This window comes from Streptomyces sp. NPDC102467, from assembly GCF_044765445.1.
GTDB lineage: Bacteria > Actinomycetota > Actinomycetes > Streptomycetales > Streptomycetaceae > Streptomyces.
On the sequence record NZ_JBIWKA010000001.1, the window covers coordinates 189,542 to 301,818 of the forward strand.

At 70.3% G+C, this 112,277-nt stretch carries 108 protein-coding genes and 1 pseudogene; 63 read left to right on the plus strand and 46 right to left on the minus strand.

Annotated elements, in window-relative coordinates:
- The first annotated feature begins 79 nt into the window (after positions 1-79).
- Positions 80-691 (plus strand): PH domain-containing protein, encoded by a 612-nt coding sequence (locus ACIREE_RS00805; RefSeq protein WP_404144540.1) that lies wholly within the window; start codon positions 80-82, stop codon positions 689-691.
- Between the two features lie 10 nt (positions 692-701).
- On the opposite strand, the gene ACIREE_RS00810 is transcribed toward ACIREE_RS00805, so the two are convergent.
- From ACIREE_RS00810 to ACIREE_RS00825, 4 genes are all read right to left on the minus strand, one after another.
- Positions 702-1,898 carry a hypothetical protein gene (locus ACIREE_RS00810; RefSeq protein ID WP_404144541.1) on the minus strand — a complete coding sequence of 399 codons (1,197 nt, stop codon included), beginning with the start codon at positions 1,896-1,898 and terminating at the stop codon, positions 702-704.
- A gap of 152 nt (positions 1,899-2,050) precedes the next feature.
- Positions 2,051-3,706 (minus strand): phospho-sugar mutase, encoded by a 1,656-nt coding sequence (locus ACIREE_RS00815; RefSeq protein WP_404144543.1) that lies wholly within the window; start codon positions 3,704-3,706, stop codon positions 2,051-2,053.
- 49 nt (positions 3,707-3,755) lie between these two features.
- Positions 3,756-4,580 carry a purine-nucleoside phosphorylase gene (locus tag ACIREE_RS00820; RefSeq protein WP_404144544.1) on the minus strand — a complete coding sequence of 275 codons (825 nt, stop codon included), beginning with the start codon at positions 4,578-4,580 and terminating at the stop codon, positions 3,756-3,758.
- A gap of 120 nt (positions 4,581-4,700) precedes the next feature.
- On the minus strand, positions 4,701-5,138 hold the full coding sequence (locus ACIREE_RS00825; protein ID WP_363196813.1) for a gamma-glutamylcyclotransferase: 438 nt from the start codon (positions 5,136-5,138) through the stop codon (positions 4,701-4,703).
- An 87-nt stretch (positions 5,139-5,225) separates the two neighbouring features.
- Between ACIREE_RS00825 and ACIREE_RS00830 the strand changes: the two genes are divergently transcribed.
- Together ACIREE_RS00830 and ACIREE_RS00835 are read left to right on the plus strand one after the other, a co-directional pair.
- Positions 5,226-6,674 carry an NAD(P)H-quinone dehydrogenase gene (locus tag ACIREE_RS00830; RefSeq protein WP_404144546.1) on the plus strand — a complete coding sequence of 483 codons (1,449 nt, stop codon included), beginning with the start codon at positions 5,226-5,228 and terminating at the stop codon, positions 6,672-6,674.
- Positions 6,675-6,863: 189 nt separating this feature from the next.
- The gene (locus tag ACIREE_RS00835) at positions 6,864-7,823 is read left to right on the plus strand and encodes a DeoR/GlpR family DNA-binding transcription regulator (protein WP_404144548.1); all 960 of its coding nucleotides are present in this window, start codon (positions 6,864-6,866) and stop codon (positions 7,821-7,823) included.
- Positions 7,824-7,986: 163 nt separating this feature from the next.
- Here the strand turns inward: ACIREE_RS00835 and ACIREE_RS00840 are convergent, their stop codons facing one another.
- On the minus strand, positions 7,987-8,571 hold the full coding sequence (locus ACIREE_RS00840; RefSeq protein WP_404144550.1) for a TetR/AcrR family transcriptional regulator: 585 nt from the start codon (positions 8,569-8,571) through the stop codon (positions 7,987-7,989).
- A gap of 142 nt (positions 8,572-8,713) precedes the next feature.
- Entirely contained in the window at positions 8,714-10,486 is a 1,773-nt protein-coding gene (locus tag ACIREE_RS00845; RefSeq protein ID WP_404144551.1) for a biotin carboxylase N-terminal domain-containing protein, read from the minus strand.
- A 369-nt stretch (positions 10,487-10,855) separates the two neighbouring features.
- On the opposite strand from ACIREE_RS00845, the gene ACIREE_RS00850 reads away from it, so the two are divergent.
- Complete coding sequence (locus ACIREE_RS00850; RefSeq protein ID WP_404144553.1) at positions 10,856-11,332, plus strand: hypothetical protein; 477 nt, start codon at positions 10,856-10,858, stop codon at positions 11,330-11,332.
- Here the strand turns inward: ACIREE_RS00850 and ACIREE_RS00855 are convergent.
- From ACIREE_RS00855 to ACIREE_RS00870, 4 genes are all read right to left on the minus strand, one after another.
- Positions 11,304-11,915 (minus strand): nucleoside triphosphate pyrophosphatase, encoded by a 612-nt coding sequence (locus tag ACIREE_RS00855; protein WP_404144554.1) that lies wholly within the window; start codon positions 11,913-11,915, stop codon positions 11,304-11,306. The genes ACIREE_RS00850 and ACIREE_RS00855 overlap by 29 nt on opposite strands.
- Before the next feature lie 29 nt (positions 11,916-11,944).
- Positions 11,945-12,079 carry a morphogenic membrane protein MmpB gene (mmpB, locus tag ACIREE_RS00860; RefSeq protein ID WP_363196806.1) on the minus strand — a complete coding sequence of 45 codons (135 nt, stop codon included), beginning with the start codon at positions 12,077-12,079 and terminating at the stop codon, positions 11,945-11,947.
- A 74-nt stretch (positions 12,080-12,153) separates the two neighbouring features.
- A complete protein-coding gene (locus tag ACIREE_RS00865) occupies positions 12,154-12,360 on the minus strand; it encodes an acyl-CoA carboxylase epsilon subunit (RefSeq protein ID WP_404144557.1) in 207 nt (68 codons plus the stop codon).
- A gap of 26 nt (positions 12,361-12,386) precedes the next feature.
- Positions 12,387-13,988 (minus strand): acyl-CoA carboxylase subunit beta, encoded by a 1,602-nt coding sequence (locus tag ACIREE_RS00870; protein ID WP_404144558.1) that lies wholly within the window; start codon positions 13,986-13,988, stop codon positions 12,387-12,389.
- A gap of 140 nt (positions 13,989-14,128) precedes the next feature.
- Between ACIREE_RS00870 and ACIREE_RS00875 the strand changes: the two genes are divergently transcribed.
- The 5 genes from ACIREE_RS00875 (at position 14,129) to hutH (ending at position 20,159) form a co-directional block, all read left to right on the plus strand.
- A complete protein-coding gene (locus ACIREE_RS00875; protein ID WP_404144559.1) occupies positions 14,129-15,001 on the plus strand; it encodes a biotin--[acetyl-CoA-carboxylase] ligase in 873 nt (290 codons plus the stop codon).
- A gap of 339 nt (positions 15,002-15,340) precedes the next feature.
- Positions 15,341-16,468, plus strand: a complete 1,128-nt coding sequence (locus ACIREE_RS00880; protein ID WP_404144560.1) for an adenylate/guanylate cyclase domain-containing protein — start codon at positions 15,341-15,343, stop codon at positions 16,466-16,468.
- Between the two features lie 41 nt (positions 16,469-16,509).
- Positions 16,510-17,313, plus strand: a complete 804-nt coding sequence (locus ACIREE_RS00885; RefSeq protein WP_404144561.1) for an enoyl-CoA hydratase/isomerase family protein — start codon at positions 16,510-16,512, stop codon at positions 17,311-17,313.
- Between the two features lie 76 nt (positions 17,314-17,389).
- Positions 17,390-18,556 (plus strand): diguanylate cyclase domain-containing protein, encoded by a 1,167-nt coding sequence (locus tag ACIREE_RS00890; protein WP_404144563.1) that lies wholly within the window; start codon positions 17,390-17,392, stop codon positions 18,554-18,556.
- A gap of 64 nt (positions 18,557-18,620) precedes the next feature.
- The gene (gene hutH, locus ACIREE_RS00895) at positions 18,621-20,159 is read left to right on the plus strand and encodes a histidine ammonia-lyase (RefSeq protein ID WP_404145290.1); all 1,539 of its coding nucleotides are present in this window, start codon (positions 18,621-18,623) and stop codon (positions 20,157-20,159) included.
- A gap of 30 nt (positions 20,160-20,189) precedes the next feature.
- Here the strand turns inward: hutH and ACIREE_RS00900 are convergent, their stop codons facing one another.
- Positions 20,190-20,483: a hypothetical protein gene (locus ACIREE_RS00900; protein WP_404144565.1), complete on the minus strand. Its 294-nt coding sequence runs from the start codon at positions 20,481-20,483 to the stop codon at positions 20,190-20,192.
- 109 nt (positions 20,484-20,592) lie between these two features.
- On the opposite strand from ACIREE_RS00900, the gene ACIREE_RS00905 reads away from it, so the two are divergent.
- The 5 genes from ACIREE_RS00905 to ACIREE_RS00925 all read left to right on the plus strand — a co-directional run bounded on the left by ACIREE_RS00905 (position 20,593) and on the right by ACIREE_RS00925 (position 28,356).
- Complete coding sequence (locus ACIREE_RS00905; protein WP_404144567.1) at positions 20,593-20,931, plus strand: hypothetical protein; 339 nt, start codon at positions 20,593-20,595, stop codon at positions 20,929-20,931.
- A 295-nt stretch (positions 20,932-21,226) separates the two neighbouring features.
- Entirely contained in the window at positions 21,227-22,483 is a 1,257-nt protein-coding gene (locus tag ACIREE_RS00910; protein ID WP_404144569.1) for an Ig-like domain-containing protein, read from the plus strand.
- A gap of 207 nt (positions 22,484-22,690) precedes the next feature.
- Positions 22,691-24,169: an ABC transporter permease gene (locus tag ACIREE_RS00915; protein ID WP_404144570.1), complete on the plus strand. Its 1,479-nt coding sequence runs from the start codon at positions 22,691-22,693 to the stop codon at positions 24,167-24,169.
- 62 nt (positions 24,170-24,231) lie between these two features.
- A complete protein-coding gene (locus tag ACIREE_RS00920; protein ID WP_404144572.1) occupies positions 24,232-24,918 on the plus strand; it encodes an ABC transporter ATP-binding protein in 687 nt (228 codons plus the stop codon).
- 66 nt (positions 24,919-24,984) lie between these two features.
- Positions 24,985-28,356, plus strand: coding sequence for a S8 family peptidase (locus tag ACIREE_RS00925; protein ID WP_404144573.1), 3,372 nt, complete (start codon positions 24,985-24,987; stop codon positions 28,354-28,356).
- Between the two features lie 50 nt (positions 28,357-28,406).
- On the opposite strand, the gene ACIREE_RS00930 is transcribed toward ACIREE_RS00925, so the two are convergent.
- Entirely contained in the window at positions 28,407-29,309 is a 903-nt protein-coding gene (locus ACIREE_RS00930; RefSeq protein ID WP_404144574.1) for a helix-turn-helix domain-containing protein, read from the minus strand.
- 118 nt (positions 29,310-29,427) lie between these two features.
- On the opposite strand from ACIREE_RS00930, the gene ACIREE_RS00935 reads away from it, so the two are divergent.
- The gene (locus ACIREE_RS00935) at positions 29,428-30,471 is read left to right on the plus strand and encodes an NAD(P)-dependent alcohol dehydrogenase (RefSeq protein WP_404144576.1); all 1,044 of its coding nucleotides are present in this window, start codon (positions 29,428-29,430) and stop codon (positions 30,469-30,471) included.
- Positions 30,472-30,572: 101 nt separating this feature from the next.
- The gene (locus tag ACIREE_RS00940; protein WP_404144578.1) at positions 30,573-30,914 is read left to right on the plus strand and encodes a DUF1330 domain-containing protein; all 342 of its coding nucleotides are present in this window, start codon (positions 30,573-30,575) and stop codon (positions 30,912-30,914) included.
- 7 nt (positions 30,915-30,921) lie between these two features.
- On the opposite strand, the gene ACIREE_RS00945 is transcribed toward ACIREE_RS00940, so the two are convergent.
- Complete coding sequence (locus ACIREE_RS00945) at positions 30,922-33,792, minus strand: family 43 glycosylhydrolase (protein WP_404144580.1); 2,871 nt, start codon at positions 33,790-33,792, stop codon at positions 30,922-30,924.
- A 250-nt stretch (positions 33,793-34,042) separates the two neighbouring features.
- Positions 34,043-34,753, minus strand: coding sequence for a GntR family transcriptional regulator (locus ACIREE_RS00950; RefSeq protein ID WP_404144582.1), 711 nt, complete (start codon positions 34,751-34,753; stop codon positions 34,043-34,045).
- A gap of 68 nt (positions 34,754-34,821) precedes the next feature.
- Between ACIREE_RS00950 and ACIREE_RS00955 the strand changes: the two genes are divergently transcribed.
- Positions 34,822-35,355 carry a YbhB/YbcL family Raf kinase inhibitor-like protein gene (locus ACIREE_RS00955; RefSeq protein WP_404145292.1) on the plus strand — a complete coding sequence of 178 codons (534 nt, stop codon included), beginning with the start codon at positions 34,822-34,824 and terminating at the stop codon, positions 35,353-35,355.
- A 21-nt stretch (positions 35,356-35,376) separates the two neighbouring features.
- A complete protein-coding gene (locus tag ACIREE_RS00960; protein WP_404144584.1) occupies positions 35,377-36,261 on the plus strand; it encodes a hypothetical protein in 885 nt (294 codons plus the stop codon).
- A gap of 73 nt (positions 36,262-36,334) precedes the next feature.
- Here the strand turns inward: ACIREE_RS00960 and ACIREE_RS00965 are convergent, their stop codons facing one another.
- Positions 36,335-36,712, minus strand: coding sequence for an ATP-binding protein (locus ACIREE_RS00965; protein ID WP_404144585.1), 378 nt, complete (start codon positions 36,710-36,712; stop codon positions 36,335-36,337).
- A gap of 120 nt (positions 36,713-36,832) precedes the next feature.
- Between ACIREE_RS00965 and ACIREE_RS00970 the strand changes: the two genes are divergently transcribed.
- The 4 genes and pseudogenes from ACIREE_RS00970 (at position 36,833) to ACIREE_RS00985 (ending at position 38,724) form a co-directional block, all read left to right on the plus strand.
- Positions 36,833-37,696: a helix-turn-helix domain-containing protein gene (locus ACIREE_RS00970; RefSeq protein ID WP_404144587.1), complete on the plus strand. Its 864-nt coding sequence runs from the start codon at positions 36,833-36,835 to the stop codon at positions 37,694-37,696.
- A pseudogene (locus ACIREE_RS00975) lies at positions 37,668-37,760 on the plus strand (DUF397 domain-containing protein); the annotation flags it as partial. The gene ACIREE_RS00970 and the pseudogene ACIREE_RS00975, both read left to right, overlap by 29 nt.
- Positions 37,752-38,027, plus strand: coding sequence for a DUF397 domain-containing protein (locus ACIREE_RS00980; RefSeq protein ID WP_404145295.1), 276 nt, complete (start codon positions 37,752-37,754; stop codon positions 38,025-38,027). The pseudogene ACIREE_RS00975 and the gene ACIREE_RS00980, both read left to right, overlap by 9 nt.
- Before the next feature lie 100 nt (positions 38,028-38,127).
- The gene (locus tag ACIREE_RS00985; protein WP_404145298.1) at positions 38,128-38,724 is read left to right on the plus strand and encodes a hypothetical protein; all 597 of its coding nucleotides are present in this window, start codon (positions 38,128-38,130) and stop codon (positions 38,722-38,724) included.
- 34 nt (positions 38,725-38,758) lie between these two features.
- On the opposite strand, the gene ACIREE_RS00990 is transcribed toward ACIREE_RS00985, so the two are convergent.
- Positions 38,759-39,859 carry a hypothetical protein gene (locus ACIREE_RS00990; RefSeq protein ID WP_404144589.1) on the minus strand — a complete coding sequence of 367 codons (1,101 nt, stop codon included), beginning with the start codon at positions 39,857-39,859 and terminating at the stop codon, positions 38,759-38,761.
- Positions 39,860-39,915: 56 nt separating this feature from the next.
- Here ACIREE_RS00990 and ACIREE_RS00995 point away from each other — a divergent pair, with 56 nt between their 5' ends.
- A complete protein-coding gene (locus tag ACIREE_RS00995; RefSeq protein WP_404144591.1) occupies positions 39,916-41,088 on the plus strand; it encodes a cystathionine gamma-synthase in 1,173 nt (390 codons plus the stop codon).
- 22 nt (positions 41,089-41,110) lie between these two features.
- Here ACIREE_RS00995 and ACIREE_RS01000 read toward each other — a convergent pair whose 3' ends face one another.
- The 3 genes from ACIREE_RS01000 to ACIREE_RS01010 form a co-directional block, all read right to left on the minus strand.
- Positions 41,111-41,365: a hypothetical protein gene (locus ACIREE_RS01000; RefSeq protein WP_404144593.1), complete on the minus strand. Its 255-nt coding sequence runs from the start codon at positions 41,363-41,365 to the stop codon at positions 41,111-41,113.
- Positions 41,362-41,841, minus strand: a complete 480-nt coding sequence (locus ACIREE_RS01005) for a sigma factor-like helix-turn-helix DNA-binding protein (protein WP_404144595.1) — start codon at positions 41,839-41,841, stop codon at positions 41,362-41,364. Before ACIREE_RS01005 ends, ACIREE_RS01000 begins: the two co-directional genes overlap by 4 nt.
- Before the next feature lie 75 nt (positions 41,842-41,916).
- Positions 41,917-42,417 (minus strand): MarR family winged helix-turn-helix transcriptional regulator, encoded by a 501-nt coding sequence (locus tag ACIREE_RS01010; protein ID WP_404145301.1) that lies wholly within the window; start codon positions 42,415-42,417, stop codon positions 41,917-41,919.
- Positions 42,418-42,592: 175 nt separating this feature from the next.
- On the opposite strand from ACIREE_RS01010, the gene ilvA reads away from it, so the two are divergent.
- From ilvA to ACIREE_RS01025, 3 genes are all read left to right on the plus strand, one after another.
- On the plus strand, positions 42,593-43,846 hold the full coding sequence (ilvA, locus tag ACIREE_RS01015) for a threonine ammonia-lyase (protein ID WP_404144597.1): 1,254 nt from the start codon (positions 42,593-42,595) through the stop codon (positions 43,844-43,846).
- 223 nt (positions 43,847-44,069) lie between these two features.
- Positions 44,070-45,059 carry an ATP-binding cassette domain-containing protein gene (locus ACIREE_RS01020; protein WP_404144598.1) on the plus strand — a complete coding sequence of 330 codons (990 nt, stop codon included), beginning with the start codon at positions 44,070-44,072 and terminating at the stop codon, positions 45,057-45,059.
- On the plus strand, positions 45,056-45,913 hold the full coding sequence (locus tag ACIREE_RS01025; RefSeq protein ID WP_404144599.1) for an ABC transporter permease: 858 nt from the start codon (positions 45,056-45,058) through the stop codon (positions 45,911-45,913). Before ACIREE_RS01020 ends, ACIREE_RS01025 begins: the two co-directional genes overlap by 4 nt.
- Before the next feature lie 75 nt (positions 45,914-45,988).
- Here the strand turns inward: ACIREE_RS01025 and greA are convergent, their stop codons facing one another.
- The gene (gene greA, locus ACIREE_RS01030; protein ID WP_363196776.1) at positions 45,989-46,486 is read right to left on the minus strand and encodes a transcription elongation factor GreA; all 498 of its coding nucleotides are present in this window, start codon (positions 46,484-46,486) and stop codon (positions 45,989-45,991) included.
- Positions 46,487-46,666: 180 nt separating this feature from the next.
- Positions 46,667-47,071 carry a DUF4307 domain-containing protein gene (locus ACIREE_RS01035; protein ID WP_404144601.1) on the minus strand — a complete coding sequence of 135 codons (405 nt, stop codon included), beginning with the start codon at positions 47,069-47,071 and terminating at the stop codon, positions 46,667-46,669.
- Positions 47,072-47,201: 130 nt separating this feature from the next.
- On the opposite strand from ACIREE_RS01035, the gene mca reads away from it, so the two are divergent.
- From mca to ACIREE_RS01050, 3 genes are all read left to right on the plus strand, one after another.
- Positions 47,202-48,083, plus strand: a complete 882-nt coding sequence (gene mca / locus ACIREE_RS01040; RefSeq protein WP_404144602.1) for a mycothiol conjugate amidase Mca — start codon at positions 47,202-47,204, stop codon at positions 48,081-48,083.
- Entirely contained in the window at positions 48,076-48,315 is a 240-nt protein-coding gene (locus ACIREE_RS01045) for a hypothetical protein (RefSeq protein ID WP_404144604.1), read from the plus strand. The genes mca and ACIREE_RS01045 overlap by 8 nt, the downstream gene beginning before the upstream one ends.
- A 66-nt stretch (positions 48,316-48,381) precedes the next feature.
- Entirely contained in the window at positions 48,382-48,966 is a 585-nt protein-coding gene (locus ACIREE_RS01050) for a dihydrofolate reductase family protein (protein WP_404144605.1), read from the plus strand.
- A 16-nt stretch (positions 48,967-48,982) separates the two neighbouring features.
- Here ACIREE_RS01050 and ACIREE_RS01055 read toward each other — a convergent pair whose 3' ends face one another.
- Positions 48,983-52,180: a tetratricopeptide repeat protein gene (locus tag ACIREE_RS01055; RefSeq protein ID WP_404144607.1), complete on the minus strand. Its 3,198-nt coding sequence runs from the start codon at positions 52,178-52,180 to the stop codon at positions 48,983-48,985.
- Between the two features lie 118 nt (positions 52,181-52,298).
- Between ACIREE_RS01055 and ACIREE_RS01060 the strand changes: the two genes are divergently transcribed.
- A complete protein-coding gene (locus ACIREE_RS01060) occupies positions 52,299-54,329 on the plus strand; it encodes a thioredoxin domain-containing protein (protein WP_404144609.1) in 2,031 nt (676 codons plus the stop codon).
- A 13-nt stretch (positions 54,330-54,342) separates the two neighbouring features.
- Here ACIREE_RS01060 and ACIREE_RS01065 read toward each other — a convergent pair whose 3' ends face one another.
- The 3 genes from ACIREE_RS01065 to ACIREE_RS01075 form a co-directional block, all read right to left on the minus strand.
- Complete coding sequence (locus tag ACIREE_RS01065) at positions 54,343-54,951, minus strand: TetR/AcrR family transcriptional regulator (protein WP_404144611.1); 609 nt, start codon at positions 54,949-54,951, stop codon at positions 54,343-54,345.
- Between the two features lie 5 nt (positions 54,952-54,956).
- Complete coding sequence (locus ACIREE_RS01070) at positions 54,957-56,522, minus strand: DHA2 family efflux MFS transporter permease subunit (RefSeq protein WP_404144613.1); 1,566 nt, start codon at positions 56,520-56,522, stop codon at positions 54,957-54,959.
- Positions 56,523-56,647: 125 nt separating this feature from the next.
- A complete protein-coding gene (locus ACIREE_RS01075; protein WP_404144615.1) occupies positions 56,648-57,331 on the minus strand; it encodes a hemolysin III family protein in 684 nt (227 codons plus the stop codon).
- 287 nt (positions 57,332-57,618) lie between these two features.
- Here ACIREE_RS01075 and ACIREE_RS01080 point away from each other — a divergent pair, with 287 nt between their 5' ends.
- Complete coding sequence (locus tag ACIREE_RS01080) at positions 57,619-59,478, plus strand: phosphoenolpyruvate carboxykinase (GTP) (protein ID WP_404144617.1); 1,860 nt, start codon at positions 57,619-57,621, stop codon at positions 59,476-59,478.
- A gap of 60 nt (positions 59,479-59,538) precedes the next feature.
- Here the strand turns inward: ACIREE_RS01080 and ACIREE_RS01085 are convergent, their stop codons facing one another.
- Entirely contained in the window at positions 59,539-59,946 is a 408-nt protein-coding gene (locus ACIREE_RS01085) for a hypothetical protein (RefSeq protein ID WP_404144619.1), read from the minus strand.
- Positions 59,947-60,043: 97 nt separating this feature from the next.
- On the minus strand, positions 60,044-61,255 hold the full coding sequence (locus tag ACIREE_RS01090) for a pyridoxal phosphate-dependent aminotransferase (protein ID WP_404144621.1): 1,212 nt from the start codon (positions 61,253-61,255) through the stop codon (positions 60,044-60,046).
- Positions 61,256-61,379: 124 nt separating this feature from the next.
- On the opposite strand from ACIREE_RS01090, the gene ACIREE_RS01095 reads away from it, so the two are divergent.
- Positions 61,380-62,000 (plus strand): alpha-ketoglutarate-dependent dioxygenase AlkB, encoded by a 621-nt coding sequence (locus ACIREE_RS01095; RefSeq protein WP_404144623.1) that lies wholly within the window; start codon positions 61,380-61,382, stop codon positions 61,998-62,000.
- Positions 62,001-62,007: 7 nt separating this feature from the next.
- On the opposite strand, the gene ACIREE_RS01100 is transcribed toward ACIREE_RS01095, so the two are convergent.
- Both ACIREE_RS01100 and ACIREE_RS01105 read right to left on the minus strand, forming a co-directional pair.
- Positions 62,008-63,612, minus strand: coding sequence for an amidohydrolase family protein (locus ACIREE_RS01100; RefSeq protein ID WP_404144625.1), 1,605 nt, complete (start codon positions 63,610-63,612; stop codon positions 62,008-62,010).
- Positions 63,613-63,832: 220 nt separating this feature from the next.
- Positions 63,833-65,095, minus strand: coding sequence for an amino acid deaminase (locus ACIREE_RS01105; protein WP_404145303.1), 1,263 nt, complete (start codon positions 65,093-65,095; stop codon positions 63,833-63,835).
- 202 nt (positions 65,096-65,297) lie between these two features.
- Between ACIREE_RS01105 and ACIREE_RS01110 the strand changes: the two genes are divergently transcribed.
- From ACIREE_RS01110 to ACIREE_RS01125, 4 genes are all read left to right on the plus strand, one after another.
- The gene (locus tag ACIREE_RS01110; protein ID WP_404144627.1) at positions 65,298-66,377 is read left to right on the plus strand and encodes a sugar kinase; all 1,080 of its coding nucleotides are present in this window, start codon (positions 65,298-65,300) and stop codon (positions 66,375-66,377) included.
- Positions 66,374-67,189, plus strand: coding sequence for an IclR family transcriptional regulator (locus ACIREE_RS01115; protein WP_404144629.1), 816 nt, complete (start codon positions 66,374-66,376; stop codon positions 67,187-67,189). Before ACIREE_RS01110 ends, ACIREE_RS01115 begins: the two co-directional genes overlap by 4 nt.
- Positions 67,186-67,605, plus strand: coding sequence for a RidA family protein (locus ACIREE_RS01120; RefSeq protein WP_404144631.1), 420 nt, complete (start codon positions 67,186-67,188; stop codon positions 67,603-67,605). The genes ACIREE_RS01115 and ACIREE_RS01120 overlap by 4 nt, the downstream gene beginning before the upstream one ends.
- Before the next feature lie 122 nt (positions 67,606-67,727).
- Positions 67,728-69,218: a GntP family permease gene (locus tag ACIREE_RS01125; protein WP_404144633.1), complete on the plus strand. Its 1,491-nt coding sequence runs from the start codon at positions 67,728-67,730 to the stop codon at positions 69,216-69,218.
- Between the two features lie 79 nt (positions 69,219-69,297).
- Here the strand turns inward: ACIREE_RS01125 and ACIREE_RS01130 are convergent, their stop codons facing one another.
- From ACIREE_RS01130 to ACIREE_RS01140, 3 genes are read right to left on the minus strand one after another with little or no spacing between them, the layout of a single operon-like run.
- Positions 69,298-69,660 (minus strand): hypothetical protein, encoded by a 363-nt coding sequence (locus ACIREE_RS01130; RefSeq protein WP_404144634.1) that lies wholly within the window; start codon positions 69,658-69,660, stop codon positions 69,298-69,300.
- Positions 69,661-69,672: 12 nt separating this feature from the next.
- Complete coding sequence (locus ACIREE_RS01135) at positions 69,673-70,935, minus strand: amidase domain-containing protein (RefSeq protein WP_404144635.1); 1,263 nt, start codon at positions 70,933-70,935, stop codon at positions 69,673-69,675.
- 1 nt (position 70,936) lies between these two features.
- The gene (locus ACIREE_RS01140; protein WP_404144637.1) at positions 70,937-71,392 is read right to left on the minus strand and encodes a hypothetical protein; all 456 of its coding nucleotides are present in this window, start codon (positions 71,390-71,392) and stop codon (positions 70,937-70,939) included.
- Between the two features lie 155 nt (positions 71,393-71,547).
- Between ACIREE_RS01140 and ACIREE_RS01145 the strand changes: the two genes are divergently transcribed.
- Positions 71,548-72,084 carry a hypothetical protein gene (locus ACIREE_RS01145; RefSeq protein ID WP_404144638.1) on the plus strand — a complete coding sequence of 179 codons (537 nt, stop codon included), beginning with the start codon at positions 71,548-71,550 and terminating at the stop codon, positions 72,082-72,084.
- Between the two features lie 43 nt (positions 72,085-72,127).
- On the opposite strand, the gene ACIREE_RS01150 is transcribed toward ACIREE_RS01145, so the two are convergent.
- Both ACIREE_RS01150 and ACIREE_RS01155 read right to left on the minus strand, forming a co-directional pair.
- Entirely contained in the window at positions 72,128-73,390 is a 1,263-nt protein-coding gene (locus ACIREE_RS01150) for a DUF1266 domain-containing protein (protein WP_404144639.1), read from the minus strand.
- Positions 73,391-73,466: 76 nt separating this feature from the next.
- Positions 73,467-74,474, minus strand: a complete 1,008-nt coding sequence (locus ACIREE_RS01155; protein ID WP_404144641.1) for a chitinase — start codon at positions 74,472-74,474, stop codon at positions 73,467-73,469.
- A gap of 271 nt (positions 74,475-74,745) precedes the next feature.
- Here ACIREE_RS01155 and ACIREE_RS01160 point away from each other — a divergent pair, with 271 nt between their 5' ends.
- From ACIREE_RS01160 to ACIREE_RS01210, 11 genes are all read left to right on the plus strand, one after another.
- Complete coding sequence (locus ACIREE_RS01160; protein ID WP_404144643.1) at positions 74,746-75,690, plus strand: hypothetical protein; 945 nt, start codon at positions 74,746-74,748, stop codon at positions 75,688-75,690.
- Between the two features lie 97 nt (positions 75,691-75,787).
- A complete protein-coding gene (gene cpaB / locus ACIREE_RS01165; protein WP_404144644.1) occupies positions 75,788-76,510 on the plus strand; it encodes a Flp pilus assembly protein CpaB in 723 nt (240 codons plus the stop codon).
- 118 nt (positions 76,511-76,628) lie between these two features.
- Positions 76,629-78,212, plus strand: a complete 1,584-nt coding sequence (locus tag ACIREE_RS01170) for a CpaE family protein (protein ID WP_404144645.1) — start codon at positions 76,629-76,631, stop codon at positions 78,210-78,212.
- Positions 78,213-78,214: 2 nt separating this feature from the next.
- Positions 78,215-78,643, plus strand: a complete 429-nt coding sequence (locus ACIREE_RS01175) for a TadE/TadG family type IV pilus assembly protein (RefSeq protein WP_404144647.1) — start codon at positions 78,215-78,217, stop codon at positions 78,641-78,643.
- Between the two features lie 2 nt (positions 78,644-78,645).
- The gene (locus ACIREE_RS01180; RefSeq protein ID WP_404144648.1) at positions 78,646-80,013 is read left to right on the plus strand and encodes a CpaF family protein; all 1,368 of its coding nucleotides are present in this window, start codon (positions 78,646-78,648) and stop codon (positions 80,011-80,013) included.
- A gap of 31 nt (positions 80,014-80,044) precedes the next feature.
- Positions 80,045-80,992: a type II secretion system F family protein gene (locus ACIREE_RS01185; protein WP_404144650.1), complete on the plus strand. Its 948-nt coding sequence runs from the start codon at positions 80,045-80,047 to the stop codon at positions 80,990-80,992.
- 3 nt (positions 80,993-80,995) lie between these two features.
- On the plus strand, positions 80,996-81,898 hold the full coding sequence (locus tag ACIREE_RS01190) for a DUF5936 domain-containing protein (protein WP_404144652.1): 903 nt from the start codon (positions 80,996-80,998) through the stop codon (positions 81,896-81,898).
- Between the two features lie 279 nt (positions 81,899-82,177).
- Positions 82,178-82,396 carry a hypothetical protein gene (locus tag ACIREE_RS01195; RefSeq protein ID WP_404144654.1) on the plus strand — a complete coding sequence of 73 codons (219 nt, stop codon included), beginning with the start codon at positions 82,178-82,180 and terminating at the stop codon, positions 82,394-82,396.
- Positions 82,393-83,001 (plus strand): pilus assembly protein TadG-related protein, encoded by a 609-nt coding sequence (locus ACIREE_RS01200; protein WP_404145305.1) that lies wholly within the window; start codon positions 82,393-82,395, stop codon positions 82,999-83,001. Before ACIREE_RS01195 ends, ACIREE_RS01200 begins: the two co-directional genes overlap by 4 nt.
- A 32-nt stretch (positions 83,002-83,033) precedes the next feature.
- Positions 83,034-83,624, plus strand: a complete 591-nt coding sequence (locus tag ACIREE_RS01205) for a hypothetical protein (protein ID WP_404144655.1) — start codon at positions 83,034-83,036, stop codon at positions 83,622-83,624.
- 2 nt (positions 83,625-83,626) lie between these two features.
- Complete coding sequence (locus ACIREE_RS01210) at positions 83,627-84,250, plus strand: OmpA family protein (protein WP_404144657.1); 624 nt, start codon at positions 83,627-83,629, stop codon at positions 84,248-84,250.
- Between the two features lie 43 nt (positions 84,251-84,293).
- Here ACIREE_RS01210 and ACIREE_RS01215 read toward each other — a convergent pair whose 3' ends face one another.
- Both ACIREE_RS01215 and ACIREE_RS01220 read right to left on the minus strand, forming a co-directional pair.
- Positions 84,294-84,533 carry a hypothetical protein gene (locus ACIREE_RS01215; protein WP_404144659.1) on the minus strand — a complete coding sequence of 80 codons (240 nt, stop codon included), beginning with the start codon at positions 84,531-84,533 and terminating at the stop codon, positions 84,294-84,296.
- 54 nt (positions 84,534-84,587) lie between these two features.
- On the minus strand, positions 84,588-84,995 hold the full coding sequence (locus ACIREE_RS01220) for an ATP-binding protein (protein ID WP_404144661.1): 408 nt from the start codon (positions 84,993-84,995) through the stop codon (positions 84,588-84,590).
- Positions 84,996-85,231: 236 nt separating this feature from the next.
- On the opposite strand from ACIREE_RS01220, the gene ACIREE_RS01225 reads away from it, so the two are divergent.
- The 4 genes from ACIREE_RS01225 (at position 85,232) to ACIREE_RS01240 (ending at position 87,022) form a co-directional block, all read left to right on the plus strand.
- Positions 85,232-86,083 carry a helix-turn-helix domain-containing protein gene (locus ACIREE_RS01225; protein ID WP_404144662.1) on the plus strand — a complete coding sequence of 284 codons (852 nt, stop codon included), beginning with the start codon at positions 85,232-85,234 and terminating at the stop codon, positions 86,081-86,083.
- Between the two features lie 9 nt (positions 86,084-86,092).
- Entirely contained in the window at positions 86,093-86,281 is a 189-nt protein-coding gene (locus ACIREE_RS01230) for a DUF397 domain-containing protein (RefSeq protein ID WP_404144664.1), read from the plus strand.
- A gap of 316 nt (positions 86,282-86,597) precedes the next feature.
- Complete coding sequence (locus ACIREE_RS01235) at positions 86,598-86,786, plus strand: DUF397 domain-containing protein (protein WP_404144666.1); 189 nt, start codon at positions 86,598-86,600, stop codon at positions 86,784-86,786.
- Entirely contained in the window at positions 86,783-87,022 is a 240-nt protein-coding gene (locus tag ACIREE_RS01240; protein ID WP_404144668.1) for a DUF397 domain-containing protein, read from the plus strand. The genes ACIREE_RS01235 and ACIREE_RS01240 overlap by 4 nt, the downstream gene beginning before the upstream one ends.
- A gap of 554 nt (positions 87,023-87,576) precedes the next feature.
- On the opposite strand, the gene ACIREE_RS01245 is transcribed toward ACIREE_RS01240, so the two are convergent.
- A complete protein-coding gene (locus ACIREE_RS01245) occupies positions 87,577-89,322 on the minus strand; it encodes a serine/threonine-protein kinase (RefSeq protein ID WP_404144670.1) in 1,746 nt (581 codons plus the stop codon).
- Between the two features lie 230 nt (positions 89,323-89,552).
- On the opposite strand from ACIREE_RS01245, the gene ACIREE_RS01250 reads away from it, so the two are divergent.
- The 4 genes from ACIREE_RS01250 to ACIREE_RS01265 all read left to right on the plus strand — a co-directional run bounded on the left by ACIREE_RS01250 (position 89,553) and on the right by ACIREE_RS01265 (position 92,803).
- Positions 89,553-90,011 (plus strand): hypothetical protein, encoded by a 459-nt coding sequence (locus ACIREE_RS01250; protein ID WP_404144672.1) that lies wholly within the window; start codon positions 89,553-89,555, stop codon positions 90,009-90,011.
- A 183-nt stretch (positions 90,012-90,194) separates the two neighbouring features.
- Positions 90,195-91,793, plus strand: a complete 1,599-nt coding sequence (locus tag ACIREE_RS01255) for a peptidoglycan-binding protein (RefSeq protein ID WP_404144674.1) — start codon at positions 90,195-90,197, stop codon at positions 91,791-91,793.
- Positions 91,794-91,799: 6 nt separating this feature from the next.
- Positions 91,800-92,363 (plus strand): protease inhibitor I42 family protein, encoded by a 564-nt coding sequence (locus tag ACIREE_RS01260; protein ID WP_404144676.1) that lies wholly within the window; start codon positions 91,800-91,802, stop codon positions 92,361-92,363.
- A 17-nt stretch (positions 92,364-92,380) separates the two neighbouring features.
- Positions 92,381-92,803: a hypothetical protein gene (locus ACIREE_RS01265; RefSeq protein ID WP_404144678.1), complete on the plus strand. Its 423-nt coding sequence runs from the start codon at positions 92,381-92,383 to the stop codon at positions 92,801-92,803.
- Here ACIREE_RS01265 and ACIREE_RS01270 read toward each other — a convergent pair.
- Positions 92,779-94,101, minus strand: a complete 1,323-nt coding sequence (locus ACIREE_RS01270) for a cytochrome P450 (protein WP_404144680.1) — start codon at positions 94,099-94,101, stop codon at positions 92,779-92,781. The genes ACIREE_RS01265 and ACIREE_RS01270 overlap by 25 nt on opposite strands.
- Positions 94,102-94,318: 217 nt before the next feature.
- On the opposite strand from ACIREE_RS01270, the gene ACIREE_RS01275 reads away from it, so the two are divergent.
- Positions 94,319-95,149, plus strand: a complete 831-nt coding sequence (locus ACIREE_RS01275; protein ID WP_404144682.1) for a class I SAM-dependent methyltransferase — start codon at positions 94,319-94,321, stop codon at positions 95,147-95,149.
- A 596-nt stretch (positions 95,150-95,745) separates the two neighbouring features.
- Here the strand turns inward: ACIREE_RS01275 and mgrA are convergent.
- Complete coding sequence (gene mgrA, locus ACIREE_RS01280; protein ID WP_404144683.1) at positions 95,746-96,783, minus strand: L-glyceraldehyde 3-phosphate reductase; 1,038 nt, start codon at positions 96,781-96,783, stop codon at positions 95,746-95,748.
- 133 nt (positions 96,784-96,916) lie between these two features.
- Between mgrA and ACIREE_RS01285 the strand changes: the two genes are divergently transcribed.
- The 4 genes from ACIREE_RS01285 (at position 96,917) to ACIREE_RS01300 (ending at position 102,041) form a co-directional block, all read left to right on the plus strand.
- On the plus strand, positions 96,917-97,690 hold the full coding sequence (locus ACIREE_RS01285) for an isoprenyl transferase (protein WP_404144684.1): 774 nt from the start codon (positions 96,917-96,919) through the stop codon (positions 97,688-97,690).
- Positions 97,691-98,014: 324 nt separating this feature from the next.
- Positions 98,015-99,337 (plus strand): PhoH family protein, encoded by a 1,323-nt coding sequence (locus ACIREE_RS01290; protein WP_404144686.1) that lies wholly within the window; start codon positions 98,015-98,017, stop codon positions 99,335-99,337.
- A 400-nt stretch (positions 99,338-99,737) separates the two neighbouring features.
- Positions 99,738-100,472, plus strand: coding sequence for a lytic transglycosylase domain-containing protein (locus ACIREE_RS01295; protein ID WP_404144687.1), 735 nt, complete (start codon positions 99,738-99,740; stop codon positions 100,470-100,472).
- Positions 100,473-100,616: 144 nt separating this feature from the next.
- Complete coding sequence (locus tag ACIREE_RS01300) at positions 100,617-102,041, plus strand: AI-2E family transporter (RefSeq protein WP_404144689.1); 1,425 nt, start codon at positions 100,617-100,619, stop codon at positions 102,039-102,041.
- A 93-nt stretch (positions 102,042-102,134) separates the two neighbouring features.
- Here ACIREE_RS01300 and ACIREE_RS01305 read toward each other — a convergent pair whose 3' ends face one another.
- A complete protein-coding gene (locus tag ACIREE_RS01305; protein ID WP_404144690.1) occupies positions 102,135-102,665 on the minus strand; it encodes an alkyl hydroperoxide reductase in 531 nt (176 codons plus the stop codon).
- Between the two features lie 15 nt (positions 102,666-102,680).
- Positions 102,681-103,235 carry a peroxiredoxin gene (locus ACIREE_RS01310; protein ID WP_404144692.1) on the minus strand — a complete coding sequence of 185 codons (555 nt, stop codon included), beginning with the start codon at positions 103,233-103,235 and terminating at the stop codon, positions 102,681-102,683.
- A gap of 150 nt (positions 103,236-103,385) precedes the next feature.
- On the opposite strand from ACIREE_RS01310, the gene ACIREE_RS01315 reads away from it, so the two are divergent.
- On the plus strand, positions 103,386-104,336 hold the full coding sequence (locus ACIREE_RS01315; protein WP_404144693.1) for a hydrogen peroxide-inducible genes activator: 951 nt from the start codon (positions 103,386-103,388) through the stop codon (positions 104,334-104,336).
- A 149-nt stretch (positions 104,337-104,485) separates the two neighbouring features.
- Here ACIREE_RS01315 and ACIREE_RS01320 read toward each other — a convergent pair whose 3' ends face one another.
- From ACIREE_RS01320 to ACIREE_RS01340, 5 genes are all read right to left on the minus strand, one after another.
- A complete protein-coding gene (locus ACIREE_RS01320; RefSeq protein WP_404144695.1) occupies positions 104,486-106,861 on the minus strand; it encodes an FtsX-like permease family protein in 2,376 nt (791 codons plus the stop codon).
- Complete coding sequence (locus ACIREE_RS01325; protein ID WP_404144697.1) at positions 106,858-107,544, minus strand: ABC transporter ATP-binding protein; 687 nt, start codon at positions 107,542-107,544, stop codon at positions 106,858-106,860. The genes ACIREE_RS01320 and ACIREE_RS01325 overlap by 4 nt, the downstream gene beginning before the upstream one ends.
- The gene (locus ACIREE_RS01330) at positions 107,541-108,068 is read right to left on the minus strand and encodes a PadR family transcriptional regulator (protein ID WP_404144698.1); all 528 of its coding nucleotides are present in this window, start codon (positions 108,066-108,068) and stop codon (positions 107,541-107,543) included. Before ACIREE_RS01330 ends, ACIREE_RS01325 begins: the two co-directional genes overlap by 4 nt.
- Before the next feature lie 346 nt (positions 108,069-108,414).
- The gene (locus tag ACIREE_RS01335; RefSeq protein WP_404144700.1) at positions 108,415-108,636 is read right to left on the minus strand and encodes a hypothetical protein; all 222 of its coding nucleotides are present in this window, start codon (positions 108,634-108,636) and stop codon (positions 108,415-108,417) included.
- Positions 108,633-109,568 carry an SPFH domain-containing protein gene (locus ACIREE_RS01340; protein ID WP_404144702.1) on the minus strand — a complete coding sequence of 312 codons (936 nt, stop codon included), beginning with the start codon at positions 109,566-109,568 and terminating at the stop codon, positions 108,633-108,635. The genes ACIREE_RS01335 and ACIREE_RS01340 overlap by 4 nt, the downstream gene beginning before the upstream one ends.
- Before the next feature lie 288 nt (positions 109,569-109,856).
- Between ACIREE_RS01340 and ACIREE_RS01345 the strand changes: the two genes are divergently transcribed.
- Positions 109,857-112,133 carry a transglycosylase domain-containing protein gene (locus ACIREE_RS01345; protein WP_404144703.1) on the plus strand — a complete coding sequence of 759 codons (2,277 nt, stop codon included), beginning with the start codon at positions 109,857-109,859 and terminating at the stop codon, positions 112,131-112,133.
- The last annotated feature ends 144 nt before the right edge of the window (positions 112,134-112,277 follow it).

Consider the following 112,277-nt stretch of genomic DNA (forward strand, 5'->3'; position numbering starts at 1 on the left):
ACCCGCTCCTCAAACGCCGGAGGGGCTTGAGGAGCGGGGCTGAAAACTGCCCCGTCGGGGCTTCGGGCAGAATCAATGTATGAGCAGCCGCACCGTCACCTCCCCGGACCGGATCTATCGGTCGCCCGCCGGCATCGCGGGCGGTGTCGTGCTGCTTGCCCTCGGGGTCTGGCTCGGTGCCGACGCGGTGCTCGGCGGTACGGGCCGCACTCCTTGGCTGGCGCTCGCCGGGCTGCTTTTCGCGGTGCCGCTCGTCGTCGCGTTCACCATCCGCCCGGCCGTCTTCGGCAACGAGGACCGGCTGCGTGTGCGCAACCCGTTCCGGGTCATCACGCTGCCCTGGGCCGCCGTCGCGAACTTCCGCTCCGGCTACTCCAACGAGGTGTTCGACGAGGCGGGGAACAAGTACCAGCTCTGGTCCATCCCGGTCTCGCTGCGCGCCCGCCGCAAGGCCGCCACGCGCCCCGCGCGGCCGCGGACCGGCCGTCGTGGCGAGGAGCCGATGCCGAAGGCCCCGGCCGAGCGGCGCGCCCCCGCCGACCAGTCCATGGACGAACTGCGCGAGCTGTGCGAGTCGCGGGCCAAGGCCACGACGTCGCAGGGCGAGCCGACCGTCCGCTGGGCGTACGAGATCATCGCCCCTGCCGTGGCCGGAGCCGTCCTGCTCGTCGTCCTCGTCGCGCTGGGCTGACAGCCGTGCGCTATGGCGCGCTCGGCCACACCAGGATCATGTAGCCGCCGCAGTACGCCGCGCCGAGCACCGCCCCCGCCACCCCGAGCAGCAGGAACCGCCGTGACGCCCGCGCCATCACCAGGGCGATCGGGAGCAGCAGCGGGAAGCCGGGTGCGAGGAAGCGGGCCCGGGAGAAGTAGACGCCGCCGCTGCCGAGCACGATGGCGAGAAGTACCCCGGTGAAGATCAGCAGCGGCAGCGGCTGGCGGTCCCAGAGCGAGAACGCGTACAGGACGACGGACGCGAGCAGGGTCGCCGTCACGATCACCAGGAAGAGTTCGGGCGTCGAGTCGTAGGCGAGGAGCCCCCGGAAGTGGCGCAGCGTCTCGATGCCACCGTCCAATTCGTTGGCCCACAGCCGCTGTACGGCGAAGTAGCCGTCCCAGCGCCCCAGGCGCAGGCCGACCCATCCCACGTAGGCGAGCCAGCCCAGCGGGGCCAGCAGGACGCCCGTGAGCACCCGCCAGGAGAAGCGGCGGCGCAGCGTGAGCAGGCCGCACAGGCCGACGGCCGCGGCGAGGGCGATGCCGGTCGGCCGGGTCAGTCCGGAGAGCGCCGCCAGGGTGCCGGCCCACACCCACCGGCCGGTCAGCACCGCGTACAGGGACCACGCGACGAAGGCGGTGAACAGCGACTCGGTGTAGCCCATCCACTGGACGATGCCGACCGGGAAGCACGCCCAGAGGAACGTGAGCAGTACGCCCACGCGGCGCCCGTGCAGCCGGTCGCCGACGGCGAAGATCCCCCACGCGGCGGGGAGCGAGGAGACGGCCGCCAGGACCAGCCCCACGGTCGCCCGCGAGCCCGGCGTCACGGCGGCCACCGCCTTCACCAGGTACGGGTAGAGCGGGAAGAAGGCGAGATTGTTGGCGTCGTGCCTGGTGCCGAGCGTGTGCTCGTAGCCGTGGTCGGCGATGCCGAGGTACCACTTGGAGTCCCAGTCCGCGGCGAGCGCGGGCCAGATGCCGTGCCCCTCCTTGTGGGACCACACGCCGAAGACGAGCAACACGAACGTGCGGACGGCCGCGTACGCGAACAGGGCGGGTGCCGCTCGCCGCAGGGAGCGGGTGGCGCGGGTGCGCAGGCCGGTGATCGTGGTGCCCGGGGCCGTTCGGGTGCCCCGTGCCTCTGGCACGAGCGGGGTCTCGGTTGCGGTCGGGGGCACGTCTGCGGCTCCTGGGGGACGGGGGCGGTGCGTGCGCAACCTTCCCGTTGCCCCCGGGCCCCGTCGTCCCGCGTTCCGTCAACTGCCCTGCAGAAGTCACTCTTACGAGCGCCTCGGCGCCGTGACCGCGCCGCGTGTCGTGCGCGTCGGCGTCAGATCCCTGCCGCGGCCGACAGGTCCCGCTTGATCGCGGTCAGCAGGCCGGACGCCGTGGTCCGCGCCGCGGGCAGCGCGGCCCGGTCGGTCACCGGCACCACGACCTCCAGGTAGCACTTCAACTTGGGCTCCGTGCCGGACGGGCGGACGATGACGCGCGCGCCCTCCAGCGTGTAACGCAGGCCATCCGTAGGAGGCAGCCCGCCCGCACCGGCGGCGAGGTCCTCGGCGCGGGTCACCGCGAGCCCGGCGAGAGCCGTCGGAGGCTGCTCGCGCAGGCGGCGCATGGCGGCCGCGATGACCGAGAGATCCTCGACGCGCACGCTCAACTGGTCCGTGGCGTGCAGGCCATGGGCCAGAGCCAGGTCGTCGAGCGCGTCCAGGAGCGTACGGCCGCTCTCCTTGAGCTCGCTCGCCAGCTCGGTCACGAGCAGCGCGGCCGTGATGCCGTCCTTGTCGCGCACGCCCTCGGGGTCGACGCAGTAGCCGAGCGCCTCCTCGTAGCCGTAACGCAGACCCTCGACGCGGGCGATCCACTTGAAGCCCGTCAGCGTCTCCTCGTAGGGCAGGGAAGCCGCCTCGGCGATCCGGCCGAGCAATGACGACGAGACGATCGACTCGGCGAAGACGGTGGCGTCGCCGCTCACTCCCCGCTTCACGAGGTGCGCCGCGAGCAGCGCGCCCACCTCGTCGCCGCGCAGCATCCGCCAGCCGGCCCCGTCCCGGACGGCGACGGCGCAGCGGTCCGCGTCCGGGTCGTTGGCGATGATCAGGTCCGGGGCCACTGCCTGGGCGTCGGCCGTCGCGAAGGACAGGTCCATCGCGCCCGGCTCCTCCGGGTTCGGGAAGGCGACCGTGGGGAAGTCCGGGTCGGGCTCGGCCTGTTCGGGCACGAGCACCGGCTCGGGGAAGCCCGCGCGCGCGAAGGCTGCCAGCAGGGTCTCCTTGCCGACGCCGTGCATCGCCGTGTAGACGGCGCGGGCCGTGCGCGGGGACCCGGCGGCCAGGACCGCGTCCGTACGCGCCAGATACGCCTGGAGGACGTCGTCGCCGAGCGTCTGCCAGCCGGACTCCGGGCGCGCCACGTCGTGCAGCGAGCCCACCGCGTCGATCTCGGCGGCGATCTCCGCGTCGGCCGGCGGCACGATCTGCGAGCCGTCACCGAGGTACACCTTGTAGCCGTTGTCCCGGGGCGGGTTGTGCGAGGCCGTGACCTCCACCCCCGCGACCGCGCCCAGATGCCGTATGGCGAAGGCGAGCACCGGCGTCGGCAGCGGGCGCGGCAGCACCGCGGCGCGCAGCCCGGCGCCCACCATCACCGCCGCCGTGTCGCGCGCGAAGTCCGCCGACTTGTGGCGCGCGTCGTACCCGATGACGACGACGCCGTCGGTCTGCCCCTGCGCCTTCAGGTACGCGGCCAGGCCCGCGGCCGCGCGGATGACCACCGCGCGGTTCATCCGCATCGGGCCCGCGCCCAGCTCGCCGCGGAGGCCGGCCGTGCCGAACTGCAGCGTGCCCGCGAAGCGCTCGCCGAGCGCCGTGAGGTCCCCGCTGTCGATGAGCCCGGCCAGCTCCTCGCGGGTCTCCTCGTCGGGGTCCTCCGCCAGCCAGGTCTTCGCCAGGTCGAGCAGTTCGCTGCCTTGTACGGTCACGGTTCGCTTCGCTTCCTTAGGAGGACAGGTCGTCAGGCGTACGGGGTGCTCAGATCTTGGCGAGGACCCGGGTCAGCAGCTCGCCCATGCCCGCCGCGGAGTCGCGGCCGGCCTGGAGGACTTCCTCGTGGTTCAGCGGCTCGCCGGACAGGCCCGCGGCCAGGTTGGTGACCAGGGAGATGCCGAGCACCTCCACGCCCGCCTCACGGGCCGCGATGGCCTCCAGGACGGTGGACATGCCGACCAGGTCGGCGCCGAGGATGCCGGCCATCCGGACCTCGGCGGGCGTCTCGTAGTGCGGGCCGGGGAACTGGGCGTACACGCCCTCCTCCAGCGTCGGGTCGATCTCCTGGCACAGCGCGCGCAGGCGCGGCGAGTACAGGTCGGTCAGGTCGACGAAGTTCGCGCCGACGATCGGCGAGGTGGCCGTCAGGTTGAGGTGGTCGGAGATGAGGACCGGCTGGCCCGGACGCATGCCCTCGCGCAGGCCCCCGCAGCCGTTGGTCAGCACGAGGGTCTTGCAGCCCGCGGCGGCGGCGGTGCGCACGCCGTGCGCGACGGACGCGACGCCCCTGCCCTCGTAGTAGTGGGTACGGCCGAGGAAGACCAGGGCGCGCTTCTCCCCGACCTGGTACGAGCGGACCTTGCCGCCGTGCCCGGCCACGGCCGCGCCGGTGAATCCGGGCAGCTCGGTGAAGGGGAACTCGGCGGCCGGCGCGCCCAGCGCCTCGGCGGCCGGCGCCCAGCCGGAGCCCATCACGAGGGCGACGTCGTGGGTCTCGGCGCCGGTGAGCTCGCGCAGGCGCGCGGCGGCGGCGTCGGCGGCGGCGTAGGGGTCGCCCTGGAGGTTGTCCGGAGTAGCAGTAGCGTTCACGCGCCTGAGCGTAGCCGGTCAAGTCCTACGCGCGTAGATGACGAGCCTCACGGTATTGCGATCGTTGTCTTGTCGTTTCCGACGAAGCCCCGATCCGGGGCGGGTGATCCGGGCGGGCGCCTAACAGGGGCGCTTGCGCATCTCCATCACATAGTCGTGCGGGGCACCCGCCGACTCGGCCGCGTCCGCGATCTCGCCCAGGTAGCGCGCCGAGGGGAGGCCGCCCTCGTACCCGTTCAGGACGTACAGCCAGGCGGGCTCCTCGCCCTCGAGGGTGTCCACGCGCACCCGCATCCGCCGGTAGATGTCGAGCCCGACACCCTCCCAGCGGTCCATCGACTCCTCGTCCATGGGGGCGACGTCGTACAGCGCGACGAAGACCTGCGAGCGGGGCGCCTCCACGATCGTGGCCAGCGCACCCTCCCAGCCCATGTGTTCGCCCCCGAACGTCAGCCGCCATCCGGTGAGCCAGCCCGTCGCGCGCAGCGGCGAGTGGGGGGCGCGGCGCGTCATGAGCCGCGGGTCGAGATTGCCGGCGTACGCGGCGTAGAGCGACATGGGTCCGAGGGTACGGCAGTTGTCTCGCGCGCTCCGAGCGAAGTGGAGGACACCCCGCCAGGGCGTCCTCTTGAACGGTGCGGGACAATGGCGTACGTGACTCGGATCGTGATCATCGGTGGCGGACCTGGCGGATACGAAGCGGCCCTGGTGGCCGCCTCGCTCGGCGCGGAGGTGACCGTCGTCGATTGCGACGGTCTGGGCGGTGCGTCGGTGCTGACCGACTGCGTGCCGTCGAAGACCCTGATCGCCACGGCCGAGGTGATGACGACCTTCGACTCCTCGTACGAAGAGCTGGGGATCATCGTCGAGGACGACACCCCCGACCCGGACAGCCCGGCCCGCGTCGTCGGCGTCGACCTCGGCAAGGTCAACCGTCGCGTCAAGCGCCTCGCGCTCGCCCAGTCGCACGACATCACCGCCTCCGTCACCCGGGCGGGTGCCCGGGTGCTGCGCGGCCGCGGCCGCCTTGAGGGCCAGCAGGACCTGGACGGCTCCCGCAAGGTGATCGTCACGGCCGCCGACGGCACCGAGGAGACCCTCACCGCCGACGCCGTGCTCATCGCCACCGGCGGGCACCCGCGCGAGGTCCCCGACGCGCTGCCGGACGGCGAGCGGATCTTCAACTGGACGCAGGTCTACGACCTGGAGGAGCTGCCCGAAGAGCTGATCGTGGTCGGCTCCGGTGTCACCGGTGCCGAGTTCGCCGGCGCCTACCAGGCGCTCGGCTCCCGCGTCACGCTCGTCTCGTCCCGCGACCGCGTGCTGCCGGGCGAGGACCCGGACGCCGCCGCCGTCCTGGAGGACGTGTTCCGGCGCCGCGGCATGAACGTCATGGCACGCTCCCGCGCCGCCTCCGCCAAGCGCGTCGGCGACCGCGTCGAGGTCACCCTGGCCGACGGCCGGGTCATCTCCGGCACGCACTGTCTGATGGCGGTCGGCGCCATCCCGAACAGCAGCGGGATGGGCCTGGAGGACGCCGGGGTCAAGGTCAAGGAGTCGGGCCACATCTGGACCGACAAGGTGTCGCGCACGACCGCTTCCGGTGTGTACGCGGCCGGGGACGTGACCGGAGTCTTCGCCCTGGCGTCGGTGGCGGCCATGCAGGGCCGCATCGCCATGTACCACTTCCTCGGCGACGCGGTGACGCCGCTGAACCTGAAGACGGTCTCCTCGAACGTGTTCACGGACCCCGAGATCGCCACTGTCGGTTACTCACAGGCCGATGTCGACTCCGGAAAGATCGACGCCCGCGTCGTGAAACTGCCGTTGCTGCGCAACCCGCGCGCGAAGATGCAGGGCATCCGGGACGGCTTCGTCAAGATCTTCTGCCGTCCGGGCACCGGGATCGTGGTCGGCGGAGTGGTCGTCGCGCCCCGCGCTTCGGAACTGATCCACCCCATCTCGATCGCGGTCGACAACAACCTGACGGTCGAACAGATCGCGAACGCGTTCACCGTGTACCCCTCCCTTTCAGGCTCGATCGCCGAGGTGGCGCGGCAATTGCACACGCGGAAGGTCGCGGAAGAGGGCTGAGCCCCCTTCACCGGCGGGCATCAATTGACCCCGCATCACGGTGAGTTGCCGCCCGTGCGGTTGGCATAGGCGTACTGGATAGGCGTCCCGGTCGTGCCTATACCACTCCCTGGGCAGTTGTGCGAACAGAACCTGTAATTCGGCGCAAACAGCTGAAAGCAGACGGTCGTTGGGGTTACTGTCAGTTTCGTGTTCGCTGCAGAACGTCGTCAATTGATCCTCGAAATGGTGCGGGCCAATGGAGCGGTATCGCTCCGGGAGCTCGCCCGCGTCGTCCAGACCTCTGAAGTGACCGTACGGCGGGACGTGCGCGCACTGGAGGCAGAAGGACTCCTCGACCGCCGACATGGCGGTGCGGTATTGCCGGGCGGATTCACGCGGGAGTCCGGCTTTCCGCAGAAATCACATCTCGCGACCGCAGAGAAGACGGCCATCGCCGATCTCGCCGCGGGTCTCGTCGAAGAAGGCGAAGCCATCGTGGTGGGCGCGGGGACGACCACGCAGGAGCTGGCCCGCCGGCTCGCGCGTGTGCCGGGACTGACCGTCGTCACGAATTCCCTTCTGGTGGCCCAGGCGTTGGCGCATGCCAATCGCGTCGAGGTCGTCATGACGGGTGGCACTCTGCGGGGTTCCAACTATGCGCTGGTGGGCAGCGGGGCGGAGCAGTCCCTTCAGGGGCTGAGAGTCTCCCGGGCCTTCCTGAGCGGCAGCGGCCTGACGGCCGAGCGCGGGCTCTCCACGTCCAACATGCTCTCCGCATCGGTGGACAGGGCCCTCGTGCAGGCCGCGGCGGAGGTCGTCGTGCTCGCCGATCACTCCAAGCTCGGCACCGACACGATGTTCCAGACGGTGCCGACGGATGTGATCACGCGGCTTGTGACCGACGAGCCGCCCGCGCACGACGACCGGGCCGCCACGGAGTTGCAGGCGCTGGCCGACCAGGGTGTGCAGATCGCTGTCGCCGGGGCAGGTCCGGTGTCGGCCGGGGGCGGTGATCCCGTCCCGGCGCGGCAGTCGCGCCGGGATGTCCCGCTGCCGGGTCAGCGCCGGCAGCAAATCCCTGGCGGGGCCCACCCGTTGAGGAGCGCGGCGGGAATGGACGCGGGTCCCGAGCGTTCAGCCCGGGTCGCGGATCTCAGGCGGCGCTGAATTGAATCGCCGGTTTAGCCCCTCCGGCGATTGAGGAGCGGGGTCCGGGGCAGAGCCCCGGGGCCTCGCGCCGTTGCTGGTTGCTGATTCGCCGGCGGGTGCCACGCCATCGTGGTTGCTCGCGCCCCGCGGCGGGGCCGCTGATCGATACAGCCCCGCGCCCCTAGGGGGCTGTGATGCCCCGGAGCGTCAATCGCAGCAGGCGGTCTGCCAAGTCCGGGTCCGACGGAGTCTCCTCCGCGGCCAGCGCGATCGCGTTGGTGAGCTGAAGCAGATCCGTGATGGAGACGTCCTCGCGTACCGCGCCGGCCTGCTGGGCGCGAAGAAGCAGCGCAAGGCCCGCCTCCCGCATCGGCGTACTGCACCGTGCAAGCGCCGAACTCGTGTCCTGGGAAGCCGACATGAGGGCCCGGGACAGCCCCCGGTACTCGCTCGCATGCGTGATGATCTCGCGCAGCCATGTCACGAGTGCCGAACACGGCTGCGGGGCGTCGAGGAGCGCCTTGGAGCGAGCGAGCAGATCACTCACCGCCTCTTCGAAGACGGCGCTCACCAGCGCGTACCGGTTCGGAAAGTGCCGGTACAGCGTGCCGATGCCGACCCCGGCGCCGCGCGCCACGTCCTCCAGGGACGCACCCGTCCCGTGCTCGGCGAAGGCCGTACGGGCCTGGGCGAGCAGCCGGTCGTAGTTGCGGCGCGCGTCCGCACGCATGGGGCGGGCGCGTTCGTACTCGGTGTCGGACGTCATCGGGCCTCCCTGGGCGTGCGCGGAGATCTCAAGGATGCCTGATCGGCCGTTCGAGCCGACGGGCGGGACGGGCGGGGAACGCCGAAGCGCCCGCCGGACCGGGAGGGGTCCGAGGGGCGCTCCGTGCGTGGTGGGTGGTGCGTCAGTCCTTGATCTCGCAGATCGCGGCGCCCGACGTGAGGGACGCCCCGATCTCGGCGGACAGGCCCTTGATGGTGCCGGACTTGTGCGCGTTCAGCGGCTGTTCCATCTTCATGGCCTCCAGGACGACGATCAGGTCGCCCTCCTGGACCTCCTGGCCCTCCTCGACGGCGACCTTGACGATGGTGCCCTGCATCGGGGAGGCGAGGGTGTCGCCGGAGGCGGCGGGCCCGGACTTCTTGGCCGCGCGGCGCTTGGGCTTGGCGCCCGCCGCGAGTCCGGTCCGGGCGAGGGACATGCCGAGCGACGACGGGAGGGAGACCTCCAGGCGCTTGCCGCCGACCTCGACGACGATCGTCTCGCGGTCGCCGTCCTCGTCCTCGGCGTCCGCGCCGCCCGGGGCGAACGGCGGGATGTCGTTGTCGAACTCGGTCTCGATCCACCGCGTGAAGATCGTGAACGGGGCGTCGGAGCCGGTCAGTTCGGGTGCGAACGCCGGGTCGGCGACCACCTTGCGGTGGAACGGGATGGCCGTGGCCATGCCGTCGACCTCGAACTCGGCCAGCGCGCGGGCGGCCCGCTGAAGGGCCTCCTTGCGGGTACGGCCGGTCACGATCAGCTTGGCGAGCAGCGAGTCCCAGGCCGGGCCGATGACCGAGCCGGACTCGACGCCCGCGTCCAGGCGGACACCGGGGCCTGACGGCCCGTCGAACGTGGTCACGGTGCCGGGCGCGGGCAGGAAGCCGCGGCCCGGGTCCTCGCCGTTGATGCGGAACTCGAAGGAGTGACCGCGCAACTGCGGGTCGCCGTAGCCGAGTTCCTCGCCGTCGGCGATGCGGAACATCTCGCGGACCAGGTCGATGCCGGCGACCTCTTCGGTGACCGGGTGCTCGACCTGCAGACGGGTGTTGACCTCCAGGAAGGAGATCGTGCCGTCCGCGCCGACCAGGAACTCCACGGTGCCCGCGCCGACGTAGCCGGCCTCCTTCAGGATCGCCTTGGACGAGCTGTACAGCTCTTCCATCTGGGCGTCCGAGAGGAACGGCGCCGGGGCCTCCTCGACCAGCTTCTGGTGGCGGCGCTGCAGCGAGCAGTCGCGGGTGGACACGACCACCACGTTGCCGTGGGAGTCGGCCAGGCACTGGGTCTCCACGTGCCGCGGCTTGTCCAGGTAGCGCTCCACGAAGCACTCGCCGCGCCCGAAGGCGGCGACGGCCTCGCGCACCGCGGAGTCGTACAGCTCCGGGACTTCCTCCAGGTTGCGGGCGACCTTCAGGCCGCGGCCGCCGCCACCGAAGGCGGCCTTGATCGCGATCGGCAGGCCGTGCTCCTGGGCGAAGGCCACGACCTCGTCCGAGCCCGACACCGGGTCCGGCGTACCGGCGACCAGCGGGGCACCCGCGCGCTGCGCGATGTGCCGGGCGGCGACCTTGTCGCCCAGGTCCCGGATGGCCTGCGGCGGCGGGCCGATCCAGATCAGGTCCGCGTCCAGCACGGCCTGCGCGAACTCCGCGTTCTCCGACAGGAATCCGTAGCCGGGGTGGATCGCGTCCGCCCCCGAGTCCTTGGCTGCCTGGAGCACCTTGCCGATGTCCAGGTAGCTGGTGGCCGGGGTGTCACCACCCAGCGCGAAGGCCTCGTCGGCCGCGCGGACATGCAGAGCGTCCCGGTCCGGATCGGCATAAACGGCAACGCTTGCGATCCCTGCGTCCCGGCACGCCCGGGCCACGCGGACAGCGATTTCGCCACGGTTGGCGATGAGCACCTTGCGCACGATGGCTCCCTCCTTGAAACAAGCCGAGTTTAGGGACTGCCGACACGGGCTTACGACCCGTCCCCGATGGTGAGCTTGCCCACACGGAGTGTGACTCGGTCCCCGCTCGCCTGCGAAACCCCTTGTCTCGCCTGGCTGTGCGGGATCCCTCGGGGCAACCCTAGCCCGGTGATGTGGCCAAGGTCTCTGTGAGACCGTGCTGCGCCCGGTCGGCATTCTTTGTGGAGTCCCTACGAATGGCCCAATGATTCTTTGCCATGGTCGGACCTCTTGTCCCTGGGTTTACCCGTTAGTAGCGTTCGCGATGTCTCGAACGAACTCGAGGTAACAGCCGTTCTACGGCGGCGTAGTCGAAAGTGGGTGGACCCGGTGGCGCGCAGACCGGTGGCGTGGGTGGCGGCGATCGTGTTGCTCGCGGAGGCGCTCGGGATCGGGTTCGTGAACTGGTTCCTGGGGCTGGTCGTCGAAGGGCAGGACATGTCGCTCGCCGGGCTCGACCCGCAGGCGATGTCGGTGGGCGCCTGGGTCGCCGGCGGGGTGTTCGGGATCTATCTCGTGCTGTGCGCGTTCGTGCTGGCACGAGCGGCGGCCACCGACCGGTCGCCCGGCACCGTCGGGCGGATCCTGCTGATCAGCGCGGCCGTCGTGCACGGCCTGCTCGGCGCGTTCTGCGTCGGCCTGGTGGGCTGGCCCGCCTTCGCCTTCATGATGGTCGTGCTCGCGCTGGTCGTGTTCACCCTGGTCGCCTACGACCGCAGGGACCAGGCCGGCGCCGTGGGCAACGACAACGGCGCGGCCACGCCGATGCCCGGCCCCGCTAGCTCGCCGGAGCCCACAACTCCGTGATGCCGACGCCCAGTTGGGCGAGGAGGCGGCGCAGCAGGGGCAGCGAGAGGCCGATCACGTTGCCGTGGTCGCCGTCGATGCCGTCGATGAACGGGGCCGAGCGGCCGTCGAGCGTGAACGCGCCCGCCACGTAGAGGGGTTCGCCGGTCGCCACGTACGCGGCGACCTCCGCGTCGCTCGGCTCGCCGAAGCGGACGACCGTGGAGGCGGTGCCGGAGGCGTACGTGCCGGACTCGGTGTCGTACACGCAGTGGCCGGTCTGCAGGGTGCCCGCGCGGCCGCGCATCGCCTTCCAGCGGGCCGTGGCCTCCTCGGCGTCGGCGGGCTTGCCGAGTGCCTCGCCGTCCAGGTCGAGCACCGAGTCGCAGCCGATGACGAGCGCGCCGCCCGCTTCGGGCCGCGCCGCCACGACGGACGCCTTGGCCTCGGCGAGAGCGAGGGCGAGCTCGGCGGGCGTGGGGGCCGTCACGGCGTCCTCGTCGACCCCGCTGACGATCACCTCCGGCGCGAAGCCGGCCTGCCGCAGCAGGCCCAGGCGGGCGGGCGACTGGGAGGCGAGGATGAGGCGGCGCGCGGCTGTCATACCGGCCAGCGTAGAGGAACCGGCATCCCCTACAGAACGCCGAGACCCAGCACCACCATGGCCACGAACATGGCGAGCGCCACCACGAGACCCGCGCGGCGCAGCATCTCCTGCGTTTCGCGGAGCTCCTTCGGGGGCTCGTTCTCGGGATCGGACCACAGCACACCCCGATACTGCGCCGCGCCCGCGCGGAGCGCCTGAGTACGCGTACTCAGGCGCTCCGCGCGGGCGAACTACGTCACGCGGGCCAGTACGTGCGGGACCAGCTCGCCGGGCCCGGGGCCGGCAGGCGGCGGCGGGCGATGCGGGAAGGGTCGGCCCACGCGTCCCGCTCCGCCGCGGCGGCCGGGGCCCCGGTCTCCGCCGCGGCGCGGGCCTGAACCACCGCCAGTGCGGCGGCCAGCTCCTCGGGGGTCGGATTTCCCCGTACGACCTTGATCATCATGATCCGGGCTCCTCGCGGGGTAGGGCTTACAGGGGGATGTTGCCGTGCTTCTTCGGCGGCAGCGACTCGCGCTTCGTGCGCAGCTGACGCAGACCCTTGACGACGTGGGCGCGGGTGTCGGAGGGCAGCACCACGGCGTCGATGTAGCCGCGCTCGGCCGCCGTGTACGGGTTGAGGAGCGCGTCCTCGTACGCCTGGATAAGGCGTGCACGCGTCGCCTCCGCGTCTCCGGAGGCATCGGCGGCGGCCAGCGTCTTGCGGTGCAGGATGTTCACCGCGCCCTGCGCGCCCATGACGGCGATCTGCGCGGTGGGCCACGCCAGGTTGAGGTCCGCGCCCAGGTGCTTGGAGCCCATGACGTCGTAGGCGCCGCCGAACGCCTTGCGGGTGATGATCGTGATCAGCGGCACCGTCGCCTCGGCGTACGCGTAGATCAGCTTCGCGCCGCGCCGGATGATGCCGGTGTGCTCCTGCTCGACGCCCGGCAGGAAGCCTGGCACGTCGACGAAGGTCAGCACGGGGACGTTGAAGGCGTCGCAGGTCCGCACGAAGCGGGCGGCCTTCTCGCTCGCGTCGATGTCCAGGCAGCCGGCGAACTGCATCGGCTGGTTGGCGACGATGCCCACCGGGTGGCCCTCGACACGGCCGAAGCCGGTGAGGATGTTCGGCGCGAACAGCGACTGCGTCTCGAAGAACTCGGCGTCGTCCAGGACGTGTTCGATCGCCGTGTGCATGTCGTACGGCTGGTTGGCGCTGTCCGGGATGAGGGTGTCGAGCTCGCGGTCCTCGTCGGTCTGCGCCAGGTCCGCCTCCTCGGGGAAGGCGGGCGGCTCGCTCAGATTGTTCGACGGCAGGTAGGACAGCAGCGACTTGACGTACTCGATCGCGTCCTTCTCGTCGCCCGCCATGTGGTGCGCGACGCCGGACTGCGCGTTGTGCGCCCGCGCGCCGCCCAGCTCCTCGAAGCCGACGTCCTCGCCGGTGACCGTCTTGATGACGTCGGGCCCGGTGATGAACATGTGGCTGGTCTGGTCGACCATCACCGTGAAGTCGGTGATCGCGGGGGAGTAGACCGCGCCGCCCGCGCACGGCCCGACGACCAGCGAGATCTGCGGGATGACGCCGGACGCGTGCGTATTGCGGCGGAAGATCTCGCCGTACATGCCGAGGGCCATGACGCCCTCCTGGATGCGGGCGCCGCCGGAGTCGTTGATGCCGATGACCGGGCAGCCCGTCTTGAGGGCGAAGTCCATCACCTTCATGATCTTCTGCCCGTAGACCTCGCCGAGCGCGCCGCCGAAGACGGTGAAGTCCTGCGAGAAGACAGCCACCGGGCGGCCGTCCACGGTCCCGTACCCGGTGACCACTCCGTCGCCGTACGGCTTGTTGGCGTCCAGGCCGAAATCGGTGGAGCGGTGCCGCGCGAACTCGTCCAGCTCCACGAACGAGTCCTCGTCGAGCAGCAGCCCGATCCGCTCACGGGCCGTCAACTTGCCCTTGGCGTGCTGCTTCTCGACTGCGCGCGCGGATCCCGCGTGCGTCGCCTCGTCGATCCGGCGCCGCAGATCCTCGATCTTGCCTGCGGTGGTGTGGATGTCGGCACTCTGGTGGTCTTCCAACTCGGACATCGGGATGCGGCTCCCTGCCTGATTCGACGCTGCTCACGGGGGATGGTGTACGGGGGAAATAAGTGCGGCTACTGACTCGTAGGGTAGTGGCGCGAATACCGTTCGGCAGTGCGGCGTTTGCCACACCTAGGCTGGGTTGCATGACGCCGCGAGATGGTTCAGACGCGCACGACAGCCGTTGGTCCGACCTGGACCGGCCGCCCCTGGGAGCGGCCGGGCTGCGCCGCTCGCTCGTGCGGGGTGATGGACTCTGGTCGTCCGTGGAGGTGGTGCCCCGTACGGGGTCGACCAACACGGACCTGGTGGAGCGGGCCGTCGCCGGCTCCGCGCAGGAGGGCGCCGTACTGATCGCCGAGGAGCAGAGCGCGGCGCGCGGGCGCCTGGACCGGCGCTGGTCGGCTCCGCCGCGCTCGGGCCTCTTCTTCTCCCTCCTGGTCAAGCCCGGCGAGCATGAGGTGCCGGTGGCGCGCTGGGGCTGGCTGCCGCTGCTCACCGGCGTCGCCGTCGCCAGCGCCCTGTCCGCCACGGCCGGCGTCGACACGGCGCTGAAGTGGCCCAACGACCTGCTCGTCACCGTCGACGGCGAGGAGCGCAAAGCCGCGGGGATCCTCGCGGAGGGCTCCGGCGCGGGCGGGGTCGTCATCGGCGTCGGGCTCAACGTGTCGCTGCGCGCCGACGAGTTGCCCGTCCCGACGGCCGGTTCGCTGGCGCTGGCCGGGGCGAAGGTGCTGGACCGGGAGCCGCTGCTCCGGGCTGTGCTCAGGTCGTTCGAGCGGTGGTACCTGGAATGGTGCGCGGCCGAGGGGGACCCGGGGCTTTCGCGTCTGCAGGAGGCGTACGCGGCGGGGTGCGCCACGCTGGGGCGTTCGGTGCGGGCGATTCTTCCGGGGGACCGGGAGCTGGTGGGTGAGGCGGTTGCCGTGGACGGGGACGGGCGGTTGGTGATCCTGTCTGCCGACGGGGGGCGGGAGGCTGTCGGGGCCGGTGACATCGTGCACCTGCGTCCCGCGTAGGGGTCGCCTTCTCGTCTGCCCGGTTCTTGTTCGGTGGGCGGCCGCGGGTGGCGTCGTGGCTGGTCGCGCAGTTCCCCGCGCCCCTGGAGCATGCGGCTTCGCCGCAGCCCCATGAGATGGCGCACGCAGTGCGCATCTCAGGGGCGCGGGGAACTGCGCGAGAAGTCCCCGCCGGGCCGCGGGTGACGACGCACCCGGCCCGGCACGGCCCAGGGCACCGATGACAAGCGGCGCTCACGCAACACACGCCCCCGGACGGAGTGACGTGGCGCACAGAGGGCTGTCGTAGAGTTGAGCCCGGTCGATACCTGACCGTGGCATATCGGAAGGGCAGCAGGCGTGACCGTCGACGACTCGGGCTCCGGCACGGGCACCCCACCCGACCCCGAGCGGCCGGAGGGGGAAGGGGACGAGCAGGATGCGGGGGATCCCCTCGCGCTCCGGCTCGAACAGCTGATTCTCGGGGCCGAGCGCCGCTACACCCCGTTCCAGGCGGCGCGTAGCGCGGGCGTCTCCATGGAGCTGGCCTCCCGGTTCTGGCGGGCCATGGGCTTCGCCGACATCGGGCAGGCCAAGGCGCTGACCGAGGCCGACGTGCTGGCGCTGCGGCGCCTCGCGGGTCTCGTGGAGGCGGGGCTGCTCAGCGAGGCGATGGCCGTGCAGGTCGCCCGTTCGACGGGGCAGACCACCGCGCGGCTCGCCGAGTGGCAGATCGATTCGTTCCTGGAGGGCCTGACCGAGCCCCCGGAGCCCGGCATGACCCGTACCGAGGTCACGTATCCGCTGATAGAGCTGCTCCTGCCCGAGCTGGAGGAGTTCCTCGTCTATGTGTGGCGGCGGCAGCTCGCCGCGGCGACCGGGCGCGTGGTGCAGGCCGGTGACGACGAGGAGATGGTGGACCGGCGGCTCGCGGTCGGCTTCGCGGACCTGGTCGGGTTCACGCGGCTGACCCGGCGCATGGAGGAGGAGGAACTCGGCGAGCTCGTCGAGGCCTTCGAGACCACGGCGGCCGATCTCGTCGCCGCGCACGGCGGCCGGCTCATCAAGACGCTCGGCGACGAGGTGCTGTTCGCCGCCGACGACGCGGGCACGGCAGGGGAGATCGCGCTGCGGCTCATCGAGACGATGAGCAACGACGAGACGATGCCGGAGCTGCGCGTCGGCATGGCCTTCGGGACCGTCACGACGCGCATGGGCGACGTGTTCGGCACGACCGTGAACCTGGCCAGTCGGCTCACGTCGATAGCGCCCAAGGACAACGTGCTGGTCGACGGCGCGTTCGCCGAGGAGCTGATCCGCACCACCGAGGCGCCCGCATCCGAGGCGGAGGCGGCGGCCGCCGCCGAGAAGGCCGAGGAGCAGGGCGAGGAGCCCCCCTCGTACCGGTTCGCGCTGCAGCCGATGTGGCAGCGGCCCGTGCGCGGGCTCGGCATCGTGGAGCCCTGGACGCTGACCCGGCGCACCTGACAATCTTGCCGGTTGACTGACGTTAACCGGAAGGGCGAGTCATGGGTGATGAGCAGCGGTTCGGGGAGTTCGTGGTCGTCCGGCGCCACGAGAGCGGAGCCGTCGCCGAGTTGGTGCTCGACCGGCCCAGGGCCATGAACGCCGTCTCCAGCGACATGGCCCGTTCGATCGGCGCCGCGTGCGAGGCCCTGGGCGCCGACCGCGAGGTGCGGGTCGTCGTCGTCACGTCCAGCAGTGAGCGGGCCTTCTGTGTCGGCGCCGACCTCAAGGAGCGCAACTCCTTCTCCGACGCCGAGCTGGTGCGCCAGCGGCCGGTCGCCAGGGCCGCGTACACGGGCGTACTGGAGCTGCCGATGCCGACGATCGCCGCCGTGCACGGGTTCGCGCTCGGCGGCGGCTTCGAGCTCGCGCTCGCCTGCGATCTGATCGTGGCCGACGCGAGCGCTGTCGTAGGGCTGCCGGAGGTGTCGGTCGGCGTGATCCCCGGCGGTGGCGGTACGCAGCTGCTGCCGCGCCGGGTCGGGGCCGCGCGGGCCGCCGAGCTGATCTTCACGGCGCGCCGCGTCGAGGCCGCAGAGGCGGGCGAGCTGGGGTTGGTGGACCAGGTGGTGGCGGCGGGGCAGGACCGCGCCGAGGCGCTGGCGCTCGCCGCGCGGATCGCCGCCAACTCGCCGGTCGGGCTGCGGGCCGCCAAGCGCGCGCTGCGGCTCGGGCACGGGCTCGATCTGCGGGCCGGTCTTGAGGTGGAGGACGCGGCCTGGCGGTCGGTGGCGTTCTCGGCGGACCGGGCCGAAGGGGTCGCCGCGTTCAACGAGAAGCGCAAGCCCCAGTGGCCGGGTGAGTGATCCCGGGTCGGCCGGGGACCCCGGGACGGCCGTACTCAACTCACCGTAATGTCGGAAAAGTACCTAACCTGGGCTAATGGGAGAGGACGTCAGGCTGCGCGCCGTGGTGACGCTCGCGCAGGGCATGGCCGCTGCGCAGAGCCCGCGCGAGACCTGGCGGGCCGCCGCCCTCGGCGCCTGTCACGCGCTGTCCGGAAGCTTCGCCGCGCTGTCCGTGTGGGAGCGCGAGCGCGGCCGGCTCCGGGTCCTGGTGAACGTGGGGGAGCGCGCCGAGGGGGAGGAGCAGTTCCCCGAGGCCGAGGCGTATCCGGTGCACCGGTTCCCGGAGATCGCCGAGTTCCTGCACGAGCGGTGGGCCGGCGGCGGTGAGCCGGACGCCTGGGTCGAGACGGTCGACGGTCCTGTCGAGCGCGCCGGTTACTGCCACCAGCGGGTCGCGGCGCTGCGCCGGCGGCGGCGCGGCTGCTGTGTCGTCGCGCCGATCGTGCTGCACGGCCGGGCCTGGGGCGAGCTGTACGTGGCGCGGCCGCTCGGGGCGCCGGTGTACGGACCGGGGGACGCCGACTTCGCGACCGTACTGGCATCCGTGGTCGCGGCCGGGATCGCGCAGACCGAACGCCTTGAGGAGGCCCGGCGCCTCGCCTTCACCGACGCCCTGACCGGCCTCGCCAACCGGCGGGCCGTCGACATACGGCTGGACGAGGCGGTGGAGCGGCATGCCGCCGAGGGCGCTGTCGTCAGTCTCGTCGTCTGCGATCTGAACGGGCTCAAGCGGGTCAACGACACCCTCGGGCACGCCATCGGCGACCGGCTCCTGGAGCGGTTCGGATCGGTGCTCTCGCTGTGCGGGGCGATGCTGCCGGGAGCCCTCGCCGCACGGCTCGGCGGGGACGAGTTCTGCCTGCTGGCCGTCGGGCCCTCCGCCGACGAGGTCGTACGCGTGGGGGACGAGGTCTGTTCCCGCGCCGCGGAGATGGAGATCGGGGAGGGGGTGGCGGTCGGCATCGCCTCGACCGGCGACCCCATCGGCGAGGTACGCAGCGCCCGCCGCCTCTTCCGGCTCGCGGACGCCGCGCAGTACCGGGCGAAGGCGCTGCGCGCCGCGAAGCCGGTGGTGGCGGGGCGGGACGGCGGGCTCGACGACCCCGTCGTGCGGCTGGCCGACTCGCCGCCCGCGGTTCCTGGGGAGCGGCGGCGGATCCGGGGCCGGGAACCGGGTCGCGAACCGGGTCGGCCGAAGTAAGGGGCCCTCCCGGATCTCGGTCGTGACATCTTCGGATTCACTGTGTACGTTCCTGAATATGGATATGCACACTGTGGTGGTCGGGACAGCCGGGGTCACTGCGGCCGATGTGGTCGCCGTGGCGCGCCGGGGCGCCCGGATCGAACTCTCCGAAGAGGCCGTGGCCGCGCTGGCCGCGGCCCGCGGGATCGTCGACGCGCTCGCCGCGAAGCCGGACCCCGTCTACGGCGTCTCCACCGGGTTCGGCGCGCTCGCCAGCCGGCACATCAGCCCGGAGCTGCGCGCGCAGCTGCAGCGCAACATCGTGCGCTCGCACGCGGCGGGAATGGGCCCGCGCGTCGAGCGCGAGGTCGTGCGCGCGCTGATGTTCCTGCGCCTGAAGACCGTCTGCTCCGGCCACACCGGCGTGCGGCCCGAGGTCGCGCAGACCATGGCGGACGTCCTGAACGCCGGGATCACCCCGGTCGTGCACGAGTACGGGTCCCTCGGCTGCTCCGGCGACCTCGCGCCGCTCAGCCACTGTGCGCTCACCCTGCTCGGCGAGGGCGACGCCGAAGGCCCCGACGGGGTCGTGCGGCCCGCCGGTGAACTGCTCGCCGAGCACGGCATCGCGCCGGTCGAGCTGCGCGAGAAGGAAGGGCTCGCCCTGCTCAACGGGACCGACGGCATGCTGGGCATGCTCGTCATGGCCCTCGACGACCTCGACAACCTCTACAAGGCCGCCGATGTGACCGCGGCCCTGACGATGGAGGCGCTGCTCGGCACGGACAAGGTCCTCGCGCCCGAGCTGCACGCCATCCGGCCGCACCCCGGCCAGGCCGCGTCCGCCGCCAACATGGCCGCCGTGCTCACCGGTTCGGGCCTGACGGGCCATCACCAGGATGACGCGCCGCGCGTGCAGGACGCGTACTCCGTGCGCTGCGCCCCGCAGGTCGCGGGGGCCGGGCGGGACACCATGACGCACGCGCGGCTCGTGGCCGAGCGGGAGCTGGCGGCGGCCGTCGACAACCCCGTGGTGCTGCCCGACGGGCGCGTGGAGTCCAACGGCAACTTCCATGGCGCGCCGGTCGCGTACGTACTGGACTTCCTCGCCATCGCGGCGGCCGACCTGGGGTCGATCACCGAGCGGCGCACGGACCGGCTGCTCGACAAGAACCGCTCGCACGGCCTGCCGCCGTTCCTCGCGGACGACGCAGGAGTCGACTCGGGCCTGATGATCGCCCAGTACACGCAGGCGGCACTGGTCAGTGAGATGAAGCGGCTCGCCGTGCCGGCGTCCGCGGACTCGATCCCGTCGTCGGCGATGCAGGAGGACCACGTCTCGATGGGCTGGTCGGCCGCGCGGAAGCTGCGGACGGCCGTCGACAATCTCGCGCGGATCGTCGCCGTGGAGCTCTACGCGGCCACCCGCGGCATCGAACTGCGGGAGGGCCTTGAGGCCGCGCCGGCGTCGCGGGCGGTCATCGCCGCCGTGCGACAGGCGGGGGTCGAGGGGCCGGGACCCGACCGGTTCCTGGCGCCGGATCTCGCGGCGGCGGACGCGTTCGTGCGAAGTGGTGCGCTGGTGACGGCCGTCGAGACGGTGACCGGGCCCCTCGCGTAGGCCACTGCTCCGGGCCGCACTCCGGGCGCGTCAGATGGGCGCCTCCAGGGAGCGGCCCCGGCGGACCGAGTACGCCACGAAGCCGACGCCCAGACCCAGGAACGCCGAGCCGCCGATGACGTACGGGGTCGTGTCGAACGTCCCCGTGTCGGCGAGCCGGAGCTGCTGGTCGGACTGGGCGTCGACCGCGGTGGCGGTCCGGCTCCCGGCGGTGCTGGTGGTGGGGTGCTCGGGGTTGGCTGTGGCATTGGGGACGAACCACAGGGCGGCCAGGAGCGTCCCGGCGGCGGTGGCGGTGAACAGTGATCGACGTGCGGCGGACACGGAAGCGATCCCCCTTGTGGCGCTGGCGAATTGGCCGTGTGGGCCGATGTTAGTGAAAGGGGCGGGTCACGGGAAAGTCACGAGCGGAGTGGGTCGTACGCTCCGGCGTATGAGCACTGATGAGACGTCACGTTTTGTTCGCCTGAAGGTGGAATTGGTCCTGGAGGTCGCCGACGCCGAGGCACTGATGGGGGCCGCCCTCCAGCGCGTCGCCGAGGACGAGTCGATGGAGGGCGAGGAGCGCGCGCACGCCGAGCACGCCGTCCAGGAGGACGAGGCGGAGGCCGTCGCGTACCTCGTGGACCCGTTCGACCTGGTCGGCGACGTGCCGGGGGCCGAGCTCGTGCAGGCCTCGTGGTCCAGCGAACAGGTCGACTACGACCCCGATTCGCCGGACTGGGACCTCGACGAGGATGATGACGAGGAGGGCGGCGAAGAGCGCGCGTAGCGGCTGACGAACGGGAAACCCCGGGCGGCGACCGCTGCCCGGGGTTTCGTCGTCCCGCAGGGGGAGATACGCAAGTGGGGCGAGGGATTCACGCGGGTGCCGTTACCACCGGTGCACCCGTGACTACCGCCTCCTTCGACGTGGCGTCCCCCACATCGGGACGTTTTCGGGAACGGGATGAACCGGTCACCGCGTTGTCCATGGGTAAGGGGAACCCCTGTGTTCTCCGAGACCGGACTCGGGGCAGTCGGGATGCCGGGGAAGTCGGAATTCGGCGACTATGGAGAAGCGTGTGATGACGGACGGTAAGCGGCGCAAGGGCCTGATGGCCGCGTCCGCTGTGCTCGGCGGTGTACTGATGCTCTCTGCGTGCGGCGGGAGCGACGGTGAATCGGCCGGCTCGTCGAGCGGCAAGAAGGAGTCGTCCCAGGCGCAGGCGGACGAGGCCGCGGCGAAGAAGGCCTCACAGGCCGAGATCAAGATCGCCCCGAAGGACGGTTCCGACAACGCGAGCATCAACAACGCGGCGAAGGTCACCGTGAGCAAGGGCTCGCTCACCGACGTCACGATGACCACGGCCGACGGCACGGCCGTCGCCGGGCAGATATCCGCGGACAAGAAGAGCTGGAAGCCCACGAACCAGCTGGCGCGGGCGACGACGTACAAGATCGCCGCTACGGCGAACGACTCGGAGAACCGTGCCGCGCACGAGAACGCGTCGTTCACCACGGTCTCCCCGACCAACAGCTTCATAGGCAACTTCACGCCGGAGGACGGCTCGACCGTCGGCGTCGGCATGCCGGTGTCGATCAACTTCGACAAGGCGATCACGAACAAGTCGGACGTCCAGTCCCACATCAAGGTGTCGTCGAGCAGCGGCCAGCAGGTCGTCGGCCACTGGTTCAGCGGCAACCGGCTCGACTTCCGCCCCGAGAACTACTGGACGGGCAACTCCACGGTCACCCTGAAGCTCGACCTCGACGGGGTCGAGGGCGCGAGCGGTGTGACCGGCGTCCAGCAGAAGACCGTCACGTTCAAGGTCGGGCGCAACCAGGTGTCCACGGTCGACGCGAAGACCAAGATGATGACCGTCACCCAGAACGGGAAGACGATCAAGACCATCCCGATCTCCGCCGGTTCGCCCGAGAACAAGACGTACGAGGGCCAGATGGTGATCTCCGAGAAGTTCAAGGAGACCCGGATGAACGGTGCGTCGGTCGGCTTCACGGACGACGACGGCAAGGGCGAGTACGACATCAAGGACGTGCCGCACGCGATGCGTCTGTCGAACTCCGGCACCTTCATCCACGGCAACTACTGGGGCGCCAAGTCGATCTTCGGCGGGGCGAACACCAGCCACGGCTGCGTCGGTCTGTCCGACGCCAAGGGCGCCAACGACTCCAGCACCCCCGGTGCCTGGTTCTACAACAACTCCATGGTCGGTGACGTCGTCATCGTGAAGAACACCGGTGACAAGACCGTCGCTCCGGACAACGGCCTCAACGGCTGGAACCTGAGCTGGGCGGACTGGCAGGCCGGTTCGGCCGCCTGATCCACCTTCTTCCGTGAACCCCCGGCGCGCACCGCGTTCCGGGGGTTCACGCTGTTCGGGTTCATGCCATGGGCGGCGGGCCCGGCGGGGCCGGAACGGGTCTCATCGCGTTCTCATCGTCACCTCACGCAACCCTTACAGCGCCCTCATACGTTTCGCTGGTTCCTGTCAGCGCCCCGGGTCGGGGCCGTCACCAGCGAGGCTTCGATGTTCTTCACCTATCTCAGGCGTGAGCTGCGCCGGCGCAGAAAGGCGGCGCTCGTCGTCGCCTCCGGCCTCGCACTCGGTATCGCGCTGGTCATCGTGGTCAACTCCGTGTCCTCGGGCATGAGCCAGGCGCAGGACAAGGTCCTGCAGTCCTTGTACGGGCTGGGCACGGACATGACCGTCACCAAGGCCGCCGCCGCGCCGAAGGACGGCGCGACCGGCAGGCCGCGCTTCAACTTCGACGCCAAGGACAGCGACTCCGACAAGGAGCAGAGCACCGACCGGGTGATGGTGCAGGGCTTCCAGACCCTCGCCTCCACCACGGTCACGAAGGTCGCGCAGCAGAAGGGCGTCGACGACACCGTGGGCGGGCTCAGCCTGCAAGTGATGAAGGTCAGCGGCCAGTTCACGCGCGGCCAGTTCAAGCAGGACCAGCAGCAGGGTGGCGGCGCCGAGCGGGGCGGTTCCGGCGGCGGCAGCGGGCAGCCGCAGGGCCGCGTCGAGGGTGGCGGCGCCAACTTCGACGTCAACTCGTACTCCGTGTTCGGCACCGACGTCACCAAGCAGGGTCTCGGCCCGCTGACCTCCTCGAAGATCACCAAGGGGCGGAGCTTCAAGACGTCGGAGACGGACTCCAAGGTGGCCGTCGCCGATGCCTCGTACGCCAAGGAGAAGAAGCTCGCGGTCGACGACTCCGTCACCGTCAAGGGCACGAAGTACAAGGTCATCGGGATCGCGACGCCCGACAGCGGGGACGCCGCAGCCAACCTGTACCTGCCGCTGAAGCAGGCCCAGACGCTCGCCGACACCAAGAACAAGGTGACGACGGTGTACGTCAAGGCGACCGATTCGCAGCAGATCGACGCCGTCAAGTCGACGATCCAGAAGAATCTCTCCGGCACCACGGTCACCACGTCCGCCGATCTCGCCGACACCGTCTCCGGCTCCCTGTCCACTGCCTCGAACCTCGCCTCGAACGTCGGCAAGTGGCTGTCGATCGCGGTGCTCGTGGCCGCGTTCCTGGTGGCAGGTCTCCTTACGTCGTCGGCCGTGTCGCGGCGCGTGCGGGAGTTCGGCACGCTCAAGGCGCTCGGCTGGAAGTCGGGCCGGGTGACGCGGCAGGTCGTCGGCGAGGCCGTCGTCAACGGGCTCATGGGCGGTGTCCTCGGTATCGCCGTCGGCCTCGCGGGTGCCTACGTCGTCACCGCCATCAGCCCCACCCTCTCCGCCCAACTCGGCTCCACCGGCGGCCAGGTGGGCGGAGGCCCCGGTGGCGGCGGCTTCGGTGGCGGCATGGGGCGCCAGGCCGCGGGGGCGAGCGGCAAGACCCTCGACATCGCGCTCAGTGCCCCGGTCTCCGCCACCACCATCGCCCTCGCGGTCGGCCTCGCCGTCGCGGGTGGTCTGATCGCGGGCGCGTTCGGCGGCTGGCGGGCCTCGCGGCTGCGTCCGGCGGACGCGCTGCGCCGCGTCGAGTAGCAGCGGCCCTGCACGGGCACCCAACCCCCTTTTCGGATAGCAGGAGTTGCAGGAGTTGCACCATGTATGAACTCAGAGGCGTCACCAAGCAGTACCGGCGGGCCAAGGACACCGTCGACGCGCTCGCGGGCGTCGACCTGACCATCGGCGACGGCGACCGGCTCGTCATCCAGGGCCCCACGGGCGGCGGCAAGTCGACGCTGCTGCAGATGCTCGGCGGCCTCGACCGGCCCACCGCGGGCAGCGTGGAACTCGACGGCACCGATCTGGCCAAGCTGCCCGAGGCCCGGCTCACCAAGGTCCGCGCCGAGTCCATCGGGTTCGTGTTCCAGTCCTTCAACCTCATCCCGACGCTGACCGCGCAGGAGAACGTCGAGACCGCGCTCGTACCGCTCGGCCTGAAGGGCGGCGACCGGCGTGAGAGGGCCGCGGAGGCGCTGAAGTCGGTGGGTCTCGGCGAACGCCTCACGCACCTGCCCTCCGAGATGTCCGGCGGTCAGCAGCAACGTGTCGCCATCGCACGGGCGTTGGTGAAGAACCCCAAGGTGCTGCTCGCCGACGAGCCCACCGGCAACCTCGACGAGTCCATGCGGGACGAGATCATGGACGTACTGGAAGCTCAGTGGAAGGAGCACGGGCTGACGTTCATCATGGTCACCCACGACTCGGCGATCGCCCGGAAGGCGCCGCGCGTCGCGACGATCCGCAAGGGCCGGATCTCCGTGAAGGAGAACACCGGCGCGCGCTGAGTGGCCGAAGCAACCTGTGGGCCCCCTGTGACCTCTTCATCGCAGGGGGGTCACCTGAGATCCCCCATGCGTGAACTACCTTCGCCAGGGGGAAAGTTGCACAGATACCTACACAGCGGGCAGCGTCGTGCGGCGGTCGTCGTCGCCGGAGCCGCCGCCGTCGCACTGGCCGCGGGGCTTACCGTCCCGGCCGGTGCCGCCGCGCCGACCGGTTCCGCGCATCCCGCGCAGGGCGCCGCCGCCAAGAGGTACGTCACACTCATCACCGGCGACCGCGTCGCACTCGACGCGAAGGGCAAGCCGGTCGGGCTGCAGCGGGCCAAGGGGCGGGCCCACATACCCGTACAGAAGCACATAGTCGACGGGCACACCTACGTGGTGCCCCTCGACGCGCAGCGGCTCGTCGCCTCGGGCAAGCTCGACCAGCGTCTCTTCGACGTCACCGAACTGTCCAAGGCGTCGTACCGCACGGAGCGCAAGAACGGCCTTCAGGTCATCGTCGGCTACAAGGGCGCCGCCACCGCCGCCAGGGCCGAGGTGCGTGACGCCGGTGGCACCAAGGTCCACCGTGCGCTCAAGGCGCTCAACGCCGACGCGGTCACCACGCCCAAGGGCGACGCGACCAAGCTGTGGGACGCGGTGACGAACGGCAAGGGCGCCACCGCCGCCGGCGTCAGCCGTATCTGGCTCGACGGGATCCGCCGCGCCAGCCTCGACAAGTCGGTGGCGCAGATCGGCGCGCCCAAGGCCTGGGCCGCCGGGTACGACGGCAAGGGCGTCAAGATCGCCGTCCTGGACACGGGCGTCGACGCCACGCACCCCGACCTGAAGGACCAGGTCGTCGAGGCGAAGAACTTCTCGGCCGCCGCCGACGCCACCGACCACTTCGGGCACGGCACACACGTCGCGTCCATCGCGGCCGGCACGGGCGCCAAGTCCGGCGGCACGTTCAAGGGCGTCGCCCCGGGCGCCAAGCTGATCAGCGGCAAGGTCCTCGACGACGACGGCTTCGGCGACGACTCCGGCATCCTCGCCGGCATGGAGTGGGCGGCCGCGCAGGGCGCCGACGTCGTCAACCTGAGCCTGGGCGGCGGTGACACCCCGGAGATCGACCCGCTGGAAGCCGAGGTGAACAAGCTGTCGCAGGAGAAGGGCGTCCTCTTCGCCATCGCGGCGGGCAACGACGGCCCGAACTCCCTCGGCTCGCCCGGCAGCGCGGACGCCGCGCTCACCGTCGGCGCCGTCGACGACGAGGACAAGCTCGCCGACTTCTCGTCGACCGGGCCGCGCGTCGGCGACGGCGCGATCAAGCCGGACGTGACCGCGCCGGGCGTCGACATCACGGCCGCCGCGGCCCCCGGCAGCGTCATCGACAAGGAGGTCGGCGAGAACCCCGCCGGGTACCTCACGATCTCCGGTACGTCGATGGCGACGCCGCACGTCGCGGGCGCCGCCGCGATCCTCAAGCAGCAGCACCCCGACTGGACGTACCAGGAGCTCAAGGGCGCGCTCGTCGGCTCCACGAAGGGCACCGCGGGGCTCAGCGCGTTCGAGCAGGGCAGCGGGCGCATCCAGGTCGACAAGGCCATCGGGCAGACCGTGTTCGCCGAGCCCGTCTCGGTGAGCTTCGGCGTCGCGCAGTGGCCGCACACCGACGATCCCGCGATCACCAAGAAGGTGACGTACCGCAACACCGGCACCAAGGACGTCACCCTCGACCTCAAGGCGTCCGCCACCGACCCCAAGGGGCAGGCCGCCCCGGCGGGCTTCTTCACGCTGGGCGCCACGAAGCTCACCGTCCCGGCGGGCGGCACCGCCTCCGTCGACCTGACCGCGAACACCAAGCTGGGCGGCACCGTCGACGGCGCGTACTCCGCGTACGTGACGGCGACGGGCGACGGCCAGTCGGTACGCACCGCCGCCGCCGTGCAGCGCGAGACCGAGTCGTACGACGTGACGCTGAAGCACATCGGACGGGACGGCAAGCCGGCCAAGGGCTTCGACACGAGTCTCTTCCCGCTGACCTCGGGCACGGGCCTCGACTACGTGGGCATCCCGGACGACGGCTCGGGCACGGCCAAGGTCCGTGTCAAGAAGGGGAGTTACCTCCTCAACGAGGCCCTTGTCGTCGACCCGGACGACTATTCCAAGGGCGTCGACTGGCTCGTTCAGCCGAAGTTGGACGTGACCAAAAACAGCACGGTCACCCTGGACTCCCGTACCACCAGGCCGGTCGACATCACCCTGCCCGCCACCGGCCTCGAAAGCGTCCTGGCCGCACCGGAGTTCACCGTGGGTACGGCCGAGACGGGAATGGGCACCGGCTGGCTCCTGGACTCGTACACCAACTTCCGTACGGCGCAGGTCGGTCCGACGCCCACGGGCGTCACGATGTCCCAGCTGTGGAACGCGGTGCTGACGAAGGGCGCGACCGAAGAGTACGACGTGTTCTCCGGCGGCCCGACGAAGACCTTCCCCACCGGCTACACCAAGCACTACAAGGCGTCCGAGTTGGCCACGGTCAAGGGCGGCCTCGGCGCGTCCGCCGCAGGCAAGACCGGCTCCCTCACCGCGATGGGCGAGCTGCCCACATCCGGCGGCGGCTGGACCGTCTCGGTCCCGCAGAAGCTGCCCAGCACCCGCACCTTCCACCTGACCACCGGCGACAAGGTGAAGTGGGGCCTGCAGTTCGATCAGGCCGGCCCGGCGGACAGTGACGGCTTCCCGACCACGGAGGCTTCGTACTCACTGGGCGTCCCGCAGACGTTCAAGGCAGGGCAGGCGTACGAGAAGACGTTCAACACGGCTGTCGTCGGGCCGCGGATCGGCGGCTCGTACGGTCTGTTCCGCGAGGGCAACGACATCGTCGGCTCGCTGCCGGTGTACGCCGACGGCAAGACGCACGTGGGCTACTCCCTCTACTCCTCGGCCGTCACGACGCTCTACCGCAACGGCACCAAGGTCGGCACGAACGACGACCCGCTGTACGGGGACACGCCGTTCAAGGTGCCCGCGGGCGACGCCGCGTACAAGCTGACCACCTCGGTCAAGCGCAGTGCGAAGGTCGGGTCCGCCACCACGAAGGTCAACGCCAGCTGGTCGTTCCGCTCGAAGAAGACGGCCGACGTCACCAAGCTCCCGGCCTCCGGCATCCGCTTCGCCGCGGCCGTCGGCCTGGACAGCAAGGTGACCGCGGGCAGGACCCAGTCCGTCCCGGTCACGGTGCAGGGCGCGGCCGCGGGCAGCAACCTCAAGACGCTCGCCGTGTACGTCTCGTACGACTACGGGACGACCTGGAAGAAGGTGACCGTCAAGAACGGGAAGATCTCCGTCAAGAATCCCGCCAAGGGCAAGGCGGTCTCCTTCCACGCCAAGATCACCGACAAGAAGGGCAACCTGTCGACGATCTCGGTCTACAACGCGTACTACGGCAAGTAGTCGCGAGGTGACCTCGCGGGTGGCCCGCTCCGGCTCCTGGCCGGGGCGGGTCACTCCGACAGCGGGGCGCTCTCGGTGGGAACCGCGTCCGTGCCCCAGCTGGCCAGCAGGCGCAGCGCGTCCGCCGACGGCGAGCCCGGTTCCGCGTGGTACACGGAGAGGAACTGGCCGTCGTCGTCCGGGAGGTGCAGCGTCTCGTACGCGAGGGTCAGCTCACCGACCAGCGGATGCCGCATCCGCTTCACGCCGTGGCCCTTCTCCTTCACGTCGTGCGTGGCCCACAGCTTCCTGAACTCCTCGCTCTTCACGGAGAGTTCACCCACCAGCGCCGACAGCTCCGGGTCGTCCGGGTGCTGGCCCGCGTACAGCCGCAGATAGCTGACCATGTCCGACGCCTTCTGCTCCCAGTCACGGAACAGCTCCCGGTAGTCCGGGTTCAGAAACGTCAGGCGTGCCCAGTTGCGCTCGGCGGCCGGCAGCGCGCCCCAGTCACCGAACAGGGCCGCCGCCAGCCGGTTCCAGGCGAGAATGTCCGAGCGGGCCCCGCCGATGTACGCGGGCACGCCCTCCATCGAGTCGACCAGATGCTGCAGCGCCACCCGCGCCTGCTGCCGCTTCGGTGCCCGGCTCCGCCTGCGCCGCTCCTTCGGCTTGGCGAGGTGTGTCAGATGCGCGTGCTCCGTCTCGCTGAGGCGCAGGGCGCGCGCGATCGCGTCGAGCACCTCCGCCGACACATTGCGCCCGTTGCCCTGCTCAAGACGGGTGTAGTACGCCACCGAGACCCCGGCCAGCTGCGCCAGCTCCTCGCGCCGCAGGCCCGGCACCCGCCGGTGCCGCCCGTGCGAGGCGACCCCCACGTCCTCCGGCTTGAGCCGGGCCCGCCGGGTACGCAGGAACTCGCTGAGCTCGGCCCGCTGGTCGAGGCCGTCGGGCTGAGCGGGGTTGTCGTCCATGCCTGCCAGTATTCCCGTTCCTACGCACACCAGCCTGACCCCGTCAGTGGTAGGACCGCTGGACGTACGTAAAGCGGTGACCTGGGTGGATGCGCTCGGAGCAGGCACGCTGGGGACCATGACTACGACTGTTGCCGCATACGCCGCGCCCAGCGCAAAGGCTCCGCTGGAGCGCACCACCATCGAGCGCCGCACGGTCGGCGAGCACGACGTACTCATCGACATCAAGTTCGCCGGAATCTGCCACTCCGACATTCACCAGGCCCGCGAGGGCTGGGGCGAGGCCATCTTCCCGATGGTCCCGGGCCACGAGATCGCCGGTGTCGTCTCCGAGGTCGGCTCCGGTGTGACGAAGTTCAAGGTCGGCGACCGCGTCGGCGTCGGCTGCATGGTCGACTCCTGCCGCGAGTGCGAGCCCTGCCTCAGCGGCCAGGAGCAGCACTGCGTCCGCGGGAACGTCGGCACGTACAACTCCGTCGGCAAGGACGGCGAGCCCACCTACGGCGGCTACTCGCAGAAGGTCGTCGTCGACGAGGCCTTCACCGTCGGCATCCCCGAGGGCATCTCCCTCGACGTGGCGGCCCCGCTGCTCTGCGCCGGCATCACCACCTACTCCCCGCTCAAGCACTGGGGCGCGGGCCCCGGCAAGAAGGTCGCCGTGGTCGGTCTCGGCGGCCTCGGCCACATGGGTGTCAAGATCGCGCACGCGCTCGGCGCGGAGGTCACCGTCCTGTCGCAGTCGCTGCGCAAGAAGGACGACGGCCTGAAGCTGGGCGCGGACCACTACTACGCCACCAGCGACGACCAGACCTTCAAGGACCTCGCGGGCACCTTCGACATCATCCTCTCCACGGTGTCGGCGCAGGTCGACTTCGGCGCGTACCTGAGCCTGCTCAAGACGGGCGGCGCCCTGGTGAACGTCGGCGCCCCCGAGGAGCCGATCTCCCTCAACCTGTTCTCCCTCATCGGCGGCAACAAGACCCTCGCCGGTTCGATGATCGGCGGCATCGCCGAGACCCAGGAGATGCTCGACTTCTGCGCCGAGCACGGCCTGGGCTCCGAGATCGAGCTGATCGAGGCCAGCCAGGTCAACGAGGCGTACGAGCGCGTCCTCAACTCGGACGTGCGCTACCGCTTCGTGATCGACGCGGCCACGATCTGAGCCCTCGGGCCTTACCCGTGAGGTAATCGACGCCCTCCCCGGGCTCCGGCAGGATGCGAGTCATCCACTCCACCCCGCCGGATCCCGAGGAGGGCTTCTCCATGACCGCCTACGCCATAGCCGTGCTGCGCCCCACACCCCCGCTGCACCCCGACGTCTTCACATACATCGAGCGTATCCAGGGCACCTTCGCGCCGTACGGCGGCCGCTTCCTCTCGCACGGGAAGACCGGCGAGTGGGTGGAGGGCGAGCGCCTCGGCGACCTGGTCATCGTCGAGTTCCCCGACCTGGCCCACGCCCACGACTGGTACGCGTCCCCCGCCTACCAGGAGATCCTGCCGCTGCGCACCGAGCACATCCCCGGGGAGCTGGTCTTCGTGGAGGGCGTGCCGGCCGACTACGACGCGTCGCGTACGGCGGCGGCCATGCGCGACGCGTCGTAAGGACCTGTCAGGGGATGCGCCGCGGCCGCACTCCGTCCAGCGTCGGCGTGACCGGCCGCAGCAGCCCGTCCGCCCCGAACGTCACCCGGTCGATGGTGGTCTCGCGGTGCGTACCGTCGCCGTCGGGGAGTGCGAAGCGGTGGTAGCAGATGTACCAGTCGTCGGTGCCCGGCACCCGGAGCAGCGAGTTGTGCCCGGTGCCGAGGATGCCCCGGGAGGGGTCCTTCTCGAGAATCACACCGCGGTAGGTGAAGGGGCCGTACGGGGTGGTCGACGTGGCGTACCCGACCCGGTAGTTCTCGCTACGGGTGTCGTCGATCGAGTACGTCAGGTGGTAGAGGCCCTTCCGCCGGGCCATGAACAGACCCTCGCGGAAGTCCGTAAGGCCGTGCAGCTGTCGGGCCTTCGACGGTTCGTAGGACACCATGTCGTCGTTCAGCGGGGCCACCCATGCCGAGCCGTTGCCCCAGTACAGATATGTCCGGGTGTCGTCGTCCGTGAAGGCGGCGGGGTCGATGGCCTGCCCCTGGCCGTCGGGGTTGGCCGTGATCAGGGCCTTGCCGCTGTCGGTGAACGGGCCGGTGGGGGAGTCGGCCGTCGCGACGCCGATCCGGGCCTCGGCGCAGTAGTAGAAGAAGTACCGGCCGTCGCGCTCGGCGATGGTGGGCGCCCAGGCGCGGGACTCAGCCCAGCTCACGTCCTTGCCGAGGTCGAGGATGACGCCGCGGTCCGTCCAGTCGACGAGGTTCCTGGACGACCAGACGCTGAAGCGGGTGCCGCTCCAGCCGTCGAACCCGTCCGTGGTCCCGTAGATGTAGTAAGTGCCGCCGAAGGCAACGATGTTGGGGTCGGCGTGGAAGCCCGGCAGCACCGGGGTGCGCAACTCGACGGCCGACACCCGCCACTTCCTCTTCGCGCCGTCGGCCGAGGTGACGGTGTACGTCACCGGCTTGCGCAGATCCGTTCGCCGACCGCTCGCCGGGCTGATCCGGGCGCCGGGCGCGAGCGTGAACTCCGGTCGCAGGCGCCGCAGATCGGTGCCTGGCTCGACGGGCAGAACGACACTCCCGCTCCCGCTCGCGCCGTCGTTCTCGCTGTCCACGATGGCGGGAACCTTGAGCTCTTTCACCTCCACGTCCCGGATGCGGGTCGCGTTGGACGGCAATGCGGCGATCTCGTCGGCCGACAGCGCCCGGTTGTACAGCCGGACGTCCCGCAGGCGGCCCTTCAGCGTCCGGTCCGAGGCGTACAGGGATCTGCCCAGATAGTTCGCGGTGGTGCGGCCGCCGCCGATGTCCGAGGGCGTCAGGGTGATCGCGGTGTTGCGCGCGACGACCGCGCCGTCGAGGTGGAGGAGGGCGGTGGCGCCGTCGACGGTGTACGTGACGTTGACCCAACGCCCGCGCGGAAGCCCGCTGTTGGCGTTCGCGGCCTCTTCCTTGCTCCAGTTGCCGTCGGACAGGGCGGCGCGGAAGCCGTCGTCGGCGGTGCCGCCGGTCGCGAAGAGGTAGCCGTTGCCGCTGCCGTCGGACCCGGTGTTGCCGAACCCGTACAGGAAGTACGGCGTCGGCTGGTCCGCGTCCACCCACACATCGGCGGCCACGGTCACCGCGTCCACCCCGGCCAGCATGTTGTCGGGCAGCGCGATGTGGCCGCCCGCCCCGCCGAGCACCAGCGCGCCGCCCGCCCAGCTCGCGTCGCCGGTGGCGGTGGCGTGGTAGCCGTGCCCGGAGACGTCGTCGGCGCCCGTTTTCAGGGGCCAGTGGGCGACGAGCCCGTCCCGGTCGGCGAGCACGGGCGCGACGCCCCACTTGGTGTTTATCCGGTCGTACTCGGCGCGGGTAACGGGCAGGACGGTGCCGTGCCGGGGCGCCGAGGGCAGCCGGTAGTCGGCGGCCTTGGTCCAGGCGCCGCCGGCCAAGTCACCGGTCTCGAAGGGGATGTAGCCGCCGCCGGTGTAGTCGTCGACGAACAGATACCACTTGTCTTCCGCGTTGGACTTGAAGACGAGCGGCCCCTCGCCCTGCGCCATGGCGCCGCTGCCGATGCACTCCGAGACCGTCTCCCACTCCGTGTCCAGCAGGTCGGTGGCCCGCTCCTCCAGGATGAACTTCCCGCAGGCCGACTGGTCCGCCGACCGCTCGTCCTTCGTGAACCGGTAGTACGTCCCGTCATGGGCGATGACGGTGGAGTCGATGACGGAGTACCCGGGGTCGTTCCACACCTTCGCCTCGCTGAACGTCACGAAGTCCGTGGTCGTCGCGTACAGCATCCGGTTGTACGTGTCCCCGGTGTGCTGCGGGTCGTCGTCGGCGTACAGCTTCGAGGCCCAGAAGACGACGTACGCCCCGAGCTCCGTACTCCAACAGGCTTCTGGCGCCCAGGTGTTGCCCGCCCGCTCCGGCGACACCCGAACGGAGCGCGGCTCGCTCCAGTTCACCAGGTCGGCCGACTCCCACACGATGATCGACCGGCTGCCGTGCCGCTGAACCTCGTCCCAGCCGGCACCGCCGTAGATCCTCAGGTCGGTGGCGATGAGAAAGAACCGGTCCCCTTCGGGCGCCCGGATCACAAAGGGATCGCGCACGCCCTTGTCACCGAGCGCGGAACTGAGCACGGGCTTCCCGCCGTTCAACTCCCGCCAGTGCAAAGGGTCGTTGCCCCGGCTGAGCGCGAGATGGATCTGCTCGCCGTCGGCGGTGCCCTCGCCGGTGAAGTAGACGAAGAGGTAGCCGTCGTAGACGGTGTTTTCGGGGCGGGCGTTCGCATGTGCCGGGGAGGGCAGCGCGGAGGCCGCCACGGTGAGCGCTCCGGCGACGAGAAGGTGCCGCCGCGACAGGGCGGCGGCGGACGGACGGGCTATTCCGTTACGGGGCATGCGTACCGGTCCTCGGGGTGCGGGGGAGTCCGTGGGGTCGGGCGCGACGACGGTGTCGGCGGTGGCCAGTGAAGAAGTCCGGGGCCGCCCGGTCAAGAACTTGGACGCAGATCTGTCCGAAAAACCGAAGGGCGATCGATATACCGAACGTGCGGTGCGCGTAAACGCGGACTTCAGCGGATTAGTCGGCCGGATCGGTTGGCTTGGCTCGGTCGGCTTGGCTCGGTCGGCCTGGCTCAGCCGGTCCGGATCAGTTGGTCCGGCCCGGGTCGGGGCCGTCGGTCAGAGCCGCGGCGGTCATGGTGAGGTGCCGCGTCAGGACCTCGGCCGCGGTGTCGGCGTCGCGGGCCAGCGCCGCCTCCTCCAGCAGGCGGTGTTCCTTCGCGCCGTCGCGGCCGGGGTTGCGCTGAGCCGACCAGCGGCGGGTCAGCTCGCTGGCGGTCCACAGCCGGTCGAAGGTCTCCAGCAGGGCGAGATTGCCGCACCCCTCTAGGAGTGTGCGGTGAAAGACCCGGTGGGCCTCGGCCCAGGTGCTGGTGTAGTACTCGCCCTCCTCCGGCGCGTATGCAGGGGTGCGGACCAGGCGGTGGTGGGCGGCCCGCACGCGGACCTCCCAGTCGACGTCGCCGCGTTCGACCGACATGCGCAGCACGACGGGTTCGATGGTGCGGCGGGCCTCCGCGATCTCCTGCCAGCGGCGGTCGGAGTAGGCCGGGACCGTGAATCCGCGATTGGGCAGCCGGTCGGCGAGCCCTTCACCGGCCAGCCGCACCAGCGCTTCGCGGGTGACGGCCAGGCTCACGCCCTGCGCCCTGGCGAGGTCCTGCGGCTTGAGGGCGTCACCCGGGGCGAAGTCCCCGCGCATGATCGCGTCCCGCAGGTGTGCGTAGACCTGCTCGGAAAGCATCTGCTTCTGCTTCTGCGTCCCGGAGGGGGCCGGGCTGTGAGGCGTCACGGTCATGACCTCAGCGTAGACGATCGGTTAGATAATCGATTATTGCTGTTACTGTCGATTCCATGAACACCCGAGTGAACGCCAACGATCCCTTCGCCCGTCTCCCCGAGGCGCCGTCCTTCACCGTCTCCAGCACCACCGTGGCCGACGGCGCCGCCTGGCCGCCCGAGCAGCACGCGTCCGGGCTGCCCGGCGGGAGGGACCTGTCCCCGCAGCTCTCCTGGCGCGGCGCCCCGGACGGCACCAAGAGCTACGCCGTCACCGTCTACGATCCCGACGCCCCCACCGGGGCAGGGTTCTGGCACTGGGCGGTCGCCGACATCCCCGCCACGGTCACCGAGCTGCCCGAAGGTGCCGGCGGCGACACCGGCTCGGGCCTGCCCGAGGGCGCCTACCAACTGCCCAACGACGCCCGCGCGGCCCGCTACATCGGTGCCGCCCCGCCCGCCGGACACGGTCCGCACCGCTACTTCGTCGTGGTGCACGCCCTCGACACCGCCTCCATAGGCGTCCCGGCCGACGCGACCCCGGCCGTCCTCGGCTTCACCATGGCCGGTCACATCCTCGGCCGAGCGGTCCTGATCGCCACCGCCGAGACCTCCGCCTGACTTCGAGAAGGAGCAACCACGATGCACCTCGACGACCTTCCCGCCTCCGTTTGCTCCGGCGAGGGTTCGGTGGACCTGAACACCGTCCGCGAAGTCAGCCGAGCCATCAGCGCCGCCCACCTGTTCATCTACCTCGCGCCGGAGAGCGCGGAGGAAGCGGCAGCGCTCGGCGTGACCGATCCCGGACCGGCGTACCTGGCGTTCCGGTCGGCCGCGATGGGCGCGGTCCCGTGGCAGGTCACGCTTGCGGCCTTCTACAACTTCAGCCCCCGGGCGGTGCGGGCCATGGCGGGCGTGTGGGACGCCGCGCCGCCCGAGCGGTGGCAGGCCGCCCGCTTCCTGGCCGCCGAGCGGGCGATGCGACGCGTAGGCGTGCGTATCCCGGCCGACGAACTCGCCGAGGCGCGCTCATTGATCGACCCGGTCGTCGAGGGCGCCGACTACGCGGGCAAGGTGCTGGCCGCCGCGAACGCGTCGGTCGCGCTGCCGTCCGATCCGCTCGTCGCGCTGTGGCAGCAGATCGCGGTGGCGCGTGAATGGCGCGGCGACGCGCACCTCGTCGTGCTCGCCGACAACGGCCTCGGGCCGTGCGACTGCCTCGTCCTGCACACCGCGACAGGCGTCCTCCCGACGGCTCTCGTGCGAACGACCCGCCAGTGGGACGACGAGGAGTGGAGCGCGGCGACGGCACGTCTCGTCGCCCGCGGCTGGCTGGACTCCGACGCCACGCTCACCGACGCGGGGAGCGCGGCGCGCGAGCGGATCGAGGTGGAAACGGACAAGCACTGCGCCGCGCTGTGGACCCCGATCGGCAACGAGGGTGCCCGCCGTTTCGCGTCGCTCATCGCGCCGATCGCCGACGCGTTCGCCGCGGCGGGGACGTCTCAGGGCGTTGGTTCGGCGTAGGCCGTACTGAAAGGTCCTGGGCGTTTGCGGCGGGCGCCGGTACCTGGCAGAAACAGCGCGAGGAGGAGGCGCGTCATGGTGCCCCTTCGGCGGCCAGCTCGCACCACACGGTCTTGCCGCGATCCCCCTGCTCCACGCCCCATCGCAGCGCGAGCGCCCCGATGATCGTGAGGCCTCGCCCGCATTCGTCTGTCAGTGAGGCGTGGATGAGTACGGGCAGGGCGCGCGGATCCGGGTCGGTGACCTCGACGCGGGTGTGTCCGTCGCCGGTGACGTGTACCCGGACGGAGACGGGTGTGCCGTCGCCGAGGTGGTCGATGACATTGGTCATCAACTCGGTTGCGCAGAGCCGGACTTCGTATCTGTGGGCGCGCAGATGATGGCGGACTTCGGGTACGGATTCCGGTGTGGCGAGCAGATCGAGTGCGATGGCCGTGCGGTGGTGGGGCATGAGCGGGTCACCTTCCTGAGCACGCTGTGACGATTCGCTCACACTGTGACGTCGGGCTCCGTACCGTGAACAGCGTTTCCAGTACGCAGTACGAACTGCGGAAATACCTGGCGGTGAGCGATGGCACGACGTAAGGACATCGACGGCTCGATGAGCGTCCCGACCTTCTATGGCAAGGAGTTGAGGTGGAAGAGGGAGCGCGCGGGGCTCTCCCTGGAGGAGACCGTCGAGGGCAGCTTCTACGGAAAGTCGCACCTCAGCGACATCGAGCGCGGCGAGCGGCGGATGCCGCTGGAACTGGCCCGGCATGTGGATCAAGTACTGGGCACTGATGGGTTTTTCGAGCGGTGCTGCGAGGATGTGGGCAAGGCGCGCAGGGGGCCGCATGCCGCGTATTTCCAGCAGGTGTTGGAGGCCGAGCGGCATGCGGAGAGCATCGAGGAGTGGTGCCCCAGCACCATCCCCGGCCTGCTCCAACTCGGTCCGTACGCGCGGGCGCAGGTCAGATCGGCTCACCCCATGGCGGCCGACGACTGGATCGAGGAGAAGGTCACGGCCCGCCTTTCCCGCGCCAGCCTCTTTGACGCCAACCACGACACCCCCGAGTACTGGGCGGTCCTGCACGAGTCGTTGTTGACGGACCCGGTGGTCCCGCCGCACGAAATGGCCGCACAGCTCGACCGCATCGCGGAGTTGACCAACCGGCACCGGATCGTTCCGCAACTTGTTTTGCGGAAGAGTGGGCCGTATCCCCTCATGGCCGCGTCGATCATGCTCATGGCCTTCGATGACGCGCCGCCGCTCGTCTACACGGAGGCTTCGTACAGCGGTACCACCACCGACGATCCGGCTCTCGTGAAGCAGTATCGAAAGGCATACGATCGACTCAGGGCCGTCGCTCAGGCACCGGACGTGTCCCTGGCCATGATCGAGGCAGCGGTAGAGGAATATCGAAATGGCAGACAGCCGGACCGACTTGAGTGAAGCGCTCTGGTTCAAGAGCAGCTACAGCAATGGCGACGGCGGCAACTGCGTCGAGGTGGCCCGCGACTTCCCCGGTGCCGCCCGCTGGCGCAAGTCCAGCTACAGCAACGGTGACGGCGGCGACTGCGTGGAGGTGGCCCGCGACTTCCCCGGTGCCGCCCGCTGGCGCAAGTCCAGCCACAGCAACGGCGACGGAGGCCATTGCGTCGAGGTCGCCGACGGCACCCCCGGCATCGTCCCGGTCCGAGACACCAAGAATCCCACCGGCCCGGTCGTCGTGGTCGCCGACACGGCCTGGTCGGCGTTCATCGCAGGCGTGGCCGCCCGCTGATCGGCACGAACGTGCCCGGGGCGGCGGCCCGTCAGGGGTCGGGCGGATGAGTCGGGAGTCAGCCGCCGTGCCGGTCGTGGAGCCGGTCCAGAATCGGGACATGGACATTCCCGCGCTGCTGGAGGCAGCCTCCCTGCTGGTGCCCGAGGAGGGCGCTACCGAGAACGACCTCACGGTGAACGACGTCTGGGAGTACCTCATCCGGGACGAGTGGGAGGTGGCCCTCGGGCTGCTGGAAGAACTCGGTGATGCCCAAGCGTCGCTCTCGCTCAGTTTCTGGGAGAACTTGGCCACTGCCGCCGAACAGATGCGGCTGGAGAAGAGCGCGGCCTGGTGCCACTGGCGCTGCTACGAGACCCGCGTCGGCATCATCCGAGCCGACCTCACCCTCCGCCCGGCCGCCGAAGCCCGACGGCAGTCGCCCATCACCGGTGCCGGCGTCCTGCGACCGATGTGGAACATCGGAAACCGAACCCCGACCGGCGATCCCGACCTCAACATTGCCGCGCTCTGGGTGGAGTTCACGCCCTTCTTGGAGCCTGGTGGGAGAGCCCCGGTGAGGCTCGCTCCCCTGAGTCCTCAGCAGTGGCAGCACCTTCGGCCCGGCCAAGTGATCACCATGCACGAGGATCGGTCCGTGGCCGGGACAGCGGTCGTCCTGGAGGTTCAGCGACCTGCGGCCGAGCCCGCGGCGTAGAAGCCACCGGCGACGGCAGACGCCCCGCCTCCGCTCAGGCCCGCAAACTCGCCGGACTCCCCCCATTCGCCTCATACCCCGCAACCGCCAGCGCCCGATACACCGCATACGACGACGCCGGGTCCTCCTCCGCCGTCCACGGAATCGCCCCCACATGCCCATCCACGCGCAGCAGTTGCTGCATCGCCTCGGCCCAGCGCTCGCTGCGGACGAGGAAGAAGACCAGCAGGTGGCGTACGTGGGCGAGCATCGGGTCGTCGGGGCGGGCCGCGCTCACCGCGAAGAGGGCGCCGTGCAGCGCCTTCGTCACGACCTCGCTCTCGTAGAAGTTGCGGACGAGGTTGAGGTCGGGCATGTGCTCGTACAGGGCGAAGAGGGGAAGCGCGGCGAGCAGCGAACCGCGCGGGGCGCGCGCCGCCGCGGCCTCGGCGAACGCGAACGCCTCCTCGCGCGAGCCGTGCCACTTCTCCGTCCAGTAGCGCAGGCCCGCGAGGTGCGCCCCCATGTGCCCGGGGGCCGTGTCCAGGATCTTCAGCCACAGCTGCTCGAACTCGGGGCGCGAGTAGCCGAGGCCGCGTGCCACGGCGAGGTGCGTGATGTGGGGGACCGGGTCGCCGGGGGCGAGGAGCGCGGCCTGCTCACAGGCGGCCCGCGCCTCCTCCAGGATGATCCGCTGCTCGTCCGGAGTGCCGCCGTTGCGCCAGGCCTGCTGCACCAGGAACTCGGCGAAGACCTGCGCCCCGCCCGCGTCCTTCGGCTGCTGCGACCGCCACGCGTGCAACCACCCGGCGCCGAGCCGCGGCGTCTGCTGCAGCTCGATGGCGGCGGCTCCCGCGATCGCCTGCACCCGCTCCCACCTGGTCTCGGTCTCTTTGCCTGTACCGGCGAGCAATTGCGAAGCGGCCGTGAAATCTTGATTGCGCTGTACGACGGCCATCACGTTCAGGAGATCCTGGTCGGGGCCCGGAAGGCGGACGTCCAGCTCCTCCTGCCGTACGAAGCCGTAGTTCGCCGGGTCGGCGGCGTCGGGCGAGCCCGGGGCGACCTGACGGATGCCGCCACCACCGCCGCGCCGCCGCAGCATCACCACCCAGGTGATCATCAGCACGGCCATCAGGACCCAGAGAATTCCCATGCCTTCAAAGTTAACCGAGGCGGCGCGAGGACCGCGGAGCACTATTCTCGGGGCACATGAGCGACACCCACAGCCATCACGGCGCCCCCCGCGGGTTCGAGACGACCGCCATCCACGCCGGGAACACGGCCGACCCGGCCACCGGCGCCGTCGTCCCGCCGATCTACCAGGTCTCCACGTACAAGCAGGACGGCGTCGGCGGCCTGCGCGGCGGCTACGAGTACAGCCGCAGCGCCAACCCGACACGGACCGCCCTGGAAGAGAATCTGGCCGCACTCGAGGGCGGCCGCCGCGGCCTCGCCTTCGCCTCGGGGCTCGCCGCCGAGGACTGCCTGCTGCGGGCGCTGCTGAGCCCCGGCGACCACGTGGTCATCCCGAACGACGCGTACGGCGGCACGTTCCGCCTGTTCGACAAGGTCGCCACGCGCTGGGGCGTGGAGTGGTCCGTCGCCGATACGAGTGACGTCGACTCCGTGCGCTCCGCGATCACCCCGAAGACCAAGGCCGTCTGGGTCGAGACGCCCTCGAACCCGCTGCTCGGCATCACCGACATCGCCGCCGTCGCCCAGGTGGCCCGCGAGGCCGGCGCCCGCCTCGTCGTCGACAACACCTTCGCCAGCCCGTACCTGCAGCAGCCCCTCGCCCTCGGCGCGGACATCGTCGTGCACTCGTTGACGAAGTACATGGGCGGCCACTCGGACGTGGTCGGCGGCGCACTGATCGTCAATGACCAGGGGCTCGCCGACGAGCTGGCGTACCACCAGAACGCGATGGGCGCGGTGGCCGGACCGTTCGACGCCTGGCTCGTCCTGCGCGGCATCAAGACGCTGCCCGTGCGCATGGACCGGCACAGCGAGAACGCCACCCGCGTCGCCGAGATGCTCTCCCGCCACCCGCGCGTCACGAAGGTCCTCTACCCGGGCCTGCCCGAGCACCCGGGCCACGAGATCGCCGCCAAGCAGATGAAGGCGTTCGGCGGCATGGTGTCGTTCCAGGTCGAGGGCGGCGAGGAGGCGGCGGTCGAGGTCTGCAACCGCGCGAAGCTCTTCACGCTCGGCGAGTCCCTGGGCGGCGTCGAGTCCCTCATCGAGCACCCGGGCCGTATGACGCACGCGTCCGTCGCGGGCTCGGCCCTCGAAGTGCCCGCCGACCTCGTCCGCCTCTCCGTGGGCATCGAGTCGGTCGACGACCTGCTCGCCGACCTTCAGCAGGCGCTCGACAACAAGTAACTCCCTTCCTAGGTGAGGGAGTTCACCAACCCGTCAGGGGTGGGGTCGTCTTCGAGGGCGGCTCCACCCACGGGCGGGCCATCGTCGCCCACACCGCGAACGCCACCACCGCGGTGCAGAGCACGAACCACGCAAGCCGCCGCGCGATCCGGCGGCGCCGCAGCGCACGCCCGCCCCGGCGCATCGCCTCCCCGCACAGTTCCGCGGGCACGGTCGGCGGCGGCGCCGCGTCGAGCACCGCGCGGACCGTCGCCTCCTCGCGCTCCTGCCGGCTCATGCCGGTGCCGCCCCGTGCAGCCCGGCGGGCCCGGGGTCGCGCGGAGGGTGCAGGACGAGGGCCATCGCGCGCGCGTGCAGCGCCCGTACGCGGATCAGAGGCAGCCCGAGCAGCGCCGCCACCTGCTCCTCGCCGATGCCCTCGAACAGTCGCAGTACGAGGACCAGACGCTCCTGCGGGGTCAGATGCGCCAACACGCCGCCGTGCCCGCGGTGCCGGTGCCACGCCCCGCGCGCGAAGCGGACGCCTAGTTCTTTACGGGCGCAGTCGTAGGGATCCTCACCCCGAAGACGGTCCCAGGACGAGTACGTACGGGCGAGAGCGGCCGTGAGCAGCTTTCGCGCGCGCGGGTTGTCGGCGTGGGGTTCGGCGGTGAGCAGGGTCGCGGCATGCAGCAGCCGCCCTGCCGCGCCCGCGACGAACGCCTCGAACTCCCGGGCCCGGCGGGCGTTCCTGGACGCCTGCCGTTCGCGCACGCTTCATATGAGGCCTGCCGCGGCCCCCTGGTCAAGAGGCGGGAGCCGCGGCGGTGGCGCAGGGAGCCAGGAGGCTCAGGAGTCGGTGCCGGAGTCGGCGGGGGGCGCCGGCTGGCCCGACTGGCGTGCGGACAGCGCGGTGTTGAAGCGCGTGAGGAGCGCGCAGAACTGCTCGCGTTCCTCCGGCTCCCACTCCTCCGTCAGCTGCGCCATCAGCTCCCGCCGGGACGAGCGCACCTCGTCGAGGCGCGACAGACCGCGCGGCGACAGCTGGAGCACGACCGCGCGGCCGTCCTCCGGATGGGACGTGCGCTTGACGAGGCCGGTGTCGACGAGCGGGGCGACCTGGCGGGTCACCGTCGAGGAGTCGATCCCCATGCTCGACGCGAGCGCCTTGACGCCCATCGGGCCTTCCTTGTCGAGGCGGTTGAGCAGGAGATACGCGGCGCGGTCCATCGAATTGCGCACCTGCCCGACTCCGCCGAGCCGGGTCTGTTCGGCGCGACGGGCGAAGACCGCCACCTCGTGCTGCAGCGTTTCGAGGAGGCCGGTGTCGCCGGCGGTCATCATGTCCATCGTTTCCTGTGGTGTGGGCATGGCCGGGGGCTCACTTCATGCGTGGGTGGTGGATTGCACTGGATTGGGCCACAGGGTACGCGGCGAAAGCGCTGGCCGTACCTGCGCTGCGCAATCCGGTCTCGGAGCGTGAACATCCCGAGAGACGTGCGCCGTGAGCTGCGAGACTTCGGTCATGAGCTACAACGCGTCTGACTCCTTGCCGCGCCCTCTGCCCGCCGTGACCCTCGACGACGTACGCGGTGCCCAGAAGATGCTCTCCGGAGTGGCACGGATGACAGCCATGGCCCACAACCACCACCTGTCGCAGCTGCTCGGCGCCCCGGTTCACCTCAAGTGCGAGAACCTCCAGCGGACCGGCTCCTTCAAGCTGCGCGGCGCGTACGTACGCATCGCGGGGCTGATGCCCGAGGAGCGGGCCGCCGGGGTGGTCGCCGCGAGCGCGGGCAACCACGCGCAGGGCGTGGCCCTCGCCTCCTCACTCCTGGGCGTGCGCTCCACGGTGTTCATGCCGGTCGGCGCGCCCCTGCCGAAGGTCGCCGCGACCCGTGACTACGGCGCGGAGGTGCGGCTGCACGGGCAGGTGGTCGACGAGACGCTCGCCGCGGCGCAGGAGTACGCCGAGGCGACCGGCGCGGTCTTCATCCACCCCTTCGACCACCCGGACATCGTCGCGGGCCAGGGCACGCTCGGCCTGGAGATCCTGGAGCAGTGCCCGGAGGTGCGCACCATCGTCGTGGGCATCGGCGGCGGCGGTCTCGCGGCGGGCATCGCCGTCGCGGTGAAGGCGGTACGGCCCGACGTGCGGGTGATCGGTGTCCAGGCGGAGGGCGCGGCCGCGTACCCGCCCTCGCTGGAGGCGGGCCGGCCCGTCTCCGTCCCGCACCCGACGACCATGGCCGACGGCATCAAGGTGGGACGGCCCGGTGACGTGCCCTTCCAGCTCGTCCGCGGCCTGGTCGACGAGGTCCGTACGGTGTCGGAGAACGCCTTGTCGAGCGCGCTGCTGCTGTGCCTGGAGCGCGCCAAGATGGTCGTCGAACCGGCGGGCGCGAGCCCCGTGGCGGCGCTGCTGAGCGAGCCGGGCGCCTTCGAGGGCCCGGTGGTCGCGCTGCTCTCCGGCGGCAACGTCGACCCGCTCCTCATGCAGCGCGTCCTCACCCACGGCATGGCCGCCGCGGGGCGCTACCTCTCGCTGCGCGTGCGGCTGACCGACCGCCCCGGCGCTCTGGCCTCGATCGCCGAGGTGTTGTCAGTGGCGGACGCCAACGTCCTCGACGTGGGCCACGTGCGGACCGATCCGCGCCTCGGCCTCACGGAGGTGGAGGTCGAGCTGCACCTGGAGACCAAGGGGCCCGCGCACTGCGCCGAGGTCGGCGCGGCGCTGCGCAGCGCGGGCTATACGGTCATCGCCCCGGCCATCGGCTGACGTTGAACTGGCTGACGTAAGACAGGCTGACGTAAAACAGGTTGAGCAAACGCGATACATCGCGATACCGTGTGCTCCTTCCGCTCGCTCCGCGCGTTCACACGCTCATCGGGCGACGCTGTTCCGGCATAACTAGACTTTCTTCACATAAAGCTGCATATATGGCTCCACGTACAGGCACCACCTCGGTAGACCGGTCACTCACCAACCCATGGGGGAACCAATGCCAGGCGCCATCTACGCCGAAGGTCTGGTGAAGACCTTCGGCGACGTAAGAGCTCTGGACGGGGTCGATCTGGACGTACCAGAAGGCACCGTCCTGGGCCTGCTCGGGCCGAACGGAGCGGGCAAGACCACGGCGGTGCGCTGCCTGACGACCCTGCTGACGCCGGACAGCGGCAAGGCGCTCGTCGCGGGCATCGACGTACGGAAACATCCGAACGAGGTACGCCGCTCGATCGGTCTCTCCGGCCAGTTCGCCGCGGTCGACGAGTACCTGACGGGCCGCGAGAACCTGCAGATGGTCGGCCAGCTCTACCAGATGAAGGCCAGAGCGGCGAAGGCCCGCGCGGTCGAACTCCTGGAGCGGTTCAACCTCGCGGACGCCGCCGACCGCCCCTCCAAGACGTACTCCGGGGGCATGCGCCGCCGCCTCGACCTCGCGGCCGCACTCGTCGTCTCGCCGCCCGTCATGTTCATGGACGAGCCGACCACCGGCCTCGACCCGCGCAACCGGCAGCAACTGTGGCAGATCATCCAGGAGTTGGTGGCCGGCGGCACGACACTGCTGCTCACCACCCAGTACCTGGAAGAGGCCGACCACCTGGCGCACGACATCTGCGTCGTCGACCACGGCCGCGTCATCGCCCGCGGCACCTCCGACCAGCTCAAGGCCCAGACCGGCGGCGAGCGCGTCGAGGTCGTCGTGCACGAGCGCGAGCACATCGACACCGCCCACGGCGTCCTGGCCGGCTTCGGCAAGGGCGAGGCCACCGTCGAGCAGCACACCCGCAAGGTGACCGTCCCGGTCACCGGCGGCGCCAAACTGCTCGCCGAAGTGATCCGCGAGCTCGACGCCCGCGGCATCGAGATCGACGACATCGGCCTGCGCCGCCCCACCCTGGACGACGTGTTCATCTCCCTCACCGGGCACCTGGCGGAAGAGCCGCAGGAGTCGCAGGAGCCGGGCCGGGCCGAGGAGGCCGCAGCATGAGCACCGTCACCGACTCCGTACGCGCGCCGCGGGCGGCTGGCGGCATCGGCCAGTCCGTCCGGGACTCGCTCGTCGTCGCCAAGCGCAACCTGATCCGGATGACACGCATCCCGGAAATGATCCTCTTCGGGGTCATCCAGCCGGTGATGTTCGTGGTCCTCTTCACCTACGTCTTCGGCGGCTCCATGAGCGTCGGCGGCTCCACCGACCCCGGCGTCTACAAGAACTTCCTGATGGCGGGCATCTTCGCCCAGACGGTCACCTTCGCCACGGCGGGATCCGCCGCGGGCATCGCCGACGACATGCAGAAGGGGCTCGTCGACCGCTTCCGCTCGCTCCCCATGAGCCGGGGCGCGGTCCTGACCGGCCGCACCGTGGCCGACCTCGTGCAGACCTCCATCACGCTGCTCGTCCTCGCGATCGTCGCCCTGCTCGTGGGCTGGCGCACCGGCACACCGGACCCGACCAACGCCGGCCGGATCCTCGGCGGCTTCGCCCTGCTGCTCCTCCTCGGCTACGCGTTCACCTGGATCGGCGCGCTCATCGGCCTGTCCGTACGCACACCGGAGGCGGCCACCTCGGGCGGGATCATCTGGCTGTTCCCGGTGACGTTCATCTCGAACGCGTTCGTGGACACCGGCATGATGACGCCCTGGCTGCGGCACGTCGCCGACTGGAACCCCTTCAGCGCGACCGTGCAGGCGTGCCGGGTGCTCTTCGGCAACCCGGGGGTCTCCACGTCCTCGGCCTGGCCCATGCAGCACCCGGTGTGGGCGTCGCTGCTCTGGTCCGTCCTGATCATCGTGGTCTTCCGCACCCTCGCGGTCCGCAAGTACCGCAACGCGACGGCCTGAGCGGCCGTGCCACGACGAGGCCCCCGCAGCGGTCGCTGCGGGGGCCTCGTCACGACTCGTATGTCACGAACGGCGTCAGCCGCTGTACGGCACCGCCGTGAGGACCTTGACCGAGGCGAACTTGCCGTTCGGCAGCTCGTACTCGGCGTCCTCGCCGACCTTCTTGCCGTTCACGCCCGTGCCCAGCGGCGACTGCGGCGAATACGTCTCGATCTCGGAGCTCGCGTACTCGCGGGAGGCGAGCAGGAAGCTCATGGTGTCGTCCTCGTCGCCGTCGAAAGCGATCGTGACGACCATGCCGGGTGCGACGACCCCGGTCGCAGCGGGCGCCTCACCGACCTTGGCCTTCTCCAGGAGCTGGGTCAGCTGGCGGATGCGGAGCTCCTGCTTGCCCTGCTCCTCCTTGGCCGCGTGGTACCCGCCGTTCTCCCGCAGGTCGCCCTCCTCACGCGCCGCCGCGATCTTCGCGGTGATTTCCTCGCGCGCGGGACCAGACAGGTACGCCAGCTCGTCCCTGAGCTTGGTGTGCGCCTCCTGCGTCAGCCAGGTGACGTCTTCGCTGGTCTGGGTCACAGGTCGCTCCTCGTAGGTACTGGGGGAATACAAAGCATCGCCCTACCCAGAAGGATGTTCCCTCACGGGTGGGCGAAACCACGAGCCTAACAATTCCGCGGTCGAACGGGGAGGACATAAGGCATCAGTTTTGCGTCGACGCAGGTCAGCATCGAGGTACTGGTGCGCGGCCGGGGCGCGTCACTCGGCGTGGCAGCCGACGAGCTCCGCGGTCGTGCCCTTGCCGCCCGCCGTGCGCAGCGTCACGACCTTGTCGATCCGGTCCGTGTGCTGGGCGAAGCGGAAGTCGGCGCGGCCCACCTCGGCGCCGACGGCGTCCTGCGAGCGAATCGTGCAGTAGCCGCTCGCGCCGGTGTCCTTGCGGATCTCCAGATGGACCTTGACGGTGTCGTCGTAGGCCTTGAAGGCGATGACCTCGCCGCTGAACTTGTTGCCCGCGACGTAGTACCAGCCGAACCAGCACATCATGGCCGCGAAGAGGGCGCCGAGCACGATCGCGGCGATTTTCAGCTTCCGGTCCGCGCGGGCGTCGGCCGCGCGCGAAGATCCGTAGCGGCCCTCCGGCAGCTGCTGCACGGCGCTCATCGGCCAGTTCCTCTCGCCTCGCCCGCCAACATCCGGGCACCGGAATTTTCCGCCCCCCGGTTCGGTCACTATAGAAGCGCCCATTGCGCCGAATCACACCAGGGCGCCTTAATTCACCAAGGATCTTGTCTTGACTGAGCAGCTGCGACTGATGGCCGTTCACGCCCACCCCGACGACGAGTCGTCGAAGGGCGCGGCCACGATGGCCAAGTACGTGTCCGAGGGGGTGGACGTGCATGTCGTGACCTGCACGGGAGGCGAGCGCGGCTCGATCCTCAACCCGAAGCTCCAGGGCGACAAATACATCGAGGAGCACATCCACGAAGTACGCAGGAAGGAGATGGAGGAGGCCCGCGAGATCCTCGGCGTCAAGCAGGACTGGCTGGGTTTCGTCGACTCCGGACTGCCCGAGGGCGACCCGCTGCCGCCGCTGCCCGAGGGCTGCTTCGCCCTTGAGGACGTCGACCACGCGGCAGGGCGTCTGGTGCGCCAGATCCGCTCCTTCCGTCCGCAGGTCATCACGACGTACGACGAGAACGGCGGATATCCGCACCCCGACCACATCATGACCCACAAGATCTCGATGGTGGCCTTCGACGGAGCGGCCGACGCCGAGAAGTACCCGGAGGCGGAGTTCGGCCCGGTCTTCCAGCCGAGCAAGCTCTACTACAACCAGGGCTTCAACCGGCCGCGCACCGAAGCGCTGCACCACGCCATGATCGAGCGGGGCATGGAGTCGCCGTACGCGGACTGGCTCAAGCGCTGGGACGAGTTCGAGCGGGTCGAGCGCACGCTGACCACGCACGTTCCGTGCGCCGACTTCTATGAGATCCGCGACAAGGCGCTGATCGCGCACGCCACGCAGATCGACCCGGACGGCGGCTGGTTCCGCGTTCCGATGGACCTCCAGAAGGAGGTCTGGCCCACCGAGGAGTACGAGCTGGCGAAGTCGCTCGTCGATACCTCCCTCCCCGAGGACGACCTCTTCGCGGGCGTCCGTCACAATGCCTGATGTGACATCGAATCTGGCAATGACCCATCTCGTCCCTCTTGCCGCGCAGGAGGTCGACGAGAACAAGGTGACTCCGGGTGTGCTCGGCTTCATCGTCTTCGCCGTGATGGCGCTCGCCGTCTGGGGCCTGATGAAGTCGATGAACCGGCACATGGGCAAGGTCGACTTCAAGGAGAAGACGCCGGCCGAGCCGGTCGGCGCCGACGCCGGCCGGGCGCCCGAGCGCTCCTAGGGCTTCCCCGGCCTTCTCATGAGCGCGCCCGCGATGAGTTTTGCGGGCGCGCCCGGTCGTACAGGTATGAGCCCTGTACTGATGCACGCGGTCGTCTCCGTGGACGGCTTCATCGCCGATGCCGACGACCAGGTCGGACCGCTGTTCGACTGGTACGGCAATGGTGATGAGCCGCTCGGTGACGGCGGCGGTTTCCGGATCTCCAAGGCGTCCGCCGACTACACCCGGCCGATGTGGGCGAGCCTCGGCGTGACGATCATGGGTCGGCGCCTGTTCGACCTCACGAACGGCTGGGACGCGAAGCCGCCGGCGGGCGAGCACGTCGTCGTGGTCTCGCACCGCCCCCGGCCCGCCGACTGGCACCCCGAGGCCTCGCACTACCACTTCGCCGGTGACGTGGCCGAGGCCGTCGCCCGCGCCAGGGAACTCGCGGGCGACCGGTCCGTGGCGATCACCGCGGGCGACATCGGCGGCCAGGCCTTCGCCCTCGGCCTGGTCGACATCGTGGCCATGGACGTCGTCCCCGTCGTCTTCGGCTCCGGCAAGCGCTACTTCGGCCCGGCCGACGCCCAGCGCCTCCTGGAGGACCCGCATGTGGTGATCCAGGGCGACCGGGTGCTGCACCTGCAGTACCGGGTGCGCAAGCCGTGACCGAACGGGTATGTCCCTAGGCGATCACCACCCCCATCACATCCCGCGCGTGCCGGTTCGGGACCATCCCGAGTCGCCACGCCTGCCATCCCGCGTCCAGCTCCACGCCCCGTTCGAGGAGCAGCTGATACGCGCCTACGTAATCGTCGAGCTTGCCGTCACGGGTGGGGCTGTCGGCGCGGGCCAGCTGGGACAGCTCCTCCTGGGCGACCGCCGCGCCGACCTCCGAGCCGCCCGGTGAGGCGTAGGGCAGCAGGGTGCAGCGCAAGAACGTCGCCCAGTCCTCGCCGCGCCGGTCCCCGTAGGAGGCGAAGAGGACGGCCGCCTCGTCGCAGAGCGTCATCGCCTGCTGAAGACGGGCGTTGCCCGCGTCGACGACCGCCAGTTCCAGGCACGTCCACGCCTCGCCGTGCGCGACACCGATGCGCTGGAAATCGGCGCGGGCGTCGACAAGCAGCTGACGGGCGAACCCCGAGTTGCGCAGCGAGCCCGTCTGCGCGGCCCGCTGGTCGCGGGTGACCCGCGCCGAGTGGTGCCGGGCGCACGCGAGCCCGTACACGTCACGCATCCGGGAGAACATGGTGCGCGAACGCTCCAGCTCACGCACCGCCTGGTCGAGGTTGCCGGTCTCCTCCAGCGCCTGGCCCAGGTAGTAGTACGTCCACGCCTCACCGCGCGCGTCCTCGTTGTCACGGTGCCGGGACGCCGCCTGGCGCAGGCCGTCGACCGCGGCCGACGCCTCCCCGTCGACCAGGCGGGCCCGCGCCAGCTGGGTCAGCGCCCAGGCCTCGCCGCGACTGTCGCGGGTACGGCCGTACAGGTCGAGCGCCGCCCGGAGCTCGGCGTCCGCGCGCGGCACGTCACCCATGCGCAGCCGCAGCTGCCCGAGCTGGAAGTGGGCCCACGCCTCGCCGTGCAACGACTCGTTCTCCCGGTGCAGGGCGAGCGCGTCGGTGAGCAGGGCCAGGGACTCGCGGACGTGGGCGCGGTCGCGCTCCACGGCCGCGAGCGCGTGCAGCGTCCAGCCGCGGTCACCCTGCGTCTCCGGCGTCGTCTGGAGTTCGAGCGCCTCCCTCAACTTGGCTGTCGCGTCGGTGAGTTGACCCTGGTGATGCAAGGTGATGCCGAGCGAACACAGCGCGCGGGCCTCGCCCGCCTGGTGATGGGCCTCGCGGTACAGGTCGACGACCGACGACAGCGTCGTACGCGCCTTGTCGAGCTCACCGAGCTGACGGGCCGCGATACCCGTACGCCACTGGACCGAGCGCACGAGCAGCCCCTGGTCGATGGCCTGCGTCAACTCGCTGATCTCGCCCAGGCGGTAGAGGTCGCCCCGCAGCAGGCAGTAGTCGCAGAGCGCGCCCAGCAGGCCGAGGACCGCCTCCTGGTTGACGCCCTCCGCGTGCCGCAGCGCCGCCGTGATGAAGCTCGACTCGTCGTCCAGCCAGCGCAGCGCCGCGTCGAGCGACGTGAAGCCGTGCGGCCCCGGCTGCCCGGCGCGCGTGGACATGTTGCCGTCCACAAGCCGGATCACCGAGTCCGCGAGCTCCGCGTAGTTCTGGATGAGACGCTCCTGCGCCGCCGTACGCTCGGCCGGCTCCTCCTCATCGGCGAGGCGGGCCTGCGCGAAGGAACGGACCAGGTCATGGAGCCGGTAGCGGCTGCCCCTGACGTGGTCGATCAGGCCCGCGCGCGACAGCGCCGTCAGATGGCGGGTGGCCTCCGACTCGTCCGCGGCGAGCAGCGCCGCCGCGGCCGCCGCGCCGAGCGAGGCCCGCCCGGCGAGCGCGAGCCTGCGCAGCAGCCGCCGGGCCGCGTCGGACTGGTCGGTGTACCGCAGCCACAGGACGCGCTCGACCGGCTCCACCGGCCCGTACGCGCTCAGGTCCGCCGCCAGCTGACGTGCCGTGCGCGGCCCGATCGACGAACCCGCGATCCGCAGCGCCAGCGGCAGGCCGCCGCACAACTCCCTTACCTCCTCGGTCGACTCGGCGTCGTACGGGCCGCTCGCATCCTCCGCCGCGTCCCGCAGCAGCTCCTCCGCGCCCGCCGCGTCCAGCGCCTCCACCGGCAACTGGTGCACCCAGGCCGGAGTGGCCCCGCCGAGTTCGAGCGGCTTGCGCGCGGTGACGATGACGAGGCTGTCGGACCGCTCCGGCACCAGCGTGCGCACCTGCTCGGCGTCCTCGGCGTCGTCGAGCACGATCGTCACCGGCAGCCCGGTCAGATGCTGGTGGTACAGCTCGCTCAACCGCTTGACCTGCTGATCCGGCGACGAACGCTCCCGGAACAGCAACTGCTCGCGCGGCGCGCCGAGCCGGTTCAGCAGATGCAGCAGCGCGTCCCGCGTCGCCAGCGGCGCCGCGTCCGCCCGGTCCCCGCGCAGGTCCACGACACACGCCCCGCGGAACTGGTCCCGCAGCTCGTGCGCCGCCCGCACCGCCAGCGTCGTACGCCCCGAACCGGGCGCCCCGTGCAGCACCACCACCGTCGGCCGCGTCTCCGTGCTGGCCCGCGCCGCGTGCACCCACTGCGCGATCCGCGCCATGGCCGCCCGCCGCCCCGCGAACGGCCCCTCAGGATCCGGGAGTTGGCCGAACGACTGCTCGAGCACGCTCCTGCGCCGCGCGGCCGCGCTCTTGTCGGTCCGCCGGTTCCCGGGCGACGCCGACTTCTTCGTCGTACCGGTGCTGGCCGCCAGCACCCGCTGCTGGTCCAGGAACGGCCGGATGCCCCGCACCTCAAGCGCCGTCAGCCACTGCAGGCGCAGCTGCTCGGGCCCGCCCGGCTGATTCAGCGCGCCCGCGCTGCGGCTCGCCGCCGGCAGGTGCGAGGCGGTCACCTTGGCGACGGTGGCGGCCGCGCCGAGCACGGCGACCGCCGCCCCGGTACCCACCGCGACCCCGGTGCCCGCCCCGAACGCCAGGTCGGCCACGACCGCGGTGACGGCCCCGACCCCCGCCACCATCAGCGGCGTCGACCCGCCCTCCTTGGCGAACCGCTCCCCGAACGACATCTGTCCCGCCGCGGCCTCGTCGAGCGCCCGGGTGTACGCCGCGTACTCCTCGGTGGCGGTCTGCCCCATGGCGTCGAGCGCACCCTTCGCCCGCGACAGCAGCACACCCCCGTCCGTCCGCCCGCCCGAGCGCCTGACTTCCTCTTCCACGGCCCGGGCCAACAGCCGCTCGGCTTCCGCCCGATGGCTGTCTCGCATCTTCGGTCCCCCTCCGGTTGCGTCAGATTCGGGTCAAGTGTCCTGCGTATGGGGTGAAGGCGCGAGGGGCCCGGCGATCAAAGACACGACCGTGACGGGCATGGGTGAGGATGGAGGCATGTCGAACCGACTGGCCCATGAGACGTCCCCCTACCTCCTCCAGCACGCCGAGAACCCGGTGGACTGGTGGCCGTGGTCGGCCGAGGCCTTTGAGGAGGCGCGGCGGCGGGGGGTGCCGGTGCTGCTCAGCGTCGGGTACTCGAGCTGCCACTGGTGTCACGTCCTAGCGAGCGAAAGCTTCGAGGACGAAGCAACCGCAGCCCTGATGAACGACAACTTCGTCAGCGTCAAGGTCGACCGCGAGGAGCGGCCCGACGTCGACGCCGTCTACATGGAGGCCGTGCAGGCCGCCACCGGGCAGGGCGGCTGGCCCATGACCGTCTTTCTGACCCCGGATGCCGAGCCGTTCTACTTCGGTACGTACTTCCCGCCCGAGCCGCGTCACGGCATGCCCTCCTTCACTCAGGTCCTCGGGGGCGTCCGGGACGCGTGGACGGGCCGGCGGAGCGAGGTCACCGAGGTCGCCGCGAAGATCACCGCGGATCTTGCGGGGCGTGAACTGTCGTTCGGGGACGCGCAGGTGCCCGGCGAGGGCGAGCTGGCGCAGGCGCTGCTCGGGCTGACGCGGGAGTACGACGCGACGTACGGCGGGTTCGGCGGGGCGCCCAAGTTCCCGCCGTCCATGGTGATCGAGTTCCTGCTGCGGCACCACGCCAGGACCGGCGCCGAGGGCGCGCTGCAGATGGCCGTCGACACGTGCGAGCGGATGGCGCGCGGCGGGATCTACGACCAGCTCGGGGGCGGCTTCGCGCGGTACTCGGTGGACCGCGAGTTCACGGTGCCGCACTTCGAGAAGATGCTCTACGACAACGCGCTGCTGTGCCGCGCCTACGCCCACCTCTGGCGTTCGACCGGCTCCGAACTCGCCAAGCGCGTAGCGCTGGAGACCGCCGACTTCATGGTGCGTGAACTGCGCACGAACGAGGGCGGGTTCGCCTCCGCGCTGGACGCCGACAGCGAAGATCCGGTGAGCGGTGAGCACGTCGAGGGTGCTTACTACGTGTGGACGCCCGAGCAGTTGAGCCAGGTGCTTGGCGCGGAGGACGGGGCTGCCGCCGCCCGGTACTTCGGGGTCACGCAGGAGGGGACCTTCGAGGAGGGCGCCTCTGTTCTTCAACTGCCGCAGAACGATGAGGTGTTCGACGGCGAGCAGATCGAGCGGATCCGGCAGCGGCTGCGCGCCGCGCGCGAGGAGCGGCCCGCCCCGGGCCGGGACGACAAGGTCGTCGCCGCGTGGAACGGGCTCGCGGTGGCCGCCCTCGCCGAGACCGGCGCGTATTTCGGGCGGCAGGACCTCGTGGACGCCGCCGTGGCCGCGGGCGATCTGCTCGTGCGGCTGCACATGGATCCCCTGGCCCGGCTCTCCCGTACCAGCAAGGACGGTCAAGTCGGCCAGAACAGTGGGGTGTTGGAAGATTACGCCGATGTCGCCGAGGGGTTCCTCGCGCTCGCGTCCGTGACCGGGGAAGGGGTGTGGCTGGAGTTCGCCGGGTTCCTGCTCGACCATGTCCTCGACCGGTTCGTGGACCGGGAGAGCGGCGCCCTGTACGACACCGCCGTGGATGCCGAGCAGCTGATCAGGCGGCCGCAGGACCCGACCGACAACGCGACTCCCTCCGGGTGGACGGCGGCGGCCGGGGCGCTGCTCTCGTACGCGGCGCACACCGGTTCGGAACCGCACCGGAGCGCGGCGGAGCGGGCGTTGGGCGTCGTGAAGGCGCTCGGCCCGCGCGCGCCGCGGTTCATCGGGAACGGGCTCGCGGTCGCCGAGGCGCTGCTCGACGGGCCCCGTGAGATCGCCGTCGTGGGGGAGGTGGGCGGCCGGATGCAGCACACCGCGCTCACCGGAACCGCGCCCGGCGCCGTGGTCGCCGCGGGACCGGAGGGGAGCGACGAGCTTCCGCTGCTCGCCGACCGGCCGCGCGTCGAGGGGCGCGACACCGCGTACGTGTGCCGCCACTTCGTATGCGATGCGCCGGTGACGGATGCCGAGCAGTTGGAGCGGTTGCTGAGCGAGCCGGGCCGGTAGTGGGCGGCGTGCCTCAGAGCCCGTTCTGCAGGGTGTCCAGGGCACGTACCGCCAGGTCGCGCAGGTCGCCCTCGTGGTCGTGCTCGGCCCAGTACATCGTGGCCTCCATGAGGGCGCCGGTGACGCACATCGCGTAGACCCGGACCTCCAGGTCGCCCGCGTCGCGGCCGGTGCGCTCGGCGAGGACGCCGCAGATCATCTGGCCGGTGACCGACATCGACTCCATCATCCGGGAGCGCACCGCGGGCACCTCGACCTGGAGCCGGGTGCGCAGCCGGGACACGTCGGGGTCGTCACTGCCGAGCGCGAGGTGCAGGCTGCGGTCGATGACGTGCCGCAGGGAGTCGATGATCGACTCGTCGGCCGGCCGTGCCCGCAGTTCCCGCTCCAGGATCGGGTCGAACTCGTCGGTGAGGACGATGTCTTCCTTGGTCGGGAAGTAGCGGAACACGGTGGACGGCGACACCTCGGCGGCCTCGGCGATCTGCTCGACCGTCGTCGCGTCGTACCCCTGGTCCATGATCAGGCGGTACGTCGCCTCGCGGATCGTCGTACGGGTCTTGAGCTTCTTGCGTTCCCGGAGTCCGAGTTTGGCTTCCGGGGTCTGTGCTGAGGCGGCCATGACCGTCATTGTCGGGCATCCGCGCTGACGGCGGCCACCTCCGGGTCGGACGTGGCGCTCGCCGGTGGGCGGACGGGGCCGGGCATCAGGGTCGCCGTCAGGAGCGCGGCGACCAGCGCCGTGATGGCGATGACGACCAGGGCGAGGTCCATGCCGTGGAGGTACGCGGCGTCGGCGGAGGCCGCGAGGGCCCGGTCGCCGGCCCGTTCCGCGACCAGGTGAGCGCCGATCACCGAGTCGCGCGCCGCGTCCGCCGCCGCGCCGTGCAGTCCGGCCGTGCTGAGCCGGGCCGTGTACGCGCCGGCGATGAGGGCGCCGAGCAGGGCGACGCCGAGCGCGCTGCCGGTCTGGCGCACCGTGCTCAGCAGCCCGGAGCCGCGGCCCGCCTGGTCCTTGGGCAGGGCGGCGAGGGCGCCGCCCATCGCGGGGATCATGGCGAAGGCGAAGCCGATCCCGGCGATCGTCAGCCACAGGGCCGTGAACCCGTATCCGGAGTCGACGGTGGTGCGCGCCCCGAGGAACCCGGCGAACGCGAGGACGACGAGCGCGACGCAGATCACCGCCCGCGCCCCGAACTTCACGACGAGCGGCTGCGCGAGCTTCGCGGCGGCCAGCATCCCGGCCATCAGCGGGAGCATCCGCACTCCGGTGCCGAGCGAGTCGGTGCCGAGCACGGCCTGGAGGTACTGGGGCAGCACGAACATCAGGCCCGCGAGCACGAACATGCCGAGTGTCGCGGCGAGGGTGTTGGTGAGGAAGCCGCGGTGGGCGAGGAGCGTGAGGTCGAGCATGGGGCGTGGGCTGCGGCGTTCGCGCAGTACGAGCGCGGCGAGCAGCACGACGGAGGCCACGAACCCGCCGAGCACGAGCGGGTCGGTCCAGCCCTTCGCGGGGCCCTCGATGATCGCGTAGATCAGGGTGCCGAGGCCGAGTGCGGTGAGCACGGTCGAGACGATGTCGACCCTGGGCGCGGCCGGGTCCTTCGTCTCCGGCAGCAGGAGCAGGCAGGCGGTGATGCCGATCGCGACCATCGGCACGTTGATCACGAAGACGGCGCCCCACCAGAAGTGGTTCAGCAGCCAGCCGCCGAGGATCGGTCCCAGCGGCATGCCGAGTGCGGACGCCGCGGAGATCATGCCGAGGGCCTTCGTCTGTTCGTCGCGCGGGAACAGCGAGGGCAGTACGGAGAAGGCGAGCGGCATCACGAAGGCGCCGCCCACGCCCATCAGGGCCCGGGCCACGATCACCCAGGTCACGTCGGAGGCGAGGGCGCCCACGACGGAGGCGGTGAGGAAGACGCCGAGTCCGGTGACGAGGATCCGGCGGCGCCCGAAGCGGTCGCCGAGCAGTCCGGCGGGGAGCATCAGCGCGGCGAAGACGACGACGTACGCGTCCGCCATCCACTGCTGCTGACCGGTGGTGGCGCCCAGTTGCCCGGTGATCGTCGGGAGCGCCACGTTCAGGATCGTCATGTCGAAACCGAGCACGAGCATGCTCGCGACCAGGGCCCCGAGGGCCAACCAGCGCCTGGGATCGAGGCGCGGCTCCACTTGCTGAGTGACAGTAGCCATGAAATGAGAGTAACTCTCACTTCATAGTGTCTGTCAATCTAGAGTGGCTGTCGTAAGTTCGGGAGCGCAAAAAAGGCCGCGGCTCGAAAGCCGCGGCCATGCGTGAGGAAGGAGGGGGAGGGGCGTCAGCCGTGCTGGTAGGCCACCAGCGAGATGCCGACGTAGTGCACGACGAACGCCGCGAGGGTCAGCGAGTGGAAGACCTCGTGGAAGCCGAAATAGCGGGGCGAGGGGTTCGGCTTCTTGATGCCGTAGATGACACCGCCCGCGCTGTAGAGCAGCCCGCCCACGACCACCAGGACGAGCACGGCGACGCCGCCGGTCCGCATGAAGTCGGGCAGGAAGAAAACTGCCGCCCAGCCCATCGCGATGTAGCAGGGGGTGTAGAGCCAGCGCGGGGCGCCGACCCAGAAGACGCGGAACGCGATGCCCGCCGCGGCCGCCACCCAGATGCCCCACAGCAGCGTCTCGCCCTTGGCGCCGGGCAGCAGCAGCATGGTCAGCGGCGTGTACGTGCCCGCGATGATCAGGAAGATGTTCGCGTGGTCGAGCCGGCGCAGGACGCCGTCGGCGCGCGGCCCCCAGTTGCCCCGGTGGTAGAGCGCGCTCACGCCGAACAGCAGGCAGGCGGTCAGTACGAAGATCCCGCACGCCACGCGGCCGCGCGTCGAGTCGGCCAGGGCCGTGAGGAAGAGGCCGGCGATGAGCACGGCCGGGAACATGCCCGCGTGCAGCCAGCCGCGCAGTTTCGGCTTCAGCGAGGAAGGCTCTGCAAGGGGGACTTCGGGCTGGTCCGCGGTGACGCTCATGGCTTCCATCGTACCTACGCGACCGTAGGTCATGGATATGGAGGGCGTCAGTTCTCACCTGGGGTTAACCCGAAGTCCTGATCGATAAGCCCGGGGAGCCGAGTGGCGATGCTCACTCCGCTCAAGTGTGAAGCCCCCTGGACAGATGGGCGAAACGGTCGGATGATCAAATGAGTGCGGTCGGCACCGGATGAGCGCCCACTGAATTTCAGTGGCACGGGAGGCGCAGCGTCCGGGTCGAGGCCCCCACGGGGCAACCAACACAACACCCTCATTTAGGAGCGATCGTGGCGCGCGACATCGCGGCTCCCGTTTCCCCCGTTCTCACCCTCCCGACCGACCACGTCCCGACAAAGCACCAGGAACTGATCTCGTGGGTCAACGAGATCGCCGAACTGACACAGCCGGACAGCGTGGTCTGGTGCGACGGCTCAGAGGCCGAGTACGAGCGGCTCGCCGAGGAGCTCGTCACCAAGGGAACGTTCAGGAAGCTCGACCCGATCAAGCGCCCGAACTCGTACTACGCCGCCTCCGACCCGACCGATGTCGCGCGGGTCGAGGACCGGACGTTCATCTGCTCCGCGGAAGAGGCGGACGCGGGCCCCACGAACCACTGGAAGGACCCCGCCGAGATGCGGGAGATCTTCCAGGGCAACGAGGGGAACGGGGGGATCTTCCGCGGCTCCATGAAGGGCCGCACGATGTACGTCGTCCCCTTCTGCATGGGCCCGCTCGGCTCGCCGCTCTCCGCGATCGGCGTCGAGATCACCGACTCGGCCTACGTCGCCGTCTCCATGCGCACCATGACCCGGATGGGGCAGCCGGTCCTGGACGAGCTCGGCACCGACGGCTTCTTCGTCAAGGCCGTGCACACGCTGGGCGCCCCGCTCGCCGAGGGCGAGGCGGACGTGCCGTGGCCGTGCAACTCCACGAAGTACATCTCGCACTTCCCCGAGGACCGCGAGATCTGGTCCTACGGATCCGGCTACGGCGGCAACGCCCTGCTGGGCAAGAAGTGCTACGCGCTGCGCATCGCCTCGGTGATGGCGCGGGACGAGGGCTGGCTCGCCGAGCACATGCTGATCCTCAAGCTGACGCCGCCGCAGGGGGAGTCGAAGTACGTCGCGGCCGCGTTCCCGTCCGCGTGCGGCAAGACCAACCTGGCCATGCTGGAGCCCACGATCTCCGGCTGGACGGTCGAGACGATCGGCGACGACATCGCCTGGATGCGGTTCGGTGCGGACGGCCGGCTCTACGCGATCAACCCCGAGGCCGGATTCTTCGGCGTCGCGCCCGGCACCGGTGAGCACACCAACGCCAACGCGATGAAGACGCTGTGGGGCAACTCCGTCTTCACGAACGTCGCCCTCACCGACGACAACGACATCTGGTGGGAGGGCATGACGGAGGAGACTCCGGCCCACCTCACGGACTGGAAGGGCAACGACTGGACGCCCGATTCCGGTGTCCCCGCGGCGCACCCCAACGCCCGCTTCACCACCCCGGCCGCGCAGTGCCCGATCATCGCGCCCGAGTGGGAGGACCCCAAGGGCGTACCGATCTCGGCGATCCTGTTCGGCGGTCGGCGCGCGTCCGCCGTCCCCCTCGTCACCGAGTCCTTCGACTGGAACCACGGCGTCTTCCTCGGCGCCAACGTGGCCTCCGAGAAGACCGCCGCCGCCGAGGGCAAGGTCGGCGAGCTGCGCCGCGACCCGTTCGCGATGCTGCCGTTCTGCGGCTACAACATGGGCGACTACATGGCCCACTGGGTGAAGGTCGGCGCGGACAAGAACGCCGCGGACCTTCCGAAGATCTACTACGTCAACTGGTTCCGCAAGGACGCGAAGGGCCGCTTCGTATGGCCCGGGTTCGGTGAGAACAGCCGCGTCCTGAAGTGGATCGTGGACCGCCTCGACGGACGGGCGGAGGGTGTCGAGACCCCGATCGGCATTCTTCCGGCCAAGGGCTCCCTGGACACGAACGGCCTCGACATCGCCGAGGACGACCTGGAGTTCTTGCTCACCGTCGACAAGGAGGTCTGGCGCGAGGAGGCTGCGCTGGTACCCGAGCATCTCAACACGTTCGGCGATCACACGCCGAAGGAACTGTGGGATGAGTACCGGAAGCTGGTGCAGCGGCTCGGCTAGCCGGACCTGACTGAGCCCCCGCACAACGAGGTGCGGGGGCTCAGTCATGCCCGCGCCCTTTTAGGCGGCTACCAAGCGGCCGGCGCTTGCGTGGTACTCCATGCGCTGCGCGGCCAGGATCGCCGCGCTCGTGTCCGCCCGGGACGCCGCGACCACCAGGGCCCGCCCGGCGAGGGCATGCGCCCGCTGGTGCAGCCCGGCGACATGCGGCTCATGCACGGCGGCGGCGACGGAGGACCGGACCGGCGGGTGCCCGCCCCGAAGGCGGCTGATCTGAGCGGCCAGCTCGGTGGCGGCCGCGTCCAATTCCTGGTCCCCGGCGGCGAGCCGAAGCTCGTCGGTCAGGGCGAGCAGCGCGGACAGGTGCCCGGCGAGCTGGATGTCCAGCTCCTCTTCGCGGGAGCGGTGCGGGAAGTCGCTGTCGGCCACCATCGAGTGGACCGATTTGGTGCGGATCGGCTCGTACATGGGAGGCCTCCAGGCAACCGGAACAACCGGACAGGCGGTAACTTGGCCTCCATCGTACCTTAGAATCTGTCTAAGTTAGAACCTGTCCAAAGTTGGGTCACGGCTGGCTGTAGCCGTCCAGGAAGTTCCCGATCCGGGTGACCGCCTCGGTCAGCTGCCGGGTCGAGGGCAGCGTCACGACGCGGAAGTGATCGGGCTCGGGCCAGTTGAAGCCGGTGCCGTGCACGACCATGATCTTCTCGGCGCGCAGCAGGTCGAGCACCATCTGCCGGTCGTCCTTGACCTTGAAGACCTTGGGATCCAGGCGCGGGAAGAGATAGAGCGCGCCCTTGGGCTTCACGCAGCTGACGCCCGGGATCTGCGTGAGCAGGTCGTAGGCGACATCGCTCTGTTCCTTGAGCCGGCCGCCGGGAAGCACGAGGTCCTTGATCGTCTGGCGGCCGCTGAGCGCCGCGACGACACCGTGCTGGCCCGGCATGTTCGCGCACAGGCGCATGTTCGCGAGGATCGTCAGGCCCTCGATGTACGACTGGGCGTGCGCGCGCGGGCCGGAGATCGCCATCCAGCCGACGCGGTAACCGGCCACGCGGTACGCCTTCGACATGCCGTTGAAGGTGAGCGTGAGCAGGTCGGGGGCGATGGCGGCGGTCGGCGTGTGCGTCGCGCCGTCGTAGAGGATCTTGTCGTAGATCTCGTCGGAGCAGACGAGCAGGTTGTGGCGGCGGGCGATGTCGGTGATGCCGCGCAGCATCTCGTCGCTGTATACGGCGCCCGTCGGGTTGTTCGGGTTGATGATGACGATCGCCTTGGTGCGGTCGGTCACCTTGCGCTCGATGTCGGCCAGGTCCGGCATCCACTCCGCCTGCTCGTCGCAGCGGTAGTGCACGGCGGTGCCGCCGGAGAGCGAGACGGCGGCGGTCCACAGGGGGTAGTCAGGGGCGGGGACGAGCACTTCGTCGCCGTCGTCGAGGAGTCCCTGCATCGCCATCACGATCAGCTCGGAGACACCGTTGCCGATGAAGACGTGCTCGACGTCGGTCTCCACGCCCAGGGTCTGGTAGTGCATCATCACCGCGCGGCGGGCGGCGAGCAGACCCTTGGCGTCGCCGTAGCCGTGCGCGTCGCCGAGGTTGCGGAGCATGTCCTCCAGGATCTCCGGGGGGCACTCGAAACCGAACGCCGCCGGGTTGCCCGTGTTCAGCTTCAGGATCCGGTGACCCGCCGCTTCCAGCCGCATCGCCTCCTCGAGCACCGGGCCCCGGATCTCGTAGCAGACGTTGGAGAGCTTGGTCGACTGGATGAGCTGCATGGTCCGACCTTACGGCCGGGCCGCCGGGCCGCGCCCTCTGTTCTGGCGGGTGAGATGGGCCACTGTGGGCAGCTGAGAGGCATTGTTCGAGCGTTTGTTCTAATCATTCGTTACCGTGGGGACCATGCTTCAGGGATCCCTTTTCGACCAGGCCGAGGAGACCGCGCTCGGCTCCCTCGCCGGAGTGCGGCGCACCGCACTCGGTGCCGGGGCCTGGATCGACGTACTGCCGGGCTGGCTGAGCGGCGCCGACGCGCTGTTCGAACACCTCGCCACGGGCGTGCCGTGGAAGGCGGAGCGGCGCCAGATGTACGAGCGCGTCGTCGACGTGCCGCGGCTGCTGAAGTTCTACGGGGCGGCCGAGCCGCTGCCGCACCCCGTGCTCGGCACGGCCCGCGCCGCGCTGTCCGCGCACTACGCCGACGAGCTGGGGGAGCCCTTCACCACGGCGGGGCTCTGCTTCTACCGGGACGGGCGGGACAGCGTCGCCTGGCACGGGGACCGGATCGGACGCGGGGACCGGGAGGACACCATGGTCGCCATCGTGTCGGTCGGGGCGCCGCGCGATCTGGTGCTGCGGCCCGTGGGCGGCGGCGCCCCGGCCGTGCGCAGGCCGCTCGGCCACGGCGATCTCATCGTGATGGGCGGTTCCTGCCAGCGGACCTGGGAGCACGCGATCCCCAAATCGGCGCGCGCGACCGGACCCCGGATCAGCATCCAGTTCCGGCCGCGCGGAGTGCGCTGAGCGGGCCTTATGCGGAGCGGCGTACCGACTTCCCCGCGAGGACGTCCGTGCGGCGCCCGTCCTCGATGACGAACCGCCCGTCGATCAGGACGTGCGGGATCCCCACGGGCAGGGTGCGCGGCGCCTCGAACGAGGAGCCCGCCGCCACCGTCTCCGGGTCGAACAGGACCAGGTCGGCGCGGTACCCCTCGCGGACGAGGCCGCGGTCGGGCAGGCGCAGCCGGGCGGCCGGGCGTGACGTGAGGTGCGCGACCGTCTCCTCGAGGGACATGACGCCGAGGTCGCGGGCGTAGCGGCCGAGGTAGTGCGGGAACGTGCCGTACGCGCGCGGGTGCGGCTTGGAGCCCTGCAGGATGCCGTCGCTGCCCCCGGTGTGCACCGGGTGCTGCATGATCGCCCGCACGTTGTCCTCGTGGCCGACGTGCTGCAGGATCGTCGAGCCCATCTTGTCGTCGATGAGCAGGCGGCGGGCGGTGGCCCAGGGCGCCTCGCCGCGCTCGGCGGCCGCCGCGGCGATCGTCTTGCCGACGTACGCGGCGAGCGCGGGGTCCGAGACGCCCGAGACCTCGATCGTGTCCCACTCCATCGGCACGCCGTGACAGCCGTCGGAGCCGAGCTCCTCGACGTGGTGGCGCATGCGCTCGGCGGTCTCGTCGTCGAGGAGCCGCGCGAGGGTCGCGTCGGGCCCGCCCTCATTGGCCCAACTGGGCAGCATCGCCACGAGAGTTGTGGCGCCCGGCGTGTACGGGTACGTGTCGAGGCTGATGTCGGCGCCGCCCGCGATCGCGTCGTCGAGGAGGGCGAGCAGGTCGCCGCCCTTGCCCTTGTTCACGCCGAAGTTCATGGTGGCGTGGGCCAGATGCAGGGAGCAGCCCGCGGTGCGCGTGAGGTCGACCATCTCCTGGTACGCGTCCAGGGCACCGGCCCCGTAACTGCGGTGGTGGGGGCAGTAGTAGCCGTCGTACGCGGCCACCACCCGGCACAGCTCGGTGAGTTCGGCGTCCTTGGCGTACATGCCGGGGGTGTACGTGAGCCCGGACGACATGCCGACGGCGCCCTGCTCCATGCCCTCGGCGACCAGCCGCTTCATGTGGTCCAGCTCGGCCGGGGTCGCGTCGCGGTCGTCCCAGCCGACCGCGTACATGCGGACCGTGCCCTGGGGGATGAGGTAGGCGGCGTTGACGGCGATGCCCCGGTCGAGGCGGTCCAGGTACTCGCCGACCGTGCGCCAGTCGAAGTCGACGGACGTGTCCCCGGGCGCACCGCCGTTCCAGCCGGTGATGGCGCGGCGGACCTCGGTGAGGGTGCGGTCGTCGACGGGGGCGTACGACAGGCCGTCCTGGCCGAGGACTTCGAGGGTGACGCCCTGGGCCGCCTTCGCGCTGTGGTCCGGGTCGCGCAGCAGGGCGAGGTCGCTGTGCGCGTGCATGTCGATGAACCCGGGCGCTACCGCCAGGCCTGACCCGTCCAGGGTTCGGGGTGCCGTGGGGCGCGGGCCCTGGCCCTCGCGCGTGATCTCTGTGATCCGGCCGTTGTCGATCGCCACGTCCGCGCGGTACGAGGCGCCTCCGGTGCCGTCGATCACGCGGGTGTTCTTGATGACCAGGTCCATGGGAGGCCTCTCGTCTGCCAGGTGCTGTGGTGTTGCCGGGTGCGGCTTCGTCGTGGCTGGTCGCGCAGTTCCCCGCGCCCCGATGAAGGCTGAGCGGCTTCGCCGCTCAGCCTTCATCGGGGAAATGCGGCGCGAAGCGCGTGCATTTCAGGGGCGCGGGGAACTGCGCGAGAAGCCCCACCGGCCGGCACTCGGCACCCGACCGGCGGAGCTACGGCGCCTAGAAGTACGTCCGCACGTAGTCCACGACCGTGCCGTCCGCCTCCACCACCGGGATCAGCTGCCACTTGTCGAACGACGTGCACGGGTGCGACAGGCCCATGCCGAGCCAGTCGCCTACCTCCAGGCCGGCCCCGGTCTCCGTCCGCACCCAGCCGTGCTGGTCCGACAGGCCCGTCACCGTGATCCCGGTCCCTTCGCGCACCACGCCCGTCCGCGCGTCCCGTACGACCTGGACCTCGGGCAGGTCCAGGTCGTAGGCCGCGTCGCGCTTGCCCGCGTTCGTGAACGCCTGGTCCTGCGTCGGCCGCGACACCACCTGCGCCCACAGCCGGAACGCGGGGTGCAGCGCGCCCTCCTCCGGGACCCGGTTGAACGGGGTCAGATGGCGGTAGTGGCCGTCGTCGTGCGAGACGTACGCGCCGGAGCGGAGCAACTTCAGTACGGGCGCGCTCAGTTCGGGAATCTCCGCGAACACGTCCGCCACCGCGTCGAACCAGGCGCTGCCGCCCGCGCTCACCACGATCTCGTCGAGCCCCGCGAACCGCCCGGCCTTGTCGAGGCCGGCGGCGAGCGCGACCAGGCGGCGCAGCCAGGCGCGGACCCGGTCACCGTCGGCCTGGGGCACCTCGCCCTCGTACCCGGCGACACCGACGAGCCGCAGCGTCGAGGTGGCGGCCACCGCGTCGGCGATCGTCGCGCACTCCGCCTCGGTACGCGCGCCCGTGCGCGCGCCGTCACCCGCGCCCAGTTCCACGACCACGTCGACGGGGCGGGTGGCGCCGGCCTCGCGCAGCGCGGCGTCCATCAGCTCGACGCCGCGCGCGGAATCGACGTAGCAGATGAAGCGGAAGGCGGCCGAGGCGTTCAGCTCGGCGGCGAGCCAGCGCAGGGCGGCCGCGTCGACGAGTTCGTTGGCCAGGAAGATCCGGTCGATGCCGAACTCCCGCGCCACGCGCACCTGGTGGGGCACGGCGAGGGTGATGCCCCAGGCGCCGTGCTCGATCTGCCGCTGGAAGAGCTGGGGGGCCATCGACGTCTTGCCGTGCGGGGCGAAGGCGAGACCGTGCCGGGTGGCGTACGTCTCCATCAGCGCGAGATTGTGCTCCAGGCGCTCCGCGGAGAGGGCGAGGACGGGGGTGGTGAATCCGTCCGTGAAGAGGTTCAGGCGGCGCTCGGCCAGCTCGGCGACGGTGAGGCCCTCGGCCTGGGGCGGCAGGCCCTTGAACCGGAAGTCCACCCGCTCCCGCGCCAGGTCCTTCAGGCGTGCTTTCCCGCGCTCGGCGGCTGCGTCGACTGCGCCATCGACATTGACGGCGTTCTGGGCGGTCACGGTGCCTCCTCCAGGCCGGCTGTTGCAATATGCGCAACGGCCATTGCGTATGTCGCTTACTGCTGTCTAACATCCGAGCCAATGCCGGGTCAACGGAGCTGTTGACCCCCACGCCGTGAGGAGACCGACCCCCGTGACCGTCACCGGACCCGCAGCCCCGCACAGCGCACCCGACGTCAGCGCACCCGACGTCGTCGCGCTCGGCGAGTCCATGGTCACGTTCGTCCCCTCCGTACCCGGGCGCCTCGCCGACGTGCCCTCCTTCGAGCGCGGCATCGGCGGCGCCGAGTCCAACCTGGCCTGCGTACTCGCCGCCGGCGGGCACCGCGCGCGCTGGGTCAGCCGGGTCGGCGCCGACGGATTCGGCGACCACCTCGTCGAGGCCATCGGCGCATACGGCGTCGACGTCTCGGGGGTACGCCGCGACCCCGCCCGCCCCACCGGCATCTACTTCCGCACCGCGGGCGACCGGGCCACCGACGCCCACGAGGTCGCCTACTACCGCGCCGGGTCCGCCGCCTCCGCCATGTCCCCCGCGACCATGGACCTGGACGCGCTCCGCGCAGGACGCATCCTGCACCTGTCCGGCATCACCGCCGCACTGTCCGACGACTGCCTCGGCCTGCTCCGGGCGCTCATGGAGGCACCCGGCGGCGTAAAAAGCCCCCTCGTCTCCTTCGACGTCAACCACCGCCCCGGCCTGTGGCGCACCCCCGAGGATGCCCGCGTCCTGCTCGACCTCGCCCGCCACGCCGGCCTGGTCTTCGTCGGCGAGGACGAGGCCGAGGACGCGTTCGGGATCACCGGCGGCCCCGACGCCGTCCGCGCCGCGCTGCCCGAACCGGAGCTGCTCGTCGTGAAGCGCGGCGCCGACGGCGCGATCGCCTACGACCGTGACGGCGGCCGGCACTTCGAACCCGCCCCGCGCGTCGACGTCGCCGCCGCCGTCGGCGCGGGCGACGCCTTCGCCGCCGGATTCCTCTCCGCGACCCTGCGCGGCCTGCCCGCCGCCGACCGGCTCCGCCACGGCCACCTGTGGGCGGCCGCCGCCCTCACCGTCCCCGGCGACCTCGCCGAACCCCCGAGCCGCGCCCACGCCGACCGGCTGGTCGCCCTCGACGCCGCCGCGTGGGAGACACTGCACCTCGGCCCCGGATGGACCGTCACCGACGCCTTCGACGACCGGGCCGCCGAGGAGGTACGTACACCATGAGCCAGACCGTCGACCGCGCGCTCAGCATCCTGCCGCTGCTCGCCGAGGGACCAGCCGACCTGGGCCAGGTGGCCGAGCGGCTCGGGGTGCACAAGTCCACGGCCCTGCGCCTGCTGCGCACCCTGCACGAACACGGCCTCGTGCACCGCCAGTCCGACCAGCGTTACCGGCTCGGCGCCCGCCTCTTCGCGCTCGCCCAGGAAGCCGTCGAGAACCTCGACGTCCGCGAGATCGCCCACCCCCACCTCGTCGCTCTGAACGAGAAGGTCGGGCACACCATCCACCTCGCCGTGTACGAGGAGCACGAGGTCCTCTACATCGACAAGGTCGAGAGCCGCTACCCGGTGCGCATGTACTCGCGCATCGGCAAGCCGGTCGCCATCACGGTCGCCGCGGTCGCCAAACTGCTCCTCGCCGACCTGTCGGAAGCCGAGCGCCGGGCCGTCGCGGAGAAGCTCGACTACCCCATGTACACGTCCCGTTCGACCCCCAACGCCCCTGCTTTTCTGAGGGAGTTGGAGAAAGTGGGCGAACAGGGATGGGCCACCGATCTCGGTGGCCACGAGGAATCCATCAACTGCGTCGGGGCCCCGGTCCGCGGCGCGGACGGACGCGTCGTCGCCGCCATGTCGGTCTCCGCGCCGAACGTCGTCGTCACCGCCGAGGAACTCCTCACCCTGCTCCCGCTGGTGCGCCGCACGGCGGAAGCCATCAGCCGGGACTACTCAGGTACCGGCCCCGGCAGTGCAGGTAGCACAGGCAACACCGGTAACACAGGTAACACCCCCCAGAAGGAAGCCAGTTCATCATGACCGAGAAGACCGAGAAGACGGCCCTCACCCCCGCCACGCACACCACCCCGCCCGCGAAGTTCTCGCACGGCGTCAAGAAGGGCAACCTCCTCCAGGTCGCCGGCCAGGTCGGCTTCCTCCCCGCAGAGGAGGGCAAGGCCCCCACCCCCGCGGGCCCGACCCTGCGCGAGCAGACCCTCCAGACGTTCGCCAACGTCAAGGCGATCCTCGAAGAGGGCGGCGCCACCTGGGACGACGTCATGATGATGCGCGTCTACCTCACGGACGTCGACCACTTCGCCGAGATGAACAAGATCTACAACGAGTACTTCGAGGAGCAGGGCCTCAAGGCCCCCGCCTCCGCCCGCACCACGGTCTACGTCGGACTCCCGGCGGGCCTGCTCATCGAGATCGACGCGCTCGCCGTCCTCGGCTGATCACGTCCTGAGCTGAGCATCTTCTCCACCCCTGTACGTCGTCACGGTGCGGCGCGCCATCCGGACGCGCCGCACCGCGATCCCCCCTGCCCAGAAATCTTCATGCCCTTACGAGGACCCCCATGCTCCCCATATCCACCGGCGCCCCGCTCGCGGCCGCCGCCCCCGAGACGCCACCGCACACCGGCGGCATCCTCACGATCATCGACGGCACCGCAGGCCTGCTGACGATCGCCGCGCTCGGCATCGTGCTGCTCCTCTTCCTGATCATCAAGGCGCGCCTGCAGCCCTTCGTGGCCCTCCTCGCGGTCTCCATCGCGGTCGGCCTCGGCGCGGGCCTCTCGGTCACCGAACTCTTCGGCACCGTCCAGAAGTCCGACGCGGTCTCCACCATCGAGTCCGGCATGGGCGGCACCCTCGGACACGTAGCGATCATCATCGGACTCGGGACCATGCTCGGCGCGGTCCTCGAAGTCTCCGGCGGCGCCGAAGTACTGGCGTCCCGCCTCCTGAACCTCTTCGGTGAGAAGCGCGCGCCCCTCGCGATGGGCCTCACCGGCCTGATCTTCGGCATCCCCGTCTTCTTCGACGTCGGCATCTTCGTCCTCGCGCCGATCGTCTACGCGGCCGCCAAGCGCGGCGGCAAGTCGATCATCCTCTACTGCATGCCGCTCCTCGCCGGCCTGTCGATGACCCACGCGTTCCTGCCCCCGCACCCGGGCCCCGTCGCGGCCGCCGGTCTCCTCCACGTCGACCTCGGCTGGGTCATCCTCATGGGCATCGTCTGCGGCATCCCCGCCGTGCTCGCCGCCTGGGGCTGGGCCGCCTGGATCGGCAAGCGGATCTTCGTGCCCGTACCGCAGGACATGGTCGAGGCCGCCGAGGAGGCCAAGGCGTCGCTCGCCGCCGAGCAGCGCGCCTCCGGTGTCACCCCGACCGAGAAGCCGGTCGCGCTCGGTGTCGTCTTCGCCATCATCGGCACGCCGCTGGTCCTGATCCTCCTCGCCACGTTCTCCTCGATCGCCTTCGACCCCTCCACGGGCCGCTCGGTCATCGAGTTCTTCGGCCACCCCTTCGTGGCGCTGACGATCGCGCTGCTCCTCGCCTACTACCTGCTCGGCATCCGGCGCGGCTGGTCCCGCAAGTCGCTGGAGACGGTGTCGACCGCGTCCCTGAAGCCGGTCGGCAACATCCTGCTCGTGGTCGGCGCCGGCGGTGTCTTCGGCGCCGTCCTCAAGGCCAGCGGCATCGCGCAGGCCCTCGCCGACACGTTCAACAACGTCGGCCTGCCGATCATCGTCCTCGCGTACCTGATCTCGCTGGTGCTCCGCGTCGCCCAGGGCTCGGCGACGGTGGCCATCGTCACCACGGCCGGCATCGTGGCCCCGCTGCTCTCCGAGGGCGACTACTCGCAGGCCTTCACCGCCCTCGTCATCATGGCGATCTCCGCGGGCTCCATCTTCGCCTCGCACGTCAACGACGGCGGCTTCTGGATGGTCGCCAAGTACTTCGGCATCTCCGAGCGGGACACCCTGCGGACCTGGACCGTCCTGGAGTCGGTCCTCTCGGTCGCCGGGTTCGCGGTGGCGGGCGTGGTCAGCCTGTTCGTCTAGCCGCCCTCACACGTACGCGGGGCGCCGGCGGGCGCCCCGCGTACGCACGTCTCAGGGTGCGTCTCTCAGGTCGCGTCGCTCAGGGTGCGAGCAGGCCCAGTCCCGAGCAGCCGGTGCCGCCGGCCGGGTCGGACGAGTACACCCAGTACAGCGCGACGAGTTGGACGAGCAGCAGCAGTGCCGCCACACAGACGAGCGCCGCGCGGGCGCCGGTGAAGCGCGGGGCGCGGCGGCCGGTGAGCACCAGCGCGGCGACGCTGCACAGCGGGCCCGCCCACGCGGTGACGTACATCCGCGTCGAAGGCCCCAGGTACGCGCAGTGCTGGTACGTGTCCCCGTCGAAGGAGAAGTGCGCGGCAAGCAGCCCGGCCGATACGACGGTCAGGACGACGGCGGCGACGAGGAAGCCGTCGCGGGCGGGGTTCGGGTCGGTGCGATTCATCGTTGCCAATTGTCAGTACCAGTCGGGATCGGGGCGGACGATACGGAGGTTCTGGGCACCCTCGTGCTTCTCGGTGGCGTTGATCCGCCCTTCCAGGCTGACGTTCTGGAACGAGTCGCTGTGCTGGGTGTACTTGATCTCGCCGTCCGGCATCACCGCGGTGACGATCGCCGCGTGGTGCGTGTTGCCCTGCTCGATCGAGTCGTTGGGGCCGGACTGCTCGTAGTAGATGATGTCGCCGGGCTTCACGTCGGCGCGCGGAATTTCCTGGCCGCCGTGGTTCAGCATGAAGTTCTGGTTGTTCTCGGCGGCGGCCCAGTTGTCGGAGTACGCGAGGCGCTTGTCGATCGCGTCCACCCCGGTCCGGTTGCCGATCATCCAGCCGTCGTCGTCGGTGGTGCCCTCCCAGAACGACGTCTTCTCCCGCATCCCCGCCGAGTGCAGCGCGTTCGACACGAAGTTGGTGCAGTTGTTGCCGAAGTCGGTGGGGTCGGCCTTGTCCCAGTTGTCGAGGGCGTACTGGACCAGCTTCACGCGGTCGTACTTGCCGTTGCCGCGCAGGTCGGTGCGGACGTCGTCCGGGATGCCGTCGAGATTGGCGATGAGGACCGGCTCGGCCAGCATCATGTCCTTGCGCTGCTTCGCCGACAGGCCGTCCCACCACTGCCGCACGGTCGTCGGATCCTGGTCGACCGGAATGTCGGCGGCCAGCATCTGCATCTGGGCGTGCGAGGCCTGCGTCTGGAACTCGTTCAGCGCCTTGTCGGGGTCGGTGAGCCCGGTCTGTCCGGCCAGCTTGGCGAACTCGGCCGCGGCCAGCTTGTCGGCGGTCGTCACCTGTTCCACGGCCTGATCGACGAGATCCTTCACCTGTGTGCGGTACGGGCCCATCTCCTCGGCCTCCGTGCGGTTGTGCACGGGCGGCCCGGTGATCGTTCCGTCGGCGCCGATCGTCAGGCCGTAATGCCCCGCGAGTTCCTGCGCCTCCCGCAAGGTGCTGTGGGCGGTCTCGATGGCGGTGGTCACGCCGTCGGCGACCATGTTGACGGCGAGCAGGATGTCGTAGGCCACCTCGAACTGGTTGGCCAGCGCCTCGAACTTGCCCGCGGCCGCCTTGCCGACGGCATCGGTCCAGTTGTCCGCGAGCGGCTTGACCCCGTAGTCGCGCAGGTCCTTCGCGGCGTCCAGGGCGTACTTGGCCAGCGCGTGCCACTCGTCGGAGGCCGATTTCCACTTGGCCGGCTGGGCGCTGTTGATGCCTTCGTAGGAGACCATGTCACGCCCCGCCCAGGTCCTGGACAGCCGCGTGCAGCCGGGCCTCCGCCTCGGCGTCCGCACTGTCGTAACCGTTCGCCGAGTCCTTCAACTGAGCGCTCAGCTCGCCGAGTTGCCTGGCCAGGGAGACCATGTGCTCTTCCCAGTCCACGGCGCACACCTTCAACTGCACGGGGCTCAGCCAGCCGTTGCCGTTGTGTGCCCCGTACACCGCGTCGCTGCCGTCGAGCGAGTGGCTCAGGCGCGTCATGGCCGTCCGCGAGAGCGTCTCGGTGTCGTCGGCCGCGCCGTGGACGCCCTTGGTCTTGATGTCGATGTCCGGCGCACCGCCGCCGCCTCCGGTGGGCGCCAGCTGGTTCAGCCGCGTGTGCGCCGACCCTCCGGCGGGCCCGCCCGTCCCGTTACGCTGCCGCTCAGCGGCCTCGGCCTTCAGCTGTTCCCACTCGTCCCACGCCATGCGTACACCCCCGTGTCGCGCGCTTTTCTCACGAAGGTAACAGGGCTCGGTAATGAGCACGTCAAGCTGTGGGCAGAGGTTCCGGTGGGATCCAAGGGGCCCGGGGGAGGCGCCGCACAGTCTTGTCCGCCATACTTCCGCCCGTGGAGCAGCGTATGGAGAGTCAGAAGGTCACGCCCGTCACCGGTGCCGGTTTCGACCCGGCGTACGTCCCCGGCCTGACGTCTCCCGGACCGGAGGCGGCAGCCGAGGACACGGTCACGGATTCCGACGAGGCGACCGAGGAGGTGACGAAGGACGAGCCGTCGACGGATGGCACGGACGCGGATTCGGTTTCGGATTCCGTTCCGGATTCGGATTCGGATACGGACAAGGGCGCGGATGACGAGGCCGCCGCGGACGGGAAAGCCCCCGTCACCGACGGCCCGGTCCTGGAGGCCAAGGACCGCCGGGGTTCCATCACCGTCGACGCGACCGGTGTCCGGTACACGCTGGACGACCAGGAGGCCGAGTTCACCTGGGACGAGATCAGCGCGGTCGAATACGGCACGTCCCGCAAGCGCCTCACCGTGACGGTCCACACCCCCAACAGCCGCTGGTACCCGAACGACGTCGAGGCCCCGGACAAGTCGCGCCTCGCCGAGTGGACCGAGCAGATCGACAAGGCGCTGGACGCGTACTTCGAGGACTGAGCGCCGCCCGGGTGTCCGCGTGCCGCCCGACGGCTCAACAGGCCTACTTGAACGGCACGTTGAGCCACGGGCTGCCCGGGTCCTCCAGCAGGATCCGGTGGGCCGACACCATCTCCTCGTACCACTTGCCGAACTCCTCGTCGTCGAAGTGCAGGCACCGGCCGAGGGCGTAGGCGGCGGAGAAGTCCTGCCAGGAGCGGTAGGAACGGGTGGCCGCCACGCTGGCCGCGCGGACCGCGGACTCGGCCTCTTCGAGGGTGCCGTAGCGGGAGGCGAGGCCCCAGCGGGCCATGTTCGGGGCCCGGCCCAGGTCCCAGGCGTCGACCGAGGTGACGTAACGGCCCTCGGCGAGCAGGCCGTCGGCGCGCATCCGGGCCTCGTAGCGGGTGATCCGGCCGATGAGCCGGTGGATGCCCTCGGTCTGGGCGGCGATCTCCTCTGCGGGGCGCGGCTCGGTGGTGGTCACGCCGTCCTCGGTGAGCACGGTACGGACCTCGCCGCGCGCCCGCAGCACCTTGGTCACGGCCTGCTTCCAGTAGCCGGTGTCGACGTGGCCGCCGAAGTCGCGGGCGATGGTGTGCCGCAGACCGAGCGCGAACTCCCATACGTCGCTGCGCTGGGCGGTGGACAGGAGTTGGTGCACCCGCTCCTGCCAATCCTGGCGGCTGGTCACGTCCCACCACTCGCGCAGCCGACGGCGCTCGGTCTGGTAGCCCTCCCCGTGGTGGGCCATGGTGTTCCAGAACTCGCCGTTGGTGACCGAGAGCAGCGCGCCCAGGGCCAGGCCGTGCGCGACGCGTCCGTGCAGGGCGCCGCCCACGTGCAGGGCCCGTAGGCACATCTTGTAGCGGGGCATCCCGGCGCGGATGCCCGCTTGCATCCAGGCCGCGTTGTGCGGGGGGAGCGGTGGGAGGACCGCCTCGCAGGGCGTGCCCGGGTTGATGACGAGGGCCGGAGGGTTGGATCCGGTGGCCCATTTCGCGGTGGCGAACCAGTCGAGGGACGTCCACTCGTAGAGGTGGTGCGGGTCGGGAGTGGGCAGCATCCCGACGGTGCGCAGTTCCAGCCACTCGCCGCCGGTGCGGGGGTCGCGGTGGAACAGCGGGTACGTGGACTCGTAGACGTCGGCCTTGTCGGGGCGCAGCTCCATGTACAGCTCGACCGAGGCGAGCGTCTCGTAGTACGCCGCCCAGTCGCCCCGTTCCTTCGCCTCGTACAGCGCCCGCTCGGTGGGGGAGGGCGCGGTCCAGGCGGGCCGCGGGGAGGCGGGGCCGTCGAAGTCAGCGGGCGGTGGGCCGAAGGTCATGGCCGGAAGCCTAAGTAAGGGGGGCGCGGGCAGCGCCGCCGGGGGAGCGGCGGCGCTGCCGGTCGTGGGGTGGAGGTCAGAGGCCGTGGACGTGCGGGCCCACCGAGGAGGCCCACGCGTTGTCGGACGTGGCGTCCCAGTTGGTGGACCAGGACATCGCGCCGCGCAGCCCCGGGTACGTCTTGGAGGGCTTGAACGAGCCGCAGTTGGTGCCCTTGGCCAGGCAGTCCAGGGCGTCGTTCACGACCGACGGGGCTACGTAGCCGCTGCCCGCCGCGCTGCTCGACGCGGGCGTGCCGATGCCGACCTGCGACGGGTCGAGGCCGCCCTCCAGCTGGATGCAGGCGAGCGCCGTCAGGAAGTCGACGGAGCCCTGGCTGTAGACCTTGCCGTCGCAGCCGAGCATCGAACCGCTGTTGTAGTACTGCATGTTGACGACCGTGAGGATGTCCTTCACCGCGAGAGCCGTCTTGAAGTACTCCGCCGACGTCGACTGCATGTCGATGGTCTGCGGCGCCATGGTCAGCACGAACCCGCTGCCCGCCTTCGAGGCGAGCGACTCCAACGCCTGTGACATGTAGGTGGAGTTGAGGCCGTTCTCCAGGTCGATGTCGACGCCGTCGAAGCCGTACTCCTGCATGAGGGAGTAGACCGAGTTCGCGAAGTTCGCCGCAGAGGCGGAGTCACTGACCGAGACCGTGCCGTTCTGGCCGCCGATCGAGACGACCACCGACTTGCCGGCCGCCTGCTTCGCCTTGATGTCCGCCTTGAACGCGTCCTCGGTATAGCCGCCCAGGCCCGCCGAGTCGAGCGTGAAATCGACCGCGCCCGGCGTGGTGGTGGCGTCGGCGAAGGCCACGGCGATGATGTCGTAGTCGGCCGGGACGTCACTGAGCTTCTGGACGGCGGCACCGTTGTCGAAATTCTGCCAGTAGCCGGTGACCGCGTGGGCGGGTACCGCGGCCGCGGTAGCGGTGCCCTTCGTGGCCGGGGTCGCGACGGCCGTGTCCGTCGTCGCGAGCAGTCCGGTGACGGCGAGTGCCGCCGCCGCGAACGCGCCTATGAGCGCGCCGGATCGCTTCATTTCTGCCTCCGTGTGGGGGGAGGGCTCCCCGCACCGAAGTGGGGGAGTCGAGGTGAGGGGGGAAGCAGCTGCTGGGCGTAAAACTGGTCCAGACCAATAGCGATGTCAAGGGTTTGAGCCGATGCTTCCGCGCCAATACGCGACCGGTCACCGCGTGAACCGGTTCGTGAACAGTGCGAAGTGGGGTGTTGCCGGGCGCCCGCGTGGATATGGTGCTCAGGCAGAGCACTGCAGTGTCTGGAGGAGCACAGAGCGACCGGGGGGTTCACACGTGCCGACCGCCATAGCCGTGACCGACCCCGACCTGGTGCTGAGTTCGCCCGACCGGCATACGCCGACCGCCGTCGTACTGCCCGTGGGCAGGACGCCGGACGCCTATCCGCTGGACCGCGCGATCGACGACGTACACGCACTGATCGAACAGCACGGGTATGTGATCGTGCTCTGTCCGCAATCCGTGCCCGACGCGGTCGTTCACCGGCTGTATGCCATCCGGTCCGTGCTCGAAAGCGACCGGATCGCCATACTCCGCCCCGAGCTGCCGCCGCTCGGACTCGCCGTGCTCGCCCTGCAACTGCGCCAGTTGTCGATCTGCGACTTCAGCCCGGGTGTGCTCGCGTCCGCCGGGCGGCTGCTCGCCCACTACGTCCACGCGGGCGCCCTCCTCGGCTCCGTCGCCAAACTCGACCGCGTGCCCGTCTCGCTCAAGGCGCACGCCAAGTCGTGGTCACCGGGCGCCCAGTTCGCCGTCGTGGCCTCGCCGCAGCCGCAGCTGCTGCGGGTCACCGGGACCGAGACGCCGAGCGGCCCCTCCTTCGGGACACGGATGTTCTACGCCGCCGGGCAGCAGACCACCGACTGGGTCACCGGCGTGCTCGCCCCGGCCTGGCGGGTACAGGGCGCGACCGAGGCGCCGCTGCCCGCCGAGTCGCCGCGCTGGTGGGCCACGGGCAAGGGCGGAGGAGGGAACCCCGGCCGGATCGTGGAGTTCGCGGCCGCCATCCCCGACATCTCCGTCCTCTACCAGCTCGTGTCGTCCGTGCGGCGCGAGGAGTGCCACTGGTGCGGGCTCGAACTCATCGGCGACCGTTGCGGGTTCTGCTCCGCGTCCCTGGCAGTCGACACGCCCTCCGAGCGCGTGGGCGCAGCCCGGTCCTCACTCGCCCCGGCCGCCGGCCCTGGCCGGACCGCGCTGCCCCGTGGCCCGCACCGATGAGCGCCGCCGGTACGCGGGCTCGTGACCGCACCCGCACCCGCACCCGCACCCGTATAGCGAATCCATCCGCTCGCCTACCAACGAGGTTGTCCGGTCCATGAATTCACGTCAGCGCCGCGGCGTCATCCTCCTGGTCGTCTCGGCCCTGTGTGCCGTCGGCGCGTTCGCCGGTGTGCTGTCCGTGATCCGCGACGTGAACTCCAAAGTGGGGGACGAGACGATCGCGTACCGGCTCAAGAGCGACGTCGCGCCCTACAAGGAGCTGACCGACGACCAGTTCGAGAAAGTGGAGATGCCCGAGCGATGGCTGTCGTCGACAGCTGTCACCAGCCTCCGCCAGGTCCGCGGCAAGATCGCCGTCACCCAGCTCAAGAAGGGCTCCCTGCTGCAGAGCGACATGATCGTCGCCCGGCCGCAGCTCAAGGCGGGCCAGCAGGAGATCGCCATCATGATCGACGCGGAGACGGGCGTCGCCGGAAAGATCGACCCCGGCTCGAAGGTGAACATCTACGCCACCTTCAAGGCCGAGAACGACAAGCAGAGCGACCAGTCCAAGGTCATCGTGGAGAACGCCGAGGTCATCGACGTGGGCAAACTGACCCCGATCGACGAGCAGGGCGCCAATTCCTCCAACAACAGCACCGCGCGGCGGAAGGGCGAGGCCGTGCCGATCACGTTCGCGCTGGACGCGGCCGACGCGCAACGGGTGGCGTACGCCGAGTCGTTCGCGACGCACGTACGGCTCGCGCTGGTCGCGCCGGGGGGCGACGGGTCGATCCCGGCGGGGGACCGCTCGTACACGCTGGACGAGGACAAGTGATGGGGGCCCGTACCGGGGTAACCCCTCGGGCACTGACAGCCCCTCCGGCGTTTGAGGAGCGGGGTCCGGGGCGGAGCCCCGAGGCCTGTGGGCCAGCGCCCCTGAAGGGAACGTGCCGATGACTACAAGGATCCTCCCCGCAGCCGGTGACCCGGAGGCGGCCCGCGCACTGATCACCCTCCTCTCCCAGCTCCCCGACACCGAACCCGCCCCACCCGTCGCCGACAGCACCGCCCTCCTGGACACCCTGGCCCGCCTCGCCGCGGAGTCGCTCGACGAGCTGCCCGAGGTCGTCCTCGTACATGAACGGATCGGCCCCGTACCGGCGTTGGACCTGATCCGCGACCTGGTCCTGCGCTTCCCCGCCGTCGGCGTCGTCCTCGCCACCGCCGACACCAGCCCCGCCCTGCTCACCGCCGCGATGGACAGCGGAGCGCGCGGCATCGTCGCGTTCCCGCTCGGCTACGACGCCCTCGCCGAACGCGTCCACGCCGCGGCCTCCTGGTCCACGGGCATGCGCAGGCACCTCGCGGGCGGCACCGGCGCCGAGCTGATGCCGGCGGGCGGCGGCGGCCGCGTCGTCGCGGTGACGGGCGCCAAGGGCGGCGTCGGCACCACGCTCACCGCCGTCCACCTGGCGCTCGCCGCACGCGCGTCGGGCCGCTCGGTCGCCCTCCTCGACCTCGACCTCCAGTCCGGCGACGTGGCGTCCTACCTCGACGTCCAGTTCCGTCGTTCCGTCGCCGACCTCGCCGCCATCCGCGACATCACCCCGCGCGTCCTCCAGGACGCCGTCTTCACCCACGAGACCGGCATCGACCTCCTCCTCGCCCCCGCCGACGGCGAGCGCGGCGAAGAGATCACCGACCGCGTCGCCCGCCAGGTCGTGCACGCCCTGCGCGCCCGCTACGAGGTCGTGGTCGTCGACTGCGGTACGCAGATGGGCGCGGCGAACGCGGCGGCCATCGAACTCGCCGACCAGGCCGCCCTGTTGGTCACCCCGGACGTCGTCGCCGTACGCGCCGCCAAGCGCATGGTCAGACTCTGGGACCGGCTCCAGATCCGCAAGGCCGAGGAGACCCTCACGGTCGTCAACCGGCACGCGCGTTCCGCCGAGATCCAGGCACCCCTCGTCGAGCGGGTCACCGGCACGAAGACGGCCCGCACCGCCGTCCCCGCCGCGTACAAGGAACTCCAGGCCGCCGTCGACGCGGGCCGCATGCAGGACCTCGACAACCGCTCCACGGTCAAACAGGCCCTGTGGAGCCTGGCCGGTGAACTCGGCCTGGTCGCCGCCCCCGCCCCGGAAGCGGGAGGCCGCCGCGCCCGCCGCCGCGGCGACAAGGGGGCGGTCACGCTCGAATTCGCCGCGATGTTCCCGCTGGTGCTCGTCGTGATGGCCGTGATGTGGCAGTGCGTGCTGTACGGCTATACGTACTCCCTGGCCGGGAACGCGGCGGATGAGGCGGCGCGGGCGGCGACGTCGGCTGCCGCCGGGAACGGGGATGCCGCCGGGGCCTGCGACTCGGCGGGCAAGTCGCATCTGCCGTCCGCTTGGCAGGGGGCGGCGATTTCCTGCGCGGATGACGGGGTTGTCATGAAGGCCACCGTCCAGGTGGATGTTCCGCTGTTCTTCCCCGGGGTCAACCCCGGCTGGTCGGTCAAGGGTGAGGCTGGGGCCGCGTCCGAGGTGGACCAGTGACCGTGTCCGGGACACGGGGCTCCGCCCCGGACCCCGCTCCTCAAACGCCGGAGGGGCTGGATGGTGCGGACCGGCGCACATTCGACGACCGAGGCGTCTCGATCCTCGAATTCGCCGGGTTCCTCCCCTTCCTCCTGGTCATCGGCATGGCCGCGATCCAGCTCGGCCTCGTCGGCTACGGGGCGAACCAGGCGGGCAGCGCGGCGCGGGCCGCGGCGCGCGCGGAGTCGCTGAACCAGGGCACGGGCGGAGCCGCGGCGGCCGGGTCCGCGAGCGCCTGGCTGGAGCCCAGCGGGGGCGAATGCGCCGGCGACGCCACCATCACCTGCACCGTCACCGTGCACGTCCCCGCGATCATCCCCCTCTTCGACGGCTGGGACCTCCACCGCAAAGCCACCATGCCCAACGACCAGTACAGCGAGGGGAGTTGACGATGAGCCTGCGATCCCGAGTCGTCGCCACCCGAGACACCGCCACCGGAACGCCCCCGGACCGCGACGAAGGCCTCATCGCCGTCTACCGCGCCAAGCTCCTCGAAGAGATCGACCTCGCGGAGATGTCGACGCTCCAGGCCGCGGACCGCCGCGTCCGCCTGGAGCGCGTCCTCGGCCACATCATCAGCCGCGAGGGCCCGGTCCTCTCCTCCACGGAGCGCACCCAGCTGATCCGCCGCGTCGTCGACGAGGCGCTCGGCCTGGGCATCCTCGAACCGCTCCTCGCGGACGCCTCCATCACGGAGATCATGGTGAACGGCCCGGACGCCATCTTCGTAGAACGGGCGGGCCGCGTAGAACAGCTCCCGCTCCGCTTCGCGTCCCCCGAACAACTGATGCAGACGATCGAGCGCATCGTCTCCACGGTGAACCGGCGCGTCGACGAGTCCAACCCCATGGTCGACGCCCGACTGCCCACCGGCGAACGCGTCAACGTGATCATCCCGCCCCTCGCCCTCACCGGCGCCACGCTCACCATCCGCCGCTTCCCGCGCGCGTACAGCCTCACCGAACTCCTCGAACTCGGCTCGCTCGACGAGCACATGCTGATGCTGCTCGCCGCCTGCGTCCGGGCCCGCTTCAACATCATCGTCAGCGGCGGCACGGGCTCCGGGAAGACCACCCTCCTCAACGCCCTCTCGGCGCTCATCCCGTCCCACGAGCGCATCATCACCATCGAGGACTCGGCGGAACTCCAGCTCCAGCAGGACCACGTGATCCGCCTGGAGTCGCGGCCCGCCAACGTCGAGGGCAAGGGCCAGGTCACCATCCGCGACCTCGTCCGCAACAGCCTGCGCATGCGCCCCGACCGCATCATCGTCGGCGAGGTCCGCGGCGGCGAGACGCTCGACATGCTGCAAGCGATGTCCACCGGCCACGACGGTTCCCTCGCCACCGTCCACGCGAACACGGCCGAGGACGCCCTGACCCGCCTCCAGACCCTCGGCTCCATGTCCGAGGTGGACGTCCCCTTCGAGGCGCTCCGCGACCAGATCAACTCGGCCGTCGACGTCCTGGTCCAGCTCACCCGGCACGCCGACGGCTCCCGCCGGATCAGCGAGATCGCGCTGCTCGTCTCGCACGGTCGCGAACAGTTCACCATCGCGACGGTGAGCCGCTTCGCCGCCCAGCCGTACGTGTCGGGAGCCACGGATCAGGAGCGTCGCCAAGTCCGCGGCTACTACGAACACCTGCCGCTGCCGCGCCGCGTCGCGGACCGCCTGTACGTGGCGGGGGAGGCGGTCCCGCCGGCGTTCGGGGTCGTCGAGTCCGTCGACCTACGCCATACGAGAGAGGCCACGGGATGACCCGGACCCACGCGCCCGGGGGAGCCAAGGCATGACGAACCCCGCCCTCATCGCCCTCGGCGCGACTGTCCTGACCTGCGCACTCGCCATAGCGGGCATCCATGTGTACGCCACCGGACGCGCCCAGCGCCAGGCACTCGTCGACCGCCTGGACGGCTACGGCGGCGGCCCGGCCGGTCCCGCCGGCGGCCGGGCGCGCCGCTTCACCACGATCGACAGGCGGCTGCGCCGCACCCGCCTGGGCCGCGCCGTTCACCTCCGGCTCTCCGCCACGGGCCTGGACCTGACGGCGGGCGAGTTCTCCGTCTACGTGGCCGCGGTCGTCGTCGCTCTGTGGTTGCTGGCGGCATCGACGCTGGCCCCGTTCTTCGGCCCGATCGCGGGAGCCGTGGCGATCTGGGCTGCGGTCATCTTCCTCAACTGGCAGCGCCAGAAGCGCATTGAGGCTTTCATCAATCAACTTCCCGATGTCGCACGCCTCCTGGCGAACGCGACAGCGGCAGGTCTCGCCCTCCGTACATCCCTCGCCATGGCGGCGGAGGAGCTGGAGGCTCCGGCGGGCGAGGAACTGAGCCGGGTGGCGGACCAGTTGGCGCTCGGCCGCTCGGTGGACGACGCGCTGGACGAACTGGCGTCCCGCCTCCCGTCCCGCGAGCTGATCGTCCTCGTCACGACCCTCGTCCTGGCGAACAAGGCGGGCGGCACGGTCGTCTCCTCCCTCCGGAACCTCACCCAGACCCTGGAGGACCGCAAGGAGACCCGGCGCGAGATCCGCACGATGCTCTCCGAGGTGAACGCGACGGCGTTCACGGTCCCGCTCCTGGGCCTCGGCTCCCTCCTCCTGATCAACTCCTCGAACGAGGGCGCGCTGGCGAAGGTGACCGGCTCCCCCCTCGGCCAGACCCTGATCCTGATCTCCCTCGGCCTGTACGCCATCGGGTTCTTCGTGATCCGCCGCCTGGGAAAGATCGAGGTCTGACCCATGTCACCCACCCTTCTCGGTGTGCTCATCGCCCTCCTGGCCGGTGCGGCGGTCTTCGGCGTCTTCATGGGCGTCCGCATGTACCGCGCCGAGGCCAAGATCCCCAGCGACCTCGCCCTCGCCCTGGAAGTCGGCGCCACCCGCGTCTCCACGGCGGGCTCGGCGGTGGACCGGCTCGGCATGCGCTTCGCGCCGCTGATCCTGCGCCTGATGGGCCCGCGCCGGGTGGACGCCAAACGCCGCAAGATCGACATGGCCGGGAACCCGGGAGGCCTGACGATCGACCGTTACGCGGCCCGCCGAGCCGTCTACGGCCTCTTCGGCATCGTCATGGCCCTGATCTTCCTCTCCAACGGCAGCCCGCTCCTCGGACTGCTGACCCTGGCCTTCGGCGCGCTGGCGGCCGACGCGCTGATCTGGCAGGCGGTCCGCGAACGCAAGGAGGTCATCGACCGCACCCTCCCCGACTTCCTCGACGTCCTCGCGGTCGTCGTCTCGGCGGGCCTGGGCTTCCGCCAGGCACTCGACCGCGTCGCGGAGAAGTACGAGGGCCCCTGGGCCGACGAACTCCGCATCACCCTGCGCCAGATGGACATGGGCGTCCCGCGCCGCCAGGCCTTCGACGAGCTGCGCCGGCGCAACGCGTCGGAGCAAGTCGCCCAGTTCGTCTCGGCGTTGCAGCAGGGCGAGGAACTCGGCTCGCCCATCGCGGACACACTGATCCAACTGGCCACCGACATGCGCCGAACGGACGCCCAGAACTCCCGCCGCCGCGCCGCCAAAACAATTCCAAAGGCAACGATGGTGACGCTGGTCTTCATGCTCCCCGCGACCATGATCTTGATCGCGACGGGCATGTTCCTCGGCTCGGGAACCAACTTCGGTTCCATATTGGGCCGTTGAACCTCTCCTGCAACGCCGCCGGACTGGCTACAGTGGTAGTGAGCAAAGGTTGGCGAATGCGAATGCCGACGCGAGTGCTGAGGCGAGTGCCGGATCCGGGCGGGCCGGCGAACTCGTACGAGGGGAGCTGACAAGCGATGACGCCCCGGGCAACACCCCGACAACTTATGGTCAAGCCCGGCCTCTTAATTGGCGAAACCAGGTGCGCAGGGTCGCGTTTCGCGTACGTTGCGTGTGGTGTTCTGGTTGCCTTGGAGGATGCGGCGGAAGGGGGTTCCCGTGATCAAGGACCGAGTGGTCGGGGCGTGGGCGGCGTGGACGAGTTCGCTGGGGGAGCGGCTTCGGGGGGCTCAGCGCGATTCCGGGGCCGGGTTCGTGGAGTATGCGGGGCTGATGATTCTGATCGCCGGGATCTTCACACTGATCGACCAGTTGGGGCTGGACGGCTTGATCTCCGGCGCGATCGGCGACGCGGTCGACCGGGTCATCGGCGGCTGACGGCGGCGTCACTCCGCAGTGATCGCGGATCGACCCTCCCCATCTATATCTGGCTGACCGGGGCCCTTCTTTTCGCCGCGTTCGCGTTCTTCGCGTTCGCCCAGGCTGCCTCGGCACGCAATGGTGCCCAATCGGCGGCCGACGCAGCTGCGTTGGCGGCCGCGCAGTCGGCCCGCGACGAGTTGATGGACGGTTTGGGCGCGGCTGTGGGCAAGGACGACGACTGGCTGAACTGGTTGAACGGGCAGGAGTTCGACGGCGTCGGCGCACAGGATGCAGCCACCCGACTGGCAGCCGAGAACGAAGCAGATGTCGTCGGTGGTCCCGACGGTACGACGGTCAACGGCCTCCCGGGTTACTGGGTTGAAGTGCAGACCCGTTACACGGTCGGCGACACGGTCATCCCTGGCACGGAGAACGACAAGGCGAAAGCACACGCGACGGCGGTGATCGAACCTCGCTGCGATCTGCCTATAGACGCAGACCCGACGAAACCCGTTCAGCTCAGCTGTGATGGCAGCCCGATCGAGATCGATCCCGGTGATTCCAACCCAGCCGACCTGCCCGACGCATCAACCTTGTTCTCCGTCCATCTGGCCGACTGACGAGTGAACGATGAGAGAGGGAAGCCGCCGCGATGAACTTTCGGCGCACAACGACGACCCGCCGGGCGCTGGCCGCGGCGGCGATCACGACAGGACTGGTCCTCAGCGCGGTCGGCTGCGGTGGGGACGGAGGCGGGGGCAGCGGAAAGCCGACGGGGCCCTCGGCATCCGCATCCCCTGACAAGGGAGATGGCGGGCAGCGGCCCGAGTCGGCGGACCCGAGCGACAAGATCCTCGCGGAGTCGAAGGACGGTGACGTCACCGTCTCCATCACTTCGGCGACGCGGGACGAGGGCGGGTTCGTCAGCGTCGCCGGGTCGGTCCGCAACGACGGGAGCAGCTCTTGGATGGGCGCGAACTGGCAGAGTGACGAGAATGAACTCGCGGTCAACGGAGGCTCGTTGTCCGGGGCCAGCCTCGTGGATCAGCAGGGCAAGAAGAAGTACCTGGTCCTGCGCGACACCACCGGGCGCTGCCTGTGCACGAAGTTCAGCCGCCTGAGGCCAGGTGCCAGCGAGAACTGGTACGCCCAGTTCCCCGCCCCACCCGAGGGCACGACCAAGCTCTCCTTCCAGGTCGGCGCGATGCCCCCGGCGCCGATCGAGATCACCGAGGGCGACTGACGATGCCCCGACGGAGTCTCACCGCAGCGGCGGCTCTCACCGCCGCGACCGCCATCATGCTGTCCCCGGGCCCGGCCCACGCCGACGACCCGACCCCCTCGAACCCGCCCGGCAGCACGACGAACTCGCCACCCCCACAGGTGGACGCGAACAGCCCCGGCCTCAAACTGGCCGACGGAGCGACGCTCGCCGCCGCCAAGGTCCTGGACATCAAGTCCGTCGTCGAGGACATGTCCGGCGACGAGCGCCGCACGGACACCAGCGAGGACATCACCTTCGCGCTCCAGGCGGAGGTCCTGTTCCCCAAGGACAGCGCGAAACTGAACCCGGACGCGAAGGTCCGCATCCAGGCCATCGCGGTCGAGATCACGTCCCAAAAGGCAGCCACAGTGCGGGTGTTCGGCTTCACGGACAACCTGGGCTCGTACGCGCACGGCCTGACGCTCTCCAAGAAGCGCGCGGAATCGGTCCACGACGCGCTCCAGTCGGCACTCGGCGGAGACGGCGGAAACCTCACCTTCCAGGTCCGCGGCTACAGCGAGGACTACCCGATCGCGGACAACAGCACGGAACAGGGCCGCAAGAAGAACCGCCGGGTGGAGGTGTCGTTCCCGAAGGGTGATTGAGGGGGCCACGCCCGGCTGGGGCCGGACGTGGCCACGGCGGCGCTCAGGCAGGGGAGTCGAGAAGAATCCCGTCCGCCTCCGTCACATGGACGGCGCGCTCGGCCCAAATGGTGAGTTGAGCGGCGTCGGTACAGGCGAGGACCCGCTCGCGGAGGCCCTCCGGCACGACAAGCCCACGCCACTCAAGAGTCCGCAGAGTCATCTCGGCCCGATCCTCGATACGCCCTTCCTCCCGCACCTTCTCGGCGACGGGGTGCCGGAAGAAGTAGTGCATCTGCGACATCAGTTCCCTCCACACCTTCCTGGCCTCGCTGTCCCGCGTGCGAAGAGCTCACCATCACGCGGCCCCGAGCTCGCACCACACGAACTTCCCGCTGTCCCCGCACGTCGCGTACGGATGCCAGCCCCACTCGTCGGCAAAGGCCCCGACGAGCGCGAGCCCCCGCCCCTGTTCGGCGTCGACGAGGTGCGGGGTCGGAGGCCGCGGCGGAGTCGGATCCGCGTCCCAGGCCCCCAGCCGCAGCAGCCCGTCGCCCCAACTGAGCCGCAGCGCGGCCGGCCCTTTGGTATGCCGTACGGCGTTGGAGACCAGCTCTGTCGCGAGCAGCTCGGCAGGCTCGGTGAGGGCCAGCAGCCCGTGCGTGTGAAGAACGAGTCGCAGCGTGCGCCGGGCGACGGTGACGGCCCGTGGGTCGTGCGGGATGTGGAGGACGTATTCCCAGGGGGCGGACGTGGTTTGGGGCATGGCTGAACTCCGTCGGTGAGTGGGGATGTTGCGGAACGCCGCGAGGTCTCGGCGGACGGTGGCTCTGTCGCCTCCGCCGTGGCAGGACGGGGCGGTGCGCTTCCGCCCCACGTGGTCGCGTAGCGTCATCACTGTGTCACTGAAGGTATTTCCTAAGCTTAGGAAAATGCAAGCTGTTCCCGTACTCTCTACTCGAACGAGTCGCAGCTGACGCGCAGTTGATCCAGGAGGAGCTCATGCCGCCGAAGAGGCACCTCACCGCGCGCCGCGTGCGCCTCGGCGCCGAACTCCGCAGACTGCGTGAGGCGACGGGTATGAAGGCTCGGGAGGCTGCTGCCCTGCTGGGAGCCGATGCGGTTCAGATCAGCCAGATCGAGTCGGGGGTCGCGGGCGTCAGCGGCGAGCGAGTACGCCGACTCGCGTCGCATTACGACTGCACCGACGACGGGCTGATCCAGGCGCTGGTCGCCATGGCGGCCGACCGCACGCGCGGCTGGTGGGAGGAGTACCGGGGCGTGCTCCCCGCGGTGTTCCTGGACGTCGCCGAATTGGAACACCATGCCACGTTCCTTCAGGAAGTGGTGATCACACACGTCCCGGGACTCCTGCAGACCGCCGACTACGCGCGCGCGGTGTACTCGTACGTGTCACCCGGTCTGCCGACGAGTGAGCTGGAGCCGAGGGTCGAGCACCGAATGAGGCGGCGTACCGCCATAGAGGGCGAGGGCCCGACACCGTACGAGACGACTGTCCATGAGTTCGCTCTGCGTATCCGGGTCGCCGATCGCAAGGTCGCCCGCACTCAACTCCAGGAGATCCTGGCCCAGATCGAACGCGGACACGCCACGGTGCGTGTCGTCCCCGTCGACCAGGATGGCTTCGCCGGTGCCGGCGCATCGATGATGTACGTCGGCGGGCCATTGGCTCAACTGGACACCGGGCTGCGTGATGCGCCCACCGGTACGGCATTCATCGATGCCGAGCCGCAGTTGAAGCGCCTACGCACGTTGCTCCGTAGGGTGGAGAAGGCGACGCTGGACCCGTCGGCGTCCCGCGACTTCATCCACCGACTGGCCAAGGAACTGTGAGGCACCAGCATGCGTGAGGCCCTGCACTGGCAGAAGTCCACCTTCTCCGACGGCGGCGACGGCAACACCTGCGTCGAGGTCGCGAACCCTGACGGATTCATCCACCTCCGCGAAAGCGACGACCCCACGAGAGAGATAGCCACTACCCCCGCAGCCCTCTCCCACCTCCTCCGCACTCTTAAGGCCCCGCGCACGTGACCTCAATCCCCGCCGACCTCACGTGAACCCGAGCCGTCCCCGAAGCCACGGAGGGCCCCGGCCCTGAATCGAGATCGGCTTCGGGGCAGGAGTCTTGGTGTATTTTCGTGAGATCTCGCCCCCGGCTACGGTCGTCACGCCCCCCAGGGAGTGGGACGCCTTCGGGCTCGGTGTGCAGGCAGGCACGTCCGACCACTTCGTGAGGAACCTTTAGAAGGTATCCCGACTCTGGGGCCCCAGTACGCGCTGAAGGTCGTGGAATCCCGCAACTTCATTCACCGCTTGGCGAAGAAGAAGGAACTGCGAGGGCTAGCCGATGCCTAAGGTCCCGCACTGGCAGAAATCGACGTTCTCTGGGGGCGGCGACGGCAACACCTGCGTCGAAGTGGCGACAGCCGCCGAATCCATCCACCTCCGCGAAAGCGATGACCCCACGACAGAGATGGCCATCACCCCCGCAGCCCTCTCCCACCTCCTCCGCGCCCTCAAGGGCCCCCTCCGGTGACGTCGGTCCCCACCGACCACACATGGACCCGAGCCGCCCCCGAAGCCATGGAGGGGCACGGTCCCTGGATCGAGATCGCTCCCGGCGCGGGAGGCTTGGTGTACATACGCGAGATCTCGGCCCCGGTCACGGTCGTCACGACCACCCGTAAGAAGTGGGACGCCTTTGTACTCGGCGTAAAAACAGGCGAGTTCAGCCAGTTCGTGACGGGCCTTGAGAAGGCATCCCGCCCCTGAGGCCCAGGAACTACGGTTCTGGTCTCTCGGCCTCGGCTGCCGGACGACAAGTCAGGGAACCTGCGGATGCCTCCAGTTGTCCCCAGCCGGGTTCGTTTCTGAGCTCCACCGGAACCTCACCCGCCTGCTTTCTAGCGATAGAACTTCTGCGGCATCTGCCCATCGCTCCAAAAGTCATCCAGCTTAACCAAAAGGGCGAAAAGGTTCTTCCGTAGTTCGTCGCGTTCGCCCACCGGTAGGTTCTCCAACGGATCGGAGAAACTGAGTCCATCGGTGTCCGGACCGGTCCACCCCTTGAAGCGCCTACAGGTGGCACACCAGGCGTAACTGATACGGCTCGGGCGCCTTGACGCCGAAGATCGGTAGATGTAGGCGCGCACAGTTCGTGCCCCGCAAGCTGGGCAGACGCGTTCGGAGGGGTCTTCAGCGAAACGAGGCCCTGAGGTCAGCGCAATGACTTGGTCTGCCGTGAATTCCTGCATGCTCTCGCTGATCCCCCGGCCACTCCGTGCTCAACATCGTCACATCTGCGCATTCTCGATCGCCGCCGATCTTCAGCTATCCGCCGTCCGCCACACCGTCAAAGCCCCGCTCAGAAAGCTGGTCCCGCTCTTCGGGAGCGCGGTCGACTTCGTTTCGACCACGAACAGGCCGATGTAGCCGTCGGGATGCTGGAAGCAGATCTCGCTGCCGGTCGTGATGATGGCGAGCGGCAGGCGCGTGTCGGCGCCCTTGCCGGCGAGGTAGGCGCGGCAGGTGTCGAGGGTGGCGCCCGGCTTGTCGTACACCGGGGCGATCACGCTGGTGGTGGTCTCCAGCGCGCAGCTGTTCTCCTTGGCGCAGGTGAGGCGGATGTCGCCCTTGCGGTCCTTGCGCTCGACGCCGTCCTTGATGCTCAGCGAGTTCTTCTCGTTCAGCATCTGCATGGGGTACGGGGTGGCCGTCGGGGACGCGGCGGTGGAGGGTGCCGCCGCTCGCTTGCCGTCGGCCCCCGTTGTCCCGCCCGATGACGAGTTCGACGACGATGACGTGGAGGACGTACCGGACGACGGGTCCGACGAACCGGCCCCCGCGCCGGCGGCCCGGGCCGCCGGCGACGACTTGTCCGGGGTGCCGAACGTGCCCGTCGCGTCCATCACCGTCCACGCCAGCACCGAGAGCACCAGCACCCCCGCCGTCACCGCCGCCCCGGTGATCATCTTCGCCCGTCGGCTGCGCGGTTTCGCCTGGGTGGGCCAAGACGGCGCCTGCCAGGGGGAGTTCGGGCCCACGGAGTTCGGCCGGTGGTGCACCAGGGTGGGGTTCGCCGGAGCCAAGCCCGAAGGCGGGGCCGAAGCCGGAGCCGGAGTCGGAGTCGGAGCCCCCGCCGGAGCCAAAGCCGGACCTGGAGGGGTCTCGACCGCTCGGACCGGCGAAGGAACCGTGATCTCCGGCCCGGTGACCTCCCGCCACACCGCACCGGCATCCGCGTCCCGCCCGAGCCGCTCCCGGCACCACTCGACGATCTCCGCCAGGGTGGCCCGGTCGGCGGGGTCCGGGGCCATGCAGCGTTCGATGAGCGGGCGGATCTCGGACGGGAGCGGGGACAGGTCGGGCGCGGAGTGGACGATCCGGTAGAGCACGCTGACCGCGGGGCCGTTCCCGTACAACGGCTCGCCCAGCGCCGCGAACGCCACCGTCTGGGCGAGCGAGAAGACGTCGGTCGCCGCCGAGACCGGGGCGGCGGACGCCTGTTCGGGGGCCATGAACTGCGGGGTGCCGATGGTGGCGCCCGTGGCGGTGTACGAGGTGCCGTCGAAGGCCATCGATATGCCGAAGTCGATGACGCGGGGGCCGTCGGCGGCGAGCAGGACGTTCGACGGCTTCAGGTCACGGTGCACGATGCCCGCCGCGTGGATCGCCTGCAGCGCCTCGGCCACCCCGGCCGTCAGCCACAGCAGGGCGGGCAGCGGCAGCGGTCCGCGCCGGGCCACGGCCTGGGCGAGCGAGGGCCCCGGCACGTAGAGCGTCGCCAGCCACGGTGGCACGCCGTCCGCGTCGCCGTCGATCAGCTCGGCGGTGTAGGCGCCGCGCACGCGCCGCGCCGACTCCATCTCGCGCCGGAAGCGCCGCCGGAAGTCGGCGTCGTCGGCCAGTTCGGGACGTACGACCTTGATCGCCACGGCGCGGCCGCCCCGGGTGTGCGACAGATAGACCCGCCCCATGCCGCCGGCCCCGAGCCGGGCGGCGAGCCGGTATCCGGCCACCGTCCGCGGATCGTCGGCAGCCAGCGGCTCGAACACCTCTGTGGCTCCGTTCATCTCCCTCTCCCCCCTGCCCCCGCGCCCACCGAAAGTTGACCGGTGGACCAGACGCAAGGGCAGCAGCCTAAGCGGGCCCGAAACGACCGCCAAGGCGGAGGGGGTGTCCGCCCCTGCGCAGGGCGTGACAGTAGTTGTCGGTGAGGTGTCTTTGGGCGATCATTACCTACGCGTCGCATGCGCAACCTGCCCTGCCCGGCAGGTGAGTTGATGAGCTTCGGGGGAGCGCCATGGGTACGAACGACGGGTATCACGTCAAGCACGCCGGCATGAAGAGCCAGTCCGAGGAACTGGACGGCGCGGGTGAACAGGCAGGCGGGATAGGGAAGTTGCTCAGCGACACGGCTTGCTACCCGCAGGAGGTGCTCGGCGGCTCGGACTCCGGCCCCGCCTTCAACGCGTACAGCACGGCCTGGATCGCGGAGGCCCGCACCCTGGAGGACGCGCTGCACGAACTCGCCGACAAGGTGCGCGCCTCCAAGGGCGCCTACGCGGGTTCCGACGGGCTCGTGCGCACCAGCGCGCAGCGCATCTCCGTCGGGGACGCCGTCAGCACCAACCCGGTGTACGGCACCGCCCCCATCGGCACGAATCCGGTCCACGCGAACCGGCCCGCCGTCCTCGGTACCGCCCCCATCGGCACCAACCCGGTACAGGCCGAACGCCCCTCGGCCCTGACCGACTACTGATCGGCGCCAGGGCAAGCTCCGATCCGCTGCCGATCCGCCGCTGATCCGCCTCCGAACCGCTGCCGATCCGCCGCTGATCCGCCTCCGAACCGCTGCCGATCCGCCGCTGATCCGCCTCCGAACCGCCGCCGATCCGCACGCGAGACGTCACTTCGCCGACCACCCCCGAGGGGCCGATCCACCGTGACCGAATCCACCACCGACCGCCGCAAGCGCCTCGCCGAGCTGCGCGGCTCCATATCCTCCGCCGACAGCAAGAACGACCTGATCGACGCGATCGACGACGCCCTCGGTGTCGCCGCGCCGGAGGGCGACCCCGCCACGATCGAGTCGCTCGGCAAGCGGTACCGCGGCCAGGCCGACGACGCCATGAAGGTCCACGACCGCTCCGACGCCGTGTCCCGCAAGGGGCTGCCCAGTGTCTGGGTCGGGGACACCTCGGTGCTCGCCGCCGACGCCGTGAGCGCCGCCACCCGCGCCGCCGAGCAGATGGCCGACGCGCTGCGCGGTGGCGGCAACGCCCTGATCACGCTCTCCGACGCCATCGAGGCCGCGCAGACCAAGGACAGTTCGGGCCGCGGCAAACTGCGCGACGCCCGCGGCCAGCTCGGCGGCAAGGACGGCTGGTTCGACGACTGGCACGAGGACGACGGGGAGGAGGCGGCGCGCAAGAAGGCCCGTTCGCTGGCCACCACCGGCGTCGACGAGCTGCACGACGCCGCTGTGACCGCCGACGACGCGGCCCGCGCCGCGGCCCGCGACCTGAACAAGTACGCCTCCGAGGCCCGCGCCGGGAAGATGAGCACCGACGACCTCTCCGCCGTGGACCGGCTCGCGCTCGCCGACGCCAGTAACGTGAGCGGCGACCCGGAGTGGAACGAGATCCTCAGCGCCAACGACCTGGAGCGCTCCGGGCGGGCCATGGAGAACCTCTCCCCGGCCGAACAGGAGCGCATGGAGCGGCTGTTGGCGGGCGCCTCCTCGCCGCAGGAGAAGGCGTACCTGATGAAGGCCCTCGCGTCGGGGCGCTCCGTGGACGAGGTCGAGACGTTCGGCGGGAAGATCCACGGCAAGGACCCGATGTGGCTGCAGGAGCACCTCGCGCCGGTCACCACCGCGGGCGACAGCATGAACGACGAGGGCGTCAACACCAACGGGTCCAACAAGAACACGGACAATCAGGACTTCGACGGGCAGGGCTGGACGCAGGGCGGTGACGGCATGGAGGGCTCGTGCGTCGCGTCGTCCACCGTCACCGCCCGCGCCATGGTCGACCCGGTCTACGCCCTCGAACTCACCGGCGGCCCCAGCGGGCAGGAGGACGACGCGGCGGCCTTCCGCGAGCGGCTCGTCGACGAGCAGCACCGGGTGCACGAGGAGGGCGACGGCGGTCACACCCACTTCTGGACGGACGTCCCCGACGGCATGGACAACGACGGCAAGACAGAGGTCGTGAACAAGGAGATCAGCCCGCACACCGGCAGCGGCTACGACTTCAAGGAGGTCAAGAGCGCCGACGACCGGCGCGACGTCCTCCCGGACATCGAGAAGTCGGTGGCCGATGGCAAGCCCGTCCCCATCGGCATCGAGGGCTATAACGACGGCGACCGCTCCGGACACGCGGTGATGATCGTCGGTCAGGAGGGCGACAAGCTGCAGATCTACAACCCGTGGGGCACGACCACCTGGATCAGCGAGGACGACTTCGTCAACGGAGGCATGGCCAAGGCCAGCGACAACGATCTGCCCGACGCCTACGGCGTCCACGTACCCCAGGACTGACCTCACATGAAGATCACCAAGCCCACTGCGCGCGCGACGACCCGCGCCGCCCTGCTCGGCCTCTCCCTCGCCGCCCTCACCACCCTCACCGCCTGCGGCGACTCCGGCGGCGGTACCGCGTTCGGCCCGAAGGACCGGGCCGTCAGTGTCAAGGCGGGGGAGGCGTTCTCCCTCACGGTCCCGGCCAACCCGTCCTTCAACCAGGCCTGGTACCTCACCGACCCCGCCCCGGACGCGAGCGTCCTGAAGTACCGCGGTGAGCGGCGCGACACCGACGGCAGCCCTCTCGACGGCGGCGCCGACGGCACCCAGTCCTTCGACTTCACGGCCCGTACGAAGGGGAAGGCGACGGTACGGCTGCTGTACTGCCCGATGAACACCTGCCACGGCCCCGCCGAAGGCACCCCGTACCCCACGCCCCCGACCACCTCCGGCGCGGAAAGCACGGAAAGCACGGAAAGCACGGAAAGCAGCCCATCACCTTCCGCGTCCCTCTCCCCGTACCCCACGGCCACCGGCACCCCGGACACCAAGGCCGCCTTCTACGTCTTCACCGTCACGGTCAGCTGACCGGAACCGAGGTCCCCATGTCTGCCGCAGCCAGCCCCGAACCCCGCACCGACGACCAGCTCCTGGCGGCGACCGACGTCGAGTCGCTGCTCAGGTACGGCCTGAACCCGGAGACCCGCGACGCCTTCCGCCCGGCCCTGTCCGGCGACGGCGCCATCGCCGCGGCCATCACCCTGGACCGGCTCGGCGTGCTGCCGCGCTCGGTCGCGTACCTCGCCAAGATCGTGCGCGCGGGCGGTGTCCGCTACGCGGCCGAGCTCGCCGAGCCACTGCCCGACCCGGCCGCGGCCGACGTGCTGCGCGGCTGGCTGGAGACGGCCGCGCAGGTCGCCGGGGCGGACGCGGAGGGCGAGACGCTCACCGCCCGCTGGCTGGACGCCGTCGCCGAGATCATCGGCCTGCGCCGCGAGACGGGTCAGCCGTCCCGGTCCTCCAGGTAGACGCGCAGGGAATCCACCCCGTACACGATCGACAGCTTCCGGAACTCCAGCTCGGCGGGCGCCACCGCCAGCTTCAACCCCGGGAAGCGGCCCACCAGTTGGGGGAAGGCCGCGCGCAGCTCCATCTTGCCGAGCTCCGCCCCGATGCAGCGGTGGATGCCGTAGCCGAACGCCAGGTGCGAGGAGGACGGCGGGCGGGCGGGCAGGAACGCGTCCATGTCGTCGTCGGCCCCGCCGAGGCGCGGATCCCGGTCCGCCGCGCTCAGCGAGACGATCACTATGTCGCCGCCGGATATCGGCACGCCGCCGATCTCGGTGTCCTCGCGGGCGAACCGCGGGAACGCCGTCTGCACGACCGTGAGATGGCGCAGGAGTTCGTCGACGAAGGGAGCCGCCACCGTCGCCGGGTCCTCGGCGTCGCGCAGCGCGTCGAAGTGCTCGCGGTCCTGGAGCATGATCAGCGTCCCGAGGGCGATCATGCTCGCGGTGGTCTCCAGGCCGCCCGTGAGGACACCGTCGGCAAGCCCCGTCAGTTCCTCGTCGGTGATGTTGTCACCGTGCTCGCGCACCAGCATGCCGAGCAGACCCTCACCCGGATTGTGCCGCTGCTCGGCGACGACCCCGCGCAGATAGTCCAGGGACTGCGAGACCGCGCCGAACGACGCGCCCGCCCCGCCCAGCACGTCGAAACGGGCGACCGAGAACTGCTGGAAGGCATCGCGCTCCTCGTAGGGAACACCGAGCAACTCGCAGATGACCAGGGCCGGAACCGGCATCGCGAAGTGCTCGACGAAGTCGACCGAGCCGTCGCCCGACTCCTGCGCCGCCTTCTCCAGGTGGGCCAGCTGCTCCTCGACGATCGAGTGGATGCGGGGCGTGAGGCGCGAGAGCCGGCGCATCGTGAACTCGGGGGTGAGCAACCGCCGCAGCCGCGTATGGTCCGGCGGGTCGCAGAAGCCGAGGCCGCCCGGGTTCTGGTCGGCCCCGGCGCCGCCGACGCCGACCAGGTGGCGGAAGTCGTTGCTGAACGCCTTGGCGTCGCCGAGGACCTCCTTCGCCTCGTCGTAGCCGGACACCAGCCAGACCGTCATGCCGGGGATCGGCAGTCTGCTGACCGGCTCGCGGTCACGCAGCTCCCCGATCTCGGGAACCGGGTCGAGGCCCTCGCGGCGCAGCGGCAGCAGGGCGGCGTCGGGCAGCTTCGCCAGCACGGACAGATCGAGGCCTGTCCCCCTCTTCCGCAGCCGGGAGAAGTAGAGGCGGGTCAGCCAGGTCGCTATCGCGGAACGTACGGACATGTGCTCGCATCTCTGCGGTGGGACGGACGGGCCTACGGGTACGTGGGGATCCGTGGTTCTGACGGTGGCGGGGGTTTGCCAAGGGTACGTGCGTTCACCGGGTTCTACGGAAGAGGGGCCGCCCCCCGAATCTTCCGGGGGCCAGCCCCACCGCGGCCCCGAGCGGCCCCCAGTAAATGGAGATGAACGCAAACGTGGCGCTTGGGACCATTGATGCATGAGCAAGGACGCACATACCCCGCACAGCCGTTCCGCCGATTCCGTCGGTTCCATCGGATCCCGGGACTCCTTCGACGAACTCGTCGACGAGGCCGTCGCCGCGCCCACCGACGGCTGGGACTTCTCCTGGTTCGAGGGGCGGGCCACCGAGCAGCGGCCGTCGTGGGGGTACGCCCGTGCCATGGGGGAGCGCATGGGCCGCCCGGAGGTGCGGGCCGCCCTCGACCTGGACACCGGCGGCGGCGAGGTGCTGAACATGGCGCCGGAGCTGCCGCCGTCGATGGCGGCGACCGAGGGCTGGCCGCCGAACGTCGCGCGGGCCACCCGGCTGCTGGCCCCGCGCGGCGTGGTCGTGGTCGCCTCCCCGGCGGACGCCCCGCTGCCCTTCGCGGACGAGGCCTTCGACCTGGTCACCGCCCGCCACCCGGTGAAGGCCCCCTTCGCGGAGATCGCCCGCGTGCTGCGCCCCGGCGGCAGCTACTTCGCCCAACACGTGGGCCCCAGCAGCGTGTTCGAGGTCGTCGAGTACTTCCTGGGCCCGCAGCCCGATGAGGGCCGCCGTGCCCGGGACCCGTACCGCGAGAAGGCCGAGGCGGAGGCGGCCGGACTCGAGGTCGTCGACCTGCGCGCGGAGCGCCTGCGCATCGAGTTCTACGACATCGGCGCCGTCGTCCACTTCCTGCGCAAGGTCGTCTGGATGGTCCCGGGCTTCACGGTCGAGGCCTACCGGCCGCGTCTCCTCGCCCTGCACGAGCGGATCGGGAAGGAGGGCCCGTTCGTCGCCCACAGCACCCGTCATCTGATCGAGGCCCGCAAGCCGTCCGCGTAGCTCAACCACCGTGCGAGGAGGCCGAGTCGACGGGGTACGACGAAGGCGCGCGGCCGGCCGTCCGGGACGACCGACTCCGCATCGTTATCGAGACGCACTCGATCTTCACGTAAACCTCACGTAAGTTCAGACCAACGGCATTCGCGTCAGCAAAGCTACGCGGCGGTACCGCGCGGCGGAGGGGGCTGCGCGGTGCCGTTGCCCTCGCCCGCGGTGCGCACCCCCCCGCTCCCCGGTGGGGATGCGACCCAAATGCGCCATATCCGTGGCGGGTACCCGGCCAGGCCGCGCCCGCGTCAACCACGCGCGCGACACGGGGGAGGGATGCCGAACCCCCGGTGGCGTCCCCGTGAAGACGGTGCGCAAGAAGCCTGTGGGCCCGCTGTACAGCGGCCTGAAACCCACCTCCAGCCGTCGTCGGCCGACTCCGGAGAGTAGTTGTGGCGCGCCGATGCACACGTTGGCACTTACGAAGGGTTATGGTGGAAACCCCCCCTCGGGCCGGTCCGTCTCCCCCCCCCACGGACCGGCCCGTTTTTCTGTCCTGGCCCGGGACGCCACAAGCCCCGCTCAGGGGCCGTGGCCGCCCTGGTGAGTCAGCTCCGGTCGGCCCAGATGTTCGTGCCGGGGGTGGAGACGGCGAACGAGTCGATTTCGGTCAGCTCCTCCTCCGTCAGCTTCGCGCCCGCGAGCGCCGCCACGTTCTCCTCCAGCTGCTTCACGCTGGAGGCGCCGATCAGCGCCGACGTCATCCGCTCGTCCCGCAGCACCCAGTTCAGCGCGAGCTGCGCGAGGGACTGGCCCCGGCGCCCGGCGATGTCGTTCAGCCCGTTCAGCCGGCGCAGGACCTCGTCGCTCAGCAGATCCGGGTCGAGCGACTTGCCCTGCGTGGCGCGCGAACCCTCCGGGATGCCCTTCAGGTACTTGCCCGTGAGCAGGCCCTGCGCGAGCGGCACGAAGGAGATGCAGCCCATGCCGGCCGTCTCCAGGGTGTCGAGCAGCTTGTCGTCCTCGGTCCAGCGGTTGATCATCGAGTAGGACGGCTGGTGGATGAGGGCCGGCACGCCCATCTCCTTCAGCAGCCGTGCCGCCTCCGCCGTCTGCTCGCTGTTGTAGGAGGAGACGCCGACATACAGCGCCTTGCCCTGCTGCACCGCCGATGCGAGCGCTCCCATCGTCTCCTCGAGCGGAGTCTCCGGGTCGAAACGGTGCGAGTAGAAGATGTCGACGTAGTCGAGGCCCATCCGGTTCAGGGACGCGTCGAGCGACGACAGCAGGTACTTGCGGCTGCCCCACTCGCCGTACGGGCCGGGGTGCATGAGGTAGCCGGCCTTGGTCGAGATGACCAACTCGTCCCGGTACGGGGCGAAGTCCTGCGCGAACATCTTGCCGAAGTTCGACTCGGCCGAGCCGGCCGGCGGCCCGTAGTTGTTCGCCAGGTCGAAGTGCGTGACGCCCAGGTCGAAGGCGCGGCGCAGGATCGCGCGCTGGGAGTCGAGGGTGCGGTCGTCCCCGAAGTTGTGCCACAGGCCCAGCGAGATCGCGGGCAGCTTCAGGCCGCTGCGGCCCGTGCGCCGGTATTCCATCGATTCGTACCGGTCGCCGGAAGCGACATAAGGAGAGGTGTCGTTCATGGAGACGAAACTACGTCAGTCCTGTGAACTCCCACAGCGGGGACCACAGGGGGCACACGCGAGAAGGGGTGCTGTCACAGGGGTAGGCTTTCGCGCTCGGGGACTGCCGTCTGCACGGAGGGGCTGAACGACCGTGAACCTGCGCGACAGGCTGCGTGGCCTGCTGGTGAGGCTGTACGCACGCCGGGTGGAAGGTCACCTGGACCACGCCCGGGCGCCCAAGCACATCGGGGTCATCATGGATGGCAACCGACGCTGGGCGAAGGCCGCCGGATCCACCCCCGCCGAAGGCCATCAGGCGGGCGCGGAGAAGGTCGAGGAGTTCCTCGGCTGGTGCAGCGAGACGGAGGTCGAGGTCGTCACGTTGTGGCTGCTGTCGACGGACAACTTCGACCGGCCCCAGGAAGAGCTGGTCCCGCTGCTCTCCATCATCGAGAACGTCGTCCGCACGCTCGCCACCGACGGCCGCTGGCGCGTGCACCACGTCGGCGCCACCGACATCCTGCCCTCCGGCATGCAGACGGTCCTCAAGGAGGCCGAGGAGGCCACCGCCGACCGCGACGGAATACTGGTCAACGTCGCGATCGGCTACGGCGGCCGCCAGGAGATCGCCGACGCCGTCCGCTCGATGCTCCTCGACGCCGCCGACAAGGGGAGCACCCTGGAGCAGGTCGCCGACGACGTCACCATCGACCTGATCGGCAGGCACCTCTACACCAGCGCCCAGCCCGACCCGGAACTCGTCATCCGCACCAGCGGTGAGCAGCGCCTCTCCGGCTTCATGCTGTGGCAGACGGCGCATTCCGAGTACTACTTCTGTGACGTCTTCTGGCCTGCGTTCCGCAAGGTCGACTTCCTGCGCGCGATGCGTGACTACGCCGCCAGGCACCGCCGTTTCGGCGGCTGACCCCGCGTCACAGCTCCCGCACAGCGGGGCTGGGTTCTAAAGGGGTCATCAGGAGTTAACGTACGCGCCGCCCTATGCCCTGGCATGGCTGCGCGTGTTCGAGGGAATAAGCCTTGCAGGTCGGTGTCCGAACCACGGACGCCGGTTCTCAGCGGACGGCACGGGGCCGTCCGCCCGGGAGGCCCCTTGCACCAGGACGACCGTACGCAACCAAGTACGGATGACGACTTGGAGGGCCGGCTCTCGGCCCGCGCCTTGGGGCCGATGACCGGTCCTGTTTCCCTCCGTCGCTCCCCGACCTCTTCCGAGGGGGTACGTCCTTCCGTGGTGAACAGCAACAAGCGCCACAAGCCCGACCGGCGCACCTATGTTCTCGACACCAGCGTCCTGCTGGCCGATCCGAACTCGATGACCCGATTCGACGAGCACGAAGTAGTGCTTCCCGTCGTCGTGGTCACGGAGTTGGAGGCCAAACGGCATCATCCGGAGCTGGGGTACTTCGCCCGGCAGGCCCTGCGCCTGCTCGACGACTACCGCATCCGCTTCGGGCGTCTGGACGCCCCGATCCCCACCGGGGATCTGGGCGGCACGCTCCGCGTCGAGCTCAACCACTCCGACCCCAGCGTCCTGCCCTCGGGCTACCGCCTCGGGGACAACGACTCCCGCATCCTCGCGGTCGCCCGCAATCTGCAGGCCGAGGGGTTCGACGTCACGGTCGTTTCGAAGGATCTGCCGCTCAGGATCAAGGCGTCCTCGGTCGGCCTCCTCGCGGAGGAGTACCGCGCCGAGCTCGCCATCACCAAATCCGGCTGGACCGGAATGTCCGAACTGACCCTGCCCGCTGAGCAGGTCGACCTGCTCTTCGAGGAGGACAGCCTCTACGTTCCCGAGGCCGCGGACATTCCCGTGCACACGGGTCTGACGATCCACTCCGAGCGCGGCAAGGCGCTCGGCCGCGTCACGCCCGGGGGCAACGTCCGTCTGGTGCGCGGCGACCGGGAGGCGTTCGGGCTCAAGGGGCGCAGCGCGGAGCAGCGGATCGCGCTCGATCTGCTCCTCGACCCGGACATCGGCATCGTCTCGATGGGCGGCCGGGCCGGCACCGGAAAGTCGGCGCTCGCCCTGTGCGCGGGCCTGGAGGCCGTGTTGGAGCGGCGCCAGCACAAGAAGGTGATGGTCTTCCGGCCGCTGTACGCGGTCGGCGGGCAGGAGCTCGGCTATCTGCCGGGTTCCGAGGCCGAGAAGATGGGGCCGTGGGCGCAGGCCGTCTTCGACACCCTCTCGGCGGTCACCTCGCGCGAGGTCATCGAGGAGGTCACGTCGCGCGGGATGCTGGAGGTGCTGCCGCTCACGCACATCCGCGGGCGGTCGCTGCACGACGCGTTCGTGATCGTGGACGAGGCCCAATCCCTGGAGCGGAACGTCCTGTTGACCGTTCTGTCCAGAATCGGGGCGAACTCGCGTGTCGTCCTCACGCACGATGTCGCCCAGCGCGACAACCTCCGGGTCGGCCGCTACGACGGTGTCGTCGCGGTCGTCGAGAAGCTGAAGGGGCATCCGCTGTTCGCGCACGTCACGCTCACGCGGTCGGAGCGGTCGCAGATCGCGGCCCTGGTGACCGAAATGCTGGAGGACGGTCAGATCTGAGATAGCAGGCCCTATTTGGCCCGACTTGGCGCCGTCCGGAGAAGCCAGAGAGCTTATCCGGGCGGCGTCTTGGCGCGTGTGCATTTCCGTAAAACCCCTGGGGCAAACGGGGTGTGACCTTTCACACTCGGCACAGAATTGCCTAGCGACCTCCGCATACGGCAGAGTCTCGGTTCCGTCAGGCCCCGCATACGACACTTCTGTACCCCCAGCGGTACTGCACCACCGCGGCACCCGCCGCACCTTGAACTCCATATCGGTCGTCGTATGCCGCCCGTGCACCACGCGGCGCTCCCCCACCGGGAGTTGCCCACCGGGCCCGTGCCTCCCGTGACCCGTCAGTTGGGAGGCCAGTGTCGAGGGCACGATTGCGTCCGCGAGGGTCACACTCCAGCGGGCGATGCTGGAAGGAAACCGTGTGAGCCGGATTTCGGTCCGGGGATTCGCAGTGGCCTCGGCCACCGCGGTCACCACAGTCGGCGCCGTCGTGGGTGTTGCCTCGGGCAGCACCGCTCAGCCCTCGAACGAGGCAACTGAGGCCACGGCCGGCGACGCGACCCTCCTCGCCGACATACCCGCGGGTCAGCAGGCGCAGGTGCAGACCGCGTCCCTGACTCAGCAGGCACAGACGCAGGCCATCGCGGCCGACAACGCTGCACAGAAGACGGCGGAGGAATCGGCCCGCAAGCAGGCCGCCGAGGACGCCGTCGCCAAGCAGAAGGACGCGCAGGCCGCGAAGGACAAGGCCGAGAAGGAGGCGAAGGAGCGCGCGGAGGCCAAGAAGGCGGCCGCCAGCCGTTCCGCGACGCGCGACGCCTCCAGCTTCTCGACCCAGTCGTCGTACTCCGTCGGCCAGATCCAGGCGATGGCGCGCCAGATGGTGCCGTCCGGTCAGTTCCAGTGCTTCAGCAACATCGTGAACCACGAGTCCAGCTGGAACTACCGGGCCAGTAACGCCTCTTCCGGCGCCTACGGTCTCTTCCAGGCTCTGCCCGCCTCCAAGTACTCCTCCGCGGGTGCCGACTGGCAGACCAACCCGGCCACCCAGATCAAGTGGGGCCTCAACTACATGGACTCGCGCTACGGCAGCCCGTGCGAGGCCTGGTCGTTCTGGCAGGCCAACAGCTGGTACTAGAGCAGAGCAGCACCGCTCAACCTCGCGGAGCCCCTCACCGTCCTACGGTGAGGGGCTCCGGCCGTATGCCGACATCCCGATGTACGGTCAGGTTCACAGGCTCTGGGGGGAGTGGTGAGAGCGCACGGGGGAAAAGGACTGATCATGTCGCGTGTCCCAGGCTGGCTCGGCAGAGTCGGAGCCGGAATCAGCAAGGTGGGCGAGCGCTTGGACGAGCGCAGAGCCGAGGCCGAGCGGAACGCGGACAGGGATCTGTCCGACGTGTCCGCCCCAACTACCCCTTCCACCCCGCCGCGTCCGACGGCCGGGGCGGTGTCCGGTGACGCGGACACCGGCGAGCCGCCGCACGATCAGGTGCCCCCGCCGCCCGCGTACGCGCCGGCGGTGTCGGCCAGGCCCGAACCGGCCGCGGCCGTGCCGTGGGGGCTGCGGGTCGCCGCGGAGGCGTCCTGGCGCCTCCTCGTCCTCGCGGGCATGGTCTGGATCCTGATGAAGGTCATCAGCTCGGTGCAGCTGGTGGTGTTCGCGTTCGTCGCGGCGCTGCTCATCACCGCGCTGCTGCAGCCGACGGTGGCCAGGCTGCGCCGCCACGGCGTACCCAGAGGTCTCGCCACGGCCCTCACCGCCATCCTCGGCTTCGTCGTCATGGGGCTCGTCGGCTGGTTCGTGGTCTGGCAGGTCCAGGAGAACATCGACGCGCTCTCCGACCAGATCCAGGACGGCATCGACGATCTGCGCAAGTGGCTGCTGAACAGCCCGTTCCACGTGACGGATCACCAGATCAACGACATCGCCAAGTCGCTGCGCGACGCGATCGGCGCGAACACCGAGTCGATCACGTCGGCGGGCCTCGAGGGTGTCACCGTCGTCGTCGAGGCGTTGACCGGGATCCTGCTGGCGATGTTCTCGACACTGTTCCTGCTCTACGACGGCAAGCGCATCTGGGAGTGGACGCTCAAGCTCGTCCCGGCGCAGGCCCGTCCGGGCATCGCGGGAGCGGGCCCGAGGGCGTGGCGCACGCTCACCGCGTACGTCCGCGGGACGGTGATAGTGGCTCTGATCGACGCCATCTTCATCGGCCTCGGCATCTTCTTCCTCGGTGTGCCGATGGCGGTGCCGCTCGCCGTCTTCATCTTCCTGTTCGCGTTCATCCCGCTGGTGGGCGCCGTCGTCTCGGGCGCGCTCGCCGTGGTCGTGGCGCTGGTCACCCAGGGCGTCTTCACGGCCCTGATGGTGCTCGTGGTCGTCCTGGCCGTGCAGCAGATCGAGGGCCACATCCTGCAGCCGTTCATCCTCGGCCGCGCGGTGCGGGTGCATCCTCTGGCCGTGGTGCTGTCCGTCGCCGCGGGTGGGATGGTCTCCGGGATCGGCGGCGCGGTGGTGGCGGTCCCGCTCGTCGCCGTGGCGAACACGGTCGTCGTGTATCTACGGAGTTGGTCGCGAGAGACAGCGATCAAACAGACCCCAGCGCCCCACGGGGCGACAGCCCTGGCCCTGGCCCCGGTGGACCCACCTTCACAACCTCCAAGCCCCTCCGGGGGAGACAAATCAAGCCCCTCCGGCGATTGAGGAGCGGGGTCCGGGGCGGAGCCCCCGTGACGTGACACGAGTGCGGGGGGCCGGATCAGATCCGGCCCCCCGCACTCGTACTCCTGGGACGCGCTACGCGAGAACCGCTTCCGCGTCGAGCGTGACACCGACCGCCTGAATCACAGAGGCGATCTTGAAGGCCTCCTGAACGACCTCACGCGACACATCCGCCTTGCGGAGCACCTGCTCGTGCGAGTCGAGACACATCCCGCAGCCGTTGATCGCGGAGACCGCGAAGGACCACAGCTCGAAGTCGACCTTGTCGACGCCCGGGTTGCCGATGACGTTCATCCGCAGGCCGGCGCGCATCGTCCCGTACTCGGAGTCCGAGAGCAGGTGACGCGTGCGGTAGAAGACGTTGTTCATCGACATGATGGCGGCGGCCGACTTGGCGGCCGTGTACGCCTCGGGCGACAGGTTGGCCTTGGCCTCGGGCTCCAGCTCGCGCAGCACGTGCGGGGAGCGGGAGGCGATGGCGCAGGCCAGGACCGTGCCCCACAGCTGCTGCGGGGGCAGGTCCGAGTTGCCGATGACCGAGCCGAGGTTCAGCTTCAGGTCCTTGGCGTAGTCCGGTACGGCGGACTTCAGTTCGTCGAGTGCCATGTCAGAACCTTCCGTTCACTCGCCCGAGAGGAGCGCGACCGGGTCCAGGGTCTCGTCGCCCTGGGTCCAGTTGCACGGGCACAGCTCGTCCGTCTGCAGCGCGTCGAGGACCCGGAGGACCTCCTTGGGGTTACGGCCGACGGAACCGGCGGTCACCATCGTGAACTGGATCTCGTTGTTCTGGTCGACGATGAAGACGGCGCGCTGCGCGAAGCCGTCCTCGCCCTCGATGCCGAGGTCACGCATGAGCTCGTGCTTCGAGTCGGCCAGCATCGGGAAGGGCAGGTCCGTCAGGTCCGGGTGGTCCTTGCGCCAGGCGTGGTGCACGAACTCGGAGTCACCGGAGAAGCCGAGGACCTGGGCGTCACGGTCGGCGAACTCCTCGTTCAGCTTGCCGAAAGCGGCGATCTCGGTCGGGCACACGAAGGTGAAGTCCTTGGGCCACGCGAAGACGATCTTCCACTTGCCCTCGTAGGTCTTGTGGTTGATCTGCTCGAACTCCGAGCCCTTCTCCAGGGAGACACAGGCAGTCAGGTCGAACTCGGGGAACTTGTCACCGACAGTGAGCACACGCTCTCCTTGCAGCGAGAAACGCCCCTTTTGAGGACGTTTCCATGGGTTGGACTGCTGGTGATCGTGGCACAGAGTGCATTGATTACGGAAATAGCTAGACTCGGTCATGTTGATCGGAGGTGGCTATCAGTGGCCGTAAAGAACGGAATGACCCCAGGTACGCGGAAGAGGCAGCCCAGCCTGGCGCAACTACGGGCGTTCGCCGCGGTCGCGGAGCATCTGCATTTCCGGGACGCGGCCGCCGCGATCGGGATGAGCCAGCCCGCTCTGTCGGGTGCGGTGTCCGCCCTGGAGGAGACGCTCGGGGTGACCCTTCTCGAGCGTACGACGCGAAAAGTACTGCTCTCACCGGCCGGGGCGCGGATCGCGGCGCGGGCCAGGGCCGTGCTCGACGAGGTCGGCGCGCTCATGGAGGAGGCCGAGGCGGTGCGCGCCCCGTTCACCGGCGCGCTACGGCTCGGGGTGATCCCGACCGTCGCGCCCTACCTGCTGCCCACCGTGCTGCGCCTGGTGCACGACGCGTATCCGGACCTGGACCTCCAGGTGCACGAGGAACAGACCTCGTCACTGGTCGAGGGGCTGGCGGCCGGGCGGCTCGACCTGCTGCTGCTCGCCGTGCCGCTCGGGGTGCAGGGCGTCACCGAACTCCCGCTCTTCGACGAGGACTTCGTGCTCGTCACGCCGCTCGACCACTGGCTCGGCGGCCGCGAGGGCATCCCGCGCGAGGCGCTGCGCGAGCTGAATCTGCTGCTGCTCGACGAGGGCCACTGTCTGCGGGACCAGGCGCTGGACATCTGCCGGGAGGCGGGCCGGGGTGACGCGCCGGTCACCACGACCGCCGCCGGTCTGTCCACCCTGGTCCAACTCGTGGCCGGCGGCCTCGGGGTGACCCTGCTGCCGCGGACGGCCGTCGCGGTCGAGACCAGCCGCAGCAGCCAGCTGCTCACCGGGTACTTCGCGGACCCGGCGCCCACGCGCAGGGTCGCTCTCGCGATGCGCACGGGCGCCGCACGGGCGGCGGAGTACGAGGAACTGGCCGGGGCGCTGCGGGTCGCGCTGCGGGGCATGCCGGTCAAAATCAGCCCCTCCGGCGTTTGAGGAGCGGGGTCCGGGGCGGAGCCCCGTGACCTTCGCCCCGACGCCGGTCGAGGGAAGGTCCGGGGCAGCCGCCCGTGACCTTCGCCCCGACGCCGGTCGAGGGAAGGTCCGGGGCAGCCGCCCGTGACCTTCGCCCCGACGCCGGGTGCCTATTCCGTCCGCAACCCATCCGCCCGCATCAGCCGCCACAGCGGCGGCATGCTCAGCAGGGTCACGGCCGCGATGGCCCCCGCGCCCACGCCCGCCAGGGGCAGGAACAGCAGCCAGTCCGTGACCGGCTTGTCGACCATGCGCAGCATCAGCCAGCCCAGGACCAGGCCGCCGCCGATCGCGACGGCCATGCCGAGGACGACCGGGATCGCCGTCTGCCACAGCACCGACCAGGCGAGCGTCGAGCGCCGCGTGCCGTAGGCGACCAGGACCGACAACAGGCGCTTGCGGTCCCGTAGTTGCTCGATCTGGGAGACCAGCATGGAGGCCGCGATCAGCGCCATCGTGAGGGCGGCCGCCGTGAACAGGCCCCGCCGGATGCTCGCGTACTCCGAGTCGCGCTGCTCCGAGGTGTAGTTCCACACGCGCATGCCCGGGTCGATCCGGAACGCGGCGTTGCGCACGAACTCGAAGGCGTCCGGCACCGACTGGTCGACCTGGATCTGCGCGTTCGTCGAGGCCTCCGACATGTTCCGTACGTTCACGGCGGCCGGAGTGGCGAGGATGCCGCCGAAGCGGGTACCGGCCGGGTCCATCCGCGACGTCACCAGCCGGGCCTTGGCGGGCAGCGTCCACTTCTTCGACTGCGAGTCGCCGATAATGAGCTTGCTGCCGGGTTTGGCGATGCTCGCCAGATCCGCGTCGTAATCGGGGGAATCGGACCCGGTGACCCGGAAGACGTCGCCGTCGTGACAGGACGGCAGCTTCGCCATCTCGCGCAGGGAGGAGCAGGAGCCGACGGAGAGCGACACCGAGGGCGAGTCGTCGTCGCCCCGCTCGGGGCGCACCGGACTCAGCCAGGTGTCCACGGTGCCGATCACCGAACGGACACCCTTGGTCGCCCCGAAGTCCTTCACCATCCGCTCGGCGAGCTCCCCGCTGGAGAAGCTGCCGCTCACGCCGATCTGAGCCCGCTTGGGGTCCTGTCCCGTCGTCTTGGTGAAGTCGTCGTCGATGCCGACGGTGAACATCTGCAGAGCGATACCGCCCGCCACCGCGATGGTGATCCCGGCGACCGCGCGACTTGCGCCGGTGCTGCTCAACTGGAGCCTGCGTGACGCCAGTTGCCAGGGAACCGGGCCGCCGTGCAGCCGGTTCACCACTGCCTCCACCACCCACGGCATCACCAGCACCAGGCCGAGCAGCGTCAGGGTGATGCCGGCCGAGATCCGCACGACACCCACCGTGCTCCCCGCTTCGTCGGAACCCGACGTGAGCAGGAGCAGCATGCCGATGACCGGCACGGGCAGTCGCCACCACAGGCGCCGGCCCCGGGCGCGGGCGCTGCGTACGACGCCCAGGGGCTCGATCGTCACCGAGCGCAGCGCGAACACCGTCACGGCGACCGCCGCGAGCGGTACGGCCAGCAGGATGAGTACGGCGAGCGCGGGCACCGGCGACATGTCGGAGGGGAACGCCGAGAGCCGCCAGATCTTCACCACGCCCAGCAGCTGCCGCCCGGCCAGGAAGATGCCGACGCCGAACACGAGACCGATCAGCGTGCCGAACAACGCCTCGCCCGCCGCCGTCCGGCGCGTCATCCGGGCGTCCGCGCCCACCAGGCGCAGCGCGGCCAGGCGCCGGTCGCGCCGCTCGCCGCCGAACCGGACGGCCGTCGCGATGAAGATGGCGATCGGTACGAGCAGGACGACGCAGGCCAGCACGATGAGCACGATGAGGACCGGGTCGAGCGGCCCCTGCGGGTAGCTCATCCCGAAGCCCTCGATGCGGGAGGCGCCACGGTCGGTGCTCAGGGTGTCGCTGCCGATGTAGAGGTACTGCTCGAAGGGGCCGTCGAGGCCCGCATCGTGGATCGTGCCCACGATGCGGTACGGGTAGCGCTCCTTGAGCAGCTTGTTGCCGGGGGCGTCGAGCGCCTCCCGCAACGCGGGCGAGACGACCATCTCGCCGGGCCCCGGCAGCTTGTCGACGCCGGGCGGCACCGGCGAGTGCCGGCCCTCGGGGCGCACCAGATACCCGCCGACCGAGCTGTCCCGGAAGTCGGAGGACGCGTCGAGGGTGAGCAACGTGCGGTCGCTCCGCTTGGTCTCCCCCTCCGCGTTGGCGCCCAACTGCCGGGCATCGCCGCGCACATCGCGCCCGTTCATCAGCGTCGGCAGCGACGCGGCACCGAGCAGCAGGGCCACGCCCAGGCCGACGCCGAGCGCGGTGAGCAGCGTACGGATCCAGCCCTCGCGGCCGCCCGACGCGGCGAACCGGATGCCGAGGCCGAGGTCGCGGAGCCAGCTCGAGGGTCCTGTCGAGGCGGCGGCGGGCGCCGACGCGGTGTCCGTGCGGTCGTCCAGGAGCGTCATCGGGCGAACTCCATGTCCCGTGACTTGCCGTCCCGTACGACGATCTCGCGGTCCGAGTAGGCCGCGACCCGCGTCTCGTGGGTGACCAGGACGACGGCGGCGTTGGACGAACGGGCCGCGTCCGTGAGCAGTTCCATGACGCGCTCGCCGTTGAGCGAGTCGAGGGCGCCGGTCGGCTCGTCGGCGAACAGCACGCGCGGGTTCGTCACCAGCGAGCGGGCCACGGCGACGCGCTGCCCCTGGCCGCCCGAGATCTCGCCGGGCCGCTTGCCCGCGAGGTCGTCGACCTCCAGGCGCTCCAGCCACCCGGTCGCCCGGCGCTCGGCCTCCTTGCGCTTGACGCCGGTCAGCCGCAGCGGCAGCGCCACGTTCTCGACGCAGGTCAGCTCCGGTACGAGCTGGCCGAACTGGAAGACGAAGCCGAATTCGGTGCGGCGCAGGGCGCTGCGCTCGGCGTCGGACAGCGCGGAGAGTTCGCGGCCGTCGTAGGTGATCGACCCGGAGTCCGGGACGACGATGCCGGCGAGGCAGTGCAGCAGCGTCGACTTGCCCGAGCCCGAGGGGCCCATGACGGCGACGACCTCGCCCGGGTGGATGGTGAAGGAGGCGCCGTCCAGGGCGGGCGTGGGCCCGTACGTCTTGTGCAGGTCGTGGGCGGCGAGGAGGGATCCGGCGGGAGTCATGAGGGGCGTACCTCCGCGGCGAGCTTGTCGAGGCGCGCGGCGGTCAGTTCCAGCCAGCGCAGGTCGGCTTCCAGGTGGAACAGGGCGTGGTCGCAGATCAGCTGGTCGGCGAGGTCGCCCTTGCGCTTGCGGTCCGTGAGGATGCGCATCAGGCGCAGGTGCTCGGCGCGCTGGGTGTCGAGGATGCGGCTCGCGTCGCGCTCGGTGAGCAGGGCGAGTACGACCTTCGTGTAGAGGGTCGACTGGAGGTACGGCTCCGGCTTCTCCGGGGTCGCCAGCCACTGCCGTACGTCGGTGACGCCGGCTTCGGTGATGGCGTACCGCTTGCGCTCCGGGCCGCCGCCGGCCTCTATCCCGTCGACCTCGACGAGGCCGTTCTTCAGGAGGCGGGACATGGTCGAGTAGACCTGCCCGTAGTGCAGCGGCTTGTCGTGCCCGAATGTGTCGTCGAAGGTGCGCTTCAGGTCGTAACCGTGGCGGGGCCCGGATTCCAGGAGCCCGAGAAGGGTGTGGCCGATGGACATGGGGAGGACTGTACACGGTGTGTATACCTGGCGTGTATAGCGGCCGGGGCTGCTTCGGCTCCGCGGGGCCCGTGGCCGGGTGCGGGCCGGTGGGGGCTGGTCGCGCAGTTCCCCGCGCCCCTGAAATGCGCACTGCGTGCGCTATTTCATGGGCGCGTGCGTGCGCCTATGGGGTGTGCGGGGCACGTGCGCGCCCCTGAAGCTGCGGCGAAGCCGCATGCTCCAGGGGCGCGGGGAACTGCGCGAGAAGTCCCCACCGGCCTGGAGGCGAAGAACTCCCCAGGGGCGCGGGGAACTGCGCGACCAGCGCCCACCGGGCCGCCGGTGGAGAACTTCCCCACTGTTCTCAGTCGCCGGAGGGGGGCCGGCCCCGCCGAGGCATAGGGCCTGCCGAACCGGGGAGCCGGCCCGCCTCGGCGAGAGCCCTGCGCAGCAGGAACTCGATCTGCGCGTTCGCGGAGCGCAACTCGTCCCCGGCCCAGCGGGCCAGCGCCTCGTACACCGCGGGATCGAGCCGCAGCAGAACCTGTTTACGCGCCGAAGACGGAGGCGGCGGAGGCGGCGTCACTGGTAGAGCGTCCCCGTGTTGACGATCGGCTGCGCGGCGCGGTCCCCGCAGAGCACGACCAGCAGGTTGGAGACCATCGCGGCCTTGCGCTCCTCGTCCAGCGCCACGAAGTCCTGCTCGGTGATCCGGGCGAGCGCGTCCTCGACCATGCCCACCGCGCCGTCGACGATCAGCCGGCGGGCGGCGACCACGGCGCCGGCCTGCTGCCGCTGGAGCATCGCCGAGGCGATCTCGGGCGCGTAGGCGAGGTGCGTGAAGCGGGACTCGATGATCTGCACACCCGCGGCCTCGACCCGCGCGTGCAGCTCGACCGCGAGCTTCTCGGTGATCTCCTCGGCGTTGCCGCGCAGCGAGAGTCCGCCCTCGTCGTGTGCGTCATAGGGGTACTCGATCGCGATGTGCCGGACGGCCGCCTCGGTCTGCGTCGAGACGAACTCCAGGAAGTCGTCCACCTCGAACGTGGCCTGCGCGGTGTCCTCGACCTTCCAGACGACGACCGCGGCGAGCTCGATCGGGTTGCCGTACGCGTCGTTGACCTTGAGGACGGCGGTCTCGTGGTTGCGTACGCGCGTCGAGACCTTGGTGCGCGAGGTGAGCGGGTTGACCCAGCGCAGCCCGTCCTCGCGGATCGTGCCCCGGTAGCGGCCGAAGAGCTGGACGACGCGGGCCTCGCCCGGCGCCACCATGTTCAGACCGCCCATCGCGAAGAGCGACGCGATCGCGACGACGATGCCGACGGCGATCAGTACGCCCTGCACCGCGCCGCTGGTCGAGGTGAGCGTGGCGCCCGTGGCGACCAGGGCCACGCCGATGATCAGGCCGAGGAGCCCGAGCAGCAGGGCGAGTCCGCCGCCGATGCTGTGTGCCGTGAACTCGCGCACACGCGCCTTCGGCATAGCTGGTACGTCTGGTGTGGCGTCCGTCTCGGACATAACGGTCCCCGTCTCTCTGAGCTGGCGGTACATGGCCGGTGCGCCCTGCACCGTGTCTAGCAAAGTGATATCACTTTATCGTGCCCGGCAACCATACGCACCCCTGGATCGTCGGTTCCCATGGGGCAGGTGCTGATTGTCACGTCCGGAAATGACCGGATCAGCAGGGTTTTGCCTTAAGTGGCGGTGTTAGCTTCATGAGCTGATTCGGCACGGAAGTGCACGGAAGCGAGTCCTGGTCACTCACGACCACGAACGACACGAACGAGAAGCGGAGCGACTGAGGTCATGGGCCGAGCGGATGCGAGAAATGCGCGCAAGCGCGCGGCGCGGCCGTCGGGCATACGCCGCCTCTTCACGTGGAAGAAGCTGCTGGGTGCCTTCTTCGGGTTCGTGCTGCTGATCATGGGCGCGTTCGTGGTGCTGTACATGGTGATCTCGGTGCCCGAGGGCAACCCCGACGCCGAGCTGCAGAGCAACGTCTACAAGTACGGCAACGGCGACACCATGGCCCGCACCGGCCAGGTCAACCGGGAGATCGTCGACCTGTCCCAGGTGCCCAAGGGCGTCCAGCACACCTTCGTCGCGGCGGAGAACAAGACGTTCTACGAGGACAAGGGCGTCGACCTGAAGGGCACCGCCCGCGGTGTCCTCAACACGGTCACCGGCAAGGGCAAGCAGGGTGGCTCGACGATCACCCAGCAGTACGTGAAGAACTACTACCTCACGCAGGACCAGACCGTTTCGCGCAAGCTGAAGGAACTGGTCATCTCGCTCAAGGTCGACCGCAAGAAGAGCAAGGACGAGATCCTCGCCGGGTACATCAACACCAGCTTCTACGGCCGCAGTTCGTGGGGCATCCAGGCCGCGGCCCAGGCCTACTACAACAAGGACGCCTCGAAGCTGACCGTGGCGGAGGGGGCGTACCTCGCCGCGCTCCTCCAGGCGCCGAACCAGTACGACTGGGCCATCGCCTCCGACACCGGCAAGGCGCTCGCCAAGCAGCGCTGGAACTACGTACTCGACAATATGGTCGACAAGCACTGGCTCGGTGCGAGCGAGCGCCAGGGCATGAAGTTCCCCGTACCCAAGGAACCGAAGGCCGCCGCCGGGCTCCAGGGCCAGGAGGGCTACCTGTACACGGCCGCCAGGGCCGAGGTGATCAAGGACCTGAACATCACCGGTGAGCAGTTCGACGCGGGCGGCTACACGATCACGCTCAACATCGACCGCAAGAAGCAGAAGCAGCTGGAGAAGTCGGTCAAGCAGCAGCTGACGGACAATCTCCACACGAAGAGCGACAAGACCGATGCGGACGTGCAGGCCGGCGCCGTATCGGTCGATCCGAAGACCGGCAAGGTCGTCGCCCTGTACGGCGGTGAGGGGCTGACCGAGCACTACGTCAACAACGCCACGCGCCCCGACTACCAGCCGGCGTCCACCTTCAAGCCGATCATTCTCGCGGCAGCCCTGGAGAACAGCGCCAAGACGCAGCGCGACCAGTCCATCAAGGCGAGCACGATCTACGACGGCACCAACAGGCGGCCGGTCGTGGCCGACGGCGAGAAGGTCGGCTTCGCTCCTCCGAACGAGGACGACCGGAGCTACGGCCCGGTCACGGTACAGACCGCCATGAACAAGTCCATCAACTCCGTCTTCGCGCAGATGGGCGCCGACGTCGGCATGGACCAGGTCATGGACACGGCCAAGAAGCTCGGCATGGAGGACGGCGACCTCAAGCCGTACGCGGCGCAGACCCTCGGCACCATGGGCGCGAGCCCGATGGAGATGGCCGGTGTCTACGCGACCCTCGACAACCACGGCAAGCAGGTCACCCCGAAGATCGTGAAGTCGGTGTACAAGCAGGGCGAGCCGATCGAGCTGCCGAAGGCGATCGGCGAGCAGGTCATCTCCCGCGGCGCCGCCGACTCGGTCACCTCGGTGCTGACCGGGGTGGTCGACGACGGTACGGCGCGCGAGTCGGTACGCAACAACGCGTCGCGCCAGGGTCAGAAGGTCGCGGGCAAGACAGGTACCTCCGACTGCAACAGGTCGGCCTGGTTCACCGGTTACACCCCGGACCTCGTCACGTCGGTGGGCCTGTTCGGTGAGGCGGCCAAGGCGGGCACCACGCAGTGCGGGACCGACAAGCCGGTGAAGGTCGGCAAGGGCGGTCACGTCTCGCTGTCGGGCGCGGGCGGCGGCGGACGGGTCAACGGTGGTGGCTTCCCGGCGCAGATCTGGGCCCAGTACACCTTCAACTCGACCAGCAGCTCGGCCAAGTTCGACCTGGACACCGACATGGGCGCGGGCGTCGAGCCCACCACGACGGCTCCGGCCACGCCGACGACCCCGCCGCCTTCCTCGTCCTCGTCCTCGTCGAGCGGCACGCCGACCACGCCCCCGCCGTCGTCCCCGACGTCGCCGACCGGCACGCCGACCACCGGCCCGCCGACGGGCGAACCGACGGACACTCCGACGACGCCCACGGGCCCGCCCACGTCGAGCGAGGGTCTCCCGGACAACCCCTTCGACGGCAGCAACGACGGCAGAGGCGACGACTAGAAGGCAAGCAGGCAGGGCGCACGCGCGGAAGGGGGGGCCGGGCCCCCCCCCCGTGCGCGCGGCCCCGGCGCCGCGGCGCCCCCCGGGCCAGCCCCCGGGGGGGGGGGGGGCCCCCCGGGGGGGCCCCCTAGGAGCCGAGCGCCG

Bases quoted from the DNA above. Each gene is read 5' to 3' on its own strand.
- ACIREE_RS00805 (WP_404144540.1), top strand. From the start codon at position 80: ATGAGCAGCCGCACCGTCACCTCCCCGGACCGGATCTATCGGTCGCCC.
- ACIREE_RS00825 (WP_363196813.1), bottom strand. From the start codon at position 5,138: ATGTCGCTCTACGCCGCGTACGCCGGCAATCTCGACCCGCGGCTCATG.
- ACIREE_RS00830 (WP_404144546.1), top strand. From the start codon at position 5,226: ATGGCGTACGTGACTCGGATCGTGATCATCGGTGGCGGACCTGGCGGA.
- ACIREE_RS00840 (WP_404144550.1), bottom strand. From the start codon at position 8,571: ATGACGTCCGACACCGAGTACGAACGCGCCCGCCCCATGCGTGCGGAC.
- ACIREE_RS00855 (WP_404144554.1), bottom strand. From the start codon at position 11,915: ATGACAGCCGCGCGCCGCCTCATCCTCGCCTCCCAGTCGCCCGCCCGC.
- ACIREE_RS00865 (WP_404144557.1), bottom strand. From the start codon at position 12,360: ATGATGATCAAGGTCGTACGGGGAAATCCGACCCCCGAGGAGCTGGCC.
- ACIREE_RS00870 (WP_404144558.1), bottom strand. From the start codon at position 13,988: ATGTCCGAGTTGGAAGACCACCAGAGTGCCGACATCCACACCACCGCA.
- ACIREE_RS00875 (WP_404144559.1), top strand. From the start codon at position 14,129: ATGACGCCGCGAGATGGTTCAGACGCGCACGACAGCCGTTGGTCCGAC.
- ACIREE_RS00885 (WP_404144561.1), top strand. From the start codon at position 16,510: ATGGGTGATGAGCAGCGGTTCGGGGAGTTCGTGGTCGTCCGGCGCCAC.
- ACIREE_RS00890 (WP_404144563.1), top strand. From the start codon at position 17,390: ATGGGAGAGGACGTCAGGCTGCGCGCCGTGGTGACGCTCGCGCAGGGC.
- hutH (WP_404145290.1), top strand. From the start codon at position 18,621: ATGCACACTGTGGTGGTCGGGACAGCCGGGGTCACTGCGGCCGATGTG.
- ACIREE_RS00905 (WP_404144567.1), top strand. From the start codon at position 20,593: ATGAGCACTGATGAGACGTCACGTTTTGTTCGCCTGAAGGTGGAATTG.
- ACIREE_RS00910 (WP_404144569.1), top strand. From the start codon at position 21,227: ATGACGGACGGTAAGCGGCGCAAGGGCCTGATGGCCGCGTCCGCTGTG.
- ACIREE_RS00915 (WP_404144570.1), top strand. From the start codon at position 22,691: ATGTTCTTCACCTATCTCAGGCGTGAGCTGCGCCGGCGCAGAAAGGCG.
- ACIREE_RS00920 (WP_404144572.1), top strand. From the start codon at position 24,232: ATGTATGAACTCAGAGGCGTCACCAAGCAGTACCGGCGGGCCAAGGAC.
- ACIREE_RS00925 (WP_404144573.1), top strand. From the start codon at position 24,985: ATGCGTGAACTACCTTCGCCAGGGGGAAAGTTGCACAGATACCTACAC.
- ACIREE_RS00930 (WP_404144574.1), bottom strand. From the start codon at position 29,309: ATGGACGACAACCCCGCTCAGCCCGACGGCCTCGACCAGCGGGCCGAG.
- ACIREE_RS00935 (WP_404144576.1), top strand. From the start codon at position 29,428: ATGACTACGACTGTTGCCGCATACGCCGCGCCCAGCGCAAAGGCTCCG.
- ACIREE_RS00940 (WP_404144578.1), top strand. From the start codon at position 30,573: ATGACCGCCTACGCCATAGCCGTGCTGCGCCCCACACCCCCGCTGCAC.
- ACIREE_RS00945 (WP_404144580.1), bottom strand. From the start codon at position 33,792: ATGCCCCGTAACGGAATAGCCCGTCCGTCCGCCGCCGCCCTGTCGCGG.
- ACIREE_RS00950 (WP_404144582.1), bottom strand. From the start codon at position 34,753: ATGACCGTGACGCCTCACAGCCCGGCCCCCTCCGGGACGCAGAAGCAG.
- ACIREE_RS00960 (WP_404144584.1), top strand. From the start codon at position 35,377: ATGCACCTCGACGACCTTCCCGCCTCCGTTTGCTCCGGCGAGGGTTCG.
- ACIREE_RS00965 (WP_404144585.1), bottom strand. From the start codon at position 36,712: ATGCCCCACCACCGCACGGCCATCGCACTCGATCTGCTCGCCACACCG.
- ACIREE_RS00970 (WP_404144587.1), top strand. From the start codon at position 36,833: ATGGCACGACGTAAGGACATCGACGGCTCGATGAGCGTCCCGACCTTC.
- ACIREE_RS00985 (WP_404145298.1), top strand. From the start codon at position 38,128: ATGGACATTCCCGCGCTGCTGGAGGCAGCCTCCCTGCTGGTGCCCGAG.
- ACIREE_RS00990 (WP_404144589.1), bottom strand. From the start codon at position 39,859: ATGGGAATTCTCTGGGTCCTGATGGCCGTGCTGATGATCACCTGGGTG.
- ACIREE_RS00995 (WP_404144591.1), top strand. From the start codon at position 39,916: ATGAGCGACACCCACAGCCATCACGGCGCCCCCCGCGGGTTCGAGACG.
- ACIREE_RS01000 (WP_404144593.1), bottom strand. From the start codon at position 41,365: ATGAGCCGGCAGGAGCGCGAGGAGGCGACGGTCCGCGCGGTGCTCGAC.
- ACIREE_RS01010 (WP_404145301.1), bottom strand. From the start codon at position 42,417: ATGGACATGATGACCGCCGGCGACACCGGCCTCCTCGAAACGCTGCAG.
- ilvA (WP_404144597.1), top strand. From the start codon at position 42,593: ATGAGCTACAACGCGTCTGACTCCTTGCCGCGCCCTCTGCCCGCCGTG.
- ACIREE_RS01020 (WP_404144598.1), top strand. From the start codon at position 44,070: ATGCCAGGCGCCATCTACGCCGAAGGTCTGGTGAAGACCTTCGGCGAC.
- ACIREE_RS01025 (WP_404144599.1), top strand. From the start codon at position 45,056: ATGAGCACCGTCACCGACTCCGTACGCGCGCCGCGGGCGGCTGGCGGC.
- ACIREE_RS01035 (WP_404144601.1), bottom strand. From the start codon at position 47,071: ATGAGCGCCGTGCAGCAGCTGCCGGAGGGCCGCTACGGATCTTCGCGC.
- ACIREE_RS01045 (WP_404144604.1), top strand. From the start codon at position 48,076: ATGCCTGATGTGACATCGAATCTGGCAATGACCCATCTCGTCCCTCTT.
- ACIREE_RS01050 (WP_404144605.1), top strand. From the start codon at position 48,382: ATGAGCCCTGTACTGATGCACGCGGTCGTCTCCGTGGACGGCTTCATC.
- ACIREE_RS01055 (WP_404144607.1), bottom strand. From the start codon at position 52,180: ATGCGAGACAGCCATCGGGCGGAAGCCGAGCGGCTGTTGGCCCGGGCC.
- ACIREE_RS01060 (WP_404144609.1), top strand. From the start codon at position 52,299: ATGTCGAACCGACTGGCCCATGAGACGTCCCCCTACCTCCTCCAGCAC.
- ACIREE_RS01065 (WP_404144611.1), bottom strand. From the start codon at position 54,951: ATGGCCGCCTCAGCACAGACCCCGGAAGCCAAACTCGGACTCCGGGAA.
- ACIREE_RS01070 (WP_404144613.1), bottom strand. From the start codon at position 56,522: ATGGCTACTGTCACTCAGCAAGTGGAGCCGCGCCTCGATCCCAGGCGC.
- ACIREE_RS01075 (WP_404144615.1), bottom strand. From the start codon at position 57,331: ATGAGCGTCACCGCGGACCAGCCCGAAGTCCCCCTTGCAGAGCCTTCC.
- ACIREE_RS01085 (WP_404144619.1), bottom strand. From the start codon at position 59,946: ATGTACGAGCCGATCCGCACCAAATCGGTCCACTCGATGGTGGCCGAC.
- ACIREE_RS01090 (WP_404144621.1), bottom strand. From the start codon at position 61,255: ATGCAGCTCATCCAGTCGACCAAGCTCTCCAACGTCTGCTACGAGATC.
- ACIREE_RS01095 (WP_404144623.1), top strand. From the start codon at position 61,380: ATGCTTCAGGGATCCCTTTTCGACCAGGCCGAGGAGACCGCGCTCGGC.
- ACIREE_RS01100 (WP_404144625.1), bottom strand. From the start codon at position 63,612: ATGGACCTGGTCATCAAGAACACCCGCGTGATCGACGGCACCGGAGGC.
- ACIREE_RS01115 (WP_404144629.1), top strand. From the start codon at position 66,374: ATGAGCCAGACCGTCGACCGCGCGCTCAGCATCCTGCCGCTGCTCGCC.
- ACIREE_RS01120 (WP_404144631.1), top strand. From the start codon at position 67,186: ATGACCGAGAAGACCGAGAAGACGGCCCTCACCCCCGCCACGCACACC.
- ACIREE_RS01125 (WP_404144633.1), top strand. From the start codon at position 67,728: ATGCTCCCCATATCCACCGGCGCCCCGCTCGCGGCCGCCGCCCCCGAG.
- ACIREE_RS01130 (WP_404144634.1), bottom strand. From the start codon at position 69,660: ATGAATCGCACCGACCCGAACCCCGCCCGCGACGGCTTCCTCGTCGCC.
- ACIREE_RS01135 (WP_404144635.1), bottom strand. From the start codon at position 70,935: ATGGTCTCCTACGAAGGCATCAACAGCGCCCAGCCGGCCAAGTGGAAA.
- ACIREE_RS01140 (WP_404144637.1), bottom strand. From the start codon at position 71,392: ATGGCGTGGGACGAGTGGGAACAGCTGAAGGCCGAGGCCGCTGAGCGG.
- ACIREE_RS01145 (WP_404144638.1), top strand. From the start codon at position 71,548: ATGGAGAGTCAGAAGGTCACGCCCGTCACCGGTGCCGGTTTCGACCCG.
- ACIREE_RS01150 (WP_404144639.1), bottom strand. From the start codon at position 73,390: ATGACCTTCGGCCCACCGCCCGCTGACTTCGACGGCCCCGCCTCCCCG.
- ACIREE_RS01155 (WP_404144641.1), bottom strand. From the start codon at position 74,474: ATGAAGCGATCCGGCGCGCTCATAGGCGCGTTCGCGGCGGCGGCACTC.
- cpaB (WP_404144644.1), top strand. From the start codon at position 75,788: ATGAATTCACGTCAGCGCCGCGGCGTCATCCTCCTGGTCGTCTCGGCC.
- ACIREE_RS01170 (WP_404144645.1), top strand. From the start codon at position 76,629: ATGACTACAAGGATCCTCCCCGCAGCCGGTGACCCGGAGGCGGCCCGC.
- ACIREE_RS01180 (WP_404144648.1), top strand. From the start codon at position 78,646: ATGAGCCTGCGATCCCGAGTCGTCGCCACCCGAGACACCGCCACCGGA.
- ACIREE_RS01185 (WP_404144650.1), top strand. From the start codon at position 80,045: ATGACGAACCCCGCCCTCATCGCCCTCGGCGCGACTGTCCTGACCTGC.
- ACIREE_RS01190 (WP_404144652.1), top strand. From the start codon at position 80,996: ATGTCACCCACCCTTCTCGGTGTGCTCATCGCCCTCCTGGCCGGTGCG.
- ACIREE_RS01205 (WP_404144655.1), top strand. From the start codon at position 83,034: ATGAACTTTCGGCGCACAACGACGACCCGCCGGGCGCTGGCCGCGGCG.
- ACIREE_RS01210 (WP_404144657.1), top strand. From the start codon at position 83,627: ATGCCCCGACGGAGTCTCACCGCAGCGGCGGCTCTCACCGCCGCGACC.
- ACIREE_RS01215 (WP_404144659.1), bottom strand. From the start codon at position 84,533: ATGTCGCAGATGCACTACTTCTTCCGGCACCCCGTCGCCGAGAAGGTG.
- ACIREE_RS01220 (WP_404144661.1), bottom strand. From the start codon at position 84,995: ATGCCCCAAACCACGTCCGCCCCCTGGGAATACGTCCTCCACATCCCG.
- ACIREE_RS01225 (WP_404144662.1), top strand. From the start codon at position 85,232: ATGCCGCCGAAGAGGCACCTCACCGCGCGCCGCGTGCGCCTCGGCGCC.
- ACIREE_RS01230 (WP_404144664.1), top strand. From the start codon at position 86,093: ATGCGTGAGGCCCTGCACTGGCAGAAGTCCACCTTCTCCGACGGCGGC.
- ACIREE_RS01235 (WP_404144666.1), top strand. From the start codon at position 86,598: ATGCCTAAGGTCCCGCACTGGCAGAAATCGACGTTCTCTGGGGGCGGC.
- ACIREE_RS01245 (WP_404144670.1), bottom strand. From the start codon at position 89,322: ATGAACGGAGCCACAGAGGTGTTCGAGCCGCTGGCTGCCGACGATCCG.
- ACIREE_RS01250 (WP_404144672.1), top strand. From the start codon at position 89,553: ATGGGTACGAACGACGGGTATCACGTCAAGCACGCCGGCATGAAGAGC.
- ACIREE_RS01260 (WP_404144676.1), top strand. From the start codon at position 91,800: ATGAAGATCACCAAGCCCACTGCGCGCGCGACGACCCGCGCCGCCCTG.
- ACIREE_RS01265 (WP_404144678.1), top strand. From the start codon at position 92,381: ATGTCTGCCGCAGCCAGCCCCGAACCCCGCACCGACGACCAGCTCCTG.
- ACIREE_RS01270 (WP_404144680.1), bottom strand. From the start codon at position 94,101: ATGTCCGTACGTTCCGCGATAGCGACCTGGCTGACCCGCCTCTACTTC.
- ACIREE_RS01275 (WP_404144682.1), top strand. From the start codon at position 94,319: ATGAGCAAGGACGCACATACCCCGCACAGCCGTTCCGCCGATTCCGTC.
- mgrA (WP_404144683.1), bottom strand. From the start codon at position 96,783: ATGAACGACACCTCTCCTTATGTCGCTTCCGGCGACCGGTACGAATCG.
- ACIREE_RS01295 (WP_404144687.1), top strand. From the start codon at position 99,738: ATGCTGGAAGGAAACCGTGTGAGCCGGATTTCGGTCCGGGGATTCGCA.
- ACIREE_RS01300 (WP_404144689.1), top strand. From the start codon at position 100,617: ATGTCGCGTGTCCCAGGCTGGCTCGGCAGAGTCGGAGCCGGAATCAGC.
- ACIREE_RS01305 (WP_404144690.1), bottom strand. From the start codon at position 102,665: ATGGCACTCGACGAACTGAAGTCCGCCGTACCGGACTACGCCAAGGAC.
- ACIREE_RS01315 (WP_404144693.1), top strand. From the start codon at position 103,386: ATGACCCCAGGTACGCGGAAGAGGCAGCCCAGCCTGGCGCAACTACGG.
- ACIREE_RS01320 (WP_404144695.1), bottom strand. From the start codon at position 106,861: ATGACGCTCCTGGACGACCGCACGGACACCGCGTCGGCGCCCGCCGCC.
- ACIREE_RS01325 (WP_404144697.1), bottom strand. From the start codon at position 107,544: ATGACTCCCGCCGGATCCCTCCTCGCCGCCCACGACCTGCACAAGACG.
- ACIREE_RS01330 (WP_404144698.1), bottom strand. From the start codon at position 108,068: ATGTCCATCGGCCACACCCTTCTCGGGCTCCTGGAATCCGGGCCCCGC.
- ACIREE_RS01340 (WP_404144702.1), bottom strand. From the start codon at position 109,568: ATGTCCGAGACGGACGCCACACCAGACGTACCAGCTATGCCGAAGGCG.
- ACIREE_RS01345 (WP_404144703.1), top strand. From the start codon at position 109,857: ATGGGCCGAGCGGATGCGAGAAATGCGCGCAAGCGCGCGGCGCGGCCG.